This is a genomic window from Desulfatitalea tepidiphila (genome assembly GCF_001293685.1).
Taxonomy (GTDB): Bacteria; Desulfobacterota; Desulfobacteria; order Desulfobacterales; family Desulfosarcinaceae; genus Desulfatitalea; species Desulfatitalea tepidiphila.
The window spans coordinates 1-115,343 of the sequence record NZ_BCAG01000004.1; the positions used below are offsets into that span (position 1 = coordinate 1).

The following is a 115,343-nucleotide window of genomic DNA, read 5'->3' on the forward strand; positions in this document are numbered from 1 at the left end:
AACTCCGCGTCGTGTTGCCCGCCCGGTGCCAAGGATTGCCTTGCTGACGATTTTCTCTGCGTTTCCGCTCGGCCGCCGTCTTCCTGGCATGACAGGAGCGACACAGGGACCTGGCATTGCTTTCATCCAGCCGGGCGCCGCCGTCCTTGATCTCCACCACATGATCGACAATATCCACGGGCGCCAGGTGCCCGGCAGCGAGACAGTCTTCACAGAGCGGATGCTTCGACTTGTACCAGGTCCTAAACCGCTTCCATGCAGTGCTGTTATAGAATGGGTCGGTGACCTTCTCCGCTGCCGGGGGTCGGTGCTCCCGGCAGTGCGATGAACCGGGTTCGGCCAGGTTGGGGCAGGGGAAGGCTGCACAGTATTTGCGTGGTTTATTTGCCATCGATCACCATGTCATAAGCATCTTCGAGACTATCGAGGCGACGTTCAATTTCGTCCAACCTCTTTTTGATTTGATCCTTGAACAGCTTCTCAACGGTTTTCTTCACAATGTCCTTGATCTCTTCCTCACGCCATTCTTTTCGTGATCCCATGATAACTCCTTTCTTTACCCTTAGGCAGCTATGCCCTCGGTTGCGTTAGGTGCTGAAACCTTGCAGTATCGGGATTGCTTTAACCGTTCGGCTATATTCCGGCGTTGCTCATCCGTCATTTGACGCGGCCTACTGGCATCATACAGTTGTTGATAGGTGACAGGTCGGTCCAACCAGCAGGCCGTCCGCCGTCGTTGTATGGATCGTTGCTTACGAATCCATCGGTGCTGACCATAAACCCGAGATTTGCAGACAGGTTCATCTGAATACCAAATGCGCTCATGTAGATCCGGGTCCAGGGGGCATAGCGGTGCATCGCATGTTTCGAATGAACGGCATCTATCCATGATGTCCACCTCCTCAATTTGCGATTTCATGACGCAGGCACTCCTGAGCGAAACCGATCACCTGGTCACGGTCGATCCCGTCCCATCGCTCCCGAGTCTCCGCGGCTGCGATATACCGCGCCAGCAGTTCGGCCCTCGGCAGGCGGGTCGGTCGATCGGGCTTGCCATGGCTGCCCAGGCCCTTCAGGAAATTAATTTCGATTCCAGTGGTCCAAGACGGTTGTTCGGTTTTCATGATGCGATCCTTTCAATTTGTTGGTTTCTCAGAATTTTGTGGAGTCCATCCTCGATGTTCCTGGTCGTGGCCTCGATGCGCTCCAGGCGGTTCCGGGCATCAAGGTGAAGGTCTATTTCCGGGATCGACTCGCCATGAAGGACATGCCAGCCATGAGCAGATAGGTAGGTAATCAGCTTGCCGGCCATGGTGGCCGGGTCGGTGTCGGCCGTCTTGATGATGCCGGCGGTCATTGCCTCTAAAAGATCCAGATTCGTCATTTTGGATGCTCCTTTCCGGGTCGTTTTGGGGTCCGGTCGGTTTCGGCCCTCTTTTTTCATGGTTTTCATGAGGTCGATGCGGGTGCCCCCCATGGTATACATGTTAATACGCTCAAAACTGCACCCTTCCGGGTTTTCGAAAAGCCCGCCATTGCTGGCTTTTTGATTTTAAAGGGTTCACTTTCGGTACCCAAAAGGGTTCACTTTTGAGCGTGTATAAGGGTTCACTTTTGAGCGCGAAAATTATCGGTGCCAGCATTTCGGGTGCCTTGGTATCCCCTTCGGATGTCTCGTTGACGTTGACGGAATATTTTGTGCTCGGTCCATCCGAGATAGTCTTCCACCAGTGCATAGATGGTCATGTCATGCTCGCCAGTGCCGCCAGCGTGTTTAATCTCGATGAATCCTTTGGCCAGCAGTTCATCAATGGCGCGGGGGATACTTGTCCGCGCCAAACCGAAGACCCCCTCCAATTTCGTGTACGGCATTTTGATACGATCCAGATCGACGTAACGGTCTGCCCGGAAACCTTGTTTCAGTGATTTTTTGAAGGCGGGGTTGATCTGCCTGGCGTCCAAGAGGGCCAAAAGCACCATGCGGCCATTTTTGGAGAGGGCTTGATAAGCGGCCGAATAAAATACTTTCCGTTCGATGTAGATGCCGCCCTCGGGGGTGTCGTTCTTCATGTGCTGTCCCGCCCCGGCAAACCGTCAAACCATCGCCAAACCCGTTCCAGGTCGAACAGGTATTTCTTGCCCAATTTTTTATGAGGCAATGGATAGTCACGCCGCTTTATCAACTTGTAGATCTCGTGCTCGGACCAAGGAAATTCAGGTCTTGCCGCAAGACCTTTTATGTCCACGACCACCCGCGCCATTTAGAATATTTCCTCGCGGTCGCACTGGAGCATTTCGGCCCATAGTACTTGCTTGTCTTCCGGCAGGGTCCGCCGGCCTCTGACCACCCTGGAGACGGCTGCGTCATCGGTGCCGATCTTCTGCGCAAAGTCGGCTTGCGTTCCGAAATGCTCGATGATCTTAAGTTTCAATTTGATGTTCATGATGCGCCCCTTTTTTGTCATTTGTCACTGCTTACTGACTTCTAATGCTTAAAAAAATTTACCGGCCGCTGCTAAAAGTTATATTGTGCTTGGCCATGGCCTTGTTGCGGATGTCGCCAAGCCTCAAGATCGTGAAACCAGATACATTGTTATCCAAGATCCAATCATTGAGTTTTGAATGAAACCCTTCAACATTACCAGTCCCGACCTCAAAATCTTCACTTTCGTCCCATTCTCCACTCTTTATACGGCCCGCCGCATAAAATTCGATGAAGGACCATTCCGCCCCATTTTCAATATTCTCAACACTTTTGATCTCATAACAATGCAGATAATCATAGAAGTGCCCAAACTGCGGATTAAGAAGGGTGTCCTTATGTTTTTCACTTAGCCGACCTATTATCCCAAGAATAACTAAAAGTGGCAAACCCATGTCGGCACTCATAAAATCGATCATCGCAAACTGTATTAGGTTTTTGTGCGAATAAAGTCGGATATGGCCCTTACCTCGGGCAGGGGCCACTTCCGGTTCGACCAGCTTTATGTCTGTCCAATGCTTAACGGTCCGAACCGGCCGCCCTATGTGCTCGGCGATCTCTTGCTTCGTGAATTGTCCTGGTGTTTTTGGCTTCATAAGTTGTCACCTATCACTGACAACAAAGTGTGTCAACAAATTTTTTAGACCCTCTGCGGTACCTAAGGACCTGGCCATCTGGATCAAAAAATCTGGCAGATTTCTGCCATACGACCAGAAAAAAACGGCTAAAAACGGCTAATATTGACAATTTTGTAAAAAAAGAGGGGTTAACCGTATTGGCTAACCCCTTGATTTTTATGGTGCCGGAGGTCGGAATCGAACCGACAAGGGCTTGCGCCCGGCGGATTTTGAGTCCGCTGCGTTTACCTATTTCACCACTCCGGCATGAAAGCGGCTATATATTGAAAAGTGGCCGGGTTGTCAATGCTCTTGACGGCGCTTTGGCGTCAAGCCTCCAATTCCGTTTGAAAAAGTCGCTTGAACAGATCGGATCTGAAAGGGTTGAGACAAGGCGCCGGTCAACCGCCAACGATCTGCGTGAAGGCCGCCAGGACATGCTCACCGGCCACCGCCCCTTCCCTTAGAATGACCGGCACCGTGGCGGTCACATCCACGACGGTCGAGCCGGGGCCGCCGGCCAGTGGTCCGGCATTCAGCACCAGGTCCGCAGCCTCCAATACGGACGGGTCGATCTCTTCCACGGCAGCACATCCCGGCGCGCCGGAGCGATTGGCGCTGGTGCCGGTCAGCGGGCAACCTGCGGCGCCCACCAGGGCCGCGGCCACGGGGTGGCGTACCCGGCGCACGCCGATGGTGCCGCTGCCGCTGGTGAGGATCGGGGACAAGCCGGGGTGGGCCGGCACCACGAAGGTGACGCCGCCCGGCCAGAAGCGGGATATCAGCTGGAGGACCGGGGAAGCGATTTCGCCGGCCACTTGATCGAGCATCTCCATGCGGTCGATGAGCACCAGAATGGGTTTGCCGGGATCACGGCCCTTGATGCGGAAGATGCGCGCCAGGGCTTCCGGCTTGCCGGCATCGGCGGCCAGGCCGTACAAGCCGGTGGTGGGGATGATCACGACGCCGCCCTGTCGGATGAGCCCGGCGGCCCGCTCGATGGTGTCGCGGGCCGGCTGCCGGGCATCCACGGCAATGATGTTACCGGTAGGCTTCAAGGCGTTTGGCCTTGCGCTCGACCTCGTCGGCCATCTCCTGCTTAAACCGGCCCAGCAGGGCGGCCAGTTGGGGATCGGCCAGGGCCAGAATCTGGACGGCCAGGATGCCGGCGTTGCGGGCGCCAGGCTTGCCCACGGCCACGGTGGCCACCGGGATGCCGGGGGGCATCTGCACGGTGGAGAGCAGGGCGTCGAGGCCTTGCAGGCTCGATGAGTCGATGGGCACGCCGATGACCGGGAGCGAGGTCTGGGCCGCCATAGCCCCGGCCAGATGGGCCGCATGGCCCGCGCCGGCGATGATCACCTTGATGCCGCGCTCGGCCGCCGTGGCGGCGAAGCGGGCGGCCCGCTCGGGCGTGCGGTGGGCCGAGGCCACGGTCATTTCAAAGGGCACGCCGAACTTTTTCAACATGGCCACGGCCCCTTCCATGACGGAGAGGTCCGAGTCGCTGCCCATGACGATGCCCACCTGTGGCTTGACCTGGAACCGCTTCAGGGCCTTGAGGCCGATATCCTTGCGATAGTGGACATCTTTCCAACTGATCTTGGCCACGGCCTGGTAAGCTTTCTGGATGGCCTTTTCGACATTGTCGCCCAGGGCGGTGACGCCCAGGACCCGTCCGCCGTTGGCCACGATAGCGCCGTCCCTGGCGGCGGTGCCGGCATGGAACACGGTGACGTCTTTCATGCGCTTGACCTGGTCCAGGCCGCTGATGGAGTGGCCTTTTTTATAGCTGCCCGGATAGCCGCCGGCGGCCATGACCACGCACACCGTGGCGCGCGGGTCGATGTCGAGGCGGCACTGATCCAGGCGGCCGTCGATGATGGCCTCCATGATGGGCACCAGGTCGCTCTTGAGGCGCATGAGCAACGGCTGGGCCTCGGGATCGCCGAAGCGGCCGTTGAATTCGAGCACCTTGATGCGGTCGCGGTCGATCATCAAGCCGGCGTAGAGCACGCCCTTGTAAGGCCGGCCCTCGGCCGCCATGCCGCGCACCGTGGGCAGCATGATCTCTTTGATCACCTTGTCGTGCAGGAACTGATCGACCACGGGGGCCGGCGAATAGGCGCCCATGCCGCCGGTGTTGGGCCCCTTGTCGTCGTCGAAGACCGGCTTGTGATCCTGGGAGGTGGGCAGGGGCAGGACGGTCTTGCCGTCGGTGAAGGCCAGGAAGGAGGCCTCTTCGCCCACCAGGCACTCTTCCACCACCACCTGGCGGCCGGCGTCGCCAAAGGCCTTGTCCACCATGATCTGCTTGAGTCCGGAGATGGCCTTGGCCACGGTGTCGCAGACGATGACGCCCTTGCCGGCGGCCAGGCCGTCGGCCTTCACGACGATGGGCGCACCCACCTTTTTGACATAGGCCTCGGCCTGTTTATAGCTGCTGAAGGTAGCACCCTGGGCCGTGGGTACGCCGTACTTGTTCATGATGTACTTGGCAAAGGATTTGCTCGCCTCGATGGCCGCCGCCTTCTGGCTGGCGCCGAAGATGCGCAGGCCCGCCTCTTCGAACCGATCCACGATGCCCATGGACAATGGGCCTTCAGGGCCCACGACGGTCAGATCGATCGTGTTCTGACGCGCGAAAGCCAGCAACTGGTCCACGTCCTCTGCGCCGATGGGCACACACTCGGCCAGTTCGGCGATGCCCGCGTTGCCCGGCGCGCAGTAGATCTTTTTGACCAACGGGCTCTGACTGATTTTCCAAACCATGGCGTGTTCGCGACCGCCGCCGCCGACCACCAGTACGTTCATCGTTACCTCCCCTTATGCTGTTCGGATATGGATTAATGCTCTTTGTCGTTCAATTCAGATGTTCGAGATGCCATCCGGGCGGCCGTACAGCCCACCCCCTACACTGCCTGTTTGGATGACCTGCTTGAATTGTCAACCAACTGCGCAGAAACGGGATTTACACCCGCCCCTTCATGATCCGGATTCCGCCAGGGCCATCAGCCGGGCCTGTTTCAATTCGGTGAGTTCGGCCCCGGAGATGGCGGCACCCCGCAAGCCGCCGCTCAGGCTCACTTCGGACAGGTAGGTGGCGCCGTCGCTGGTGATCACCAGGTCGATATGGGCAAAGGGCATTTCGGCCCGATCCATGATCTGCCGGCAAAGCGCTTTCTGCGAGAGGTCGAGCGTATAGGGCCGGCTCTCGCCCCCGGCGGCCAGGTTCTTGCGGAAGCCGATGGGATTGCAGCGCGCATAGGCTTCCCAGTAATCCCCCACCGCGATGATGCGGAGGTCGGTTTCGACCTGCAGAAACGGCTGCAACACGAACGGATAGTGGTGACCGTCGAGACTCAGGCAGTTGTAAAGGGTTTCCAGCTGGTCCCACTTGCGCACCCCGTGCCCGCAGTGCTGGCGTTCAGCCTTGGTGACGGCCGCACCAATCCCTTTGCGTTCATAATCGGTGACGGCATCGAGCAGGGTCTTGCGACGATCGATCACGCGGGTCTCGGGTGCCATCCACGGTTTCAGAATCAGGGCCTGGGCCGTTTTCGAGGCGCTGACCATCTGGGCGCCGGCCGACGGCAGCAAACGCACCCCGCGGGCCATGAGATCGATGAGCATCGCCGGTTTCAGATAGGTCGGCGGCACCTGGCCGATAAACAGGTCGCCGGGGCCGAGGTCATGGAACGCCTGGGTCAACTGGCTGAATCGGTGAATGATCATCTTCGGTTATCGATTGCGATGGGCTTGAATGCCCAGTTCGATCAACCGGTCGAGCAACTGGCCGAAGGAAATGCCCGCCGTCTGGGCCGCCTGGGGGAACAGGCTGGTGCGGGTCATACCAGGGATCGTATTGGTTTCCAAGACAAAAAAGTCATCGCCGCGCAGCATCATGTCGGTGCGGCTGTATCCTTTGCAGAACAGGGCCAGATGGGCCCGGCAGGCGTAATCCTGGGCCTTGGCCGTCAGCTCGGCGCTGATGCGGGCCGGACAGATCTCCTGGCTCGCGCCGGCAGTGTACTTGGCCTCGTAATTGAAAAAGGGGTGGCTCGGGTCGGGAATGATTTCGATCAGGGGCAGGGCCTCGGGTTCATCGTTGCCCAGAACGCTCGCGGTGATCTCGATGCCGTCGATATAGGCCTCGATCAGGGCGGTGGCATCCTCGTCGAGCGCCTTGGCGATGGCCGGCGCCAGCTCCCCGGCATGGCGAACGATGCTCATGCCGATGCTCGATCCGCCTACCACCGGTTTGACCACCAGGGGCAGCCCGAGTCGCGTCACCAGGCGGTCGCTCTCCACGGGATCGCTGCGCCGCACCACCGCGTAGGGGGCCACGGGTATGCCGTTGCGTTCGTAGATCTCCTTGGCCGCCAGCTTGTTCATGCTCAAGGCGCTGCCCAGAACGCCGGAACCCTGGTAGGGGATGTCGAGCAGTTCCAGCATGCCCTGGACCGTGCCGTCCTCACCATAGGGACCGTGCAGGATGATCAGGGCGGCGTCGATCCGACCCGCATCGGCGACGAGTCGGGCCAGATCGGTTTTGGGATCGTAGCGCTCGACATCGTACTTGGCCTTATCCAGTGCCTGAAAGACCTGTTCGCCGCTCTTCAGCGACACCTCCCGCTCCGACGAAATGCCGCCGCTGAGCAATGCGATGGTTTTTTTCATGTGGCTGTCTCCTCTTGGGCGAATTACACGTCAATCGGTTCGTTGGGTCCAAACACCCGCCGTTTGGCCAGGGCAAACTCCTCGGGCGTGATCAGGTTCTTTTCCAGCAGCTGGGCCAACGCCTCGATCTCGCGAATGCGCTGCCGTTCAGGGTCCTCCAGCTCCAGATGCGCGTCCTGGCCGCCGGCCTCGATGGCGGCCGGCCCCACGGGGGCGCCGAGCTTCAGGGAGGCCATGCCGCCTAAAAAACTCACTTCCAGGGAACGGCCTCGAAACAGGGGGGATTGCATGGCCTCTTTCAGGGAGCGGCCCTCGGAACGCAATTTACGGTAAAACAGGTAGGCCGACAAGGCCACCAACCCCATACCGGCCAGCACGATCCAAAGCAGGTACTGCACCAGGCCGCCGAAAAAGAGCACGAGCAACCCCAGCGCGGCCAGCAGCACCACGTGGAGCACCAGGATGGTATAGGCCATGGCGATGCTTTTAAACAAGCCTTCGCGTTTGTTGTCAATTTTGTTAGACATTTTTTTATCAACCGGCCGCCAGCGGACCCAGCGCGGCGTCAGCTTCGTTCTCGCTCATTTTTGGACGCCAGGCGTTCGGTAAGGTCCGGCATGTACTTTTGGTCCATCTCGAAGCGGATATTGCCCTGGCGCGCCATGTTGAGTTTCATGATCAGGAAATTGAGCTTTTTCAAGGTGGTGTAGCGTGCGGCGGTATCCGGCATTTGCGCCAGCAGTGCTTCGGTGAGGTGGATTTCCTTTTTGATTTCGATTTCCGGTGGCAGGCAATCCGCGTTTTTCAAAATCTTATAGGAGAGGCGCAAATCCTCGGGGATATGGCTGTCCCGAGCGAGATCGAGCGGCCGGCCGGCCCCCTGCAGGTTATCGAACATCCCCTTTTCCTGAGCCTTTCGAATCCGCTCTTCCACTATTTTTTCAAATCCGGTAATCATGATTTCCTCGGCGGAAAAAAATGGCCTTAGGAAAGGCCCGATCCGTTAGATCTGCGAATATAATACATTGGATTTCAGCTTTTCAAGGTCTATGTCCGAAATTTGCCGTGATCGAACCGGTGTCCGGCCGGACACCGGTTCGGCCGCTGGATTTGACAGACCGATGATGGATCAATATTTTTCATTTTAATAATAACGAGAGCAGACGGATCAATCGGATCGATGACAAAAAAATCCCCGCCAGACCATCAAGCCCGTGAATTCGACCGTCGCACCTCATTCATTATCGTGGAATACGAGGTCAACGAGGGCCGCTTCCGCGATATTCTGAAAAACATCGGACCCAAGGGACTCTTCATCGGCACCCGGCGCGTCATCGAAAAAGACCAGGACATCACCTTGAGATTTCCCCTCTTTTCATTCGATCAACCCATCGAGGTCAAGGGGCGCGTCACACGCACGACGCCGCACGGATTTGCGGTGGCCTTGGACGAAACCTTGGATGGCCTGCTCCAGAAGGACGGCCGACTCTCCGATATCGTTCATGAAATCGACAGATAGTGTCCGTCCACAAATAGGCAAATTGGGTCGAGATCAAGGCGCACGAGAAATTTAACCGCAGGCATATAGTTGATATTCCGAGGATTAAATTTTTCGCGCAACGCCGATATCGGGCCAAATGGCCATTTGTGGATGGGCAATAGACAAGCATCCGACGCCAATCCACGCCGCGTCTATCCATCCAAAAACGATCGAATGACACCCAGGGCCTCGGCCGGTCTTTCCATGGGAATCAAATGGCCGGCGTCCTGAACCTCGTGGTACCTTCCCAGGGGCATTGATGCCGCCACCCGCTTCAAGTCAATAAAGGGCTTGTTTTCGCTTTGCCCGCCCTCCATGACCAGCGCCGGGGGTTTGACCCGGGCCAGTTCTGGCCATGGGTCATGCTGAATGCTGCCCATGAAAAGCGCCGCTTCCCGTTCGGGCGAGCAGGCGAGACGGAGCCCGTTGCCATTGTCGCCGATGATGCCATGGGCCAGGTAGAGGGCGAGTACCTCCCGGTCCCATGACTGGAAGAAGGACTTACTCTGAAAATAGGCCCACGCCTCATCCCGATCCGACCACCCGTTGCGTCGGCGGATGGCTTTGGCGGCCATGGGATGCTGTTCCCTGGAAATTTTCGCCCCGTAGAACTCGCCGGGTAAAAAGATGGGTTCGATGAGCACCAGTTTGGCCGTATCCAGGCCATGTACCGTATGGGACAGGGTGAGCACGGCGGCGCCCATGGAGTGGCCGACCATCATGGGACGGTTCAGCTGCAGGCGATCGCAGAGCAATGTCACGTCGCCGGCCAGGTCCCGCCACCCCAGCCAGCCGTTTTCCGGATCGATGGTGCGGTGATCGAACAGGCTCGGTACGATCACCCGATAAGGGCCGGCCAGGTCCCGCGCAATGGGATGCCACAGCCAGGGCAAAAAACCGGTGGCATGCAGTATCAATACGGTCGGTCCGTCGCCTGGATATTCGAGATAGGCCATCGTCATGTCGCCGATGGTTTGATAACAGATGTTCGGTTGCACGATCTTTTAACCTCATCACAATAGTGACGCCACCGTAAAAAGCCCAATATCTGCGTTGTGCTCATCCCGTCGTCCTTGCGGCGTACGACAAGTACGCCTCAGGACACGGAATTTCGCACGCCTTGATCTTGAACTTTTTACGGCGCCGTCCGACATCGGTATTTTACACAGCCATCCTGGCTCATCGGCCGGGATGGCCATACTCGGCCGCCTCCCGAGATTCGAGGATCTGCCAGAGCGCCTTGGCTTCCTCGAATCCCGGGTCCTGCGCATTGATCTGGCGCAGGTGTTGCCGGGCATCGTCCCACCGGCTCTGATCCAGGTAGAGCCGGATCAGCGCCAGCCGGGCATCCTCATGCGTTCGGTCCAGATTCAGGGCGTTCAAGAAGGATGCTTCGGCTTCGTCGGACCGGCCGGCCAGCTGATGCATGAGCCCCAGTCCAAAATGGTTGTCCGCATGATGGGGGCGCAGTTGGACGGCCCGCTCGAGAGCGCGCGACGCATCCGCCACGTTGCCCAGATCCGCATAGGCCATGCCCATGTTGAAATAGAGGCGGTCATCGTCCGTGTAGCCGCAATCGACGGCTGCCTCGTAAAATTGGACCTCTTGGGCGCGATCGCCGATCTGCCCCCAGATGTATCCCAAATGATACAGGGCCAGGCAGTTATCGGGGTCTTCGGCCAGGAGCCGCTCGTGTGCCAGCCGGGCCGTTTCCCAATCGCCGGTTTGGACGGCGGCATCGATGCCGGGATGGCATTCCCGGTCGGTCTGCAGGGTCGGCGTTGGCGTGGCGCATGCGATCAACAGCAGGCCGTACACCAGCCCGATCAGAACCCGGGCAGACTTGTTCAATAGAAAACGCGATGCGGTATCAACAGCCGACATGATTGGTCCATCCTCATTTGTTTAAAAATCTATCCATAAGGGTCCTACAGGCCATGGAGATTCCACAAGCTTATATTAGCCCTTGCAGCGAACCGCAAGCTATGGTTTTTTGATATATCAAATTGATCATCCTCGGAAAAAGATCAAGACTGGCAGAAACCCGAGGGCGACAACCCGCAGGAGGATCGAGATGCTAGGCCAACGAACGTCGTACCCGAAGGCGACTGTCTGGGTCGCGATCCTCCTGCTGTCGGCCGCCGGGTTGCCCCTGCCCCTGCAGGCTTCGGGGATGCCTTTCGCTCCCGGGGAGCGGCTGGAATATGAGTTGCGATGGGAAAACATTCCGGCCGGTTCGGCCATCCTAGAGGTCCATTCACCCAAGACCATCAATGGCGAGACCGCCCACCACTTCGTGCTGACGGCCCAATCCAACGCCTTCATCGATCTGTTCTACAAGGTGCGCGATCGGATCGATGCCTACGCCGATTTGGATATGACCTGCTCTGTGCACTATGAAAAGCGGCAGAACGAAGGCCGTCACAAGAGAAACGAGGTAGTGGTTTTCGATTGGGATGCCCGGGAGGCGCGCTATACCAATTATGGCCGATCCAGGCCCGCTATCGAACTGATGGCGGGCAGTTTCGATCCCCTGTCGGCATTTTACTTCAGCCGAACGGTCGGCCTGGACATCGGGCAGCGGCTCGAACGGCCCATCACCGATGGCCGCCGGAATGTCATCGGCCGTTTGCGCGTGGTGGCGCGGGAAAAGATCATCCTGCAGAACGGCGCGTGCTACGATACGTTTCGGGTCGAGCCCGAGCTGAATCAGGTGGGCGGGGTCTTCAAAGAGAGCAAGGATGCCAGGATCCACCTCTGGATCACGGCCGACGAACGGCGTATCCCGGTGAGAATCAAGAGCAAGGTGGTGGTCGGGCACTTTGTCGGCGAGCTCGTATCGGTGCGTTGACCGCCGACCGCTACAACGCCGTTCTGTCTTTCAGGACCTCGAAACCGGATATGATGTCCAGCAGTTCATTCGTGATGTTCATCTGGCGCTGTTCGCGAAACAGTTTTTTCAAATCCCCCTGGAGTTCATCGATATTTTTTTCCGCCGATTGCATGGCGGCCAGGCGTGCCGAGTTTTCCCCGGCAAGGGACTGCACGAGGGCCCTGTAAATAGAGACGTAAAGGTATTGCCGGAACAGCTGCCGAAACAGCTCTTGACCGGAAAGCCCCAGCAGGGGGATGCATTTGCTCGGCCAGGGTGTCTCTTGATGGCGGCGCATCCAGCTGTGGTCGAGCGGCAAGACAGGATAGAACGTCTGTTCATACCCCATTTTTCCGGAAAGCGCATTGTGGCAGAGGTAAAACGACTCGGTGCCCCGGGTACGCTGCCAGCGTTCCAACTTGCCGATCATGTCGCCGACCATGTGGTGCACGGCGGTCAGGCTCCCCGGCGCCTGGTATTCAAGGGACGGCGGGTCGCCGCCATCGTCGATGGCGGCGGCGACTCTCTCCCCCACGCACCAGAACGTCACGGCCACGTCCTTTTCGCGGCGTTTTCGGGATTCGGCCAAGGCCGTGGCGGCGATGATGTCATTGAACTGACCGCACATGCCCTGGTCCGATCCGATGACGATCACAACCGCCTGCTTGTTCGAGACAGGGCCGGGTTCCACCCCGGCGTACCGGAACAGGGCCTGCCACCCTTGATCCACGACCCGGCGATAGGCTTCCAGCGACACCACGGCGCGCTCGTACTGCCGGATGTTGACAGCCGCCAGGCTCTTCATTGTCTTGACCACCGAGAGCAACTCCTCGGCGGTCCTTATTTTCTTATCCAGAACTTCCAGGGTCTGCATCGGGTGCCTCGACTTCCCTTATGGCATCGCGGATCACCTGATCCATCTTTTCCCACAGCGGATCGTCGGATCCAATGGTGTCGATACGATCCTCCAGATCAGGAAGGGCGGCCTCGATCTTCTCGAAAACCGCCTCCTGGGCCCTGGCCATCCGGTTTTCGGGGACAGGGTCCAGATATCCCCGGGTGACGGCCAGCAGCACGGCGATCTGCCGGGCGGCCGTCAAGGGGGAAAACTGGTCCTGTTTCAAGGCCTCCCGCACCCGCAGGCCGTGGTTCAGACTCTTGCGGGTGCTGTCGTCCAGGCGGGCGCCGAAGCGGGCAAAGGATTCGAGTTCGTGAAACTGGGTATAGGAGAGCCTCAAATCGCCGGCCACTTTCCGGTAGGCCGGTATCTGGGCCTTGCCGCCCACCCGGGAAACCGACTTGCCCACCTCCACCGCCGGCAGGACGCCCTTCTGAAACAGGTCCGGGGAGAGGTAAAGCTGGCCGTCGGTGATGGAGATCAGATTGGTGGGGATGTAGGCCGATATATTCTGAGCCTCGGTTTCTGCGATGGGCAGTGCCGTGAGGCTGCCGCCTCCCAGCTCGGTCTTCAGATGGGTCGCCCGTTCGAGCAGGCGGGAGTGGATATAAAAAATATCGCCGGGAAACGCCTCCCTGCCCGGGGGCCGGCGCAACAGCAGCGACAGCTGCCGGTAGGCCAGCGCGTGCCGGGTCAGATCGTCATAAACGACCATGACGTCCTCGCCTCGGTGCATGAAATATTCGGCCATGGTGGTGGCCGCGTAGGGTGCGATATACTGAAGCCCGGGCGGGTCGTCCCCTTCCACCACCACGACGGTGGTATAGTCCATGGCGCCCCGCTCCTTGAGGTCGGAGATGGTCTTGGCCACACCGGCGCTCCGCTGGCCGATGGCGCAGTAGATGCATTTGACCCCTTTGCCCCGCTGGTTGATGATGGTGTCCAGCGCGATGGCGGTCTTTCCCGTCTGCCGATCGCCAAGGATCAATTCCCGCTGCCCCCGGCCGATGGGAATCAAGGCATCCACCACCTTGAGGCCGGTTTGCAGGGGCTTGACCACCGGAGAGCGGTCCAGAATGGGCGGCGCCTCCTTGAGGACCTCGCGCCGCTCCGTTTCCCCCATGGACCCGAGCCCGTCCAGCGGACGGCCCAGGGGATCCACTACACGCCCCAGGAACTCCGGGCCGACGGGCATGTCCAGGATGCGATGGGTTCTGGCCACGCGCTGACCCGAAGCCAGGGTGTCGTTGGACCCGAAGAGCACGATTCCCACCCGGTCGGGAAGAATATCGAGCACCATGCCCATGCTTTCGTCGTCGAAGAGCACCAGTTCCTCGAATTGGACCCGGGTCAATCCGCCGACCCAGACAATGCCTTCTTCCACGGATCGGATGGTGCCGATCTCTTCGGTTTCCGGCAGGGGGCTGTAATTCTCCATGGCCTGGCCCATGGCCCGGGAAACTTCATCGAGGATGGAATGGATATCGAACTCTTTCATGCGGCATTCCGGCGCTTTGGTGGAATGGCCCGAAGAATTTCCTTCTCCAGGTCCTTGATATACTTGTCCAGGTTCCAGGCCACTTTCCGGTCGCCAGCCAGGGCTTCGATGCCCATGCCCAGGTCCCGGGAGATCTCGAACCCAATGCTTCCGGCAGATGGAAACCACCGGGCGAACATGTCCCGAACCCTTGCCTTGTCCGCTTCGCCGAGTTCGAATCCGGAGATCAACCGCACGGGACCGGCATAGGTGGCACTCTGAAATTCGTTCTTCCCTTCCGCCATTTTTTCCATGAAGACAGAGATGATCCGTGACTCGAGCTTGTCGTCGGCCAGATCCCGGATCACCTGGCCGCCCATGCGCATCACCTGGCGGACGGCATCGGTTTTGAGGTTCATCAGGAAGGCCTGTCGATCGTTGTCCACCTTTTCCATCCAGGATTGACGCAGGGCCTCGATCTCCGTCCGAAGCCGTTCGATCTTTTCTGTCCGCCACTGTTCGACTTCGGTCTTGGCGTCGGCCATCAATTTGGCGCGATCTTCCGTCAAAGCCCGCTGCTGGGCGGCCAGTTCTTCGGCGCGCCGCCGGGCGTCCTCTTTCGCCGCTTCGGATTGCGCCACGGATGCTGCGATGCGCGCCTCGCGGTCCGCCATGGCCCGCATCACCGGGCCATACAGGAACCGCTTCAGCAGCAGCACCAGCACCAGGAAATTGACCATCTGGGCGAAAACCGTGAATCCGTCGATGAGCACGTGTTACCCCCCGGCCTGGGATAAAAAATAGTTCCAGAAAGGATTGGCGAAAATCAAAATCATGGTCACCACAAAGGCGTAAATGGCGGTGGATTCCACCATGGCCATGCCGACGAAGAGGGTCCGGGTGATGGCGTTGGTCTCGTCGGGCTGTTGGGCGATGGAGGCCAGGGCCTGGGCCAGGGCCCGCCCCTCACCGATGGCCGGACCGATGCCACCGATGCAGATGCACAAGCCCGAGGCCACTATGGAGGCCACGGCCACCCATGCTAAATCACTCATAGCGCTTCTCCTTTGGTCGTTTTCCGGATCTGGTTTGAGCTTCCATGGCGGCGCCGATGTACACCGCCGCCAGTATGGTGAAAATATAGGCCTGAACAACACCGGTGAGCAGCCCGAGCAGTTGCATCGGCACAGGGAAAAAAAGCGGTGCGATGAGCAGTAAAATGGCACCGATCATGTTGCTGCTCATGACATTGCCGAAAAGACGAACGGCCAGGGCCAGGGTTCTGCTGATCTCTCCCATGATGTTGAAGGGAAGCATGAAGAAGGAGGGCCTGAGATAATTGGAGAGATAGTCCACAACCCCCATTTTAGAGACGCCGTAAACGGGCACGGCCACGAACACGACCAGGGCGAAGGCGCTGGTGGTGGAGAGGGAGCCGGTGGGCGGATGAAATCCGGGAACGACGGACAGAACGTTGGAAACGGCGATAAACAGAAACAGGGTACCCAGCAAGGGCAGCAGGCCTTTGGGTTGATGCGGCGTGACCGCTTTGAGTTGCCCGCTGATGGCGGACACAACCGCTTCGAGGATGATTTGCCGGCGCGACACCCTTCCGGTCGATGAGAGTCGCCGGGTCAGAAGCCACGATCCGACGGCCAGCAGAGCCATGACCGCCCAGGTGAAGAGAATGGTCCGGTTCAGAACCAGGAGGCCCGATTGCCAGAAGATGACGTTGTCCGGACTAATGTGCACGGTGATGCCCTCCCTTGTGTGCCAGGCCGATCCAACGCGTCATCAGAAACCGCATGACGCCGAAACCGACCAGGGCCGACCCGAAAGCCGCAACGCTGTGTTGCAGGGCCAGCCACAAGCCGGCCAGGGCCGCCACGGCACGCACGAAAAAGCTGATCCCCAGAAATCGCCGGGGGGATCTGCGGCGGGAGATATCCTTGAGGCTCCACCACAGGCCGCCGAAAAACAAGAGACCGAGGAAGGCGCCCCACGCGGCGCCGATGCCGATGTCCAGGGGATCAATTGCCATTGTCCTCTCTTTCTTGGCGGATGGCCTCCCGTTGACGGGAGATCCAGACCCACGCGTTGATGCATCCCATGGCAAGGCCGAACACCATGAGCATCAGGGTCCACGAATACCGGCCCGAATATTTGATATCGATCCAGAGCCCGATGAAAATACCGGCCAGGGTGGGAACGGCCACGGACCAGCCCACCAACCCGAACATGCCCAGGCCGAACCAGAAGGTCTCCTCTTTTTTCTTATCAGCCCGCAGTTTGCGTTTTTCGCGGACCGCCACGGCCCCTCTGAACGACCGTTCCTTTTTGTCGAAGGCTTCAGGCACTTTTCCCGAACTCCATAAATCGACGGATGAAACCGGCCTCCAGGCGGGCGACAGCCGTTCGGGCCTGCTTTTCCCGATCATCCATCTCGTTGACCATCCGGTCCACTGTCGCTTTGAGCAAGCCCAGTTCACCGGAGACGGCCAACTGAGTGGCGATGGTGACCCGCTCCTGCTGTTTGACCAGGATGCCGCCTTTCACGGCGAGGAATTGCTCCGGCCCGGACGGCGGCAGGTATCTCAGGATACCCGGCACCAGGGCGGTCACAAAATCGATGTGCCGGGGCAGGATACCGAAGGATCCGGCCGGCCCTTCGCCTACGATTTTCGTCGCGGCCGTGTCCAGAAAAATATCCGTGGGCAAGTAGATGGTCAGGTTCACGAGGCTCCCTCCTGCGCCCCTTCGGCCGCCGATTCGGCCGCCGATTCGGAGCGAACCTCATCCAAGGTGCCGATCATGTAGAGGGCGCTTTCGGGAACCTTCGAGAATTCGTCGTTCAAAATCCGCTCGCACCCCGAAATCGTCTCCTCGATGTCCACGAAGCGCCCTTCGATGCCGGTAAACTGGACGGTGGTGAAAAAGGGCTGGGTCAAAAACCGTTCCAGGCGCCGGGCGCGATATACGGTGTTGCGATCGTCGCGCGACAGCTCTTCGATGCCCAGCATGGCGATGATGTCTTTCAGGTCTTCATAGTTGGATAAAGTTTTTCGGACCTCCCGGGCCACATCGTAATGGCGCTGGCCCACGATGCGGGGCTGGAGCATGTTGGAGCGGGACTGCAGGTGATCCACGGCCGGATAGAACCCCTCACCCGCCCGCTTGCGCGACAAGACGATGGAGGCGGAAAGATGGGAAAAGGTGTGCACGGCCGATGGATCGGTCAAATCGTCGGCCGGCACGTAAACTGCTTGAATGGAGGTGATGGCCGCCTTGCGGGTGCTGCAGATGCGCTCCTCAAGCTCCGCCAGCTCGGTGCCCATGGTGGGCTGGTATCCCATGCGGGAGGGGAGCCTGCCCAACAGGCCGGACAGTTCGGAACCGGCCTGGATGAATCGAAAAATATTGTCGATGAGCAGCAGGACGTCCTGTCCCAGGTCGTCGCGGAAGTATTCGGCCATGGTCAGGGCCGAATGTCCTACGCGAAACCGGGCGCCGGGCGGTTCGTTCATCTGGCCGAAGACCATGACGGTGTTGTCGCGCACGCCGGCCTCACCCATCTCACGGTAAAGCTCCTCGCCTTCTCGGCAGCGCTCCCCGATGCCGCAAAAGATGCTCATGCCTTGATGCTTGCCCACCATGTTGTGAATCAGCTCGGTGATGATCACCGTCTTTCCCACGCCCGCCCCGCCGAAAAGCCCGGCTTTGCCGCCCCGTTCCAGAGGCACCAGCAGATCGATCGCCTTGATGCCGGTATAAAAAATTTCCTGATGGGCGATGCGTGCGGACAGCGTCAGGGGTGTGCCATGGATGGAACGCAGGGCCACATCTTCCAGCTCTCCCTGGCCGTCGATGGGGGTTCCGAAGACATTCAACATCCGGCCCAAAAGCGATCGCCCCACCGGAGCGGTGAGGGGGGTGCCGTCGGTTCGGGCCGGGTCGCCCCGACCGAGGCCGGAGGTGGCGCACAGGGCGATGCCCCGAATGCGGTTGGCGTCCAGGTGGGAGACCCCTTCGATGGGGATGTCGCCGTTTGCACCGGCATGGATCAACGCGTTCAGCGGCGGCAGACGATCCCTGAAAAAGAGGTCCACGATGCTGCCGCGAACCGACACCACGATGCCTTCATTGACATTTTGCGGGCTGGTTCGATCGTCCATGTTCGTTCCTGGCATGAGGAATCACACGCAAATCCAACGCGCATGGAGGATGGATAAGGGCCGAGGATCGGCATTAAACGTAGAAACTATCCTATAGGAACACGGCAGGGGGTGCAACCGAATTGGTCATTGGCCGAGGATTCTAACTGAAAAACGGTCATTAAACCCGGCGAGGATAGAACAGGTGGCCGATGCCACAAGCCATGCGGTCAAGTGCCGGTAAAATGCACGGCGGGCGGCCCAGAAACTCGCTGCGCTCAAACAGTCTGGGCCGCTTGTCCACCGTTTGCATTAAACCGGCACTAGGACCGCAGGCGTATGTGGCCCTGGCCACCAGCCCTATCCTCGCCTGCCATGCCCATTGCCATGCGTCTTATTATCAAACAACTTCTAAAAAGCTAGTCCTCCAATGTGAATCAAATTCAGTTAGAACCGCAGATCGTTGGTTTGACCGGCCAGCAGTAAAATGCCGGGAGGCACCGCCCCCCGGCACGCGATGGTTATCCAATTTCATCAAACGATCAGCCGATCAAGCCTTGGCCGCCGCGAAGGTTTCGTTGACCCGGTCCCAGTTGATCACGTTGAAGAATGCGGCGATATAATCGGGTCGTCGGTTCTGGTATTTCAGGTAGTAGGCGTGCTCCCACACATCCAGGCCGATGATCGGTATCTTGCCCTGGCTCAATGGGCTGTCCTGGTTGGGTGTGGTCACGATTTCCAGCTCCCCTCTGTCCACGACGAGCCAGGCCCATCCACTGCCAAAGAGCAGGGCGGCCGCATTTGAAAAGTCCTCTTTGAACTTCTCTTGGCTGCCGAAACGCTTGACAATGGCATCCATCGCCGGACCGCCTGGAGCGACGCCCTGCTTTAAAAGGGGCCAGAAAAAGCTGTGGTTCGCATGCCCGCCGCCATGATTGCGGACGGCCGTGCGGATGGCCTCGGGCACCTCGTTGAGGTTGCGCACCAACTGCTCGACGCTGAGTCGTTGCAAGGCGTCGTGTCCCTCAAGGGCTGCGTTGAGTTTATCGACATAGGTTTGATGATGTTTGGTATGATGGATTTCCATGGTACGCGCATCGATGAAAGGTTCCAATGCATCATAGCCATAGGAAAGTTCGGGTAACGTGTGTTTCATAACTCACCCCCTATAGACTGGCAACCGCCGCGTGACCCTGCCGGCTCTGCGCTTCCGGCTGTCAGGATCACGGGCGGGAACAGTATTCAATCGTTGACACATCCCCTGCGCCGAAGGTCACGGCATTTCGCAGATGAGTGAGTGATGCGAGCGCCGTGTCGGATCACGACGGCGTGGGTGGCATGAACAATAACCTTTTAATGCATGGCCATGTTGTCAAGGGGGGCGATCCAGGGTCTACTCCATCCTGCCTGGGAAAGGCGCATACACATGCTTCCCCTTTCCCTCTTTGAGTTCGGCGGCCATCTGCCGGACATGCACGAATCGATGTTTCAGCTCGTAAAATCCATGCCACCAGGCATAATCGGGCGCCATCATGGCGGTTCCCATACGCGCGCGGCGCCCCTCATGATGCCACAACTCATAATATTGCCACTCGATGGGTTCATCGAAGTGGCGCTCCCTGGAAACGAGTCCTTGGTCATAGAGCTGGTTCATGATCTTTTCAATGGGATCGAAGTAATTGTCGTTATAGTGATGAATCACCGCATCCAGGTTGCGAAAATGATCCTGGGTCCATGTGGTGGAATGGCATTGGAGGCACACCGCCTCCATTTTCCGCCGCTCGTCCTGCCACCGGGTGGCCGCCGGAAAGGGTTCGAAATCTTCCGGCCGCACGGTCCGCGGGGCCTGGGTCTCCCATGAGAGCCGCTCGGTCACATCGTGGGAGACGTCGAATTTTCCGGTCACCGCCGACATGTGACAGGTGGCGCAGGTCGGTGCGCGGAAATGTGTGCCGGCTTCCCACCGACGACTGGTCGGGTCCCAGGTCCAACGATGGCCTTCGGCGTGATAGATGGTGCCGTGTTTGGATTCGTTATAGATTTCGATCTGCGGATGATCGGGGCCCAGGTGACACTGATCGCACGCCTCGGGCTTGCGCGCCTCTTCGATGGAAAAGCGGTGGCGGGTGTGGCAGCTGGTGCAACTGCCTTTGCTGCCATCCGGATTGATCCGTCCGACCCCGACGTTGGGCCAGGTGCCCGGCAACGGCTTGCCGTTTTCAACCTCGACCACGGTGCCGTGGCAAGCCAGACAGCCGGTGGTTCTTTCGGTCGTGTTGTTCATCCCGTCTTTGAGCCAATGGTCGATCTTCCACATGATTTCATGGGTGTTGGCGTGTTTGCTGCGGGCATACTGTTCGGCCTGGCGGGGATGGCACCCCTGGCAATGTTTCGGGGAAACGACCACCGAGATGGGCCGGGAAGAGTGCTCGAGATGGGCGGTCAGCACGGCCTGCTCATCGATGGCGCGATGACACTTATCACAGTGCACATCGACCCGGGCGTGAACCCCATTGTTCCAGTCCATGAAAATGCCCGGCGTCTTTTCACGGTGGCAATCGATGCAGCTCTGGCCCACAATGGCGGTGTCCCGTTTTTCAGGTATCAAGCGCAAGGGAAAATCCCAGCGCCACACACCGATGCAGGCCAGGATCAGGAAAATCAGCATCAGGTTGGTGTAGGCCAGGACCACGAACACCCTGCGTCCGGCCGGGGGCTTGCCCGTACCGGCCGAGCCGGCCTTGAGCGGGCCGATCCGGCGCACCTTTTCAAATACCTCGGTGCCATGCGGGGCGCCTTTCAGGGCTTCGGTCAGGTCCGCGCCGGCAGTGTGCTTGCCGAAATGGCGTCCACCCTTCCAACGGGCGCTGTCGCTGACGTCATACACGTCGTTCTCAAAAACAAAATAGGCCGGCCGGCCTTCGGCCCCGTCAAAGCCCGCCAGGTTGGCCCGGGAGATCTCATCCTTTCCTGTTACGGGCGGCGGTGTCTGCTTCATCTTTCGATGCACCACCGTGACGGCGGCCAGACCGATGGCGACCATCAGGGCGAAGAGAAGAATCTTGATCGAGAGCATGAGGCCGAAGGTGTTGTCGAAGAACTGTTCCCAGCGGTCCATGCGGGCCCAGGTCAGATAGATACCTGTCGCGGTCAGGGTCGCCATGCACGAGAGCCCCAACAGACGCTCCGGCTTGGGGATGCCGCCGGTGAGCCGCGCCGGACGGACAAAAATATGGATATAGAAGATCGCGCCGAAAAAAATCACCGCCGCCAGCAGGTGAAGATAACCGATGACGAACCTCAGCGTCTTGTGCAGCGGCTGCTGGAGCCGTTCGGATTTTTCCAATACCGAGGATGCGATCGGATACCGGTATCCGTTGCGGATATAGGCAAAGCCAACGGTCTTGAGCTGACCGCCGGTGCTCTCCTGGTGGCAGAAGATGCACGCCTGACCCGTGTCGCGGGCGTACTGTTCCGTTGCCCGAACCGAAGGTGGGAAAATGACGCCGATCAGCAGCGCGAGTCCGAACATCGCATAGCAAAGGGGACGCTTTGGCATGGTCATCTCTCCTCATTTTGAGACCGCTTGTAGCACAAAGGCCGCCCCCATGCCAATGTTCGTCTGTGTCGCAGCAGATTATGCCTCGCTTCCTTCGGCCTGGACGACAAACGGTCCCAGGGCCTTGGCATTTTCAACCCCGGTTTCCAGGAAAATCGTTCGCGTGGGATAGGCGAACGAGATGCCTTCTTCCTGAAAACGCCTGAAGATTTCCAGGTTGATGGCCTGTTGGATATCCATGTAGAGGCTATAGTCCGGGTCCAGCACATAGTAAACCGTCTCGAAATTCAGCGCGGAGTCGCCGAATCCCTGGAAATGAGAGCGGTCGAAGCGCGTGCGATCCCGGGCCTCGACGGCCTCCCGAATGATTTTCGGGATCAATTGCAATTGGTCATGGGAGGTTTGATAGAGTACGCCGATGGTAAACACCACCCGCCGTTCAGCCATGCGTTTGTAGTTTCGAATTCGGCTCTTGAGAAGATCGCTGTTGGCGAAAATCAACTGCTCCCCGGAGATGCTGCGAATCCGGGTGGTTTTCAATCCAATGTATTCCACCGTTCCCATGTGGGTGTCGACGATGATGAAATCTCCGATCACGAAGGGTTTGTCGAGCACAATCGAAAGCGAAGCAAAAAGATCCGCCAGGATACTCTGCACGGCCATGGCCACCGCGATACCACCGATACCCAGACTGGCGATGAGGGTAGTAATTTTGACGCCGGGGATGTTATCGAGCGCCAGCAGGGTGGCGACGGACAGCAGCACGAATCGCCCCACGAAACCGAGTGCGCGCATGGTCGTCATACGCTCGCCGGAAGCATTTTGCACCTTGGCCTGATACCGTTTGAGCGCAAAAGATATCAGGACATTACCCCATATCGTCACCTGAACGATCACGGCGATGACCGACAATGCCGACATCCACGTCTGAAACCCATCGCCCTTATGTAAACCGGAAGCCCCCATGTCGATGGCCAGAATGGCGATGACCGTCATGGATATCCGTTCGACCAGCAATGCGACCAGTGAATAGACAGTGTCATGCCTCACCTGATCGCGGGCCATGAAACGGCGCGCCAATATCCCTTTGATCAGGCGAACGATCACCAGAAACCCGATGCCGAGAGACAATGCGATCAGCCAATCTTTCAATGGACTGCCAAGAAACGTGTGGTCCAGCAATTCCATGCCTGCTTTCTCCTTTCTTAGAGAATCTTTTAAAAAATAGTGGTGGTCGGGGGTATTGTGATCGGCATTTCAAACAATTATTATAAACACCCATCCCGCTGTTTCAACGGACGGTCCGGTAGACAGACCTGGGAAGTGTGCACTCGATAATAAAGGTGTGCGCGTATGCATACACCGCAGTGGCGGTTCCAAAACGATTTTGAACAGGATTCGATAAGGAGCGCGGCCGCCACGCGCGTGCGCAGCGCCAAAGGTTCAACGCCCGGTGGCGCATCCCTCTGGCACAAACCTTGCTGAACGTCTTGGCCGAAGCCCGTACCGATGCCCGTATCGATGGGTGTCACGATGATCCAGCGATATGGCCCAAGGCATCATGTATGCAGGATCGGGAGGCAACCATGCCCAGCGTTCATGCCGTCGGCAACGACAGCGTTCGGAGTCAGAACATCTTCGGTCAACCCTTGACTATCTTCGGCATTCCCGTGGACCGTGAAACCATCTTCTCCGACCACAAGGGAATTTACAGAATCCGAACGGAAAAGCGTCAGCGCAAACTGATCGTGAAAAGCACGTTCATCAAATTTTTTCTTCATCACGAGGAGACCATCCGATGTTTGACCACCGGATACTCCCCGGTTTCCATCAAAGAGCAACTCATCACCGGCCCCGCATTTCTCTATTTTAAGAAAGCGATCTTCATTTTCACAAACAAGCGTATTCTGCATGTGCCCACGCGGTTCAATCGTTCCCAGTACGGGGCGGTTTCCCAGATTCTTTATGAAGATTGCGCACGTATCATCATAAAAGGGCGCACGCTGCATGTTGATTATAAGAACGGAAGACAAGAAGCATTTCCCTATTTAGGGCGTCAGGAAAAGAAAAAGCTGCGCACCCTTATTGCCGGAGTGACGCTCTCACCCAAGGAGGCCGGGCAATTGAAGAGTCGGGTTCACCTGTGCCCCAGCTGCACGCATATCCTGCAGCCAGGTGACAAGATATGCGAGACCTGCAAGATGAAATTCAAGACGCCGTTCAAAGCCAAGCTTTTCTCCCTGCTGATCCCCGGCGGCGGCTATTTCTACAGCCGCTTCAAAATCATCGCCACGGCTGCGGGGCTGTTTGAAACAGCCTTGATGACGGTACTCGTACTACAGGGCCTTGCCCTGCATCGGGGAACACCCGTTGCCCTTCATTGGGTGGCACTGCCGGCGTTTGCCCTGGTTTTGGAAAAATTCGTGATGGCCTACCATACCCAAACCCTGATCCAGAACGTCATTCCTGAAAAAGGCGATTATGCCGTGCGTAAAATCTGACGGCTATGTAAAAAGTCTGGAATTCGTTTTTCCCGTCATCCCAGTGGGAGCCGGGATCCGGTCTTTTCAATATGTTCTGGATGTCGGCGTTCGCCGGCATGACGCTTCTGCGACTTTTTAAGGTTTTATCAAAACTGATGGATACGCAAAAAATTGTGGCCGGACAGTACCGTAAAAATTTGACCGGTAAGAATACGGCCGCCCTGCCTCCTGTCGTCGACAAAGCCGCTCCATGTTTCAGGTAAAGGTCATTCCGAATGCCGTTGCCAAAAGCCGCAATGGTGTTTAGTATTTTTTATTGAATATCAATCGCGTTACCATCAGCTCCCCGACTGCCTCACCATCATCGATCACGCCAAACTGGAGGATAGACATGCAAAAAAAGATCGCCATCGCCGTCGACGGATCGGTGCATTGCGGCTGCGCAGTGCGCTATGCGGCCAATATGGCCAAGGTCCTGCCCGGGTTGAATTTTGAACTCGTGCACGTGCAACCCTCCCTGTCCCAGTACCTGATCGAGGAGGCCGAGCGAAAAGCAAAGGCGAACAGGGCGCTGCAGGCTTTGATAAAGGCCAACCGTGAAGCATCACTCGACATCCTGGAAAAGGTGAGGCGCCAGATGGTGCAGCAGGGTGTGGATGCCGAGAGAATCGAATTGTGCTCCCGCATTCGAACTACGGGTCTGGCCGAAGACCTCCTGGATGAATGCCGCTCGAAGGCCTACGATGCCATCGCCCTGGGGCGGCGGGGGGTCACCTATCTGCAGGAACTGGTCACGGGCAGTGTCACGGCCAATCTGCTCGAGCACTCCCAGATCACTCCGGTGTGGATGGTGGACGGCGAAGTGCCCGACAACCGGATTGTCCTGGCGGTGGACGGTTCCCAGAACGCCTTGCGTGCCCTGGACCATTACGCCTTCATGGTCAGTGGCCAAAAGGATGCCAAGATTCATATCATCCACGTCAAGCCGCGGCTGCGCGACATCTGCACCATCGATTTCGACAATCAAACCATGGCGGCGGCCGAAGAGATCATGCTCGACAGTGACCGGCACTGCATCGATCAATTCTATTCCCAAGCCTTGGGCGTTTTTAAAAAGAACGGTCTGGAGACCGACCAGATCGACATCCAAACCATCGAAAGCCGCATTTCGGTGGCCGGTGCGATTCTCGATGCGGCCCGCAAAGGGGGGTTCGGCACCATCGTCGTGGGTCGCCGCGGCTTCAAGAACAGCAAATTCAGCGGCAGCGTATCGCGCAGCATCATTCAGAAAGCCACCCGTATGGCCGTGTGGCTGGTCCCTTGAGTCTGGCCAATCTAAAAAAAAGCTCAAGTTTGATCCAAAAGAGCCGACACCAGAAATGAAGCTATATCTCCAGACTGAGAGCGGTGCATGAGCGATTTATTCAGCGTGGGTGCCGATTACCTGTTCAGTATCATGGCCAATCAAAGCAGCCAGATGACGACCCTGTCCAATCAGGCCCTGAACAGCGGTATCGATAAGTATGTGAACAAGGATTACGAGGGCGCGGTCGTGGATTTCAAACGCGCGTTCGGTCTGGATCCCTATTCGGAGTATGCCATCGATACGGTCAAATACCTGGCCATGACCCATCAACGCCTGGGGCAGACCGAAGAGGCCATCGACGCCTACAAGCAGGGGCTGCGGGTCCATTCGGACAGCGATATCCTCTATGTGGCCATAGGCAACCTCTACATCGGCGAGGGTCGCACCGGCGAGGCCATCGAGGCCTATGAGTCGGCGGTGCGCTTTTATGACGACCCCAACAACCGTTTCTCGCTCGGCCAGGCCTATCTGAAGGCAGGACGCTACGATGACGCCGTCAACCAGTTCGAAAAAGTCGCCAAAAACGAATCATACAGCCGAAACGGCTATTACGGCCTGGGACAGGTCTACAGCGCACAGAAACAATACGACAAAGCCATCGAAAATTTCCAACAGGCGATTCGCAAAGACAACGACTTCTACGATGCCTATGCCGGCATGGGCTATGCTTACGCCGATGCCGGTGATATGGACAACGCAAATAAAATCAAGGAGTTTTTGGAATCCGAAGGCAGCGATCTGTCCGTACTGCTCAGGGCTTATATCGGCAAGGCCACCCAGCCCAAAATCATGCTCGCCTACGCCGACAGCAAATTTCCCTATTTCCTCCCGCCCAAAACCAAGGTGTCGGCACTCAACAGCTACATGGCCAATGCCAATGCCAGCCAGACGTTCAGCGTCCGCTTTCAGTTCAACAAGGAGATGGATCGGGCATCCGTGGAAAATGTGACCAATTGGAACATATCCCGATCCCAGGAGAGCGGTCCCGGCATGCGCTACAACATGGGCCTGTCGATTCCGGATACCGAGGCGCGCCTCAGTCCCATTCCCACCGGCATCTATTACGATGAGAGAACCATGACGGCCACCGTTCGTTTCGATATCCGCCAGAACAGCGACGGAACGGCCACCATCGATCCCTCCCACATCCTCTTTTCCTTCAATGGAAAGGATGCCGACGGCAACACCATGCATCCCGATTACGATCAGTTCATGGGATTTTCCAAATCCATATAGGGTAGTGCCTTACGGCCCGTGGTTGGCCACATAGAAGTCGTCGATCAGTCCCCTGGCTTTGAGGGATTCGCCGTACAACCGCGCCTCATCCAGGGTGGTGAAATGAGAGGCCTTCACTTGATACCAGGTTCGTTGGGTGCTCTTGGCCTGGGTCCAGAAGGCGTCCACCCCGGCCTCCTTGAGACGATCCACGTAACGCTGGGCATCATCACGTTTCAAATAGGCCGCCACCTGGATGGTGAACGGGTCGGTCGCCGCCGGAGGCTGCTCGGCCATGGGCGCGATGGGTGGCGGCAACTCGGGCGCATCGGGTTCGGACGGCCAATTGTCGACGATCATCCACGCACCGACCGATGCGATCAGCGTCACAACCGCCGCCCAGCGCAGCCGAACCGGAAGGGAACGTGCCCATGCCCATGCCCGGTCTGCAAGGGGGCGCAACCATCCCCGGCATAGCCGTGCCATGACCATGGCGCGATCGCTGGATTGACGCAGGATTGCCGTCAGGTGGGGCCTCGCGCGTGGCGGCGTCGGCGGAGCCGCAGCGGGTTCCCGGGGTCTGAATCGGCCTGCCAAGGCTTCGATCTGTTCGTCGCTCAGATGGGACAGGGCCTGCCCGGCGGCGGAGAGGTCCGATCGGTTGCCCGCGTTGGGTTTAAGGTGGCAGCGGGCCGCGGCCAACCCCTCGATGCAGCGCTCGTGTCCCGACGCGTGCCCCCGGAGATAGACCTTGAGGGTCCAATCGTTGATATGGCCGATACGCAAGAGAAGATCACACAACCCATGCACCCACTCCCGGTGATGCTCCTGGAACATCTGCCACACCCGGCGATAGGTCTGCATGGCCTCGAAATCGGTGCGCTGCTGGGAGAGATAAAAATTGGTCAGCAGTTTCTGAATCTTTTCATGGCGGTCCCAGGCGCCGCCGATGAGTGCGGCGACCTCATGGTCTTCGGAAGTGGTATGTTGCCGGCGGCAGGCCTCCTCAAGCCATCCCTGGGCGACCGCCTCGTCGGTCGGCCGCATCCGCAGATAGGACGCGACCACCGCCCGCCCGACATCCCCCAATGCAGGCTGGGCCAGATAGAAACGGGCCAGCCGCATGGCCAGAAACTCTCCGCTGCGCTGACGCTGCAGGGGTGAAAACCAGAAGCTGTCATAGACCGACATGGTCCGCTCGAATACCGCCTCGGCCTCCCGCAACATCCCGGCGCGCTCCCAGACGGCCGCTTCGGCCACCTGGCGCCGGATCAGGAAATGCCCCACCCGGTTCAGCACCCAGCCGATCCCCACGAACAGAACGGCCAGCACCAACATCACGGGCAAGGCGATCCAAGTCATGGCGGCCAGCCGCTGCCAGTAGGGCAACAGCACGGTGCAGATCGCCACGCCGAACAGGGCGGTCATCCACAAGCGTACACCGATATGTCTGAAGACGGCACTCATGTTATCGCGTCACGATTTCCGATCATGGCGTCGGCCAGCAGAGCCGCCGCCTTGGCCAAATCCTAACCGCGCTGGTGTTAAAAGCCTTCCCGCAAGGCCACCCAGACATCCGATTCGCCGCCGCCACGGGTGGGCAGCCCGGTCGTCGCGTCGACCACCTGGAGTCGAATGCCGGCCGGCTGCAGAAAGGGACGCGGCGGCTCGCCCTCGGTAGCTTTGATCATAAAACGGGCCCATATGGGCGCCGCGCCCCGGTTGCCGGTGATGCCGATACCATTATGGTCCCGAAGGCCCTCGTCACGATCGTAACCGACCCATACCGAGGCACATAGGGCCGGTGTGAAACCGGTAAACCAGGCGTCATGATATCCATTTGTGGTCCCTGTTTTTCCGGCCGCCGGCTTGTTGAACCCCATGCGCCGGACAACCTGGCCGGTGCCTTGATCCACGACCCCTTTCATCATATCCACCACTTGGTAGACCAGACGGCTGTCGAGCACCTGCGTGCCGCTGACAATATGCTCTTCCAGCAGCTGGCCGTAGGCATCTTCCACCCGCCAGATGCAAAAAGGTTCGTAATAGATGCCCTCGGCCGCAAATGTCGTGAAACTCGAGGCCATCTCCAGCGGGCTCACCCCCGATGTGCCGAGGGCCACCGAATAAACCGGAGACAGCGGACTCTGTATCCCGCATCGCCGCGCCGTGTCGATCACCGCTTCGGGGCCGACGCGGGCCACCAGCTGGGCGGCGATACTGTTGATGGACTCGGTAAACGACTTCTTGAGAATCACCGGCCCCTGGTAGGCGCGTTTGAAATTCTGCGGCCGCCAATCGGGCGCACCGGCCACAGGAATGCGAATCGGTCGATCCTCGATAACAGTGGCCGGCGTTACGCCCAGCTTTTCAAAAGCCGTATAGTAGAGAAACGGCTTGAAAACCGAACCGGGCTGACGGTTGTTCTGCACAGCCCGGTTGTACTCGCTTTCACCGTAATTGCGTCCGCCGACCATGGCCTTGATGGCCCCCGAGTTGACCTGAATGGCCACCAGGGCCCCCTGGGGAAGTTCATCGGAATTGCCCGCGGGCGGCGCAAGTTCCCGGCTCAGGTCGGCCAGGCCCTGGGTCAGGGTATCCTGAGCCGCCTGTTGCAATTGCGGATCCATGGTCGTGGTGATCTTCAAACCGCCATGATAGACGATTTGGGGACCGTAACGCTCCTCGAGCTGTTTCAACACCCAATCCACGAAATAGCCGCCGACCGGACCGGATGGCCCCTGACCGGCAAATGCCAATTCCTGCGCAGCGGCGTCGGCAGATTGCTCCGCCGTGATGAATCCGGCGGCCACCATTCGTCCGAGGACCACCTGTTGCCGGGCCTTGGCGCGCTCCGGGTGGCGCAAGGGGTTGTAACGGGTGGGCGATTTGGGCAATCCGGCCAACAGGGCCGCCTCCGCTATAGTGAGTTGGCCGGCCGTTTTGCCGAAAAAGAGCCGGGCCGCGGCCGACACGCCCTGGGCGCGGGGTCCGAAATAGATCTGGTTGACATAGGCTTCGAGGATCTCGCGTTTGCTGAATTGGGACTCGATTTGCAGGGCTACCAGAAGCTCCCTGAATTTGCGGCGATAGGTCTGCTCGAAGCTGAAAAACAGATTCTTGGCGAGCTGTTGGGTGATCGTGGAGGCCCCCTGGACCTGATCGCTCACAAAGGTACGCCAAAGGGCCTTGATGGTCCTGAATTTGTTGATGCCGTGGTGTTCCCAGAACCGATGGTCCTCGGTAGCCAGGATGGCTTGCAGGAAAACCGTCGAAACCTGATCGAGAGGCACGTAATCATGGCCGCCGATCTGAAGCACACGTTCGCCGTTGGCGGCGTAGATCTCGGTAGGGGGTGTGTCGATGATGCGCCGCAACGGTTCCGGCACGCTGGGCAAGTCGCTGATGGCCCAGAACAACAGCAACACCCCGGCCATCGCCGCCACGCCGCTTCCGGCGAGCAGCAAGGAGAATCCTCCGGTGAGCCAACGGATCAAACGCACCACGGGGGTCATGGCCGGTTCCCCCCACTCCACGGCCAGCCGGGCGTGCCGCCTTCCTCTAAGGTGCGCTGCATCCGGCGGACGTCATCGCTTACCCCCTGCATCAAAATCACCCGAGGGCCATCGAAACCGATCACCTCGAATCCCAGATCCACGGCGTCGCCCAGCATCCGATTGGAGATACCCACGCGTTCGATGCGGCCTTGGGCCCGCAACAGGTCCTGGGGATGGGCCACGATGCGCCGGCGGGTCGTTTCCGGCAGATCGTCCAGCGCCGAAAAAAAGCGATCGGCTGAATAGATATGATCCGTGAAATCGGACAATTGATCCAACCCGGTGCGGATTGCCACCTCGCCGCGTTCGATGTGGGCGAGCAGGTCCGGGCTGAGGCGCAACCGATAGGTGACCTGGTTGCCGGCATCGAGCAGGTAAACCTGCAGCTGCTGATCCTGCCGCTCGAAAAAGGTTCGCTGCCAACGGCCACTGCTCAACTGGCTCAACAAGGTATAGGGCGATGCAATTTCGTTGGCCAGCACCGGCGGCAACTTCAGATAGAGCTCGACAAAATGCTCGGCCGAAATCATGGCGCCTTTGTCATCGACGATGCCGGCGACGACCTGTCCCAGCGACACCGCCCGGCGCATCTCGCGCTGCATATGCGCACGCTGATCGGCGTGCTGGGCCAGCGCCTGGCGCGCCGAATCGGCTTCGCGCCCCTTTTCCCAGATGGCGCCGGAACGGGGGCGATAGGCGTTGGTGGTCAAAAGATAGTCACCCACCAGCCGCTCGATCCAATCGAATCTAAATTCCGTGATGACGACCAGCGCCAATGCGAACAACAGCACGATGGTTCGCGGCGCGATCAAGCGCGTGCGCCAGGTGTGCATGTCGGGGGGGGCATACCAGGGGACCATATGGAACGACACTAACCCGTTTGAAAACTGACGTTGTTTTGCATGTCAACACAAGCGGTCGTCGACCGCCGGCCTCATGCGGTTGGGCCGGACGCCGGATTCGAATGCAGGCCCGGTTCGATGCGTACCGGTATAGTCCAAATCGAAAGGGAGGTCAAAATGAAGTTGGCCGATGCGGCAATTCTGACTGAATGTGATTCACCTTGAAGGGTGCGCCTTCCAAAAGTTTTTTGATAAAAATAATCGCATGGCAATGGAGACGGCAGGCGTGGGTGGGGCAGGTGGCCAGGGCCACGTGAGCCAGCGGTCAATAGTGGCGGTTGAATGCAAAGGGCGGACAAGCGGCCCAGACTGTTTGAGCGCAGCGAGTTTCTGGGCCGCCCGCCGTTCATTTTCCCGGCACTTGACCGCTTGGCGTGTGGTCTCGGCCACCTGTCCCACACACGCCCGGATGGAACAGGTGGCCGACGCTACACGTTCGACGATGCCTCTTGTTCTCCACCGATGGCACGCCCCAATTCACCGGACTCATAAAGTCCCCGGAAGACATCGATGATATCCGGGTCAAACTGGGTCCCCGCTCCGCCGTACATGATCTCGAGAATTTTTGACTCGGGCATGCGGCCGCGATAGGCGCGGTCCGATGCGATGGCATCGTAGACGTCGGCCACGCTGAGGATACGCCCCAGCAGCGGTATTTGATCGCCGGCCAGCCGATCCGGATAGCCTTTTCCGTCAAACCGCTCGTGGTGGCAGCGGACGATCTGCTTTTCCCGGGTCCACAGTCCGAGGTGTCCCATAATTTCGTATCCGATCACCGGATGCTGCTGGATGATGCGATACTCCTCCTCGTCCAGTCGGCCCGGTTTGAGCAGGATGTCGTCTCGGATGCCGATTTTGCCGATGTCATGCAGCAACCCAGCCACATTGAGGATCTCCTGCTCCTCATCCGAGCATCCTATGGCCTTGGCCAGGGAAATGGCCACCAGGGTGACCCGATTGGAGTGCTGCTTGGTATACGGGTCACGCGCCTCGATGGCCTTTACGAAGGCATAGAGGGTCGACAGCAGGTTGTTGTAAATGTTTTCGTAAAGCGCCAGGTTTTCGATGCCGGTGGAGGCCTTCTTGGACATGAAATCGAGGTAATAGAGATCTTTTTCATTGAACCGGTGGTCGCCCTGGTAAATGCTGGCCATGAGCACGCCCAGTGGTTTGGAACGGATCTTTAACGGCACCAGCATGAAAGAGAGCACCTGCCGGGGCAAACGCCGATTGCCGCCATTGGTGGCGATGATAAAGGGCTGGTCGTCGTGAAGCACCTCCTGAATCAAGTGGTATATCTTGGGGTCGCTCGGTGAGAGCAGATGGCCAAAACCGCTCATCTGTGATGCCGCCATTCCGGCGGTGGCTTTCTTCGCCCAGGGAGAGGCCGCGGCTGCTATGGGCATCGGTTTGCTCGTTGGTTCGTTGAGCAGATAAAAGCAGGCGGCATCGGCCTGAACGATGTCGACCGCCATCTCCACCAACTGCTTGAACACATCGGTGCTTTCACGCAGGTTGGAAAAGTCGGTCAAGATGCGGTTCAAGATATTGAGTTCGTCGACTTTATAGACCAGTTCGGCGTTGAGTTTTTCGATTTTGGCCTTTCCGGCCACTTCCTTCTGCAGCATCACGTTTTCGATGAACAGCTGGCGTTCCCGCAGGACGCGTTGCACGCACAACTCCATCTGATGCAGATTCACCGGCTTGACCAGAAAATCCACCACGCCGTTTTTCAACGTTTGAATGGTGTTGTCCAACGAAGGATAACCGGTCATGACGATGACCGGGATGGTGTTGTCGTGTTTATGGATGTGCTCCGCGAGGGCCAGGCCATCCATTTCCGGCATGTTGATGTCGGTGAAACAGCAGTCCACGTGTTTCTCAGCGAGCAGGCCGACCGCCTCCCGACCATTGTTGGCCGTGAGCACCTCATACCCTTTGGCGGAAAAATAGGTGTTGGCGATGTCGATGATGCTCTCTTCGTCGTCGACAAACAGGATGGTTTCTTTCTGATCGCTATGCATGCCGTGTCCCAGTGCCAGAATAAAGATTCTGATATCGTTGAACATTGTACCCAATCGCAAGCCAATCGGCATCGATGGCATGCATCTGCGGTACGTTCGTTGTCCAAACCTGTGTATCGACCCGTTTCAGGGGAACTTGATTTTTAAATGGGAAATGAATGAACGAAAGATAAAAATCAGGAAGGGTCATCCGAGCCCAATCGATACACCTTGCCCGGCAGATCGTGACCGAAAAGCCGACTCAGCCGACGGCTCCACCGTGCGATGGGCTCGATCCGGGCACCGGCTGAGATACCCAGAGCATCCATGAGATAAAGCGTGTCCTCGGTGGCGATGTTGCCGGCGGCACCTTTCATGAACGGACACCCCCCCAAACCGCCCAGTGCGGTATCGAAATGCGCGATCCCCATTTCCATGGCCGCAATGACATTGACCAGTCCCAGGCCACGGGTGTCATGGAGGTGCAGGGCCACCGGAACCGCACCGGCCACCGGCAGCACGGCCGTCAGCATTCGCCGGACAGACGGCGGCGTCGCCAGACCGGCGGTATCGGCCAGGACCAGGCGATCCACGCCCTGGTCGACGACCACCTGCGCGGCATGCACCACCTGTTCGAGCGGGGTATCCATTGGATCGCTGCACCCAAAAACACATTGAAGGCTGCCGCGAATCTTGCGGCCGGCCAGCTGGCCGACCGCGATCATGCGAATGGTCTCTTGGCAGGCCTGTTCGACCGTCATGCCGCTGTTTTCCATACAATGGGTGTCGCTCACCGAGAAGGAGGCTTCGATCCATGCGATGGATGTGCGGCAGGCTCGTTCAACCCCTTTCAGATTGAGCGTCAAGGCACTGAACTGCACCTCGTCCGTCGACGGCAGGCGTTGGATGAGTGCTTCGGCATCGGCCATTTGGGGCACTCGCCCGGGATGGACAAAGGAGGCCACCTGTATGGCCGGAAGCCCCGCCTCGACCAGACCGGCAATCAAATCGAGGCGCTGCTCGATGGAAAGTATCCGGGTCTCCATTTGAAGGCCGTCGCGCGGCCCGACCTCGGTGATCGTTACCCGATTCGGCAAGTTCATCCTGATGGTCCCTCCCCTTCGAATCCATCGGCGGTATCACAGCGACTCCAACTGGATGCTATCCATTATACCCGGCGTGGGTGGAGCAGGTGGCCGATGCCACACGCCAAGCGGTCAAGTGCCGCTAAGAATGCACGGCGGGCGGCCCAGAAACTCGCTGCGCTCAAACAGTCTGGGCCGCTTGTCCGCCGTTTGCATTCGAGCGGCACTAGGACCGCAGGCGCACGTGGCCCTGGCCACCTGCTCCACCCACGCCTGCCATCTCCGGTTCCATGCGAATTTTACTATTAAACTCCTTCTGCAATGCATGCCCTTCAAGGTGAATCACATTCAGCTAAAAATGGTGACGGTATGATTCGTTTCCCTACATCCACAACATTTATCGATGCCTTGTCAAGTCACAGCATCGCCGCCCGCAAAACAAAATGCTTGACGCTGATCCAGGCAGCGGCTATTTGAGTCCGTTTAATATGGGTATCATGACTGAAAAAAGATCCGATCCATCTTTTGCAGGTGATGCGTTTGTCTGACCTGACTTTGCAACGAACCGCTACTCCCGATGAAGACCGCCCACTGCGTATCTGCCTGTTAAGTTACCGTGGCAATCCCCATTGCGGGGGGCAGGGCGTCTATGTGCGCCATTTGAGCCACGCTCTGTGCCAGCTGGGGCACCGGGTGGATGTGATGTCCGGCCAGCCCTACCCCCAACTGGACAACGGCGCCCGGCTGCACCGCCTGCCCAGCCTGGACCTGTACAATCCCGAGGCGCTGTTCCGAACGCCTACGATCCGCGAACTGTGCAATCCAATCAACATGCTCGAATGGGTCGGCATCTCGACCATGGGTTTTACCGAACCCCTCTCCTTTGGCCTGCGCGCTTATCGCCGGCTCAAAACCCATAATGGATACGATATCCTGCACGACAACCAGAGCCTTTCCTACGGTGTGTGGGCCCTTGCGCGTCACATTCCCACTGTCGCCACGATTCACCACCCCATCACCGTGGACCGCGATCTGGCCATTCGGGCCGAAACCGCACTGTGGAAAAAAGCCAAACATGTCCGCTGGTACAGTTTCATCGGCATGCAAAAACGGGTGGCGCCGACCTTAAAGCGCATCATAACCGTTTCATCGCATGCCCGGGATGACATTTGCCGTGAATTCCGCATTCCCAGCGAACGCTTCAGCGTTGTGCCCAACGGTATCGATACGGATCGATTCTATCCGCTGCCCGGCATCGAACGCGAACGGTGCCGGTTGATCGTGACCAACAGCTCAGATATCGCCTTGAAAGGGCTGCATGTGCTGCTGCGGGCAATGGCCGAGCTGGTGTCGACCCTGCCGCGGCTCAAACTGGTCGTCGTGGGCATGCCCAAGAAAAAGAGCCCCATTTACAAGCTCATTGCCGACCTGAATTTGAGGCAACGCGTCCATTTCACCGGCCGCATCGATCAGGATGAGTTCGTCCGCCAATACGCCCGGGCCTGGGCCGCTGTGGTCCCCTCCCTTTACGAAGGGTTCGGCCTGCCGGCCGGCGAAGCCATGGCCTGCGGTGTGCCGGTGATCAGCACCACCGGGGGTGCCCTGCCCGAAGTGGTGGGCGATGCCGGTCTGCTGGTGCCACCGGGAGATCACCATGCACTGGCCAGGGCCATCGCACAGGTCTGCGAGCACCCCGATCTTGCGACAACTTTGGGCCGCGCCGGTTACGAGCGGGTGATGGCCCATTTCACATGGCGGGCGGCCGCCGAGAAAACCGTCGCCGCCTACCGTCGGACCATCCATGATTACCGTCGATTTTCAATGCCTCAACATACCGGCCAGTAGCCGGATCCTCGACATCGGCTGCGGATCAGGCCGCCACGTAGCAGCCGCCTATGCGCTCGACCGCGCCATAGTGGTGGGGGCCGACGCCAATGCCAAAGATCTGCAGGCGGCCCGGGAAAGGCTAAAATTTCACGACTACCTGGGCCAGCATGGAAACGGCCATTGGCTGTTGAGTGCCGCCGATATCACCCATCTGCCCTTTGGGAATGAAACATTCGATCTGGTCATCTGCTCGGAGGTCCTTGAACATATACCGGACGATCACCGCGCAATGAGTGAAATCATGCGAGTCCTGAAACCCGGACATCCACTGGTGGTCAGCGTACCGAGACGCTGGCCCGAAAGCATCTGCTGGTGGTTGTCCCGCCCCTACCGCCACATGCCCGGCGGGCATGTACGTATCTATCGCGCCCCTCAACTCGTCGAGAAAATAGAATCGCTCGGCGCCAGCCACTGGCGCACCCATTTCGCCCACGGTCTCCATAGTCCCTACTGGTGGCTCAAATGCCTTCTGGGTCTGGAAAATACCCAAAGCCTGCCCGTGCAGCTCTACCACCGTCTGCTCACATGGGACATCATGCAACACCCCCGACTGACCAGAACACTGGAACGTTGGCTGAATCCATTGGTTGGTAAAAGCGTGGTGCTCTATTTCCGCAAAAGGGCCCTCCACCCATAAAGATTTTCCTCGATCGGTCGATAAAAATTTAACCGCTGCCGGCCTGTTCTCGCGGCGCCGGTCTTGTGCAGGAATCATTGGCTGGAGGTTTATTTTCTTTGCAGCACGCCCAGCGTACCTGTCATGGGAAGCTCAACGAACCGTCCCGATGCGATGGCCGCTTGGTAGACGATGTAAGGTGCCTGGCCGCCCTGGGCGGGATCGGGGAATATGTCGTGAAAGAGCAGATAGCCTCCGGGCATGACATGCCTGGCCCACCCGTCATAATCGCCTTGAACCGTCTCGAGGGCGTGACCGCCGTCTATAAACACCAGTGCCAGGGGTGTTGCCCAGGATCGGGCAACGAGGGTCGATGTTGCGACGATAGGAATGACACTGCCTTCCAGGTCGGCCAGTTCGAGCGTTCGCAGGAAATGGGGAAAGGTGTCGATCCGGTAATAGCGTGCATCGAACAAGGCGATGTCGAAATATTCCTCGCCGGGTTGCTGCTCTTCGGAGCCCCGGTGGTGGTCGATGGAAAAAAGCACCTGGCCATTCTCCTTGCAAGCCCGTCCGAGATAGAGCGCCGATTTACCGCAATAGCTGCCGATTTCCAGGCAAGGCCCCAGGCGGCAAGCCTCCGACGCCATACGATACAACCGTTCACCCTCGTCCGGGGCGAGAAAACCTCTGACCTGCCCGGCCTGCTCAACCACCTGCTCAAGGCATCGATTCATGGTAGGGCTCACTTTCATCTGAAAACAGGATTTGTTCGAAACCGGTTCGGTTTTTGCATATTTTCTCGTGGTTTGCAAGACGAGGGGGATCAAAGTGGGAAGAGGGCGAGATACCGCCCAAAAGTAGAAAGAGATGGACAGACCACCCGGTAAACAAAAAGAAGGCGCCCGAAACGTTGACGAAGCGCGTCTCACCGAAATCGCCTACCACCAGAAGATGAACCGCTGGGTCGGATCTCTGGGCGCGATCATCTTTGTCTCTTTTGCGATCTTTTACGGCTGCCGCCAGAACCTCTTCCAGGCCACTGTTTTTTCGCTCTTGTTCATCAATGTCACCGCATCCTTGATCATCGGGCGCAAAATTCAAGATCTGGACAAATTGGTCATCCTGAAACGCAGCACCGGCGGTGCCGGTTTCGCGCTCTTGGCCATCGGCCTCTGGGCCGGCATCCTCAGCGAGGACATCTACATTTTCATGCCTTGGATGTTCAGCTATCCGGTGGCTGTCACCCTGTTTTTCGGCAAACGTATCGGCATCTATTCGGCCATGGCCTTCACCGTGGTGGGGGTCATCGCCTTTATGGGTATGGATTTGCCGCCCTGGGACCCGTCGGCGGTCCAAATGTTCCGTCTCAATGCGCTGTTCTCCCTGGTGACGATCACCGCCGTCTCCCTGATCGGCGAAAAATTTCGTATTCGCGTTCAAAACGACCTGTTGACTGCCCAGGCGAATTACAAGCGGTCCGAGGAGCGGCAACGCCAAGCCAGGCAAATGCAGGCGATCGCCACCCTGGCGGGCGGCATCGCCCACCAGTTCAACAATGCGCTTTCGGCCATCTATGGCAATGTGAATCTGATTGAAATGGAGCCCCATGCCGATAGAACCGTCAAGTTTACCGAATCCATGCGCCGATCGGCCGATCGGATGCGCACGCTGACCGAACAGCTGCTGGCTTATGCCCGGGGCGGGAAATACCTGCCAAGAACCTTCTCCATCAACGAGCTGGTTCGCGAGGTGCTCGACTCCGATCGCATCCAAGTCGAACCGTCCTTAAAGGTGCATCTAAACCTGGCGCAGGATATAGTTATGACCAGGGGCGACGTCACCCAGATCGGCATCGTCATCGAAGCGGTGTTGTCCAATGCCTTGGAGTCCATGAACGCAAACGGGGAATTGACGATTCACACCTGCAATCACTGCATTCCGCTCACCGACCCAGCGACATCGCCTGCATTGCCATCTGGCCGCTACGCGCATCTTGACATCCAGGACAATGGCACGGGAATGAATGAACAAACCCGCCAACGCATTTTTGAACCCTTTTTCACGACCAAGTTCTTCGGGCGGGGACTGGGGATGGCCGCCGCTTACGGCATTGTTCAAAATCACGACGGATCGATCACCGTCGATTCTGCGCCGGGCCAGGGCACCCGGGTGCATATCTATCTGCCGGAGGATCTGCTCGCTGACCATCAAGAACGGCAATCGAAGGGAATCTGATTCAGTCGGCCATCCCGATGGCCGTCAAGGCAGGTCATCGAGATTTCGAACCAGCACCTCTCGCTGCTTGACCCCGTCGGACGGCCCCACCACACCCTCGCGTTCCATGGTTTCCACGATACGGGCGGCACGGTTGTAGCCGATACGCAGATGGCGCTGGATCATGGAAATGCTGGCCTGGCCGGTGCGGGTCACCAGGGCCAACGCTTCGTCATAGCGTTCGTCATACTCCTGATCCTCGCCGTCTGCTTTTTCTTCCCTCGGGGTCTCCACGATGGCGTGGTCGTAATCGGGCGCCTGCTGCTTTTTGACATGCTCGATGATGCGGCCCAGCTCGGCCTCGGAGATGTAGGCGCCGTGAATTCGCTGGAGGCGTCCCGTGCCGGGCGGCAAAAACAGCATGTCGCCCATGCCGAGCAGGTTTTCCGCGCCATTCGCATCGATGATGGTGCGCGAATCGGTCTTGGACGAGACCTGAAAGGTCAACCGGGTGGGGAAGTTGGCCTTGATGATACCGGTGAGCACATCCACCGACGGCCGTTGTGTGGCCAGTATCAGGTGAATACCGGCGGCCCGGGCCATCTGGGCCAGGCGGGTCAGGGCCACCTCCACATCCCGGGAGGCCACCATCATCAGGTCGGCCAACTCGTCGATGATGATCACGATGTAAGGCAGCGGCTGTGTCTGCGCCTCTGCTCCCGCTTCGACCTTGTCGCCCTTTTTGCCGGCCCCCGGCTTCTCGATTTTCTGATTGTACTGGCTGATATGGCGTGCCTTTTTCTCGGAAAGCAGCTCGTAACGCCGCTCCATCTCCTTGACCGCCCAGAACAGCGCGTTGGTGGCCTTCTTGGCATCCGTGACCACCGGTACGATGAGATGCGGGATGCCGTCGTAGGCCGAAAGCTCGATGCGCTTGGGGTCGACCATGATCAGTTTGACCTCGTCGGGCCTGGCCTTATAGAGGAAGCTGCAGATCATGGTGTTGAGGGCGACGCTCTTGCCGGCCCCGGTGGCGCCTGCAATCAACAGATGGGGCATCTTGTCCATTGCGGCGGCCACGGGATGGCCGACGATGTCCTTGCCCAGACAGAGCGTCAGCTTGGATTTGGACTTCTCGAAGGCTTCGGAAGCCACGATCTCCTTGAAACGCACGGTCTCACGGTCGGTGTTGGGCACCTCGATGCCGATGGCCGCCTTACCTGGGATGGGTGCCACGATCCGCACGCTGATCGCCCGCAAGGCCAACGCAAGGTCATCGGAAAGGTTCACGATCTTGTTGATCTTGACCCCTGGCGCCGGGGCATACTCGAACGTGGTGATCACCGGCCCGGGCGTTACGGCCACCACCTGGCCGTGGACCCCGAAATCTTCCAGTTTCTTCTCCAGCAGCTTGGACTGCATGCGCAGGTTATCGCTGTTGACGGAGTGCGGCCGATCTTCGGGATCATCCAGCAAAGAGATGGGCGGCAGTTGAAACTCCCCCTCTTCCTGCATGAAATCGAACATCTTCTGCTTGGGTGGCTCGACTCTCTTGACCGGCTTGGGTATTACGGGCGCCTTGATTTCGATGTCCGACACTGTTGTATCGGCCTTGGCCTTGAGCACCCGGTCCCGCTTCTTGGCCTTGGTTCGCCGTTCCTGCCGTTTGACGCGCAGATCCTTGATGCGGCCGGACAGCCGAGCCATCGCGGAACAGATGCGATGGTAAAACGCCACCACCGAAAATCCAGTTGTTAAAATGAAACCGATCAGCCAGGCGATGCCGATGATGATCAGGCCGCCGGTCAGATTGGCGTAGTGAACGAGAAAATCCTTCAACGGCAGGCCGATGATGCCACCGGCCGAAAAGTGGCGGTCGAAAAGTTCATACGCGTTCTGTTTGAACGCCAGCAGGCATCCGGTGGTCAGCAGGAGCAACACCCCGCCGACCACAATATGCACGACCGTTTTGCGAGATTGGGCGCTGAAGAAATGGATGCTGGCCAGCAGCAGCAACACCGGTACCCAGAAGGCCCCCAATCCGAACAGACCGACCAGCAGGCCGGCAACATGGGCCCCCAACGTACCGAACAGGTTATGCACCACCGCATTGCCGCCCGTGTTATGAATGGACGGGTCTTCGTGGTGGTAGGAAAGCAGGCTGATCAGACTGAAGACCACCAGAAAGAACAGCAGGATGCCGATGATTTCCTTTCTCATACGCAATCCATAAGACTTGAGAAGAAGTTTAAAGTGTAAAGTTTAAAGTTTGAAGTGAAGGTATTCTGTCTATCGGTTTTTGGACGGCCTGGTTTTTGGGCGGCCTGATACCTCGGAAAACGAGACCGAACCTTTATCATCGACAGCATACCAACACTTGGTAAAACCGTAAAAAGTCCTAGAGGCGTCATGCCGGCGAACGCCGGCATCCAGAACATATTGAAAATACTGGATCCCAGCTTCCGCCGGGATGACGGCAAAAAGCGATTCCCGGACCTTTTACCAGACTGTAAAAACTTAACACTTTACACTTAAAATTTTACACTTGAACAATAAACGGCATAATCACCGGCCTTCTTCCGATGGTAAAAAAGAAATATTGGCGAAGGGCGGCCTGAAGCCTGTTCCGGATGATCTCGACCCGGTTGGGCACTTCCGGCGGCACATCCTCGACGATCTCCAGGATGACGCATTGCGCATCGTCGAGCAGGTGACCGGTCTCGGTTTCGAAAACGAATCCTTTGGAGACCACATCCGGGCCATAAATAATGACACCGGTCTCCTCGTCAAAGGCCATATTGACCACCACCATGCCCTCTTCGGAGAGCATGCGCCGCTCCTTGAGCACACTGCGCCCCACATCGCCGATGCCTTTTCCGTCGATCAGCAATCGCCCGGTAACCACCTGGTCCGCCAGCCTCCCTCCACTGGCATCGAATATGATGGCCTGCCCGTTTTGGGCCAACAGGATATTCTCCCTGGCCACGCCCTGCTCCTCGGCGAGGCGGGCATGCTGCACCAGATGACGAAACTCCCCGTGGATGGGAATAAAATATCGGGGGCGGGTCAGGCGCAACATCATTTTCAGCTCCTCCTGGAACGCGTGGCCGGACACATGCACGTGGGCGATCTTCTCATAGATGACGTTGGCCCCGCAGCGGAAGAGTTCGTTGATGATATTGGTGATGGCCTTTTCGTTGCCGGGAATGAACTTGGAGGAGAGGATTACCGTGTCGTCGGGTTTGATCCTGATTTGGCGATGGCTTCCCGCGGCCATGCGGGCCAGGGCGGACATGGGCTCCCCCTGACTTCCGGTCGTGACGACCACCGTCTCGTCGTCGGGGAATTGGTTGAGTTGATCGATGTCGATCTCCATCCCCTTGGGAATGTTCAGATATCCGAGTTCGCGGGCGATATGGACCGACACCTCGATGCTGCGGCCGTTAAACAGGATCTTCCGGTTGTTCTGTCTGGCGATCTCCACGATCTGTTGAATACGTCCGATATTTGAAGCAAAGAGGGCGATGATGATCCGGCCGGTGCATCTTTGACAGATTCCGGCCAGGGAGTCACCGATTTCACAATCCGACACCGTGTAGCCGCTCTTTTCCACATTGGTCGAATCGGAAAGCAGCGCCAGAACCCCTTCTTCGCCGCAACGGGCGAACTTGCTCACATCGGTTTCCATATTGTCGACGCAGGTGTGGCTAAATTTAAAGTCCCCGGTGTGAACGATCGTGCCATAGGGCGTTCGAATGGCGATCCCGACGCCATCCACGACGCTGTGGTTGACACGGATAAACTCCAAGGCAAACGGACCGATCTTAAGGGTTTCGCGGGGATGGATGACATGCAGTTCGGCATGGGACAACAGGTCATGCTCTTCCAGCTTATGGCGTGCCAGCCCCAGCGTAAACGGCGTGCCGAACACCCTTGTGCTCATATCCTTGAGCAGATAGGGCAAGGCACCGATGTGGTCTTCGTGGGCGTGGGTCAGCACCACTCCCGCCATCTTTTTTACGTTCTGTTTGACATAGCTCATGTCGGGAATCACGTAATCGACCCCCAACATGTAATCTTCGGGGAACATCAACCCCACGTCGATGACGAACATCGTGCCCTGGCACTCTACGGCCATCATGTTGAGACCGATCTCACCCAGGCCTCCTAGAGGAACAAGTTTAATCATGCACCCTCTCGCCGTGATCGGCATCCATGGCCGCTGTGATGGAAGCGTACACCTGATCCATGAGCGCCTTCTTGTTTTTGCGGGTGTGGCCGGCGGTTTCCACCGGCGGCATCAACCTGATGCGGACTTTACCGAAATGGATGAGTTTGTCACCCTTTGCCATGACCTGCCGGGTCCCCTGAATCGCCAGAGGAATGATCGGCACCCCGGCGTCGATAGCCAGGGTGAAGCCGCCCGTTTTGAAAGGCAACAGGTTGCCCTCCCTGCTGCGGGTGCCTTCGGGAAAAATCAAAACAGAAGTGCCGTTGCGGATCTTGGCCGCCGCATTCTTCAGGCTACGCAAGGCGGATCTTGGATCGGAGCGGTCGATACTGATATAGCCGGCACCGCTCATGGCCCGTCCGAAAATGGGAATCTTGAACAACTCGGCCTTGGCCAGCCAGCGGAACTGAACCGGCAGTGCACTGTAAAACACCGGAATATCGAAGTTACTTTGATGATTGGACATGTAGATGACCGCCCCTTTTGAGGGAAGATGGGCGCTTCCGAAGACCTGAACCTTGATGCGGCTGACCCATACGATCGATCGGCCCCATGCCCGGGCAAGCTTATGAATGAAATTCTCGCTGTTGGGTATGAAGGAGACGAGAATGACGGTCAAGCCGACGATCAGCGTGGCAATGATGACCCACACATAAATAGCCAGGGTGTGGAAAAAAGCGATCACGCGACCGCCTATGCTGGGTTTGCTCTTATCTGTCATTGCATTTGTCTTCGATCTTTTCGTTCAAAACAGGGGCGGCTGGAGTTGATACGGCGATGCACGGCGGGATCGAACCGTGGACCACGGTCAGTATCCCATTCATAGCCCAGCTAAACCATGATGGCCAACTTTTCCAAAACCGCGTCGATGAATTGAATGAGCCAATTGCGTTGCGCCTCGGTGGCATACTGGATGCAGTCGCATCGGATTCGCTCCCGCGTGCGAACCAACAGCTCGCAGGACAACCGATCGGGCAACAGTTCGAGCGCGAAATAGTGGGGATGGCACGCTGTGTGGGCTTTTTGCCGTTCATCCAGCAGTTCGTCGCTCAGCATGACCCAGTAGAGGCCATCAACACCCGATACCGCATAATGGTCGTCGAGATAGCGTTTGAGCCGATCGTAGTCCTCAGGACGAAGTTCGTCTATCACGTATTGTTTCATAGCATGTTCTCACTAGCATAAATCAGGACAATAGGCAACCGATATGAAGTCAAAAGACAAACAACAACAATAGGTTGGCGCTGAATGAGGGTGGGGTTGAAAAATTGGTGAGGCAGGGGCTGAAATACGATTGCCCCGGGCCCCTGTTTGAAGGCGCCGGGGCAAAGTATGAATGTACCGATTAGATCTCTTCGACGGTGATCGCGCCTGCTTCGCAAACTTCGACGCAACTTTCACAGCCAAGACACTCCTCGGCGTTTACCGGTTTGGATTTACCATCGACCATCTCGAAAACTTCCACCGGGCAAACATCCACGCACTCTTCGCAACCTACGCATTTTTCTTCGTCCACAACGGGATTGAAAGCCATTTTGATACCTCTCCTTTCATATAGAATTGGCTCTGAGTTGAACAAATCAACCTTTCAAGCAACACCGACAAAACCGCTTATACCAATTAATGGGACCAGTCAAGCATTGTTCACGCGTTTTTTGGATGCTATCCGCTATAATAATATTTTATTTTAAATTCATACCCTTAAACATTTCCCAACGACAACCTGGGGACATCCAGATGGGCTACCAAAGTATTTCTGATCTGGCGATCGGTCGGCTCCTCAGGCGATACGCCGGCCCGGTGGGTATAACGCGCCAACATGTCATGGGGCGGTACCCCCGCCAGGACACACAGATCGAACCTCGCACCGTCCTCCTGATCCTTCTGCGCCGCAGCGAGGTGATCTAAAGATACCCCATATGGATCGTCGGCCCGGGCAAGGGCGCTGAAAGCGCTGCGCCATGCCTCGGAAGAAGTCGGCCCGCCTGCATCGGAACTTGCTGTCAAATCCAGTGTCGCTTCAAATAGATGAGTCGATTCCGGAAAATCGTCACGAAACAGCTCCCACACGGCCCGACTGGTGGTGACCAGAAGCGTGGTCGGCACACCGCAGGCGAGGGCCAGTTCCGCCCAGGCCTGCATCCGCTGAGCCGTCATGAAGGCGCCGGGGTCCATGTCATGGTCTGCCGCGGCGAAGTTCAAGTGCGGGCCCAGAGCGGTGTCGCTGTCGCTCGCCCCACCCAGGATCTCCCCGAAGCGCCTCTCGAGGGTGTGCACCGACCCCAGATCCCGAACAAGGGCTTCCTGCTGCTCATCGTAATCGTGGGCCAGCGCCAGAAAAACGCCGGCACTGAAAAAGGTATCGAATGGAGAAGAAGATGGGGAAGTGTCGGCACCGCGGCGCACTTGGGTACGTATTTCGGCCGTCGGCGGCCCTTGGTGCCACGAACCCAATCCTTGTGCGGATTGGAAAAAACGCTTAAGGTCCCCGGGCTTGCCGCCCTGCAGCGCCGCCCATGCCGTAAACTGCTTCAAGGCCTGCTCGATGCGGGCCGCATCGACACCGTCCGGCGTGCGCAATTGCACTTTTCCTGCCGCCACCTGCTCGCTCACGGCTGGCGACATCTGTTTGGGAAGCGGTGCCAGAAGGTTGACCGAGCCCAGGATTGCGGTCAACGGTTTGATCAAATTCTCGGGCAAAAAGGTAAACGGAAAATAAAACATCATGTCAAATCTCATCAATTTAATGAAGCTATTGTCCGTCCACAAATAGGCAAATTGGGTCGAGATCAAGGCGCACGAAAAATTTAACCGCAGGCATATGACGGATATTCCGAGGATTAAATTTTTCGTGCAACGCCGATATCGGGCCAATTGGCCATTTGTGGATGGGCACTATGATAACTTTTCGTCTCTTATGGTCACCCCCAACGCCTCCAGCTCCTGCCGAAGCCGATCGGCCAGCGGCCAGTCCCGCGCTTTCCGCGCGGTCGCCCGTTGGTCGAGCAACCCTTGGATACGGGGGTCTTCGCAAGCCTGCTCAAAGCAGAAAACGCCTAACACGGCATCGATGCTCCGAAAGGCGGAAACCACCGCCGGCACCTGTTCCGGGTCGATGGAGCGCGCGGCCGCAAGGCGATTGAGCTGTTTGACCACCTTGAAAATCGCGGCCAGGGCCGCCGAAATGTTCAGGTCGTCGTCCATGGCGGTGTTGAATCCGCTTTTCAGATCATACAGCAACTGATCTAGCTCCTTGAAGGTCTCGCCGCGTTCGATCTGCTGCAGGGCGGTCAGGCAGCCGTCCAGGCGTTGCAACGCCCGGTGGGTATAGTGTAACCGCTCCTGGGAAAAAACGACCGGTTTGTGGTAATGGGTCGACAGGAGCCAGAAGCGGATTTCCCGGCCCGTCCAACCCTGTGACAACAGATCACGGACCGTCACCCCCCCCCCTTTTTCATCGACCTTTTTGCCGTCGACCAACACCCGGTCGCAATGCAGCCAGAAGCGGGCCAGAGGCTTTTTGTTGAGGGCGCCGGCGATGGCGATCTCGTTTTCGTGCAAGGGGAAAAGCAGCTCGCGTCCGGCGATATGGATATCGCAGGTTTCCCCCAGGTATTTCATGGCCAGGGTCGCACATTGCAGCGGCCACGAAGGCTGCACATTGCCCCACGGCGTCTTGGTGTAAAGTCCCTTTTTCAACTCCGACAGGCGAACCCGCTTGAGCAGGGTGAAATCCCGGGGGTTGTCTTTTTCGTAATCTTCCAGATCGACGGTGGCCCCCAGCCGGATCTTGTTCAGGTCGATGCCGGAAAGCTGGCCATAGTCCTCGAAGCGGGAAATATCGAAATAGAGCGACCGCAGCTTCTCGTAAGCGAACCCCTTGTTCACCAGTTGCTGCACCACCTGGACCATGTCGTCGGTATGATCGCTGGATCGCGGGTAGTGTTCGACCTTGCGGATGCCCAGAGCATCCCTGTCCTGCTCGAAAGCGGCGATATTCCCATCGGCGAAATCGGCGAGCGACATACCGGCATCGGCCGCCCCATGAAACGTCTTCTCGTCCAGATCCGTGATATTGGTGACATGCAAGACCGAATAACCGCGATAGGCCAGATAGCGATCGACCAGATCGGCAAAGACGAACCGGCGGGCATCGGCCACCTGGGTCGGCGCGTGGGCCGTGGGACCGGTGGTGTAGATCGTCACCCGGTCCAGGCGCTGGGGGGCGAAGATTTCCTTGGTGCGCGTGCGGGTATTGAACAGATTCAGACCGACCTTCTCACGTTCGGTAAAAAGAGAAGTGGAGAGATAGCGCTCCCCGCTGTCGGGCAGGATCACGACGATCATGCCCGACGTCATCTCGGCGGCCTGGCGCACTGCCACGGCCATGGCCGCACCACTGCTCATGCCCACGAACAATCCCTCCTCGCGGGCCAGGCGGCGGGCCATTTCAAAGGCCTCCTCATCCTCGATGTTGACCTTGACGTCCAGGCGCTCCTTTTCAAAAATTTCAGGCTGGTACGACTCTTTTAAATTCTTGAGACCCTGAATTTTATGGCCGAGATAGGGCTCCACGCCGACGATGCGAATGTCCGGGTTCAACTCTTTCAATCGCCGCGACAGTCCCATCAAGGTGCCCGAGGTGCCCAGGGTGGCCACGATGGCGGTGACCCGGCCGCCGGTCTGTTCCCAGATTTCATTGGCCGTGCCGTGGTAATGGGCCTGCCAGTTGGCCTCGTTGTTGTATTGATCGGTGATGTAGTATTGATCCGGGAATTCGCGGGCCAGCCGGTAGGCCTCCTCGATGGCGCCGTCCGTGCCGAGATGGCCAGGCGTCAGGCGAATCTCCGCGCCCCGTGCGCGAAGGATCTTCTGGCGCTCCACGCTGGCATTTTCCGACATGGTGAGCAGCAGGCGGTATCCTTTGATGGCGCACACCAGGGCCAGACCGATACCGGTGTTACCGCTGGTCGCCTCCACGACGGTCTTTTTGGGGGTCAGCTCGCCGGAACGTTCGGCCGCTTCGATCATGAACATCGCGGCCCGATCCTTGATGGAACCGCCCGGATTCAGATATTCCAGCTTGGCCAAGATCGGGACCTGGGGATTGGGGTTGATCCGTCGGATCTCGACCAGAGGGGTGTTGCCGATCAAATCGAGGATAGTTGAAGATTTCATGGTGTCCAAGGTACTCTTGCGCTTCCCGCGGCGTATCGAACGGTCTGATGGATCCAGGGCATCAGGGTCTTTCCGGAAAAACAGGTGCCAATTGCGCTTCGACGCAGCGCGCAACCGCTTGCGGATCTTGATCGGCCGGGATGATCCGAAACCGATGGGGCTCAAGCCGGGCCATATCGAGGTACCCGTCGCGGACGGCCTGGTGAAAGGCCAGCTTTTCCTGCTCGAAACGACTTTCCCCCTGGGTGCGCCCGCCGCTGTCGATCTCGCGCCAGGCGCGGCCGAGCCCGATATGGGGATCGAGATCGAACAAGAGGGTCAGATCGGGCTGCAGATCATCACACACCAGTCGGTGCAGGGCTCGAATCATCGCCTTGTCTACACCTCTCGCATACCCCTGGTAGACCATCGTGGCATCGAAAAACCGGTCGCAGACCACTACCCGGCCGGCCGCCAGATGGGGCTGGATCACGCTGCGAATGTGTTGCACCCGATCGGCGTTGTAAAGCAGCAACTCCGCCGTGGCGTCCAGGCCGGCATTGGACGGATCGAGCAACACCTTGCGGATCTGAGCGCCGACAGGGGTGCCTCCCGGCTCCCGGGAGGTGACGCACTCATAGCCCCTGGTCCTTAAAAATGCAACGATGTTTTCGAGTTGCGTGCTCTTGCCCGAACCTTCGATCCCTTCGAGGGTAATGAACATAAATCCCTTGACCCCACCCTAAGATTTCGAATTTTCCCCAATGTAAAAATGCCGTTCCAATAACCGGTGATAGGCGGTCCAGTTCTCTCCCGGTGCTTCGGCGGCCATGAATTCGCGTATCGCATTGACCCGCGAATCGATTTCGTCGACGTAGTTGAGCAACACGGCCTCGATGGTCTTGGGGGGTTCGGGCGAGCCGAATTCTCGCGCCCCGTGATGGCTGACGATCAGATGCTGGACCATGGTGGCCAGCCCGTCAGGGAAGTTGGGAATGGATGCTATTTTTTCGGCCACCATCTGCACACCGATGACAATGTGGCTGAGCAGACGCCCCTCGTCGGTGTAATCGATACGATGGCTGAACGAAAGTTCCCGGACCTTGCCGATATCGTGCAGGATGGCGCCGACCAGCAGCAAATCCCGATCCACGCCGCTGTAATGGCCGGCCACCTTGTCGGCCAACAGGGACATGGAGAGGGTGTGTTCGAGCAACCCACCGATATAGGCATGATGCATCAGCTTGGCCGCCGGCGCGCGTTTGAACAGCTCGACAAACTCGGCATCGTTCCAGAAAGCGTCCATCAAGGCCTTGAGTTCAGGAGAACGAATCGTATCGGTCAGGGCCTTGAGCCGGGCCGCCATCTGGGCCACGTCCCGTTTGGTCGCCGGCAGAAAATCGGCCGGAGACACTGTTTCGGGGGGCACGGGGGCCATGGATTTCACCACCAGCTGCAGGGTGCCGCGGTACTCGCTGGCCGACGCCTTGACGAGAACATAGTCCCCGGCCGTTGCCGCTGAAGCGGCCGTGGCCACATCGTCCCATACCACGCCCCGGATCTGGCCGCTGCGATCGGCGAGGGTGATGTTCAAAAAGGGATTGCCGTCCCGTTTATGCGCCATACTCTTTTCGGCCAGCACAAAAATCTCCTCGAAGGTCTCGCCGGCAACGATATCGGTCACATAAATCTGTTTAGCTGTCATGGCCATCCCCTGAAAGGTTATCCTCCATCCACCTGCCATCCCCGCAACTTTTCCAGGAGATCGTAATCGGTCATGTCGCAGCGCACCGGGGTGATGGTGATGTATCCCTTTTCCAGCATGGCGCCGTCCGCATCCTGATGGGTGTAGGCGGGCTGTCCTTCGTATCCCTGCCAATAATAGAGACGGTTGCGGGGATCGTGCCGCTTTTCGAAATATTCGTCATACAGGTCACATCCCTGACGGCTGAAACAGACGCCGGCCGCCTGGTCCAGCGTCACGTTGGGCATGTTCACATTCAGAAAAACACCGCCCGGCAGCCCTTTGTCCTGCAGCTGAGGAATCAATCGGGCGACGAAACGGGCGGCCTCCTCGTACAGCGGATGTTGCTTGCCCTGGGTCGATATGGCAATGGCCGTCACCCCGTAAAGTGCCGCTTCCCTGGCGGCTGCCACGGTACCCGAATAGTTGAGATTGACGCCCACGTTGGCCCCTGGATTGATCCCCGAGATCACCAGGTCGGGGGGGGTTTCGAGCAGTTCGACCATGGACAGCTTGATGCAATCCACGGGGGTACCGTTGATGGCCCACCCTTCGTAACCGCCGTTGACCGCAATCTTGCTGGCCCGCAAGGGTTTGTGCAGGGTAATGCCATGACTGACGGCACTCCTTTCGCGCTCCGGCGCCACCACCACCACGCGATGCTCGGGCGACAGGAGGCGATAAAGCGCCCACAACCCCGGCGCCTGAATGCCGTCGTCATTGGTGAGTAAGATCATCATAGGGTTCAATTTCCGCCACCATCGTTACGTAAATATTGATTTTTCAATATTTCTCGCTCTATATTGAAAAATTTAATCGCAGGCAAGGAGATTTCAACCGTTCCCGATGGATAGAATCGGCGCTTTCTTCATACTCACCGCATGGATCCTTCTGATGGCGTTGCCCGCCGGCCTGCATGCCGCCGAGGACGAACCGCATGACCCTGGAGACCCGTCAACCTGGCACGTCAGCGCCGACACCATTCACTATGATCGGGCCAGCGATGAATACCTGGCAACGGGCAATGTCAGCGTGACCCGGGAGGGGCGTACGTTGACCGCGGACATGGTTCGTCTGAACCAGACCGCCAGAGAGGCCTGGGCAGAGGGCAATGTGCGCCTGCTATCCGGAAACGACGTGCTCACCGGCCGCAGGATGCGGCTGGATATGGACGAAGAGACCGGTTCGATCGAGGATGGGGCGCTCTTTTTCTCCGAAAACCACCTCTACCTGAAGGGTCGTGAGATTCAAAAGACCGGTCCGGATACCTACCACATCCTGGACGCCCGTGCGACCACCTGTGACGGCGACCACCCCGATTGGCAGATCACCGCGAAAGACCTCGAAGTGACCATCGAAGGCTACGGGTTTGCCAAACACACCGCGTTCTGGGCGCGCAAAATGCCGTTGCTCTACAGCCCCTATCTCTTTTTCCCGATCAAACTCAAGCGCCAAACGGGCCTGCTGGCCCCTGAATTCGGCCTGTCGGACCGCAAAGGCGAAGCCTATCTGCAGCCCTTTTTCTGGGCCATCAACGACAGCATGGACGCCACATTTTTTGCCGACTACATGTCCAAGCGCGGCACGCGTCTGGGCGCCGAATTCCGTTATGCCGCCGGCGAACGGGCCAAAGGGACCTTCATGGCGGATGGTTTTGAAGACAGGAAAATCGACGACGGTCAGGAGGAAAACAGCGACGATTGGGGCTACACCGATGATCTCTACCCCAGGCCCAACTCCGACCGCTACTGGTTACGGGCCAAGGTGGATCAAAATCTGCCCCTGGGCATGACGGCCAAGCTCGACCTGGACGTGGTCAGCGACCAGGACTATTTGAAAGAGTTCAAAAGCAACTTTGGCGGTTTTGAAAAGACGCGCGACTACTTCCTCGACCATTTCAACCGCGACATCGACGACTATAACGAAACGGTTCGCACCAACCAGCTCAATGTCAACCGCACCTGGACCGGCTACAGCCTCAACATGGATGCGCGCTGGTACGACGATGTGATCAAAAGGCGCCTGGACGACGATGATGACACGCTGCAGACCCTTCCCCAGATCTCCCTGGACGGCACCAAGAAAAAAATCTACGATCTGCCGGTCTACTTCGATCTGCTTTCCCACTACACCTACTTTTACCGCCAGGAGGGCCTGCGCGGCCATCGCGCCGATGTGTATCCGCGCGTCTATTATCCCATGCGGCTCCTGGACGCGATCAATGTCGAACCATCCGCCGGCCTGCGTCAGACCGCCTGGCAGGTGGACCGGGCACTGGATACCAGGAGCGATGACGATCAGGATTTCTACAGGGCGATCTACGATCTGAAGCTCGATACGAGCACCGATATCTATCGCGTCTACGAGCTGACTTCGGGCGGGTGGAACGGTATCAGACACGGCATCAAACCCCAGGTGGTCTACGAGTACATACCGGAAAAGGAACAGGAGCGTTACCCCGAATTCGACAGCCTCGATCGGATCGAGGCCCGGAACCGGATCACCTACGGCCTGACCCAAGCCCTCGTGGCGCGCAGACTTAAAGCAGGACCGGCTGATCCTCCGGCGGCGGAAAACGACTATATTCATTTTCTTCGGTTCAAACTGGAGCAAAGCTTCGACATCGATCGGCAGCGGGAGGGGTTGCGCAGACCCTTTTCAGACATTCTGGCCGAGCTCGACCTGACACCGGGGAACAACGTCTCCCTCGATGCCGATGCCTTGTGGCGTCCCTATGACAGCCGCTTTTACGGCTTCAATGCGGGCTTGAACCTGTGGGACGGCCGCGGCGATCGCATCGGTTTGACATACCGTTTCACACGCGAAGAGGCCGCGGATACGGAGCTGGGGACCGAAGCCGTGGTCGGGGTCAAAAGCATGGATTTGACCGGAACGCTGGTGGTCACCCCCAGTTGGCAATTGAGGGGCAAATACGAATACAACTTCGAAAAAGAGAGAATGATCGAGGCCGGTGGGGGGATCACCTTCATGTCCCAGTGCTGGGGGGTGTCGGTGGATTACAGCGTCGAGGAAGAAGAGGACGGGACCAACAACGGCAGCATCTCTTTCATGGTTCATCTGCTGGGCCTCGGCACCTTTGGCGATCAATAGCGGTGCCGATATCCGATCCATTGAAATGGATTGACTTTAATGGTTTTTCAGTTCTATGGGGGGCACTCGATCCCACGGCGACACCCGGGCATGGCAACGGCCTGTGGGGCCATCCGATTTTCGCCGGGGCGAGCTTTATGCCCGTCCGTATCATCCGTTTGAGCGAGCGACTTTAGATAGAAAATGGTAAATATCAATGCCTTCCGATAAATTGATCCGGGCCTGGTATGTGTTGCATACCAAAAGCCGATTTGAAAACGTCGTCAACGAAGGATTGCAGAAAAAGACCATCGAGGTGTTTCTGCCGAAAATCACGGTGCCCAGCCGCCGCAAGGACCGCAAAAAGATGATCCGGGTGCCGCTCTTCCCCGGATATGTTTTCGTCCACAGCGATCTTCATCCCCACCATCACCTGGATATCCTCAAGACCGTCGGCGCGGTGAAACTCATCGGCGATAAAACCGGACCGATCTCGGTGCCCGAAGAAACCATCGCCTCCCTGCGTATCATGGTGGCCACCGAGCGCGCCATCACCACGGGCAACAGCTTTACCCGGGGCGACCGGGTCGTGGTGATCAACGGGCCGTTCACCGGTGTGGTAGGCATTTTCGACCACTACAAAGGAGTGGACCGGGTGGTCGTGTTTATCGAAGCCCTGGGGCAATTCGCCTCGGTGGAGGTGGATGCCGAGAATGTGGAGCCGGTCCCCGAAGTCCTGAAATAGTATCCCGCTGCCAAACCGTACCCGGTGCCAGTATAACTCCTTGACTTTTTATAAAGTTCCATTTTATAGAATGCCATGGAAAGTTCGCATCGCCAAATGCGGAAGGAGGCCCCATGAATAAATTAGAGCTTATCTCTGCGCTGAAAAACGAGGTCGGAATTTCCAAGACCGAAGCTGCCAGGGTGGTTCAGATTTTCTTCGACAGCATGACCGACGCCATGGCGCAGGGCAAAAGGGTCGAAATACGCGGCCTGTGCAGCTTTTATGTCAAAAATTACAAAAGTTATACCGGCAGAAACCCCAAGACCGGCGAGAAAGTGACGATCCAGCCCAAAAAGCTGCCCTTTTTCAAGTCCGGAAAAGAATTGAAAGACCGCGTCGATGCGTCATAGAGACGGCATCCACGCTTTTTCATTCGATATTCAAAGCCCCTTGCAGCGCACGCCGCTGAAAGGGGCGGGATAACGTTTCAGATGTTACCCAAAACGGTCGTTTCCGGGTTCGAGCCCATTGTCGGGCAGGCATTTCCCATCGGGATTCTACAGCGTTTCTTACGTCGGGCGGCAGTGCCTCATGCCATGCTGTTCACCGGCATCGAGGGCATCGGCAAGCGCACCACGGCACGGGTCATGGCCATGGCGTTGAATTGCCGCGAGGGGACCAAAAGTGTGGATGAAGGCCCTCCCGGCGCCTTTGACCAGCCCTGCCGCCGGTGCCCCCTGTGCCGGCAGATCGAGGCGGTCAAGCATCCGGATATCATTGAAATCTCGCCCCGCAAGGGCATATTGCGGATCGACCAGGTCAGGGAACTGCTGGCCAGCCTGGCGATGAAACCGTTCAGCGCCACCCATCGGGTCGTCATTATCGATGATGCCCACCAGTTGAATCCGGAAGCCGGCAACGCGCTGTTAAAGGTCCTGGAAGAGCCGCCGCAAGGCACGATCCTGGTGCTCACCGCCCCCCAACGATCCGGCCTGCTGGCGACCATTGTATCACGATGCCGCCACATTCCCTTCAATCCCCTGTCGGCCGAGGATATGGCCGGCTTGCTCGCTGAAACGCAGGGCTTGGATCCCATTCTTTCAAAAACCCTTGCCAAAGCGGCCGGCGGCAGCTACACCAAGGCGTTGCAGTTGGCGGCAGGAAAATGGCACCACCGCCGGGATTGGCTGATCCGCGCCTCCGGCCTGGATCGAATCGATCCCCACAGACCGTTGGCATCGACCCTGGCCCTGGCCTTCGCGGCTGAATTGGCAAAAAGCAAGGTCCAAATCGACGATGATCTGGAGATCCTGAAGAGCTGGGTGCGCGACCTCAGCGTGTTGCCTTTCAAAGCAACACATATCGTCAATGCCGACCGAAAAGAGATGCTGGCACATGTCCGTACGCAGCTGAGCGATCGGCACCTGACGGTGATTTGGGAAGCGCTTGAAAAAGCACAAAAAGATATTGCGGGTAACGCAAACTTAAGATTAACGTTAGACAACATGGCCCTTCGCATGGCGTGCCTGCGGGCCGCTTAACAGGCGTTGGGTGGTTTGAATATGGGAAAAACAATCGGCATACGATTCAAATCCGGCGGAAAAATCTACGATTTTGATGCCGGCGCGTTCGTGCTGCAAATGGGCGATCCGGTCATCGTGGAAACCGAGAAAGGACTGGGTTTTGGAACAGTCGCCAAGATTCCGGTTCCGGTGGACGATGAGAAAACAGCGGACGGCCAGGAAAAACAGCTCAAAAAAATCCATCGCAAGGCCACCGAAGCGGATTTCGAGCAGCGCGAAAAAAACGCTGAACTGGAAAAGCAGGCCCACACCTTCTGCATTAAAAGCATCAAGGAACTCGGGCTGAAAATGAGCCTTTTTGCGGTCGAAGCCACGTTCGATGCCAGCCGCCTCACCTTTTTCTTCACCGCCGACGGCCGGGTGGATTTCCGCCAGCTGGTCAAATTACTGGTCAAGGAATTTCATGTGCGTATCGAGATGCGCCAGGTCGGCATCCGCAATCAGGCCAAAATGTGTGGCGGCCTCGGACGATGCGGCCGTGAATTCTGTTGTTCCTTGTTCATGGAAAAATTCGATCCGGTCTCGATCCGAATGGCCAAGGAGCAGGGACTCTCTTTGAATCCCACGAAAATCTCCGGCCAGTGCGGTCGGTTGATGTGCTGCCTGACGTTTGAAAACGAGGTCTACAAGGAACTCAAAAGCAAGTTTCCGGGTCTGGGCAAGACCGTCAAGACCAAGGATTACACGGGCAAGGTCGTCCGCCTCAACTATTTTAAAGAGCGCATCGCCTTGCGCGTGGACGACGGAGAGGTCGAAATCGGATTGGATGAGATCATCAAATAGAAGCTGAAAAAACGCCATGGGCGAGATTTTACACGCCTTGGACGTTGCGCGTTAGGAGCAAGGCATGGCCAAACCGTTTTATATCACCACCCCCATCTATTACGTCAATGCACGGCCCCACCTGGGTCACGCTTATACGACGATATGCGCCGATGTGATCAATCGCTATCACACCATGATCACCGACGAGACCTTCTTTCTCACCGGCACCGATGAACACGGCGACAAGATCATGCGCGCCGCCAGAAAGGAGAATACGACCCCCAGGCTCTATGTGGACAAAATCAGCGGGCTGTTTCGTGAATTGTGGCCCCAGCTCAACGTCGCCAACGATTATTTCATCCGCACCACCGACAAGTCCCACATGGCGGTCGTCGAGCGGGTGCTGCAGAAAATTTATGACCAGGGCGATATCTATTTCAGCGAATACGAGGGCAAGTACTGTTTCGGCTGCGAACGTTTCTATACCGATCGCGAACTGGTGAACGGCAAATGTCCGGACCATGAAACCGAGCCGGAGACGATCAAGGAGTCCAACTATTTTTTCAAGATGAGCCGCTATCAGCAATGGCTCATCGACTTCATTCACGAGCATCCCGACATGATCCGGCCGGAGCGGTACAAAAACGAAGTGCTGGCCTTCCTGCGCGAACCGTTGGATGATTTATGTATTTCAAGGCCCAAGTCCCGGATCAAATGGGGCATCACCCTGCCCTTCGACAACGATTATGTCACCTATGTGTGGTTCGACGCACTGCTCAACTATATTTCTGCCATCGGCTATCCCGATGACCCACGATTCAAGAAGTTCTGGCCCGTGGCCCAGCACATCGTGGCAAAGGACATCCTCAAACCCCACGGCATCTATTGGCCCATCATGCTCAAAGCCGCCGGATTGCCGGTGTACCAACATCTCAATGTACATGGCTACTGGAACGTGGACCAGAGCAAGATGTCCAAAAGCCTGGGCAATGTCGTCGAACCGCTGCAGCTGAAAAATATTTACGGGTTGGACGCCTTCCGTTTCTTTTTGATGCGGGAGATGAACTTCGGCCTCGACGCCAACTTCAACGAAGAGGCCCTGGTCACCCGCATCAATTCCGACCTGGCCAACGATCTGGGCAATCTTTATTCGCGCGTTGTCACCATGGCGCACAAATACTTCAAAGGCGTGGTTCCCGCTTCCGATCCAGCCGTCGAACAAGAACTGGCACTCGATATGGAAGATCGCGTGGCCCGCACGATCGCCATCTACCAGGCGGAAATGGAGACTTTCGCATTTCACAAGGCGCTGACCGCGGTCTGGGAATTCATCAATCGAATGAACAAAATCATCGACGTGACCGCGCCATGGGAGCTGGCCAAGAACAAAAGCTGTGCACCGCAGTTGCAGGCAGTGATCTACAACCTCCTGGAAGGCCTGCGCGTCATTTCCGGACTGATATACCCGATCATGCCCGAAACGGCGGCCACCATGCAAAAACATCTAGGCCTCGATGCCAGCGACAGCTTTTATAAAATGGCACGCGTGGCGACCTGGAAACTGCTCTCGCCCGGAACGCAACTTCCCAAATCCACGACGCTTTTTCCACGTATCGACGTCAAAAAAGAGCAACCCCCAAGCGATCTGCCATCGGAGATGAAAGTCTTGCAGCCCGAATTGAAACCGGAAATTACCCTCGAAGAGTTTGCACGCATCGACCTTCGCGTGGCCAAGGTGGTTCGCGCCGAAGCGATACCACGTGCCAAAAAACTTTTGAAACTCGAGGTGGATGTGGGAGAACCGGAACCGCGAACAGTGGTGGCCGGTATTGCCGGCACCTATCAACCGGATGAACTGATCGGCAAACAAGTGATCCTCGTGGCCAACCTGAAACCGGCCAAACTGATGGGTGTGCTCTCCCAGGGCATGCTTCTTGCTGCCAGTACCGACAAGGCGTTGGCGGCCCTCGGTGCAGACCAGGAGATGCCGCCGGGGACGCCGATTCGATAGAGATTCGGCCGGCAATGGGTGTCATGGTATTGGCGGATCCCACAGGAGACCCCCTGACCGATACCCATAACGATGATACGAGAAAAGGCATGAACGATCTGAAACGACAGCCCCAACGCCCCAGTTGGCGTGAGTACCAGCGCGGTCTAAAGCGCCCTGTCAAACGCGCACCCCGCCGAAGGCTGGTTCTCGCCCTCGCGGCCCTATCGGTCGTGTTGCTTTGCGTCTACATGGGATGGCCCGCCACCGGTGCGACCAACGTGGCGCCGACAACGGCGATCATCGAGCGCCCGTCAGATGCGACGCCCTCGATCGGGAAAAAAGACGTTCAACTGCTGCTGAGCCGTGTCACCCCCAACGACCTGTTGGCCGAGCAGGTCGAACTGCCGTTCAGGGAGCAGCGTTTCACCGTCGAAACCAGCCTGGACGAGACCTTGCAGGAACGCCTGATCCAAGCCTTGGATCGGAAAAATTCGCGCTATATCGGCGTGGTGGTCATGGAGCCGGACAGCGGCCGCATCCTGGCCATGGCCGGCTTCGACAAGGCCGATCCCCAGGCCAATCCCTGTCTGCGCAGCACCTTTCCGGCCGCCAGTCTCTTTAAAATCGTCACGGCGGCTGCGGCCGTGGACCAGTGCGGATATTCGTCCAACACTACGGTCCGCTTCAACGGGTATAAGCACACGCTGTACAAAAGCCAACTCAAGGAGACCCGCAACCGGTATACCCATGCCGTATCGTTCGGCGCCTCGTTTGCCGAGTCGATCAATCCGGTCTTCGGCAAACTCGGCCAACTCCATCTGGGCAAACGGGCCCTCGAAGAGTACGCCCTGGGCTTCGGCTTCAATCAAGACCTGGATTTCGAGCTGCCCGTGCCCCCCAGCCACCTGGCGGTCCGGGATACGCCATATCACTGGGCGGAGATCGCATCGGGATTCAACAATGAAACGACCATTTCACCGATTCACGGTGCCGTGATGACGGCCTGCATTCTCAACGAGGGACGAATGGTGTCGCCGATTTTCGTGGAGCGCATCATGGACCCCGAAGGACGCGAGATCTATGCGGCCCACGCCTCGTGGGAACAGCGCGCCATGACCACACGGGCATCCACCGTGTTGAAGGCCATGATGGAGAAGACGGTCCAATCCGGAACCGCGCAAAAAACATTCAGGGGAAGTCAACGCGACCCGATCCTATCGCGCCTGCGCATGGGCGGGAAAACCGGGTCGATATCCAATCGTGCCCATGACCAACGCTTCGACTGGTTTGTCGGGTTCGCACAGGACAAGAACGGCCCCGGTAAACTCGTCGTGGCGTCACTTGTGGCCCACGAAGCATACATCGGTGTGCGGGCCGGCACCTACGCCCGCATGGCCTTTTCCCACTATTTCAAAGGCCATTGGGCGCAACAAAACGATGCAACCGCCCGCTCGAAGGCAAACGGATAGCGGGCAAACACCCCACACCCTCATGGCATTTAAATTCCCTTTGAGGTCAGGAGAAACTATCCATGCCTGGTTTTGAAATCTTTGGTGATGAAGAACGCAAGGAACTGCAGGATGTCCTCGATTCGGGCGTCCTTTTTCGTTATGGATTCGATGCGGCGCGCAAGGGCCACTGGAAGGCGAAAAGTTTTGAGCAGGAATTCTGCCGGCGTCTCGGTGTGGCCCATTGCCACCTGTGCAGCAGCGGCACCGCGGCCCTGAATATCGCATTGGCCACCTGCGGCATCGGCGCCGGTGATGAGGTGGTCGTCCCTTCTTTCACCTTCGTGGCCACCTTCGAAGCGGTCCTGGCGGCCGGCGGGGTCCCCATCTTCGCCGATATCGATGAAACCCTCTGCCTGGACCCGAAAGCGGTAGAAGCGGCACTCACGCCGCGTACCCGGGCAGTGGTGGCGGTCCATATGTGCGGCGCCATGGCCCGCATCGATGACATCCAGGAATTGTGCCGGCGTAAAGGGCTGGTGCTCATCGAAGACACTTGCCAGTCGGTCGGGGCCACCTTCGGCGGTCGCTCACTCGGGACTTTCGGACAAATGGGATGCTTCTCCTTCGACCCGGTGAAAACCATCACCTGCGGGGAGGGTGGCGCCGTGATCACCGATGACCCCGAGCGGTACGAAGTGGCCCACGCCTTCGGTGATCATGGGCACGATCACATGGGCAACGATCGCGGCGCGGAAGGTCATCCGATTGTGGGATACAACTATCGTATCAGCGAACTCAATGCCGCCGTCGGCCTGGCCCAACTGAGAAAACTGGACACCATCCTGGCCACCCAGCGCGCTCACAAGGCCGCCCTGAAAGAGGCAATGGCCGATTTTTCTCATATCAGCTTCCGCCACTTACCCGACCCGGCCGGCGATTCGGCCACCTTTCTGAGCTTCATGCTGCCCAGCGAAGAACACACCCGCAAAGCCGCCCAGGCCTTGAACGGCGCCGGCGTCGATGGTTGTTTCTACTGGTATGACAACAACTGGCACTATTATCGAAAGTGGCAACATCTCCAGCAGATGCAGACCGCTGCAACGATGCCGCTGCAGCTCTATGACCACTGTCCGGATTATGCACGGGTCGACCTGTCCCGTTCGGATGCCATCATGTCCCGCACCATCTCCATGCAGATCAAGCTGGGATGGCGGCCCGAGCAGCTGGAACAGCGCATCGCCACCGTTCAAAACGTGTTAAAAGACTTATGATTCATTTTCGTGACAATCATCCATCGAGACCATTGTTTCGTAAAGAAGGGATAACATTTGATGTTTCGCAACTTTAAAACCGTCAACCGCATGATTTTCGGCCGCGGCTGTTTCAATCAGCTCGACGACATCCTCTCCGAACAGCGCAGCAAGCAACGCCCAAGCATCGTCTTCGTGGTGGACGATGTCTTCAAAAACAAACCCCTGCGCGAACGAATTCCATTGAAGGAGACCGATCTGCTCCTGTGGGTCAATGTGGATCACGAACCCAAGACCAGCTATGTGGATCAACTCACCGACCAGGTGCGCCAGGCCATGGCCGAACGGCGCCAGGATCTGCCGGCCGGCGTCATCGGCATCGGCGGCGGCAGCACCATGGACCTGGCCAAGGCCGTCTCCCTGATGCTGACCAACGAAGGCTCGTCGGTGAAGTACCAGGGCTGGGACCTGATCAAGCATCCGGCCGTCTATCACGCCGCTGTGCCCACCCTCTCGGGCACCGGTGCCGAGGTGTCCCGAACCACGGTCCTGACCGGTCCTGAAAAGAAGCTGGGTATCAACTCCGACCACACGGTCTTTGATCAGGTGGTGCTCGATCCGGAGTTGATTGCCGGCGCGCCGCGTGAACAACGCTTCTACACCGGCATGGACTGCTACATCCACTGCATCGAGTCCCTGGAGGGCACCTACCTCAATGCCTTTTCCCAGGCCTATGGTGAAAAGGCGCTTGCTCTTTGCCAGGAGGTGTTCCTGGAAGAAGTGCCGGAGAGCGACGACAAGTTGATGATGGCCTCGTTTTTCGGCGGCATGAGCATCGCCTACTCCCAGGTGGGGGTGGCCCATGCCATGTCCTATGGCCTGGCCTTCGAGCTGGGCGTCCACCACGGCATCGGCAACAGCATCGTGTTCGACTACCTGGAAGAGTTCTATCCCCGGGGTGTCGCCGAGTTCAAACAGATGCTGGTCAAACAGGGCATCGAGCTGCCGCGCGGCATTACGGCCAACGCCACGGACGAGCAGATCGAACGTATGGTCAATGTCTCCCTGATGCTCGAGCCGCTATGGGAAAATGCTCTGGGCAAGGATTGGCGCAACACCATGACCCGCGAACGGATCCGGGCCTTATACCGCAGAATGTAACCGACGCCACTTTCGGCGCGATTCGATCGCATTGGGATCGATCGGGCCCCAAGGAGTAAAACCATTCATGCTATTTTCAAGTGACGCCATGGAACGCTGGCTGATGTCAACCAGATCGAGAGCCGAGACAGCGTGGGCCGCTCTGCGGGCCTGCGGTCGGATGCCCGTTTTCTGGGGCCGTTGCCCGGCCCACTATATGGGAGGGGCCTGGATCGTCTTTCCCCTCGACACCTGCCGGTTGCACTGTGGATTGGCTGGATTGATCCGTATCCAACCGCCCAGGATCCAGGGTGAGGTGAAGGATGTGGCGAGCCTGGCCGAAACGATCGACGCAATCGTTCCCCTCTCCTTGTCCCACTGCATCGACAACGGGGTGACCCTTTCGGATGGCTATCTCGGTGGCGACCAACCGCTTGAGCAGCTATACAAGGAAGCCTGCGGGCTGAAGCATGAAACACTTTTTTTGCGTCTGTTGACCGACCAGATGCAGCAGGCCCAAATTCAAACGCTGTGCGAAAAACTGGATGCCTTGATCGATCAGGAAGTTGCCACGCTTCAGGGCCGTATCGGGTACCTGCCCACCATCGATGCCGAAATCGCCGACCGGCGCATCGAGAAGATCAAAGACATCGCATGGTGCCTGCGGGTCGAACTGCTCGACAACATCGCGAAAACCAAGGCATTGATGGGGGATGGCGATGCGAATCCGCCGGCCCAGGCAATCGCCATCTTCCGCAACCTCAACACGGTTCTCAACAGCATCGACCGGCTGGAGGTGCGAGGACGCGATTCGGCCGGCATTTCGCTCCTCTTTCTCTTCAAAGATGATGCCCTCGACCTGGCCGAACAGGCTTGGAACGCAGCGAATCTCGGCGATCAGGTCAAATCGCGGACGGCCCGTTCGATTCTGGGCAACCGCTCGATCGCCATTCGTCGAAACGGCGAAACAGGTTTGAGCGGCGTGACCCTCACCTATAAAGTGGCCGCGGAAATCGGCCGCCTGGGCGACAACGTGCGCGAACTGCGTCGGGAAATCAGCACCGATCCGCTCCTGCACCTCATCTCCCGAACCCCCCATGAATACCATACGGTGTCCGCCCATACCCGCTGGGCATCGGTGGGGGCCATCACCATCGCCAACTGCCATCCGGTGGATAATGCCACCAATGGGGAGGCGAACCTGCGCAAAGGCATGATTCACGCTTGCCTGAACGGGGATATCGACAACTATCTGACCCTGAAACTACGTTGGGAGCAAAACGGCGAACCCATTCCCGAGGAGATCACCACCGACACCAAAATCATTCCCCTGCAGATCGAATACTATCTGCGCCAGGGTCATTCGGTGGAAGAGGCGTTCCGGCTGGCCGTGAGCGACTTCGAGGGATCGCATGCCATCGCCATGCATACCGACCTGGCACCGGGCAAATTTTTCCTGGCCCAAAGAGGCAGCGGCCAAGCCGTCTTCGTTGGATTGGCCGAGGATCATTATCTGCCCACATCGGAAGTATATGGATTCGTCGAGCAAACCCAGTCCTACATCCGGCTCAACGGCGAAAAAATCGTCCCGGGCATTAATGGGTCGACCCAGGGTCAAATCTTCGTCCTCGATCAGAACAGCCCCGGCGGCCTGAGCGGCATCGCGGCCACTTACTACGACGGCACCCCCATCGATCTCAAACCGGAAACCGTCCAGCATACGGAAATCACCTCCCGCGACATCGACCGGCAGCAGTTTCCCCACTATTTCCTGAAAGAGATATCCGAATCACCCGTTTCGGTGGCCAGAACGCTTCAAAACCGATGGAAAATCGCCAAGGACGATCCCGGCCGTTACACCATCGCATTGCCGGAGAACGCTTTCCCCGAGCGGATCGTCGAGGCGCTGCGCACCGACCGTATCCGTAGGGTCTACTTCATCGGCCAGGGAACGGCCGGCATCGCCGCCCAGGCCATCGGCAATATACTGGAATACTATCTCAACGAACCTTCGTTGAAAATCAGCGCCCTGAAAGCATCGGAATTGAGCGGTTTTCAACTTGGCCCCGCCGAAGACCCTGAGGCCATGTCCGACGCCTTGGTGATCGCCATCAGCCAGTCGGGCACCACCACGGACACCAACCGGGCGGTGGACATGGTGCGGGCGCGCGGCGCATTGACCATGTGCATCGTCAACCGCCGCGATTCGGACCTGACCTTCAAGGTCGACGGCGTAGTATACACGAGCAGCGGCCGCGACATCGAGATGTCGGTGGCCTCCACCAAGGCCTTCTATTCCCAAATCGTGGCCGGTGCCCTGATCAGCCTCAAGATCGCCGAAGCCAAAAAGCGCCGGTCGCCGGAATTCATCGCCGAGGAGATCCGGTCCCTGCTCGCCCTCCCGGACCAGATGCGCCGGGTATTGGCCCTCGGCGATCAGATCCGCGCTTCGGCCGAACGGCTGGCCCCCATGCGCACCTACTGGGCGGCCGTGGGTAGCGGCCCCAACAAGTCCGCCGCCGACGAGATCCGAATCAAGCTGAGCGAACTGTGCTACAAGACGATCTCTTCGGACTATGTGGAAGACAAGAAGCACATCGATCTCTCCTCCGAGCCGCTGATCCTCATCTGCGCGGCGGGCGCCGGACGTACGGTCATCGGCGATATCGCCAAGGACACGGCAATCTTCCGGGCCCACAAAGCCGCCCCGGTGGTGATTGCCGATGAAGGCGAAACCCGCTTTGACGCCTATGCCGAGGACATCTTCCAGGTGCCGGGCATATCGCCCCACCTGGCGCCGATCCTCAACACCCTGGTCGGCCACCTGTGGGGCTATTACGCCGCTCTGGCCATCAACAGCGGCTCGGGCTTCCTGCACCGATTCCGGGAAGAGATCAAACAGACCGTGGAGCGCTGCGCCCAGGACGGACTGGACGTCTACGAGGTGGTCCTCGAAAAGAGCTTCCGGGAGCAGGTCGCCCAGTTCTATTCGGAGTTCAGAAGACGACTCACCGAAGGCAAACTCCCCAGCACCATCGGACACGCGGCCGACCTTCTGCTGCTTCTCAAATACCTGACCGGACGCCTGCCGGTGGCCGATTTCGAACTCGATTTCGGCAAGCGCGGTACGGCCCTGAACATGCTCGACAGCCTCTTCGAATTCCTGGGTAAATCGATCAACGGCATGTCGCGCCCAGTGGACGCCATCAAACACCAGGCCAAGACCGTGACCGTGGGAACCAGCCGCATCAGCGAACGGGTCCAAGGCATTCTCTTCGATGCCCTGGCCGACCACGACATCAGCGCCAGCCGCCTGATCAACCGCAATATCCTGGTGCTCAAAAACCTTCAGCACGTCGTGGCGGACATCAAGGGATCGATCCTCTACCGCATCGACAACCTCAACGTGCTGGGAGAACCAACGGACGACTCGACCATTGAAATCATCAAAAAGACGGGGGTGTTGGCGCCGCTGAAATCCCGAGTGGAATCCGACCGGCGCCTGAAGGGCACCAAACGGATTGTCGTCGCCCAAGGCAACGTCTATATCGGCAAGGGCCGCAAGGACGACCGCAGTATCCTGATCATTCCCGCTTTTTCCACGGCGCCCGGGGCCACCAACCGCATCGAGCAGCTGCTGTTGCTCAACATCGGCTTTCAGGAGCACGTCCCCCTGCCGCAAAAAATCAAGGCCCTGGGCGGTAAATACGAACACATCAAGAACATTGTCCATGAAAACAGCATCGCTTGGGAAGACGCACACCTGGAGCGGGTGCCCATGGAAGAACTTTTCGGAAGATCGGCGGAAAAAGTCGGCGAGATGATCGTCGCCATGCAACCCCAGAAGTAGCGCCAAGGCCATGAAGAAACCCCATGCGAACGAAACCCCTGGCCTGGATCGAAAAAAAGACGAACTGCTCCATTATGGCCGTGAAATGATCGCACTGGGGCTGACCACAGGCTCGGGCGGCAACCTCAGCATTCTGCTTCGCGAAGAAGATCGGATCCTCATTTCACCCAGTGGCGTGGCCTACGCGGCCATGACCCGTGACGATGTCGTGACCTGCGACCGCCAGGGCCGGGTGATCCGTGGCACGCGGCGCCCATCCAGTGAACTCGGCTTTCACCTGGCGCTTTACGACCACCGCCCGGACATCGGCGCGGTGGTTCACACCCATTCCGTCTTTGCCACCACCCTGGCCTGCATGCACCGGGAGATACCGGCCGTTCACTACCTGGTGGGGTTCGCCGGCCATAAAGTCCCGCTGGCCCCCTATGCCACGTTTGGCACGCCTGCCCTGGCCAACGCCATCATCGACACCATCGGCCAGAGCAACGCCGTGCTCATGGCCAATCACGGCCTGGTGGCCGTGGGTCCGGATCTGGCCGCTGCCTTCAACGTGGCCGAAGAGATCGAACTGGTGGCCCGCATCTACTATCAGACCCTCGTGGCCGGCGAACCTCAAATTCTCTCCACGCAGCAGATGGATGAAGTGCTGGAGAAATTCAAGGGCTATGGCCGGCCGATGGAAAAATAGGCGGCCGACGATTATTTCAATCTGACGAAAACATTCGAGGAGTTGCATTACCCTCCATGGCCAATGGAATGAACTATTTATTATTCTACCTGTTTACCGCGCTGGGGGTTTCCTTCTTGTGTTCCCTCCTGGAATCGGTGCTGTTATCGATCACGCCGGGTTTCATCGGTGTATACGAGAAAAAGTCACCGGGAACCGGAGGTCTGATCCGCCACCTGAAAATGGACATCGATCGCCCATTGGCCGCCATCCTCAGCCTCAACACCATCGCGCACACGGTCGGCGCAGCGGGCGTCGGAGCCCAATCGTTGATCGTCTTCGGCAGTGAATACGTAGCCATCAGCTCGGCTGTACTCACTGTTTTGATCCTGGTTCTCACGGAAATTATCCCCAAGACTTTCGGCGCCATCTATTGGCGGGAACTGGCACCAATGACGGCACGAACCCTCCAGTTCATGATCGTGGTGCTCTCTCCCATCATTTTTCTGTCGATGAAACTGACCCAACTGATATCACGCGGCAAGAGGCGCAAAATGTTCAGCCGCGAGGAGTTCCAGGCCATTGCGGATATCGGGATTCGGGAAGGGCAGTTCCGGGAGCAGGAATCGCGCATCATCAAAAATCTCTTCCTGCTGAGGAAATTAAGGGCCGACGACATCATGACCCCGCGCACGGTCATGTTCATCCTGCCGGCGAACATGACCATCGGGGAAGCGGTGAAACTCGATGATGCCCGTTTTTCGAGGATTCCGATTTACGAAGACAATCCGGACCATATCGTCGGATTCGTTTTGAGAAGCGACATCTATCTCGAAGCCTCGCGCGGTAACCAGACCCAACCCCTGGCCACCCTCCGCCGGGACCTGCCGGTGGTTCCGGAAACGGTGCCATTGATTCAGCTTTTCGAACGCTTTTTGAAGCAGCGCCAGCAGGCCACGCTTACAGTGGATGAACACGGCGGTGTAGCCGGCATTCTCACCATGGAAGATATTATCGAAACCTTACTGGGCATCGAAATCATGGACGAGACGGACACGGTTGCCGACATGCGGGCCCTGGCCAGGCAGCAATGGATCAAACGCGCCAAGGCCTTGGGCATCGTGACCGGCGATGAAGGCCCTGACGTCCAGTAATCGACAAACAGCCGCGGCACCAAAGCCTCACTGTGCCACCTGCTGAATGCCCTCCAGCTGCCAGAACGAATCCGGGTTTCCAAGTTCACGGCTGAAATGCCATACCTCGCGGACCTGCTTGGATAAATCGTCTTCATCTTCCCTCAGCATGACATCGAAGAGCACCGAGGCGATGGTCTGGTCCTGCGTGTCGCGCACTTCGAGCAAACGCGGGGTGATCAACAGCAGCTCGGTTTTACCCGGTGAGGGGTCTTCCTCGGCTTGCCGCTGAATTTCAGAAAAGACTTCTGGCGAGGTGAACTGGCGGATATCCTCCAGATCGCGCTTGTCCCAGGCGTTTTGCAGACGAACGTAGAGGGCCTGGGCGCCTTTAAGAAATTCGTCGGCATCGAATCCCGGTGGCAAACCGGCCTGCTGGGGTGAAGCGGACTCTGTCTCATCGTCCAGGGCACCGCCGGCCCAGCCCCATGCCGGGTCTGTGTCACGCGCAAAGGCCATGCCGCCGGATCCGGCGGCCGATGCCGCAGCCATGCGCCGGGCCTGCAGGAACCGAAACAACAGGAAAAGCCCCCCTCCGATCAGCAAGATATCCAGCAGGCCGATACCACCGGCCCCCAAACCGCCGCCGAAGAGCAGGGAACCAATCAGGCCGCCCATGAGCAGGCCGCCCAGCATACCACCGGTACGTCCCATGGGCGAGGCTGTTGGGCCGGTGTTGGGCTGGGCCTGAGCCGTCTGACCGTTTTTCGTTGGAGAACCGGCCGGGCTCTGCGCGGGAGGCTGTGCACTGCGCTGGTAGGTCGGTTTGCTGCCGAAGGATCTACTGCGCCCGAATCGGGCGGCCTCGGCCGACGTCTGCCATAAATAAAAGAGGCTGAATGCAAAAGCGAAAATCATACATATGGACAACCGGTGCATTCTGTTCATCGATGTCATTCCTATTCTCAATTTTTCGTGTTGAGGTTCCTTTCGGGCGAACGCGATTTCCCGACCGGTCATAAAAAAAAGGCCTTTACCCCCAGGTTCAATTCTTTCAGGGGTAAAGGTCTGCATTTCCCGATGGCACCGGTTCATGCCGCCGGGTACCTTTTATGCAAGATTATGGGAAATGACGATCGCTTGTCAAGTCAAACCGGATCGGTCGTCTCTTGATCTTTTGCCGTTCCGGTTATACTACGGATGCACATCAGATTGAACTGGTGCCCACGCGCACCTGGCCATTTTGCGATAACCTTCAAAAAAAACTTCTCTTGATCGTTGAACGGAGCGAACCATGCAGCGCCAAACCATCAACAATCTCGTGTTGCTGTCCCTGCTCTTTCTGATTTCGGCCATTTTTCTTTCCATGATTCGCAATTTTCTCATGGCCCTTTTGCTGGCCGGGATCTTTTCCGCCATGGCGCAACCCATTTTTCGAAAAACCACCAGACTGCTGGGCAATCGACCCCGGGCGGCCGCTCTCTCCACCCTGCTGCTGTTCTGTCTGGTGGTGCTGGTGCCGCTGTCCGGCCTGGTGAGCATCGTCACCGCGCAGGCCGTCAAAGTGGGGCAGTCGATTACCCCCTGGGTGAGACACCAAATCGCTCAACCAACCGCCTTTTCCGAATATCTGCAACGAATTCCCTACTACGATCAACTGCTCCCCTACCATGACCAGATCGTTAGCAAAGCCGGTGAGTTGGCCAGCAGGATCAGTGTCTTTCTGGTTAACAGCCTATCTGCCGGTGCCATGGGCACGGTGAATTTCATCTTCATGTTTTTCGTCTTTTTGTACGTCTGCTATTTTTTCCTGATGGACGGCAAAGCCCTGATGGTGCGCATCCTCTATTATTTGCCCCTGCAGGAAAAAGAGGAAAACCGATTGCTGGACCGGTTCACATCCGTGACACGGGCCACGCTGAAAGGGACTGCACTGATCGGTGTGTTGCAGGGCGCCCTGGCCGGAGTGGCCTTTGCCGTGGTGGGCATCGACGCTTCGATTTTCTGGGGAACGGTGATGGCGGCGCTCTCGATCATCCCGGCCCTCGGCTCGGCCATCGTATGGGTTCCGGCCGCCATCATCCTGGCGGCCGGGGGGAGTTATCTAAAGGCGATCGGGCTGACGCTGTTTTGCAGCCTGGTCGTCGGCAGTCTCGACAACCTGCTCCGCCCGCGATTGGTCGGCAAAGACACGCAGATGCATGATCTGATGATTTTTCTCGGCACCCTGGGCGGTATCGCCATGTTCGGCGTGATCGGGTTCATCATCGGACCGATCATCGCCGCCCTGTTCGTGACGATCTGGGACATCTACGGAGAAGTGTTCAAGGATTTCCTGCCGGGACTGGGCATGGAACATGGGCCGGAGGGGGATAAAAAAGGCCGGCCATCAGGGGAAGGCCGGCCCGAGAGCACACCGCAGGAATAACTTTGATTCAGGCCAGGTGGCCGCCGTCACAGACGATATACGTGCCGGTGGTGAAGGAGGAGGCGTCGGAAACCAGATAGAGCACAGCGCCGGCCATTTCGTCGGGCGTGGCGTGGCGCCCCAGAGGAATGCTTTGAATCGCGTAATTATAGATATCTTTGTTCGAAATCAACGCATCGGCGAATCTGGTTTGCGTCAAGCCTGGTAAAAGGGCATTCACCCGGATCTTGCGACCAGCCAGCTCCTTGGCATAGGCCTGGGTCATGGAGATCAGGGCCGCCTTGGTCATGGAGTAGATGCCCTGCATGGGCGCCGGGCGAATGCCGTTGATCGATGCAACATTGACGATGGCGCCGCCGCCGGTTTCCGTCATCAGGGCGGCGGCCTTTTGAATCATGAAATAGGGACCTTTGACATTCACATCGAAAGTCTTGTCGAAGGCGCCTTCATCTGCGCCCAGCATTTCACCGAAATAGGGATTGGTGGCCGCGTTGTTGACCAGGATGTGCAACTTGCCGTGCTGGGCCCGGACCTCTTCGAACAACTGATCGATCTGATTCAACTGTCCCATATGACAGGCGATCGATTGCGCACAGCCGCCCTTTTGCGTTATCTTCTCTTCGACTTGCCGCAGACTGTCGATCTTGCGGCTGACCAAAATGCAATGGGCGCCATAATCGGCCAATGTTTCGGCGATAGCGGCGCCGATGCCTCGGCTGGCACCGGTGATAAGCGCGATTCTGCCATCCAGTCTGAAATCCACCATCTCTTTCCTCCTGAATCTGTCGGTTATGAGAACGGGCAGGCCCTATACAGCCTGGCAGGGATGCCCGCAGAAACGTCGCGGCCCGACTGTCCCTATCCGACATCCCGGCGATTGTCAATATAGAACGAGCGTTCGTTTTTTATCAAGGGAAGGCGGCTGGCACTTGACCGCTTGGCGTGCGGCATCGGCCACCTGTTCCACTCACACCGGGTTTAATGAATCGCGTTCAGTTAGAATCTCTGGTCACGGGCAAAAAAAAGTTAGGGCCCAAGCGGCGGTATGGGAATCCGGTACCGTTCGGTGATCATCCGGTGGATCGAGGACAGCTGAACCGGATCGAGAAAGATCTGCTTGGGGTGCTGCATCAGTTCGATCTTGTGGAACCCCTCTATCGGACTGGCCAGCGCCTTGCGCACATCTTCCAGGTTGCCGATGGGTTGATCGTTGACGCGGACGATCACCAGGTTGGACAGGTTCTCATAACCGATGGTAAAGGGTGTCGCGATGACATCGGAGATGATCACGATTTTTTCGCGCCGGTCGCCGTTCAGGTAATCCTGGTTCTGGTGGTAGTAGAGCAGGTGGATGGGGGCGTCGGTCGCCCAGTTGTTGCCGTACTCCCGCAAGTAGGGCAACGAGAGCTCCTGGATGACCAATCCGCCGACAATGAGATGTTCGGGTACGGTGTCGACCCGGTAGGGGGGCACCAGGTATTCTTCCGGTCCGCGATGGTCGAGCTTGATCTCCAGATGGACGACCTGCCCATTGCGCTGGATCCGGGTCGGGACAATATCACCGGCATGATAGAGCGTGCGAATCAGGTGCACCACCGAAATTTTGCCGTGGGGCGCCAGTTCAAACAGGCCTGTATTGGTAATTTTAAAATCCCCCATTTGGGAGATGACATCGCCGGCCTGCAGTCCGGCAAGATCGGCCGGCCCCCCCTTGATCACCTTCTGCACGTAAATGCCGGTGACATCTTCGGGCAACCCGATGTAACGGCGCAACTGGGGGTCGAGCGTCGAACCGTAATGAAAGCCGGCACTGGGGAACCCCTGGTAGTCGCCATGGACGGCATCGTCCAGAAAATGGCGGATCACCGGAGCGGCAATCACTTCAACGGCTTGACCGGACGGCTGCTGCCGCAAGACCAGGCCGGCCAGCCGATCTCCGCGAACCACCGGCAAGGTGACATTGTTGAATCGGTACGGCAGTGAATTGTCCAATCGGTAAATCAAAAAAAAGTTGTTCTGCGTGTAAATCCCCAGGTCCACGGAAGTCACCTGCCCGCGGCTGGGAACCACATCGCCGCCCGGTTTGACCTGCCAGACGGTGAGTCCATCGCCCACGGTCACCCTATCGGCCATCTCCAACGGACGATGACCGTTCAAGAAAGAGGGGTCCAGCGGCGCCAGCAAGGCCAGGTTGGCTTCGTAATCCACCACCACCACGCGCGCCGGCTGCTTGAGTTGGGTATCGAGGGTTTCCAGCTCGATGTAGCGATGATCGGCAACGAGCAACCCGTTGACCAGTACCATGCCGCCGGGCACGACGACGCCGATGGCGGTCTGCGTGATTGGCCGCCGCTGCTGCCAGGGGCGATGGAAAATATAGCTCTGGCTGGTCACGGTGACGCGCAGCAGCGATTGTTGGGCCATCGGTGGCGCGAAGTCATTGCGGGCGCCGGTGGGCATCGATGCGCAACCCCCAAGAACCAGGAAAAGAAATACGGCTAAAAAGCGATGATGGCTTCGAAGAATCGTCATGATGGTATTCTCTCGGTGTAATAGTCGAATCGGTTAGAGCCCCGGATATTTATTCCCACCCCGGCGGGACGATCCCGTCTTCCAGATAGGCCGCCGCGGTGATGCCGTATTGACGTTGGATGCGTTCGCGGGCCGCGATGACCGCCTTGGCCTCGAGAACCAGGGGTTGGGGATCGCCCTTCAGGCGAATCACGTAAAATTCCGATGGTTGGGAGAAGATAGCGGCCAGTTCCTTCAGGGTTCTGATCTTGACATCGTTGACCTGATCGACGATGGCATAGACAAATCCGTCGAAATAGCTGGTCGTCGGATCGGGCAGAACCTTGCTAATGACGATCACTTCGGGATGTTCGAGGTAGAGCTCCTCTTCCAGAAACTGTGTGTAGTAGTAACGGAGCGGGATCGGCTTGGTTTCCAGGGCCGAATAGAACGAGCTGGAAAGCGGCTGAAAAACGAGGCCGCCGAAAATGACAAATCGCGGTCGCACGTCGTATTGATTGGCCTGAATCAAATAGGGCCAAGGGGTGGTGAGCGAGATGGTCTCGACCGTCTCCTTGCCATTGCGCAGTACTTTCAGATCGACGGTGTCGCCCTTGAATTTGCGTTCCACCACCTCGTTGAACATCACACGGCTGTTGTCCATCTCCACCCGGCCGTCGCTGGTGATGGGCCGATCGTCGATAGCCAGAAGTACATCACCAGGGAACAATTGTCCGTAGGCCGCACCGGCGCGCATCACCTCCCCCACCATGACACCGTAATCCCCGGGCCCCAGCCCCAGGGCGCGTCGGTGGGTGGCATTGATCAGGGGAAAATATTGGAATCCCACATCCACATAAAGATCGTAGCGGCCGTCGGCCACATCCTTCAAAAAACGATCGATCACCGGTGTGGGGATCATGTAGCCCACGTTCTGGGCCACCATGCCGCTGAACCCCTGAAAGGCCACGCCGACCGCGAGGTTGTCCTGAACCACCGGCCCACCGCTGTTACCCGGATTGATGGCCGCATCGATCTGCACCACCAGGTGGGCATCCACCCCGGAGTGGGCATATCCACGATAGTCGATGCGCGATACGACGCCCCGGGTCACCGAGAGGCGATCGCCGCCGATGGGGTAGCCCAACACCGTGACCGTGGAATCCAGGGCCGGCACCGCGCCGAGCTTCAACGCGGTGGTCCCGTCGAAGAAACGGCCATCGGCCACCTCCAGCATGGCCAGATCGCAATCGTGGGCGATGAACTTGACGTGGGCCTCGTAGCGCCGGGCATCGCCCTCCTTCTCCAGGCTGATGAAACGGGCATTGCTGACCACATGGGCATTGGTGATGATGCGCCGCTGAGAAATGATAAAGCCGGTCCCCCACCCCTCTCCCGACCCGCCTGGGGCCCAGGGAATCAGGTAGTCGGGGGTCTGGGACACGGTGTAAATGCGCACCACGCTACGGCGAAGGGTTTCGATCCGGTTGCCTGCCGGCGCCGCAACAACGGTGCCATACCAGAGCACCAGGACGATCCCCCAGAAGATGGTCATGAATAGCTTCGATCGGTCAATCGACATCGTACCCTCATTTTGCAGTTGATAATTTCAGGCCACTGTAAGCCAATTCCCCCCAAGGCGCAATACGGGATCAGTCCGCTTGCATCTGCGGGCAGACGCACGAATAGGATTTGTCACCCCACCGCGTTCGTGTTATAAAATTATTTCCTAACCCAAAATGGTGGATCTATTTATGATCATTGCCTTTCTGATGGACAAACTCGAAACGATCGATCCGAGTTTCGAAACCACAAGCCACCTCATGTATGAATGCAACCAGCGCGGACACAAGGTTTTTTTTCTGGAACCGCACGATGTCTATATCCGCGGCAACGAGGTCGTCGCACGCATGCGCGACATCACCGTGCCGCCGGACATGCCGCTAAAGGCATATTGGCAGGCGTTGATTGCCTGTCTCCAGAAGGAAGAACTGATTTTCGAATCCATTACCGATCTGGACGTCCTTTTCCTGCGTAAAGACCCGCCGCTCAACTACCAGACGCTGGAATTCCTTCAGCCGGTCAACCGCAAGGTCTTCATGATCAACAACACCATCGGCCAGATCATGGGCAACAGCAAGCTCTACACCTTGAACTTTCCGGATATCATTCCCGATACCCATGTGTCGCGCGATCCCAAGCGGCTGATCAAGCTCATCGAGAATTTCGGGGGCGCCATGGTGGTCAAGCCGTTGCAGCGTTTCGGCGGCGAGGGCGTCATCAAGGTCAGCACCCGGGACCGCGAAAACCTGATCTCGCTGATCAACTACTACACCCAAGCCAGCCGGCAATACGCCGAGCGGGAACCGATCATGGTGCAGGAGTACCTGGAGGCGGGCCAGCGTGACGGGGATGTGCGTATCCTGCTGCTCAATGGCGACATATTAGGAGCCATGCGGCGGGTTCCCCAGGCGGGCGAATTCCGCTCCAATGTCAAGGCCGGCGGCAAGGTAATGCGCCACGATATCACCCCCCAGGACGTTCAAATCTGCGAACGCATCAAACCGCGCCTGATCGCCGATGGTCTGTACTTTGTCGGTATCGATGTCATCGGGGACAAGCTGATCGAGGTCAATTGCGTGTCACCGGGCGGCATCCCACGCATCAATGCCTTGAACGGTGTGCAGATAGAGGCCCAGGTCATCGATTTCGTCGAACAGAAGGCCTTGGAACACAAGCGCCAGAACGATGCGAGAGCTGTCCATGCCTGATCGCCGCCAACCCGGTGCCGCGCCAGCACGCTGGGCCGTCATCTGCTTTCTGTTGATCCTCGTCATCTCGAACGCATCCTGCCGGGATACCCCCCACATGGAAGGATGTCTGCGCATCGGCCTGCCCGAAGAACCCCTGACCATGAATATCTTTCTGGCCACCGATGGCAACACGCGCAATGTCCTGCGTCAGATCTACCAGCCGCTTTACGAGCACCACCCGGAGACCTTGGAGATCGTTCCCTGGCTGGCCGCGGCCCTGCCGACCTATGATCGCGAAAAAAAGAGCTACACCCTAACATTGAGGGCGGCCCGCTGGTCCGACGGCCGCGAGCTGACCTCGAACGATGTCGCATTCACGGCCCGACTCATCCAGGACTTCAAGCTGCCCGTTCTTTCCTCACGGTGGCAAGAGGTTGAACGCATCGACACCCCGGACCCCGCCACGGTGATCTTTTATCTGAAAAAGCCCATCGCCACCTTCCTCACCCACACCCTTCAGGTGCCGATCGTCCCGGCACACCAATGGGGCCCCATCGTTGAATCGGCCCTTCGTACCGAAAAACCGCTGGCCGCTTTGCTCAATCATGAAATCGAGGCACCCATCGGGTCAGGCCCCTTCATCCTGAGAAAATGGACGCGCGGGGATTTCCTCCATTTCGAAAGAAACAACCATTTTTTTGCCTCGGGCCAGACGATCGGCGGCCGCAGGCTGGGTCCCCATGTCAACGGGTTGCTGTTCAAGATATATGGCACCACCGATGTGGCCATGCTCGCCCTGCGGCGGGGCGAGATCGATATGTTCTGGCAGGGCATTCAACCGGGCTATATCGATATCCTCAGACGCGAACCCCATATCCGGGTCTATACGAGTCCCAAAAGTGCGCTCTATTATATGGGGATGAACCTCCGCCGACCGCCGTTCGACGATGTCCATCTGCGACGGGCCGTCGCGATCCTGATCGACAAGGATTTCATCGTCGAACGTCTGCTCCAGGGGCGCGGCGCCAAGATGTTCTCCATCGTGCCCCCGGGCAACGAAAAATGGTGCAACACCAGCTTGCCGCTCTATGCCGATGGCCAGAGTCGGGAAGAGCGTATCCGGACCGCCCATGCGATGCTTTCCCGGGCCGGATACAGCTGGGACCGCCCGCCGGTGGATGCCGGAGGCGATGTCGTCCCCGGTGAGGGGTTCCGGTCGCCCGATGGCAATCTCGTGGCCCCTTTCACCATCCTCACACCGCCGGCCGACTATGATCCGGCCCGGGCCATCAGCGGCACCATCATCCAGGAGTGGCTGCGGGAAGTGGGCATGCCCGCTTCCGCGCGCCCCATGGAGTTCAGCGCCCTGATCGACCAGATCAAAAATCGCCACGACTTCGAGGCCTTTATCCTGGGATACGGCCGGCTCTCGCTGGACCCTTCTTACCTGGGCGCCTTTTTCGACACCAAAAACGACAAGCCCCGGGGATGGAACATGAGCGGCTACCACAGCGAGACGTTCGACCAGTTGGCTGCGCGGGCGGACAAAGAGTTGGATCCCGTCGCACGGCGTGAGATTATCCTGGAAATGCAACGCATCATTATCGAAGATGTGCCCTATCTGCCGCTCTATGTGCCCGACCTGATCGAGGCGGTACGCACGGATCGGTTCGATGGCTGGGTCTCCATGCTGGACGGGATCGGCAACCGTTGGTCGTTCAATGAAATCAGGCCAGTAGAATAAAAAATAGTTTTAAGTGTGAAGTTTTAAGTGAAGGAATGAGGCCGATTTAAATCAGAGTGCCTCGCGGTGTCCCAGATGACCTTGAATCGCTACATTTTCAGACGGCTGATCGAGATCGGCATCAGCTTCTTCATCATCTTGACCGGTCTGTTCCTGCTCTTCCATCTGGCCCCCGGCGACCCGGTGGCGCGCATGGTGGACCCGGGCATGACGGCCGAGGATGAAATGCGGCTCATCGCCCAGCTCGGCCTCGATCAACCCCTTGGGCACCGCTATTTGAAATTCGTAGTCAATCTGTTCCGAGGCAATCTAGGCATCTCGTTCCACTACGGCCAACCGGTGTCCCGAATCATCGCCGACCGGCTGCCCAACACCATCCTGTTGTTCACGACCGCGGTTATCCTGTCGGCCATCGCGGGTGTGTGGCTGGGCAAAATCATCGCCTGGCGCAAGGGACGATCGGTGGATACGGCCGTGACCATCGGCGCACTGGTGTGCCACACGCTATTTTTGCCCTGGATCGCCCTGCTGCTGATCTGGCTGCTGGGGTACCAGCTGGGATGGTTTCCCATCACCGGCATGATATCGGCTGAAGTGTGGATCGATCCCCAAGCGACTCTCTTGACCAAACTTATGGATGTGCTGCATCATATGGTGCTGCCCCTGCTGACCCTTTTTCTGATCCATTTCGGCAGCTACCTGTTGATCATGCGCAGCAGCATGCTCGACACCCTGGCCGAGGATTACATTTACACGGCCCGGGCCAAGGGACTGCCCGAACGGATGATCCGCGACCACCACGCGGCCCCCAATGCCGCTTTGCCCGTGGTCACCAGCGTCGGTCTCAGCCTGGCGTTCTCCATCAACGGCGGCGCCCTGACCGAAAAGGTCTTTTCATGGCCGGGCATCGGCCGCGAACTGGTCTTCGCCGTGAGCAACAACGACTACCCCTTGGCCCTGGGATGTTTTCTGCTCATCGCCGTCGTGGTGCTGCTGGCCAATCTGGTCGTTGACGTGCTGTATGCCTTCCTGGATCCGAGGATACGCTACTGATGGCGAAAAACGCGACGATCTCGAACAACAATGCCAACCCCATGGACGGCGCCGGATTGCCGGAAGCCTACTGGCAAAGCGCGTTCATGAACAACTGGTCGATGCTCAGCCACCACCTTATCGGCCGGATCGGGATCGCACTGCTGGCCCTTTTCGCGCTGATGGCGGTCGGCAGCTTCGTTCCACCGTTGATCGACCCCATCTACAATCCCATGAGCGGCGTGGATCCCGACATCGCCTATGCCAGTCCGCCCAGCTGGCGGCATTGGCTGGGGACCGATTTCATCGGCCGCGACATCTTCAGCCAACTTCTGGCCGGGGCTCGCATCGCTTTCATGGTGGGTATCTCCTCGGCTTTCATGAGCATCTTCCTCGGCACGGCCATCGGCATCGTGGCCGGCTATGCCGGTCGCTGGACCGACACGGCCCTGATGCGCACGGCCGACATCGTGATGGTCATGCCCACCCTGCTGGTGTTGCTGATCATGTCGGCGCTCTTCGGCCAGCTCAACATCTGGACCATTGTGCTGCTGATCGCTCTGTTCCGATGGCCGGGCGTGTCGCGCGTCATTCGCTCCCAAACCCTCACCTTGAAACACCGGCCGTTCATCGAGGCGGCCAAAATCGCCGGTGCTTCCCACGCACGCATCATCGTGCGTCACCTGTTGCCAAATGTCCTTCCGCTGGCCCTGCTCTACATGACGTTCCGGGTCACATCGGCCATCGTCATCGAAGCCGCGCTGGCCTTTCTCGGATTCGGGGACCCCGGAACGGTCAGTTGGGGCATGATGCTGCAATGGGTTTGGAAAACCGGCCATATGTTTCAGGCCCTCTGGTGGCTGCTGCCGCCGGGGATCTGCATCTCGCTGCTGACCCTGGCCTTTTACATGCTGGGCCGGGCCATGGAAGAGATACTGGACCCGAGGTTGCGCAGGGAAGACCCCGAAGAGTAGATTGCATAAACATGGCGCCTTTACTGGAAATACAGCATTTAAACATCGACTACCGTGGCGGCAGGGGAAGACGCACCACTGCCGTGGACGATGTCTCCTTCAGTCTGGCCAAGGGGGAATCCCTGGGGTTGGTGGGTGAATCGGGCAGCGGGAAATCGACCATCGGCGCCGCCATCATGGGGCTGCTGCCCGGCAATGCGGAGATCACCGGCGGACAGATACTTTTCAACGGAGAGGACCTGCTGCGGATCGACGCCGAGCGGCTTCGCCAGATGCGCTGGAAACATATTTCCATGATTTTTCAAGCAGCCATGAACGCGCTCAATCCAATTCATCGGGTAGGCGACCAGATCGTCGAAGCCATTCGCGTCCACGAACCCGACACCACGCCGGAAGATGCACGCGCGCGGGTCAGCACCCTTTTCGAACAGATGGGAATTGCCTTGGAGCGTCTCGGCCATTTCCCGCACCAGTACAGCGGAGGCATGCGCCAACGCGCCATTATCGCCATGGCCCTGGCCTGCAACCCCCAGTTGGTCATTGCCGACGAACCGACCACTGCCCTGGATGTCATCGTCCAGGACCAGATTCTGAAAACGATCAAGGCGCTGCAACAAAAGTTATCCATAGGCATCGTGTTCATCTCCCACGATATTGCCGTCGTCGCCGATGTGTGCCACCATGTGGCCGTCATGTATGCCGGACAGATCGTGGAGATCGGGCCGAGCGCGGAAGTATTCGCCACACCGGGCCACCCCTACACCCGCATGCTGCTCGGTGCCCACATCACCCTTGCCGATGAGGGGGACCGGACGACGGAGGTCGTTTGCAGAATCGCCGATACGGCCGTCAGCGCCTCGGCCTGCCGATTTGCGCCACGCTGTCCCCACGCCACATCGCAATGCGCCGAAACGCCGCCCCAGTGGGTGCGTCGGGGAGACAACCATTGGACCCGCTGCGCCATGGCGACCGAAGGAACACCATGTCCACTGCAACCATGACCCATTCGCAAACCCAAGCACCGCCGGTGATTCGCCTGGAGCGGGTCACGCGGGCGTATTCTACCGGCGGTGGCGGATTCGCTGGGGGCCATACCATGGTGACATCGCTCCATGAGGTGGACCTGGAGATCCACGCCGGTGAAATCTTCGGCCTGGTGGGCGAAAGCGGCAGCGGTAAGACGACCGCCGCCCGGTTGATGGTCCGCCTGGAACATCCCAACCACGGCCGGGTGTTGTACCATGACGAGAATATCGCCAAGTTGCGCGGAAAAAAACTGAAACGATTTCGACGCCGGGTGCAGATGATCTTCCAGGACCCTTACCAATCACTCAACCCTTATCAGTCGGTGCAGCATATCGTCGAGGAGCCGCTGGCCATTCATCAATTGGGACTGCCGGCCCAACGTCAGGACAAAGTGATCGAGACGCTGACCCAGGTGGGACTGACACCTTGCCGGACGTACCTTCATCGCTATCCCCACCAGCTCAGCGGGGGGCAACGTCAGCGCGTGGCCATTGCTCGGGCCTTGGTACTGTCCCCCGATGTGTTGATCGCCGACGAACCCACATCCATGCTCGATGCCTCGATTGCCATTCAAATCTTCGGGATTTTGTCCGAGGTGCAGCGGCGGCGGCAGGTCACCATGCTCTTTATTACCCACAGCCTGGCGGCGGCTCACTTCTTGTGCGATCGGATCGCGGTGATCTACCGCGGTCACATCGTCGAAATCGGCCCGGCCAAATCGGTGATTGCCGAACCGCGACATCCTTACACCCAAGCCCTGCTCGACGCACTGCCACGGTTCGGGCATCCATGGGGAGAACGCCGGTTCAACACCCTGAGGGAGATACACCGTAGCGAACCAGCGACCGGCGGTTGCCCCTTCTTCTCCCGCTGCGCCCCGGCCAACCTGGATCTTTGCCGTCACCAGCGGCCGGCGCTGAAATCGATAGATGGCATACACAGCAGTGCCTGCTTTTTGGTGGACTGATATCAATTGGAGATTGATCCGATGCAACTGCCGTTTGTCCTGTCCATTCCCCATTGCGGCTCTGAAATGCCGCCCGAGATCCGATCCGACGTGGTCTTGACCGATCGTGAAATCGTCGAATCGGTGGATTTCGGCACACGAGAAATTTTCGGCAGCCTCAAGGCGCTCCATGCCATCCAGGCCCGTTGGAGTCGTCTAGTCGTCGATTTGAACCGCAACCCTTCAGACTTCGGCGCCAAGGGCGTTGTGGCGCTGAAAGATTATCATGGAAGAGAGGTGTTTCTGCCTGGCAAGGCACCCACCCGGGCCCAAATCGAAAGGCGGATGATTCGCTACGCCCGGCCCTACCATGAGGCCATCGTCAACGCATTGCGCAACGACGAAGCCATCGGACTGATCGACTGTCACTCTTTGAACGGCATTGGTCCCGCCGATGCGCCGGACCGCGGCCTGGTGCGTAAAGACATCACTTTGAGCAATAATGGTGACCCGCACGGACGACCGCTCTCCGACGACGCGGCAACCACCTGCCCGGCCGAAACCCTCAAGATGGCCGCAGAGGCCTTCCGGGCCCAGGGATTTTCGGTCTCGATCAACCGCCCCTACCGGGGCGGCTATATCGTCAATCATTTCGGTGGGCTGCTTCGGTCGCGGGGCCGTTTTGCGATCCAGATAGAGATGAACCAGGATCTTTACATGGCGAGGGATGCCATTCTTCCCGACCCTGCATGCATCGAAAGCATTACGGAACGGGTCAAACAGGCCTTTGCCGAATGGACGCTGGGACTGCAGAACCACACCTGATGGCCCCCGGCCATTGGAGATGAGGATGAGATGCCTATAACCCTAAAAACCAATCCTGAATCTCAATGGCCCCGACACCCGTGAAACGTGATGGAAAACAGAAGGATGGGCGCCAAAGCGTACGCCGGGTGCTGATCAGCGGCGTCTTCTGGCGGATTCTGGTCATCGAAATGATCTTGCTGGTCTTTTCGCTGGCCTATCGCGCCTACACCCAGGAGGTGCAGGCCGTCGACCTTTTCTGGTACGCGGTCCGCATTCTCGTTCTGGTCGCCATCATCATCGCCTTCGTCACCTTGTCGCTGCGCCGTTTCCTCAACCGGCGCATCATTGAGCCGTTGGAAGAAATTTCGCGCGCCAATCAGCACCTGAACACCGACGCGCCAGAGGTCAACAGCGTGCGACTGCCCGAGGGCACCCCCGACGAAATCGTACAAATCGTCGATACCCGCCAGCGCATGCTCCAATCGATCCTCGACGTCTCGGCCGACCGGCTCCGGCTGGTCAACTTTATCCGCGACACCTTCGGCCGCTATCTCTCCCGCAAAGTGGTGGACGAGATTCTGGCATCGCCGGATGGCAGCAATTTGGGGGGGCGGCGCGAAACGGTGACCATCCTGATGGCCGATCTGCGCGGGTTTACCCGCATTGCCGATACCTACGATGCCGAGCAGACCATGGCCCTGCTCAACCGCTTTTTCGGCGACATGGCGCGCATCATCTTCTCTTACGATGGTATGATCGATGAATTTCTAGGTGATGGCATCCTGACCATCTTCGGTGTGCCCGAACGGCACCTCGACGATCCGGCCCGGTCCGTGGCCTGCGCCATCGACATGCAAAATCATCTGGTCGCGCTCAACGCCGAGATTTCCAGGGAAGGATACCCCCCATTGTCCATGGGCATCGGCATTCACACCGGCCAGGTGATCGTGGGCAACATCGGCTCGGAGATCCGGGCCAAATATGGCATCGTGGGCAACACGGTCAATATCGCGGGGCGCATCGAATCTCTTACCACCGGCGGAGAGATTTATATCAGCGAGGATACCCACCGCTTGATTCCTTGCCCGTTGGATGTCGAGGGACCCGAGACCGTGATGATGAAAGGCTTGGTCCGGCCGCTGGTCTGCTATGCGGTCAAGGCCATCGGTGCACCGTATGACCTCAGGCTGCAGGCCCTCCAGACAAAGGAAGACGAAACGGAAATCAACCTGTCGCTCACCTGCTGGCGTGTGGACGACAAAAAAGTCGTTGAACCCGGCATACCAGGACAGACTCACTGTGTCACGGAAAATGGTATCAGCATCACCCTGGCGGAGCCGCTGCCCAACCAGAGCGACGTCAAGCTGCAACTTGATTTTTGCACCCAGGCGCACTGTTTCAATGCCGTTTACGCCAAAATCATTGCAACGGAAACCCGGGGCCCGCACACCCTGCATCGTTTACGCATCACCTCCATCGATCCCAAAGACCGCGACATCCTGCGCCACTGGCGAAAGGCAGCCGCTTAAGCCATCGATCTCGAGTTGACAACTCGGCCCGGCTGTGGTCTTTTGAATCATCTCTGCAAGGGCATGGAAGCCACTTTTTAAAGGTGTGATACCCGCGTTCAGCGCAAGTTAAGACAAATCGTTCCCCGGTTCTACAGCTCCAAGAAATCTATACCGGCAAAGGCATCGGCGATAGGTTCCGTTTTCTAGTCATCAACCTAAATAGGAGGATTGAACCATGCTGCGATTCGTAAAAGCGTCACTCTGCCCGGCGTTTGTTGTGCTCCTGGTATGCCTTGGCATCGCTGGCTGCGCCGGCCAAAAACTCAAACCCGGCGACGTCTGCCCTTGTGTCCCCGAAGCCAGACTGGAAAAAAGCATTGCCGCGGAAGCGTCCCTCGAGGATTTTTCGTGCACCCTGAAAAAGTGGGAAGGCAGCGACACCTTGCACTTTCTCGTCACCCTGAAAAATGTCAGCACCCAACCCCAGCGCTACCGTGTCCACATTTTTCTCGACAACGGCAAGGCGGTGGGCGGCCTGATACCTTCATCGACCAAGCAGGGGCTGGTGGAACCCGGGAAGACGGCTTCGTTCGCATATCCGGTGCCAGGCGTGATGGTGCATCTGCCCAAATCGCTTGTCCTGACGGTCAAAACCGTAACGCCATAAGAGCTGAATCAGAAAGGGAGGTGTGTGATATGAAACGTGCGACTCTGTTTGTTCTTTCCCTCGTGGCGATAGCCCTGGTCGTGACCCCGGCAATGGCCAAAACGACCTTTGTCAGCATCGGCACCGGCGGTACCGGCGGCATTTACTACCCCTATGGCGGCGGGGTGGCCGAGATCTGGTCCAAACACGTCAAGGGCGTGAAGGCGGTGGCCGAAGTCACCGGCGCCAGCGTGGAGAACGTCAAACTGGCCCACAAGGGAGAAACCGTGGTCGGCGAGGTCATGGGCGATGTGGCCGTGGCCGGCTATACGGGTGACAGCAAATTCCAGGGCAAGAAACACGACATTCTCTCCATGGCGATCATGTATCCCAACCTGCTGCAGATCGTTGTCCTGAAAAAGAGCGGGATTACCGATATCATGCAGGTCAAGGGGCGCAGCATCAGCTCCGGCAGTCCGGGCAGCGGCACAAACTTCATGGCCGAGGCCGTGCTCAAGTCGTTGGGGATTACGCCGGACGACTATAAAGACAGCCGCCTTTCTTTCACCGAAACGGCCAACGCCCTTCGCGACGGCACCATCGAGGTGGGCATCTGGTCGGTGGGCCCGGGCACCAGCTCGATCCTGGACCTGGCCACGACCCACGAGATTCACATGATCGCCTTTACGCCCGAACAGACCGAAAAAATCCTTGCGGCCAATCCCACCTATTCGGCCATCGACCTGACCGGCGGCGTCTATCGCGGTATCGACCAGCCCGTGCCCACCATCGGCGTGTGGAATGTGATGATCGTCCAGTCCTCTCTGGACACCGACCTCGTCTACCGACTGGCCAAGGCGCTGTTCGAGAAAAACGACTACCTGAAGAAAATTCATCCCTCGGCCGCCTATACGACACCGGAGAATGCGGTGAAATACTCGCCGATTCCACTGCATCCGGGGACGATCAAATATCTCGCAGAAAAAGGCATCACCGTTCCCGACAATTTGAAGCCCTGATGCGAGATGAAGGCAAGGTCCGTCAAACGCCTGGCATTGCTGGCAGCTGCGCCTTTAGTGCTGCTGATCGCCGGCGGATGTTATCTTCCCGGCGGTTTTGAGCTATCCGTGACACCGGTACTGGGGGGCGCGCCGCTCCTGGTGCTGCCCCTCGAACCGGACGAACGCTTCACGATCCGCTACATCCATTCGGTCGAAAAATCGCCCATATGGGAAGTCCACAGCGTGGACCATGCGGGTCGCATTCACATCGAAGAAGAAATCTACCTGAAATTCGGTGCAGGCATGGGAAAAATGCCGGGGATCGGCCGCATGGTGACGAGGGGGCCCTACGAAGTCATCGAGGGGATGCACATGCCGACCGGGGACTTCGTCCTGCGCGTCGGCAGTGCAGGTGTGGATCATACCGTCATCTGGCGCGGCAGCCGGACCAACTTGTCGGCCCTGGCGCCGCACAAGGCCGTGCAGTTCCGGGCTCACCCCGTGTCCTGGCTCCGTCGCGCGTGGCATCGCATCTTTCCCCATGCCGCCACACCGTCGCCCAATTCCGTGTAAGGAGAATCCAGTCGCCTGAATAGATACGATAGTGTATGGCCCGATCGCTTACCCAAATGGAAATGGATGTCAATGACACCGAAACCGAACACCGCCCTGGATAACGGTAATCAACTCCTGATCGTCGCAACAGCAAAAATCGTCATGGTCGTCGCCATCAGTCTGAGCCTCTATCAGCTCTACACGGCCGGCATCACGGCCCTGACCGCCCTGGTGCAGCGCTCGATCCACCTGGGGGCCATCCTGACCCTCACGTTTCTATTGAAACCCGCGTATTCCAAAGCCGACAAGGATCGCATCAATGCCTGGGTCGTCCTCGACTGGGTGCTTGTGGCGGCCTCGATCTACTGTACGGCCTACATCTGCCTGAACCTCACCGAAATCTTCGACCGCCAGGGCGACTGGCTGCCGGCCGATCGTCTGGTGAGCGTCATCGGCACGATCCTCGTGCTAGAGGCCTGCCGGCGCGTCATCGGCCTCTTCATGACCGGCATCTGCATCGTCATGATGCTCTATGCCTACTTCGGGCCCTACATGCCCGAACTGATCATCCACAAGGGCTATTCCATCGAACGAATCGCCACCACCCTGTGGCTCACCACCGAGGGCATCTTCGGCCTGCCCCTCGGCGTGGCCGCCACGTTTGTATTTGTATTCGTGCTCTTCGGCGCCTTCCTGGAAAGCACGGGCGGCGGCAACTTCTTTATCGAGATGGCCTATGCGCTCACCGGCCGATTTTCGGGAGGTCCGGCCAAGACCTCGGTGGTCGCCTCCGGTTTCATGGGATCGGTTTCCGGATCGGCCGTGGGCAACGTGGTGGCTACCGGATCGTTCACCATCCCCATGATGAAACGGGTAGGCTATCGGCCTCATGTGGCCGGCGCCATCGAGGCCGCGGCCTCCACAGGCGGGCAGCTCATGCCGCCCATCATGGGCGCCGGCGCCTTCCTCATGGCCGAATTTACCAACACCAGTTATTTGACCATCATCAAGGTGGCCCTGGTGCCGGCCATCATGTACTATCTCACCGTCCTTATCTTCGTGCACTTCGAGGCCCAGAAAATGGGCCTCAAGGGCCAACCCAAAGAGAAGTTGCCGCGAATCGGCCAAACGCTCCGCAACGGGCTGCACTTCATCATCCCGGTGGCGATCCTGATCTATGTGCTGCTCAACAACTATTCGCCCATGATGGCCGGCTTCGTCACCGTCATCAGCACGGTGCTTGCCAGCATGGCCGCCAACGCCGTGCGATGGGTCAGAATGCCGGCCGGTGGGGAAAATAAACGGTCCGTTTTGGGATTTGCCACCGATGAACTGGTCAGCATCAAAGAGGCCCTCGAAAAAGGGGCCAGGAATGCCGTCATGGTCTCGGTGGCGTGCGCCGCGGCGGGCATCATCGTGGGCATGGTGACACTCACCGGCATGGGTCTTAAATTCTCCAGCCTGGTGCTCGAATTGAGTTTCGGCATCAAGGCCCTGGCCATCCTGCTCATCGGCGCCGCGTCTTTAGTGCTGGGCATGGGGCTGCCGGTCACCGCCAGCTATATCGTTCTGGCCACCCTGGCGGGCCCGGCCCTGTTGGACATGGGCGTGCCCCTGCTGGTCGGTCACATGATCGTGTTCTGGTATTCCCAGGATGCCAATGTCACCCCGCCGGTCAGCCTGGCGAGTTTCGCCGGGGCCGGCGTGGCCGGCGCCAATCCCATGCGCACGGCCTTCACCTCGTGGAAGCTGGCCAAAGGGCTCTACATCATCCCTCTGGTCATGGCCTATCGGCCCCTGTTGGGTGTCGGTCCGACCTATCAGCTGTTCGACCTGGAGGTGGGGCTGACCATGCTCACCACCACCCTGGGTCTGGTGGCCTTCGCGGCAGGTATCGAACGCTATTTCTTCCGAAAAGCAACCTGGCTGGAAACCATCCTCTTCTGGGCGGCCGCGGCCTGTCTGCTCTGGCCCATATTTTGGGTCGACATGCTGGGGTTGGCGTTGTTCGTCATCGTCATTGTCATGCAAAAAATGATTGGGGATGGAGGGGAGCGGGTCGCGTCGCCCAACATTCAGCAACTTAAATGAACCACCCTCACTACGGTGGCAAGCCGCCTAAAGCGCTTCGAGCGCCTTGGCCAGCTTGGGCACCGTTTCTTTGGGGCTGATCCTGTACCAGGCATCCAGTATCAAACCGGCTTCGTCGAGGAGGAAAGCCGATCGAACGATGCCCTCGATCGTCTTGCCGAACATCTTCTTCTCCCCCCAGACCCCGTAGGCGGACGCCACGCGGTGGTCCGGATCGGACAGGAGCGGAAATCCCAGGCCATATTTCTCGTCGAATTTTTTCTGCTGAGCCGGCAGGTCCGGACTGATGCCCAGCATCGCCACGCCCATCTTTTTCATTTGGGGCAGTGCGTCCCGCACCGCCTGGGCTTGAGTGGTTCAGCCAGGCGTATCGGCCTTGGGATAAAAATAGAGAAAAAGCTTTTTCCCTTGAAATTCCGATAATGAAACACGCTTCCCATTCTGGTCGGGCAGCGAAAACGCAGGGGCCTGATCGCCTCTCTCAAGTTGGTTCATGAAGCTTCTCCTTTGCTGCAAATTTCATGTGCCTGCAGTTGTATTTTGATTTGGAAAGTGAATTTATCATATGTTTGAATGAACGCAAGACGCAACCGGACGGAGGTTTTCATGGGAAGACAACTCATCGACCTGGCCATCGCCATTGAATCGGGGCTGCCCAGCGATCCCGAGATGATGATTCCGCAAATCGACTACATCGATCACACCCAGGGGGCTGAACAAATGACCCAGTTCTTTCCGGGCCTCAAGAAAGAACAACTGCCCGATGGTCTGGGATGGGCCGTGGAGTCGATCCACCTGACCACCCACTCGGGCACCCACCTGGATGCACCGTTTCATTACCATCCCAGAATGGATGGGGGCGCCCCGGCCATGACCATCGATCAGGTGCCCCTGGAGTGGTGTTTCCAGGATGGCGTGTTGCTCGATTTCAGCCACAAAACGGATGGGGACCGCATCACCGCCGACGATGTAGCTACCCGATTGAAAGAGATCGACTACCGGCTCAAACCCCTGGACATCGTGCTGGTGCGAACCGGCGCCGACCGCTTCTGGGGCCGCCCCGAATATCTCGTCAAAGGTGCCGGTATGACCCGAGAGTCGACCCTCTATCTCTTGGAACGCGGCATCAAGGTGGTGGGAATCGATGCCTGGTCGTGGGACCGCCCCCTGCCTTTCCTGGCGCAGGAATTTCAATCCAAGGGTGATCCTTCGGTCATTTGGGAGGCCCATTTTGCCGGTATCGAGCGGGGTTACTGCCACATGGAAAAAATGGCCAACCTCGACCGGATCCCTGTCGCCCACGGTTTCAAGGTGGCCTGCTTCCCCGTCAAGATCAAAAACGCCTCGGCCGGCTGGACACGGCCGGTGGCCATCATCGAAACCTGACGGCACCGTTAAAGGCCCAATATCTGCGTTGCGCTCATCCCGTCGTCCTTGCGGCGTACGACAAGTACGCCTCAGGACACGGAATTTCGCGCGCCTTGATCTTGAACCTACTACGACGCCGTTTGGCAATGACTTGCTACGAAATCGTCAAACATCTGATGGATTTTGAAAAAGTCGTTGCCGGACAGTGTCTCAGGCCGCGGCAAAAAAGCGGTCGATCTGTTCGGCCGCGGTATCGATCTCGTCGGGGGCCAGCCAGTGCATCCCGTCCACTGCCTTGAACCAGGTCAGCTGACGTTTGGCATAGCGGCGATGGTCGCGTTTCAGGGTTCGCAACGCTTCATCCCAGGTCAACTCGCCCTGAATATAGGCGATCATGTGGCGGTATCCCAGCGATTGCATGGACTTGAGCTCCGGCCCGTATCCCGATGCGAGCAAACCGCGCACCTCTTCGAGCAACCCGGCTGCGATCATGGCGTCCACGCGTCCATCGATCCGGGCGTACAACTGCTCTCGCGGCAATGTCAGGCCGATGTAAGATCCCCTGTAGCGCGCTTTCCCAAAATGATGGGCTTCATGGAATTCGCTGATGGCGCGCCCCGTCGTCTCGACAACTTCCAGGGCTCGCAATATACGGTAGGTGTCGTTGGGATGGATGCGTGCCGCCGCCGAAGGATCTCGATCCTTTAGAGCGTCATACAGGGCCGGCGCGCCCTCGTCGGCCAACCGGGCCTGTAAGGTTTGCCGAACCCTGTCATCGACGGTGCGGCCTTTGAAAAGGCCATAGATCAATGCCTTGATGTACAACCCCGTGCCACCGACGACAAACGCAATCTTATTGTCCGCCAGAAGTTGCGTGACGATCGCATCGGCCCGTCGACCGTATGCTGCCGCGTCAAACGGTTCATCCGGAGCGATGATATCCACCATGTGGTGGGGTACGACCGCTTTTTCTTCGGCTGTTGGCTTGGCCGTGCCGATGTCCATCCGACGGTAGATCTGCATGGAGTCGGCCCCCACGATCTCTCCACCGAATCGTTTGGCCAGCTCGATGGCAAAAGCGGTTTTACCCACGCCGGTGGGGCCGCAAACGATCACGATTTTCGGTGGATCGGAAGTATTCACGGATTGGCAGGCACGTTCGCCGATGTCATCGCAGGTTCAATCGCCCATTTCAGACATAAAATCGTCATACATCGTTTCCAGCGACAACTTGTGTTTGGCCTCTTCCTGGCACAGCATCTTGAACACCTTTTTCTGTGCATCGGTTTGGGCGTTGGCCAACAGCTCGTTGTACAATTTCAGGGCATTCTCCTCCCGTTTCATGGCGAGCATCAACAATTCATTATAGCCCATGCCGGGATGGTAGGTGATCTCATCGACGTAGTCGCTACGCTTGATGTCGGTAATCCACTTGAACTTGTAGTCATCGAGTTTCTGGCCCACATTGCCGGCCTTGAGATCTTCGAGCAACGCCTGGTGCTTGCGCTCTTCGGCGGAGAACTCCAGCAGCATCTCCTTCTTACCGCTGAACTTCTCCTGCTCGCTGACCTCCATATAAAAATCAGCGGCCTCTTTTTCCTTTTCAATGGCAAAGTCGATGATATCGTCGAGATTTTTGAACGGCATACGGTTTCCTTTCTGGATTGTCTGCGGCACACCTCGTGAACCGGCCTGCCGGGTGACCAACAGGGTTGGTGTTCGGGCATTCAAACGGTTTCCCAGATAATAGCGTCAATTAGACAGACGTCAATATTATTTTGGCAGCTCTGATCAGGTGGTTGATCGATTTGAATTTAAGCGAAATTGAATGTATAGTTCGCTCATCTCACCGTATGCCATTGAGGAGAGGAAACCCGCCATGAAAATTGCCATCGTCGGCTGTGGCGATCGCAGCGTTCGCCTGATGAAAATATTCGATCAGTATGCCTTTCAAGAGATCCACCCGCTGGTCGTCGCGGTGGTCGACATCGCCCCGGATGCACCAGGGGTTCAAATCGCCCTGCAAAAGGGCATCCCGGTTTTTGCCGACTATCAAGAGCTCCTGCCGCGCACCGATATCGATTTGATCATCGAACTGACCGGCAAGGACGACATCTTCAATGACCTGCTGCGTCGCAAAAGCAAAAGTGTCCGCATCATCTCTTCCCAGACGGTCAAGCTGTTCTGGGAACTCTCCTATGCTTCCCGATTGCAGGAACAGACCAGCCGGGAGCTCAACGAGACCCGGGCCAAATGCAAGATGATCATGGATGAGCTCATCCAGGAAGAGGTGATGATCATCGACCAGGATTACACCATCGCCGACATCAACAAGCATCTGTTGAACAAGCTCGGCCTGAAGAAGGAGGAGGTTATCGGCCGCCGCTGCTTCGAAATCACCCACCACCGCGACACCCCCTGCTCGGGCGAAAATCATCCCTGTCCCCTGATCGAGACCCTGCAAAGCGCCATGCCTTCCCAGACCACCCACATCCATTTGGATCGATACAACCGCGAAATTTATTACTCGATCAGCACCTACCCGATCATCGAAAGAGGCGACGTGACCGGTGCCATCGAAATCGCAAGGGACATCACCCGGGAGATCAATGTCCAGAAAACCCTGATGCAGCAGGAAAAGATGGCCTCCATTGGAAGACTTTCGGCCGGTGTGGCCCACGAAATCAACAACCCGCTGACCACCATCCTCACCTCGGCCATGCTCGTCCAGGAGGAGCTGGGGCAGGATGATCCCAACTACGAAGAGCTTCAAATCATTGCCAACGAAACCCTGCGCTGCCGTAAAATCGTGAGCAGTCTGCTCGATTTTGCCCGCCAGAACAAACCCCAAAAAAAGATGGTCAACTTGAACGAGATCATCACCGAAAGCGTGCTGCTGACCCACAAGCAGGCGGCTTTCAAGGATATCACGGTCCAATCCCGCCTGGCGCCGCAAGTTCCCGATCAGATGCTCGACAAGGGGCAGATCGAACAGGCCTTGATCAACCTGATCCTCAATGCCGTTGAAGCGACACCGGAAGGGGGCACCGTCAGCATCAGCACCGACCTGATGCCGGGCGGTAATGCCATCCATGTTGCCGTTGCGGACACAGGTTCCGGGATCGAAAAGGATTATCTGGACAAAATTTTCGAACCTTTTTTCACCACTAAGGAGTCGGGTACCGGCCTGGGGTTATCCATCACTCACGGCATCCTCGAACAGCACGGCGGGACCATCTCGGTGGAAAGCACCGTCGGGCAGGGGACCTGTTTCAATATCCATTTGCCGATAGCCAAAGGACAGGCGGATGACACAAAGCACACGCGTTCTGGTGGTGGACGATGAGCCCCAAATATGCCATAACTGCCTTAAAATACTAACCAAAGACAAATATCACGTCCAATGTGCCTATAATGGGCAGGATGCCTTGGCCCTGTTTTCCGAAGCCCCATACGACGTGGTGGTCACCGATTTAAAAATGAACCGTCTGGGCGGTATGGAGCTGCTGCGCCGCGTCAAAAGCATGGCACCGGACACCATGGTGATCGTCATCACCGGCTACTCCACCGTCTCCTCGGCCGTGGAGGTGATGAAACTCGGGGCCTTCGATTATCTGCCCAAACCCTTCACACCCGATGAACTGCGCTCCATGGTGGCCCAGGCCGTCAAAGCGCGCCGGGTGAGGATGGAAAACCGCGACCTGGTGGCGCAGCCGCAACGCCCACAGAAAACCATCCATCAACTGGTCGGCAACAGCCCGAAGATCAGAAAAGTGGTGGAGATGGTCGCCAAGGTGGCTCCCACCGATGCCACTGTTCTAATCTATGGTGCCAGTGGCACGGGAAAGGAGCTCGTGGCACGCGCGGTGCACGCCAACAGCCGACGCGCCGACCGGGTATTTTTTGCCGTGGACTGCGGCACCTTATCAGGCAACCTGCTGGAAAGCGAGCTTTTCGGCCACGCCAAAGGAGCCTTCACGGGTGCCCACAAAGAGAAGGAGGGCATTTTCAAACGGGCGGACGGCGGCACGGTTTTCCTGGATGAAATCGGCAACATCGATCTGGAGGTGCAGGGGAAGTTGCTGCGTTTTCTGGAGAGCCGCGAGTTTATTCCCGTGGGCCACACCACGCCGCAGCGCGTCGATATCCGGTTGATCCTGGCCACCAACCAGAACCTGGAGGAGATGGTGCAAAGCGGGCGGTTCCGCCACGATTTTTACTACCGTATATTCGTATATCCCATCTATCTGCCGCTGCTCAAAGAACGCACCGAAGACATATTGCCCATCGCCTACCACTTCATCGGCCAATTCGCCGCCAAGGTGGGCAAAACGGTCCGTGGACTTGCCGACGACGCCCTCAAGCATCTGATCGGCCACGAGTGGCCGGGGAATGTGCGCCAGCTTCGCAATGTGATCGAACGGGCCGTGATCCATTGCGAATCCGAGCTTATTCAACTCAAGGATCTCACCTTCGGAGATCCTCAGGATGAGTTGAGCCTGCTGCTGGAAAATGTTCCGGAAGATAATGAGGCCTTGAAAAGGATGAAAAAGGAGATTCGCGAAAAAGCCATCCGCAAAGTCGAAAAGAATTTCATCCTGCAGGCCTTGAACCGATCCGATTGGAACGTCACCCAAGCCGCACGCCAGGTCGGGCTGAAACGCACCAATTTCCAGACCTTGATGCGCAAGTACGGCATCCGCAAAAGAGGTCTTGCCTGAACCTTCCATCTCTTAAAAGCCATATTCCATACACTGCCTATTTTTTTTATACATCATTGACCCTTAACCTCCGAAAATTCCTGATAATGTATTTTTAAATATTATATCAATATATTAAAACAAACGTCGCCTCTCGCAGACGCGACAACGACCCGCCTGAAATTTTTATACGATCTCCTCGAAAGGCCGAGCCACATTCTAAATTTAAACCTTTAAATCAATAGGTTGTATCGAAATCCGCCCCCCTGGCACGACCGATGCAGAACACATAGCAAATCCATTCGCAAATTCCTGCATCATGCGAACACCATAACGAGGAGGACATCATGGAAAAACAGGTCAATATCATGGTCGTGGACGACGAAGCCGGTATCTGCCGGAATGTGGAAAAAATCCTGTCCAAAGGCAGCTATCGGGTAACCTCGGCCACCAGCGGCGACGAAGCCCTGCAAAAAATGGCTGAAGGATCATTCGACCTGGTCATCTCCGACATTTTGATGCCGGAAATGAACGGCCTCGAATTTTTAAAATCCCTCAAGGCCAGGTGGCCTGAAACAAAGGCCATCATGATGACCGCCTATGCTTCCACCGATACGGCCGTAAAGGCTATCCGCCTTGGGGCACTGGACTACATCCCCAAGCCTTTTACGCCGGACGAACTGCGCGCCATGGTCGAGGAGGCTATCCAGGGCAAACTGGTCGAGGCCCAGGTGAGCCCCAAGGAGAAGGCGTCGATCAACGTGATCGACGTGGACATTCCCTTCGATGCGGACGAGGTGGCCAAATATACCGGAGAACAGTATGCCCGCAGCGTAGGGCGTTCAGACATTCCCACCGTGGAAGTCAAACTGCCCAGCGCCGCCGAAGGTTTTTGCGAAGTGGGGGCCATGGTCTGCGACATCTTCAAGAAATTGGGTGCCACCTGCAAGGCCGGCACCAAAACCAAGGAGTGCCCACAACTTATGGCCGGCAAGAAAAAGAGCGCCTCGAAGAAGGATGCCGCACCGAGCGTCAAAACCCTGGTGGGTATCGATCACCCCTTCAACTACGAGGAAGTTCGCGCGGTGACGGGCCCCGAATACTTGAATTATCTGCGCCACGACGGCGTGGTGCAACCCACCTACGAGGAACTGAAGGCCAATGTGGCCCGCATGGACCAGAAGCGACGCATCGATGTGGATGTGCCCTTCGACTACGAGGAGGTGGCCCGCAGCACCGGTGAAGTATATGCCCGCCATGTCGGCCGGTCCGACGTCCCGGTGGTGGAAGTGGTCGTCGACAAAGAGCTGGAAGGATTCTGCGAGGTCGGCGACATGGTCTGCGACATTTTCAAAAAGCTTGGCGCCACGTGTAAGGCCGGCACCAAAAAGGGTGCCTGCCCCCAGAAAAGTGCCAAACAGCCCAAGAAAGCCGCACAATCCAAAACAGCCGATACACGCCGCCTGATTGCCCCGGACATGCCCTTCGACTATCAAGAGGTGGCGGCGATGACCGGTCCGGAATACATAGACCACTTGGTTTATGACGGTATCGTGCAGATGCCCTACGCGCAACTCAAAGCCAACTACCAAAGGATCCTCGAGTCCGAAGGGTCGGCCGCTCAAACGGCGACGGCTCCCATGGAGAGGGTGCTGGTGGTGGATGACGAGGTGGCGGTCAACAACAACATCCGCAAGATCCTGAGCAGACGCAATTACACCGTCGAGCAGGCCACCACCAAAGAGGAAGCACTGGCTAAGTTTGCGCAAGGTTCATATTCACTGGTCCTGCTCGACCTGAGGATTCCCGGCGTACAGGGTCTGGAACTGCTCGCGGCTGTGCGCAAAGCCCAGCCCCAGGCCAGGGTGGTGATCATCACCGGCTATGCAAGCATTGAAACGGCCAAGGAAGCCGCGCGCATGGGAGCCGTGGACTACGTACCCAAACCGTTCACCCCCAAAGAGATCCGCACAGCAGCCGAAGAAGCGCTGAAAATCGCCGCCTGATTCGACGCTACGGCGGTAGTCTGAGCACATGATCGGAAGGGGCTGCTCCAAACAGCCCCTTTTTCTTTGGGAGGCGGCCCTTATTTTGAACAATGTTTCATAATAAGAGCCGCCTCCATCACTCGGTTCACAACGCGGGATTTCCATGGCGGCCCAGGTCCAAGACGGCGAGCCCATGCTCTTGCGCTGACCCCCAGCATGATGCTTTAAAAAGGGCCGATGGGGAAGAAGATTGATATTTATAAGCTCAAGATCATATGCACGATAGGCGGTGCCGAACGGCAACTCGGTCGGCGAGGCTACAGGCGCCCATCAGCGCTGGAATACATATCGATCCGCCATTCTCGGCCCCGCTCATCGCATTGTATCCGACTCAATGCGCATCCGTCCGTAAGAGTCTGATCTCGCATCCAAATCGATTCAGGGACATGCATTGTCAGGGTCGAATCCAACGGTCGAATTTTATTGACAAGCCCATATTCAACATATAGATGAAAACGAGCGTACGCTCAGCACATAGCAATGCGCATCATCCGGCCGCTCGAAGGCTATCGCTTCATGATGATTTGGAATTTGAATCTCGTAACGTATCGTGATAGGAAATTCAATGGACAACGGGTTTGATGCTCGATCACTTAGCGCAACGCATTGTGTCAATTCCGCAAACCGCTGGATTCGATCCAAGGCAGCCAACGGGATCGAATCCAGCGGTTCTTGTGTGCAACATATCAAGGAAGGAAAAACCAATGGCAAATAGTGTTAACGGCTCCGTTCTGGTTGTCGGTGGCGGTATTTCCGGGATGCAGGCCGCTTTGGACCTGGCCAATTCAGGCTATTACGTCTACCTGCTCGAAAAATCCCCTGCAATTGGTGGGGTCATGTCCCAATTGGACAAGACCTTCCCCACCAATGACTGCGCGATGTGAATTATCTCGCCCGTACTGGTCGAGGTCGGCCGGCATCTAAATATCGAACTAATTACCTATGCGGATTTGGAAGAAGTTCAAGGCAAACCAGGCAACTTCAAGGTCAAAGTGCGTAAACGCGCCCGCAGCATCGACCTGGATTTATGCACCGGCTGCGGTGCTTGTGTCGAAAACTGCCCGGTGGTCCAAACCACCGGCGCCTGACACCAGGTTGCAGCATGGCGGTTTCCGAAACGATCACCGCCGTTAACCTTTAATTTATTGCCAAATTTTTGCGATTTCGGGAGAAAAGCAGATGAGCGAAGCCGCTGCGACCCTTAGTGGTCCTGTCGAAGAGATCGACATTCGCGAACTCGATGACATCATTGAAAACCAGTTCGGCAACGACAAAGAAAACCTGATCATGATTCTGCAGGCCATTCAGCGGCGATACAATTATCTGCCGCGGCCGGCACTCACCTACCTGGCGCCTAAAATCGGCGTGCCCTTCAGCAAAATTTACGGCGTGGCCACCTTTTATGCCACCTTCAGCCTCGAGCCGCGCGGACGCAACATCATTTCGATCTGCCTGGGTACGGCCTGCCACGTCCGTGGCGGCGAACGCATTCGCGAACGCATCACCGATTCGCTCAAAATCAAGGACGGTGAGACGACACCGGACGGCCGTTTTACGCTGGAATCCGTCCGTTGCATCGGCTGCTGCAGCCTTGGGCCGGTGATCAAGATCAACGAAGACATGCATGGACGCATCGGCACGGATGAAGTCGAAAAGGTTCTGAATGAATACGAATAACGGCATTAGCGAGGCATCAACCATGAAAATCGCGTCTGCGAAAGATCTGGAAAAAATTAGAAAAGCATACGCCCCGAGCCTTTACCACCCTGAAGGAATCAAGATCAATGTGGGCATGGCTTCGTGCGGCATCGCCGCCGGGGCCGTGGATGCTTTTGAAAAGGCATCCGAGGCCTTTAAAGATGATGACCATATCACCGTCTGCCAAACCGGTTGCATCGGTTTCTGTGAAGTCGAGCCTCTCGTGGAAATTTTGGCGGACGGCCGACCACGCGTGATATACAAAAACATCACGGCGGATAAAATTATCGAAGCCGTCGAGGACTACCAGAACGGCGCATCCAAAAAGAAATGGATTCTCGGTCAGATGCGCGATCCACGCTGCGTCCTGGAAGACGATCTCGACAATCCCATCGACAAAATCGAACCCATCGAAGGCATCCCCTTTCTGGAGGATGTGCCTTTTTACAAAAACCAGGTCAAGGTGGCCTTGCGCAACTGCGGCTACATCGATCCGGACGAGATCGACGCCTACATCGCCAAGAAAGGCTACCTGGCTTTTATCGACGCCTTGAACCATCAGGAGCCCAAGAAAATCATCGAGACCATCAAGGACTCCGGGTTGCGCGGACGCGGCGGCGGCGGTTTCCCCACCGGCATCAAGTGGGCCACGGCCGCCAAGCACCATGGCGAACGCTATATCATCTGCAATGCCGACGAGGGCGATCCCGGCGCATACATGGACCGTAGCATCCTTGAAGGCGATCCGCATAGCGTCTTGGAAGGCATGCTCATCGCGGGCTACGCTATTGGCTCGCGGCAAGGTTACATCTACGTACGAAACGAGTATCCACTGGCCGTCAAGCGTCTGCTGGCCGCCATCAAGCAGGCCGAAGCGTACGGGCTCTTAGGAGACAACATCGCCGGCAGCGATTTTTCTTTCCACATCAAAATCTCCACCGGCGCCGGTGCCTTCGTATGTGGCGAATCCACTGCCTTGATGGCCTCGCTGGAAGGCAAGGTGGGGCGCCCACGCGCTAAATATGTGCACACGGTCGAAAAAGGATTCCGTGAAAGCCCTACCAACTTGAACAACGTGGAGACTTACGCCAACGTACCGGCCATCGTTCTTAAAGGAGCGGACTGGTATGCCGGCATGGGAACAGAACACAGCAAAGGCACCAAGGTGTTCTCGCTGGTGGGCAAAATACAGAACACCGGCCTGGTGGAAGTTCCCATGGGCGTTTCGCTCAAGCAGATCGTGTTCGACATCGGCGGCGGCGTTCCCAAGAAAAAGAAATTCAAAGCCGTGCAAACCGGCGGACCGTCGGGTGGATGCATCCCCGAACGTTTCCTAGACCTGCCGGTAGACTACCAGAAGCTGGCCGAGGTGGGTTCCATCATGGGGTCCGGTGGTATGATCGTCATGGATCAGGACACCTGCATGGTGGACGTGGCCCGCTACTTCCTCGACTTTCTCAAGGAGGAGTCTTGCGGCCAGTGCAACCCTTGCCGTGAAGGCATCAAACAGATGCTCGACATCCTGACCGACATCTGCCAGGGCAACGGTAAAGATGGCGATATCGAACTGCTCGAAGAGTTGGGCGCCATGGTCCAAAAGTTTTCACTGTGTGGTCTGGGCACTTCGGCACCCAACCCGGTCCTGACCACCATCTTGTACTTCCGTGACGAATACGAACAGCATATTCGCGATAAGAAGTGCCGCGCCGGTGTATGCAAGGAGTTGTTTCACTATGAAATCGATGCCGAGGCCTGTACCGGTTGCCAGGTATGCTTCCGTAAATGCCCTCAACATGCGGTCTCGGGGGAAAAGAAAAAACCCCACAGTATCGATCAGACCAAATGCATCAAGTGCGGTATTTGTTACGAAGGATGCAAATTCGACGCGATTAAAATCTGCTAAAAACATACAGAGGAAAGTCCATTATGATTACCTTCAAGATCAACGGCCAGACGGTTCAGGGAGAAGAGGGCCAATACGTACTGCAAGTGGCCCAGAAGTACGGCATTGAAATCCCCACCCTGTGCCATCATAAGGCTCTGGAACCGGCTGGCATGTGCCGGCTTTGCACCGTGGAGATGTTCGACGGCCGGCGCTCCAGATTCGTGACGGCCTGCAACTACCCCATATGGGAAGGCATGGAGATCAACACCGACACGGATTCGGTGCACCAGGGGCGCAAATTGATCGTGGAGTTGCTCATGGCCCGATGCCCGGAGGTCCCCATCCTTCAAAAGCTGGGCAAAAAATATGGGATCGAGAAATCCCGTTTCAAGGCGGAAGACGACACATGCATCTTGTGCGGCTTGTGCGTTCGCATGTGCGAACGGATGGGCAACAGCGCTATCGAACTCACCGGACGCGGCGTCGAGATGAAAGTCGATACCCCCTTTCACACCCAGACCGATGTGTGTCTGGCCTGCGGGGCCTGTGCATCGGTCTGCCCGACCGGACACATTACGCTGGACAAAATCCGTGACGAAATCACGAAAAAGAAAAATGTCCATAAAATTCCCTCAGAATATGACATGGGGCTGAAAGGCCGCAAGCCGGTCTACGTACCCTATGCCCAGGCCGTGCCCAATACGCCAGCCATCGATCGCGACGTGTGCGTGCACTTTAAAACCGGCGGTTGCCAGGTGTGCACCGAGTTTTGCGGGGTTAACGCCATCAACCACAAAATGGAAGATGAAATCGTCGAATTGGAAGTGGGCTCGATTATCCTGGCGCCCGGCTTTCAGCCTTTCGATCCCTCCAAGTTTGACTCCTACGGCTATGCCAACCACCCCAACGTCATCACCTCCATGGAGATGGAGCGGCTGCTCTCCGCATCGGGGCCCACGGGCGGCCATCTCGTGCGACTCTCCGATCACAAGGAGCCCAAAAAGATCGCATGGTTCCAGTGCGTCGGCTCCCGTGACCTGAACCGCTGCGACAACAGTTACTGTTCGTCGGTCTGCTGCATGTATGCCATCAAGGAGGCCGTCATCGCCAAAGAGCACGCCGGTGCCGAACTCGACTGCGCCATCTTCTATATGGATATGCGCACCCACGGTAAGGATTTCGAACGATTTTACAACAATGCCAAAGACAAGGGCGTGCGCTTCCTGCGCAGCCGGGTGCACACCATCGATCCGGTGCGGGGCAGCGACGAGCTGTCGGTGCGCTACGTCAACGACGATGGCAGCCTGCAGGAGGAGCAGTTCGACATGATCGTGCTCTCCATCGGTCTGGAGACCTCCCCGGAAGTGGTGCGATTGGCCCAGAAACTGGGCATCGAACTGACCGAAGGCAATTTCTGCAAGACCGACACCTTCGAACCGGTGGCCACCAGCAAGCCGGGCATCTATGTATGTGGCGCCTTCCAAGGCCCAAAAGACATTCCCCAGTCAGTGGTCGATTCCAGCGCCGCCGCTGCTGCGGTGGGCGAAATTCTGGCGACGGGGCGCAACACGGCCACAAAGAAGCCCGAAGTGATCCCCGAGGTCAATGTTCAGGGCGAACGGCCGCGCATCGGTGTCTTTGTCTGCCGCTGCGGCATCAACATCGCCGGCGTGGTGGACGTTCCCTCGGTGGCCGAATATGCCGCCACCCTCCCCTATGTCGAATATGCCACCGACAATCTTTACTCCTGCGCCCAGGACACCCAGGACAGGATGACCCAGATCATCAAGCAGAAAAATCTCAACCGCGTCGTGGTGGCTGCCTGCACGCCCAAAACTCATGAGCCGCTGTTCCAGGAGACCTTGATCAATGCGGGGCTGAACAAATATCTTTTCGAGATGGCCAATATCCGCAACCACGACTCCTGGGTGCACAAGAACAATCCCGACTTGGCCACCCGGAAGGCCAAGGACCTGGTGCGTATGGCCGTCAACAAGGTAGGCCTCATGCAGCCCCTCCAGGAGGCAGAACTGGAGGTCAACCAGGCTGCTCTGGTCATCGGCGGCGGCATTTCAGGCATGACCGCGGCCCGCAGCCTCGCGCGCCAGGGATATGAAACCCACATCATCGAACGCGGAGAACGTTTGGGCGGCCAGGCCCACAATTTGTACAAAACCATCAGCGGCGATCTGGTGGCTGATAAATTGGCTGAACTCGTCGCCGAGGTTGAGCAGAACAAAAATATCAATGTCCATCTGAACAGCGAACTGACCGCTTTGGACGGTTTTGTGGGCAACTTCAAATCGACCGTGAGCTCCAACGGCAGCCAGAAGGAGATTGTGCACGGCGTGGCCGTGATCGCCACCGGCGGCGCACCGCTGCAGACCGAAGAGTACTGCTATGGTCAAGATCCCCGCATCATGACCAGCCTGGAACTGGACCAACGTATGAAAGCCGATGACCCGGCTTTGGCCGCGGCCAATGCGGCGGTTTTTATTCAATGCGTCGGTTCGCGCGAACCCCAGCGGCCTTACTGTTCTCGGGTATGCTGCACCCATTCTATCGACAACGCTTTGGAGTTAAAAAAGCGCAACCCGGATATGAACATCTATATCCTCTATCGGGACATCCGCACCTATGGAGAGCGTGAATACCTGTACAAAGAGGCACGCGAAAAAGGCATTATCTTCATCCGCTACGAGCTGGAAAACAAGCCCCAGGTCGCAGTGGCCGAAGGTCGCATCCGGGTGACGGTCATCGACCATGTACTCGGTCTGCCGGTCACCATCGAGCCCGACCTGCTCTCTCTGGCAACAGCCGTCGTGCCCAACCGGGACGACAAACTCGCCCAGTTCTTCAAGGTGCCGCTCAACGACGACGGATTTTTCGTCGAAAAGCATGCCAAACTGGGCCCCTCGGAGTTTGCCACAGACGGTGTCTTCCTCTGCGGTTTGGCCCACTACCCCAAACCCATCGACGAAGCCGTCGTGCAAGGGCGCGCCGCCGCCAGCCGGGCGGTCACCCTGTTGGCCCGCGAAAAGATCAAGACCAGCGGCCAGGTGGCCCAGGTCGATCCCATGATGTGCAGCAGTTGCGGCGTCTGTGTCTCGATCTGCCCCTATTCGGCGCCCTCTTTCATCCCCGCCGATGCCCGGATGCACGCCGGCAAGGCCCAGATCAATGCTGTGCTGTGCAAGGGGTGCGGCCTGTGCGTGGCCTCGTGCCGATCGGGTGCCATCCATTTGAAAGGATTCGACAATGACCAGATCTTTGCCCAAATTTCTGCGGTGAGCTGGGAATAACTGCGAAAAAGGCATAGCATGCCATGACCCATATTCAACCTACCAAAACGGAGCCGACATAATGAGTGAATGGGAACCTAAAATCGTCAGCTTTCTATGCAACTGGTGCAGCTATGGCGCCGCCGACCTGGCCGGTGTCAGCCGTATGGAGTATCCGCCCAACATCCGGGTGGTACGCATTCCGTGTACAGGGCGAATGAGCCCAAAATTTGCCCTGGCCGCCCTTCGCGAAGGCGCCGATGCGGTGTGGGTGTCCGGGTGACATCCGGGCGAATGCCATTACCTGGAAGGTAATTACTACGCACGACGTAAATTTATGTTGATGAAAAAACTGCTCGAATACATGGGTATCGAATCGGACCGTCTTCACTTCTCCTGGATTTCTTCCGCCGAATCCACCAAATTCGTGAAGGTCGTCGGTGAGGTCACGGCCAAGGTCAAAGCCCTTGGCCCAAACAAACGATTCGTGAAAAAGGAAGCCAAGGTAGCCTAAGATGTCAACTTACACTGAAAAGATCAGGGAAATCGCCCAACGGCTGCTCAAAGAGTGCCGGGTTGAGATGGTTATCGGGTTCCGAAAGGGTTCCGTTCCTATGATGAACGAACCGTGTTTCGTACGCAAACCCGAGGAGGTCGATGCGCTGATGTGGGACAGCAACTGCGGCATCAACCTGGCCAACTACCTCACCAATCGGAAGGAAAAGATCGGCATCGTCGCCAAGGGGTGTGATTCACGCAATATCGTGACCCATATCCTTGAAAATAAAATCAAACGCGAACAGCTCGTCATCATCGGTGTGCCGTGTCAGGGCATGATCGACAAACGCAAGATCGCCGCCATGGCCCAGGGCGAAGTTCTCGAAGTCACCGAAAGCGACGGTCAGGTGCATGTCAAAACCGCCGCCGGCAGCCAGACATTCGATAAGAAAGACGTGCTTCAGCAGAATTGCAGCGTCTGTGTCCACCGCAACCCGGTCATTTCCGATGAGATGGTGGCCGATCCGGTGGAAGAGCAAAAAGATGTGGACCCATACGCCGACGTGGCTTCCCTGGAAGCCATGACCACCGATGAGCGCTGGGCCTTCTTTGACGATTTGCTGGCACCCTGCATCCGTTGTTATGCGTGCCGCAACGCATGCCCGCTGTGCTACTGCCCGACCTGCTTCGTGGATGAAGCCAAACCGCAGTGGGTGGGCAAGAGCCAGGACCCCATCGATGTCCGCACCTTTCATCTTCTGCGTGCCTACCACTGTGCGGGACGCTGCACCGATTGCGGTGCCTGTGAAAGAGCCTGTCCGATGGGCATCAACATGCGCCTGTTGACCAAGAAGCTCAACAAGGACTGCCTGGATCTCTATGGTTGGGAAGCCGGGCTCTCCCTGGATTCACGGCCGGCGCTCGATGTCTACAAGCCCAACGACACCAACGATTCTATTCTCTAATCAGACTAAAAGGCAAATTATGAAGGTCATTAAAATCGAAAAAAGCCAATGGTCACCGGGCCTGGAAAAATTGAAGGGGGCGTTCAGACTGATCGGGCCGGTCAAGGAAAAGACGTGGCATAACTTCCAGGAATTGGCCGCCGGACAGATGCCCGACCTGGCCTTTCAGAACACGCGGCTCTCGCCAAAAAGCCTGGTTTTTCCCCAATCCGAGATCATGCTCGACTACTCCCTCGACAAAAAGGACCCGGATTGCAACATCACCAAGATGGCCGAGAAAGATTATTCTCCCAGGGCGGTCATCGGCATTCGCCCATGCGACGCCAAAGCTCTGGTCCTGGTGAAGATGAACTTCGATACGGATGAGTACCAGGATCCTTACTGGCTGAATCTCTATGACGCCACCACCTTCGTGGGACTGGCATGCGATACGCCCTGCAGCACCTGTTTTTGCACCAGCACCGGCTGCGGCCCCTACCATGAGGAAGGGCTGGACGTACTGCTGGCCGAGCGGGAGGATCATTTCGTCGCCAAGGTGTTGACCGATAAAGGTGCACGGCTGATGGAAAGCGCCGGCTGGTCGACCGTTCTGCCCGATGCGGCTGCCATGGACCAGGCAAAGAGCGCCGCCGAAGAAAAGATCGTCTCCAAAATCGAAACCGGCAATCTGGCGGCTGCCGACACCATGGCCCTGCACGGTGCCGATTTCTGGGAAGATATCTCCTTCGCCTGTATCAATTGCGGTACCTGTACCTTCTCTTGCCCCACCTGCTGGTGTTTCGACATCCAGGATGAAACCTATGGCAAGAAAGGGGTGCGCATGCGCAACTGGGACAGCTGCATGTTTCCCATCTTCTCCGTACACACCACCGGGCATAACCCCCGAGACACCAAATTGGCCCGATTGCGGCAGCGTTTCATGCACAAGCTCAAATATTTCGTGGATAAATATGACAAAGGCATCATGTGTGTGGGTTGCGGACGTTGCGTCCGGCAGTGTCCGGTCAATATCGATATCCGCACCATCAGCAAATTGATGAACAATCTGGCATCCGAAGCCAAGTGCGCAGTTCAAGGGAGCTGACGTGCCGGTGGTCATCCAGCAGCGCCCCGAACGCACCCGATCGAGGGAGGAATTCGTGCAAAATCCATATCTGCCATATCCGGTCCGTATCGACGACATTACCGTCGAGAGCGAAGATCGCAATTTAAAAACCTTTAAATTCGTGTTCCTCAACCCGGACGATGAAGCCAAATTCGCATACAGAGCCGGTCAGTTTGCCGAATTGTCCATCGCCGGAGTGGGCGAAATCCCCATCGGCATCGCCTCTTCCCCGGTGGAAAAAGGGTTCATCAAGTTTACCGTGAACAAGGCCGGGGTCGTGACCTCTCGTCTCCACAATATGCAGGTGGGCGACATCATGGGTGTGCGCGGCCCGCTGGGCAACTGGTACCCCTGGGACCTGCTCGAAGGCAAGAACGTGCTGATCGTCGGCGGCGGATTCGCCTTCACCACCTTGCGATCTTCGATCATTTACATGCTCGACCCGGCCAATCGGAAGAAGTTTAACGACATCAGCGTGGTTTACGGCGCCCGCTCTCCAGGTATGCTCCTTTATAAAAACGAGCTGATCGAGTGGGAAAAGCGCGATGATATCAACATGCACATCACCGTGGACGGCACGAAAGATCCGGACTGGAAATACAATGTCGGCTTTGTGCCGCCGATCACAGAACAGAAGGCCCCCCCGGGTGATGAAAACTCTTACGCCATCGTTTGCGGCCCCCCCATCATGATCAAATTTACACAGCCGGTCCTTGAAAAACTGGGCTACGACCATGACCACATCATCCTTTCTCTGGAAAACCGGATGAAGTGCGGTATCGGTATGTGCGGCCGCTGCGGTATCGGTCGCGAATTGGTCTGCAAGGACGGCCCGGTATTCACCCTGGCTCAGGTGAACCGGACACCGAGAGAATATTGATCCGTTTGGAACAGATAAGCGCCAATCGCGTGTTTTCGTATTGACAACAAACAGGTGATTCGTTATTAGGGTTAACTTCACAGTTTCGGATTAGCAAAGGCTGACTAGCCAAGGACCATAAAATATTGGCAAAGGAGGAGTTTAAATGCCGACAGTTGAATTTAGTGGAAAAACTTTTAACGTAGACGAAGATGGTTTCATCGATGATTACAAAAACTGGAGTGAAGAGTGGGTCCAGTATGTAAAGCAGCAGGAAGGCATCGATGAGCTGAACGATGAACACAAAAAGGTGATCGAGGTGCTCCGCGAGTACTATGAAAAGAATGGTATCGCCCCGATGGTTCGCGTTCTTTCCAAAGTCACCGGGTTCAAACTGAAACACATTTATGAACTCTTTCCTTCCGGACCGGGCAAGGGAGCCTGTAAAATGGCAGGTCTGCCCAAACCGACCGGTTGCGTCTAATCCGATTCGGCATCAGTTCACTCGAAGGCCCTGCAGTGCAGGGCCTTTTTTATTTGAGAAGTGATCCGGAAAAATGATAGCAAGAATTGAGATGTCGCCTGCCGACAAGGGTTCTAAATGAATGCTGTTCATTAAACCCGGGAGCGCAGCCATGCAACTGAGCATAAAAACGCATAGCCAGACGGAAATGATCGACATCACCGGTGAAGTCCAGCGCCTGATCGACGCATCCGGCGTTCGGGAAGGGATTTGCATGGTTTACGTGCCGCACACGACGGCGGCGGTCACCATCAACGAAAACGCGGATCCCAGTGTGCCGACGGATATGTTAATGGTACTCAACCAGATGGTGCCTTGGAAGGCGCCTTACCGACACCGGGAGGGCAATTCGCCGGCCCACGTCAAGAGCGCCCTGATCGGGTCCTCTGAACTCGTCCAGGTAGAAGGCGGCCGCTTGGTACTCGGCACGTGGCAAGGTATCTTCTTCTGTGAATTCGATGGGCCGCGCAGCCGAAAAGTCAATATCACATGGATGGCATCGACATTCACGTCGCCGTCCCAAAGCTGAGGTCAGCCCAATGAGCCTGGACGACACCGACAAGGCGATTCTCAACCGCATTCAGTCGGATTTTCCCATCGAAACTTGCCCGTTCGGCGTGATTGCCCGCGAATTGAACTTGAAGGAAAGCGAAGTCCTCCAACGGGTCCTGCAGCTCAAGCAAGCGGGCATCATTCGCCGCATCGGCGCCAATTTTGTACCCGGTAAGGTGGGGTTTGTCAGCACCCTGTGCGCGGCCCGGGTGCCTGATGACAAAATCGAGACCTTTTCCCGGGTGGTCAATCGTTATCCGGGTGTGACCCACAACTACCAACGGGACGATGAATTCAACGTGTGGTTTACGTTCATCGCCCGTTCCAGAGAAGAGATTGCCCAGAACCTCGAACGAATCGCCAAGGAGACCGGCGTGGAGACGATCCTGAACATGCCGGCGACCAAAGTGTTTAAAATTCGGGCCCAATTCGACTTGTGACATGAAAAATCTCCGCGTCGCCGCAGTGGTGTGCCGATCGCCGGTGGGAGAGATCGAATTCAATCTATCCCGAACCGCCTTCTGGGTTCGACAAGCCCAAAAAAACGGCGTGGCGCTCATCTGTTTTCCCGAATTGAACATCACGGGCTATGTGAACCATAGCGACATGTCAGCTTACGCCCAACCCCTCCCGGGAGATGTGAGCGAACGTCTGTCCGCGCTTGCCGCTCGGCACCGGATGATCATCCTGGCCGGAGTGGCCGAACGAAGTGCCACAGGCAAGGCATACGCCAGTCATGGCATCTTTTGGCCCGATGGCCGGACCGGCTACTACCGGAAACTCTATCTGGCGCCCAACGAGACGCCTTACTTCGTTCCAGGCAATGACATCCCCGTTTTCGATACCACCCACGCCATCCTCGGTATCCAACTGTGCTACGATGCGCATTTTCCCGAACTTTCAACCGCCATGACTGCCAAAGGCGCCGACATTCTCTTCATGCCCCATGCGTCACCCAGAGGAGACGCCGCCACCAAACATCGATCGTGGCTGCGCCACCTGACGGCCCGGGCCTATGACAACGGGGTCTTTGTGGTGGCCTGCAACCAACTTGGGGAAAACGACAGGGGACTCGTTTTTCCTGGCAACGCGGTGGCTATCAATCCGTCGGGTGAGGTCATCGCCAAACGCCTGGAAAGCACGGAAGGCATGCTGATAGTGGATCTCATGGCGGCTGAGATCGAAACGGTTCGGTCGCATCCCATGCGCTACTTTTTCCCCAACCGCCGGCCTGACCTCTACGGCCGATAAGACGCAAGAGTTCATTGCTTTCCATCAAAGGCGGCCAGCGTCCACCGGCATTCCGCGCCGCAGCCCGCTAAAGAACGGATTCTGATATCAAAAGGCAGGTACGATAGTGATGCGGGGCCCATTCCGGATGATTTTGACCTGGAACCTGCGCAACGTTTCTGCCAGCGGTCGACCGAACAGGAAATCGAGCAAAGAGGGGTCCAGGCGGGAGCGTTCAACGGTCACCTGCCGCAGGCTCTGGTCATAACGAACCATGCCTAGCAGCTCTTTGGCCGCCGTACCGCCCATTTTCCGGTTTTTGATGGCCGTCGCCAATTCGGCGACACGCGGATAAGCGCAACGGTGCTGATGCTCGCCGACCAGGTCGAACAAACCCGGCAGACGCGACAAGAGCCGGCTACGGGTCAGGCGATCCTGATCATACATCATCATGATCGCCTGGGTGTCCCAGCACGTGAGCACACGACACTCCGCGGGTCGGTGATCATAAATGGTGCACCCAACGGTTTCCTGGTTCAAGAACCGGCAGGTCGCGTCCGTGTCGGACACCCCCTTGATCTTGATGATGTCGCTCGGGGCCGGGCTCACCACGCCGCGGATGTTGTCGAAAGCCGGTTCACCTTCGCGAATGGTGCACAAATCCTTCAACAGGATTTTGCCCGAGGTGACAAGCGTCTCGTCCTGGACATGCAGGGCAGGCCCGCCCTTACAGCAACAGGTTCCGCAACGCCGGCACTGGTATTCGGATGGATGCATGACGGTCGACATGAGGCCCCCTATTACAACAAATCGGCCAAATTAAAAAGGCCGCTTCATACCAAGATGAAGCGGCCCCTGGAAAGTGCAATCCAATCGATGAGGGTCTATTTACCGGCGCGTCCGTCGTCACAAGGCTCGTCGGCGGCTCCGGCCCGTCCGTGTTCGGCGGTACTGGACAGGATGCAAACATCCGTCTCGCCGCTTACATCGGGGCTTAGCGGTTTCACCTCGGGCTGGGGCGGCGTCTCCTCGGCCATTTTCTTGAGTTTCTGATATCTAAGCATCAACTCCTTTGCCAACTGGGTGTGCAATCGGTCGGCCTCGGCCGGGAATAGCTTGTGCAGTGCCGCGTAGCGTACCTCACCCGAGAGGAACTCTTTCAAGCTGCCGTCCGGTGCCTTGGAATCCAGGCTAAAGGGATTCTTGCCCTCGGCCACCAGTTGCGGGTTGTAACGGTAGAGGGGCCAATAACCGCTAGCGACGGCCAGCTTGGTCTCTTCCTGGGTCTTGCCCATGCCCTTTTTGATCCCGTGGTTGATACAGGGTGCGTAGGCCAGAATCAGCGATGGACCGTCATAGGCCTCGGCCTCGGCGATCGCTTTGAGCGCATGCTGCTTATTGGCGCCCATGCCGATGCTGGCCACATAAACATAGCCGTAGCTCATGGCCATGCCCCCCATATCCTTTTTGGCCGTCTTTTTACCGGAAGCCGCAAACTTGGCGATCGATCCGGTGGGTGTGGCCTTGGAGCTCTGACCGCCGGTATTGGAATAGACCTCGGTGTCATATACCATGACGTTGATGTCCTCGCCCGAGGCCAACACGTGATCGATCCCGCCATAAGCGATATCGTAGGCCGCCCCGTCGCCGCAGAACACCCAGTAGGACTTCTTGGTGAAAAGATTGGACATGCCGTTGATCCGTGAGAGCAGGTCATTGTCCTTGAACTTGGGCAGCAGCGCTTTGAGCTGGTCGCCGTACTTTTTCGATCCTTCGGCTTCTTTCATGTTGGCCAGCCATCCGGAGAGAGCGGTCTTGACTTCGGCGTCGATATCGCCGGCCACTGCCTGTTCGGCCAACTGGGCCAACAGGCGGCGCTGCTGCAACTGTCCCAGCAGCATGCCGTAGGTAAATTCTGCCGGGTCCTCGAACAGGCTGTTGCCCCAGGTCGGTCCGTGCCCATCCTTGTTTTTGCAATAGGGAATCGCCGGCGCCGAGCCGCCCCAGATCGACGTACAACCGGTGGCATTGCCGATGACCATGCGCTCTCCAACCAGCTGCGTGATCAGTTTGGCATACGGCGTCTCGCCGCATCCTGCGCAAGCGCCTGAGAACTCTATCAAAGGTTGATAGAACTGGCTGCCCTTGACCGTGTCGCGTTTGGCCAGATGATCCCTCAAGGGAAGGGTCTGGGCATAGCGCTGATTGGGCACCTGATCCGTCAACTGGGTGGCCAGGGGCCGCATCACCAGGGCCTTGGTCTTGGCCGGGCAGATGTCGGCGCAGTTCCCGCAGCCCATGCAATCCTCTGCATAGACCTGGATGCGGAATTTGTAATCCTTGAACTCTTTGCCCACAGCTTTTTTGGCCTCGAAACCGGCCGGCGCCTTTTCCAACTCCTCGTCGGTGACCAGGAAGGGCCGGATGGCCGCATGGGGACACACCATGCTGCACTGGTTGCACTGAATACAGTTATCCATGATCCATTCGGGGACGTTGATGGCCACACCCCGCTTTTCATATTGGGTGGTACCCACCGGAAAGAGTCCGTCGGGTTTAAAGGCGCTGACCGGCAGTCGATCGCCCTGTTGGGCCAGTATGGGCCGCATCACCTCATTGACCCAAGGCGGCGCATCGAGACCGGCCGGCGGCGTTCCCTGGGCCTGCCCCCAGGCTTGGGGATAGTCGACCTCTATTAAATGATCCAGCGTGCGGTCCACAGCGTCGACATTCATCTGAACGACCTTGTCGCCCTTTTTGCCGAACATCTTCTTGATCTCTTTTTTGAGCAGCTCAAGCGCCTTTTCCACGGGAAGGACGCCGGAAGCCTGAAAAAAGGCGGTCTGCATGATCATGTTGATGCGGCCGCCCAGCCCCACTTCACCGGCAATCTTGACGGCATCGATATTGTAAAATTTTAGCTTCTTACGGGCGATGGTCTGGCGCATGGCGGCCGGCAGGTGGACCTCCATCTCCTCCAACGACCAGGGGCTGTTGAGCATGAAGGTCCCGCCCTCCTTGATGCCCTCCAGTACGTTGTAGGTGTTCACATAGGAGGGATTGTGACAGGCGATGTAATCGGCGGCATCGATCAGATAGGTGGATTGAATCGGTTGCTTTCCGAATCGCAGGTGGCTGATGGTGATACCACCCGACTTTTTGGAGTCGTAGGCAAAATAGGCTTGAGCGAACATGTCGGTATTGTCGCCGATGATCTTGATGGCGCTTTTGTTCGCGCCCACCGTGCCATCCGCCCCAAGGCCCCAGAATTTACACTGCACGGTTCCCTCGAGCGAGACATCGAAGCCCTCCTGCACCTCCAGGGAGGTGTGGGTGAGATCATCCACGATCCCGACCGTGAAATGATTTTTGGCGGCGCCGGTCATGTTGTCGTAAACGGCTTTTACCATGGAGGGATTGAACTCCTTGGAACCCAGTCCATATCGTCCGTTGAGCACCTTGATGCTGCGCCCGTTCTCCATGAGGCTGGTACACACATCCAGATAGAGCGGGTCACCCAGTGCCCCCGGCTCCTTGGTGCGGTCGAGCACCGTGATCATTCGGGTGCTGGCCGGAATCGCCTTGAGCAGATGCTCGGCGGAAAACGGACGGTACAGACGCACCTTGATCAATCCGATTTTCCGGCCCTCCTTGGCGTTCAAGTAATTGACCACCTCCTCGATGGTCTCGCACGACGAGCCCATGGAGACGACGATATGCTCGGCATCGGGCGCCCCCACATAATCGAACAGGCTATACGGGCGACCGGTCAGATCGCCCACCTTCTTCATGTAGTCCGCCACGATGCCCGGCACCTTGAGAAAATAGGCATTGGCCGCCTCACAGCCCTGGAAATAGACGTCCGGGTTCTGGGCCGTGCCGCGCAACTCGGGTCGCTCGGGGCTAGCCCCCCGGGCACGGAACCTGGCCACGGCATCCCAATTGACCAGCTTGGCCATATCCGCATAATCGATCATCTCGATCTTCTGGATTTCGTGGCTCGTACGGAAGCCATCGAAAAAGTGAACAAACGGCACACTGGACTCGATGGCCGCCAGGTGGGTCACCAGTCCCAAATCCATTGCTTCCTGAACCGAGGCCGACGAGAGCAGCGCAAAACCGGTCTGGCGCACGGCCATGACGTCCTGATGGTCGCCGAAGATGCTCAGGGCATGCGCCGCGACGGCGCGGGCCGTGACGTGCAGGACAGCAGGCAGTACCTCGCCCCGCATCTTGTACATATTGGGAATCATCAACAGCAACCCCTGGGAGGCGGTAAAGCTGCTGGTCAGCGCACCGGCCGCCAGCGAGCCATGCACCGCCGCGGCGGCGCCGGCCTCACTCTGCAGCTGCCGAATCAACACTTCCTGTCCGAAAATATTTTTACGGCCATTGGCCGCCCACTCATCGCAAATTTCGCCGATCGGAGACGAGGGTGTGATGGGGTAAATGGCTGCCGCATCGCTCATCGCGTATGCCACATGTGCTGCGGCGGTGTTCCCGTCTACCGTTTGCATCGTCTTTGCCATAAATCTTGCTCCTTTTTGTAATTTCGGTCTGTAACGCTAGGCGTAAAGTCCAACCTACCCCTTGGCCGCCGCACATTGGATGGACAACCTCATGAGGGTAAGAAAGAGTTTACAAAACCATATTCATAGATTGTTGGCAAGGCCAAAATGAATCTCCATCACTGCGGAAATGCTGTAAATACGGTAACAAAGTTACCAATTGTACTTTCTGGGGGCTTCAGGTCGCCCCTTTTGAATCCGATCCATGCGCTTCCCTGAAGCAGCGGGGGGACATGGTTGAGAAAATAGCTGAATGGCTCCCTGAACATTAAGAGCGGATTGATCTTGACGGTGGCAAAACACTCACCATATAGTAGTTTCAATCTCAAAAACAGGGCCCTCGAAGGCATACACCCCCGCGATCTAGCCATACACGATGGCCATAAACCGGATCGCTGCACCAGATCGCTGCATAGATGTTGTCCATCAACAGGGAACCTTGCGATGCGCCAAAACCACGATGAAGAGCCTAACGCGTCTATTTCCGCCTTTATCCCCAAAGCCCTGTTCGAGCGGGTGGAGGCCTTGTGCAAAGCCAAGGGTTTGGATCCCAAAGAATTCATTTTTGATGCCATCAGTGAAAAATTGGCAAACATGCACAAAGAAAAACGAAGGAAGCCCAGGCTTTAGACCGTCCCAACGTGTCACACCGGATTTGACAGGCCTGGCCGTTTCGTTTAGGATAAAAACATTCGTCGCAGTGCAGCAGCGTTTCTGATCAGCAGACCGTTTCACAAGCCATTCCCCCGAATTGGATGTGCCCTTCGGATGTCGCGCCTCCGAGCGTCGAGCGAACCACCCCCTAACTGAACTGAATAACGACCTCCCACAGTCGCTGTTTTGCTTTTCAAACCATGAGCGATGCGTGCCTGCGGCCAACCCTTCAACTTCCCGGCGCTGGGGTGCCGGGCCGAAAGGAGGTCATCATGAAATTCAGTGACTTGTTTATTCCGCGTTGGCGGAACTCAAATCCCGACGTCCGGATCAAGGCAATTGATAAAATAGACGATATCAACCTGCTCAAGCAGATATCCGAACGAGATGAGCACGCCATGGTGCGCGACGTCGCCGCGGACAGAATCGCGAAACTGGCGGCAACGACAAAAATAACGGAATAACATCAAGCTTCAATCCAACGGGCAGCGCGAGTCAGGGCGCCATTGACAATCGACCCACGATAACGTATCTGCGAACCACTTTTATAGAGAGTCGCAGACGGTGCCAATGCCCCCTGAATTAATCTACAGTACGCCCTTCTTTCTCGCATCGATAGCCATTCTGGTGGTGGCGGTGTTCATCCTTATTCGTCGAACCACACCCGGTGCCTGGTATTTGATCATGCTCTGCATGGCGGGGGCGTTCTGGGCGACCTGCGAAGGCATGCTCTATCTGGGCCTGGAAACGGCAGACAACATCCGCATCACCTTGATCCAGTATCTCGGCATCGCCACCGTTATCCCACTGGCGTTGATGTTTACGCTGTCAACATTCGATTTCCAGCGCTGGGTCAACACCATCAGCATCACGACGCTGACGGCCGCCGCAGCCACGATCATCGCCCTGGTCTGGAGCAACGCCTCACACCAACTGGTGTTCAGCCGTTTCTTCCCCATCGACGAAGGGCCGGTGCCCATGCTCGGCATCGAGCAT

105 protein-coding genes and 1 tRNA gene (1 of these 106 running past the window's edge) are annotated in these 115,343 nt (G+C 57.6%); 52 read left to right on the top strand and 54 right to left on the bottom strand.

The features are described 5' to 3' along the window. The 15 genes from DFT_RS25975 to DFT_RS17205 form a co-directional block, all read right to left on the bottom strand. A partial coding sequence (locus DFT_RS25975) for an HNH endonuclease signature motif containing protein (RefSeq protein ID WP_152972061.1) occupies positions 1 to 391 on the bottom strand: 391 nt, incomplete at its 3' end. Further along, the gene (locus tag DFT_RS26305) at positions 381 to 542 is read right to left on the bottom strand and encodes a hypothetical protein (RefSeq protein WP_161807191.1); all 162 of its coding nucleotides are present in this window, start codon (positions 540 to 542) and stop codon (positions 381 to 383) included. The genes DFT_RS26305 and DFT_RS25975, both read right to left, overlap by 11 nt. Before the next feature lie 360 nt (positions 543 to 902). After that, the gene (locus tag DFT_RS17145) at positions 903 to 1,124 is read right to left on the bottom strand and encodes a hypothetical protein (protein ID WP_054032502.1); all 222 of its coding nucleotides are present in this window, start codon (positions 1,122 to 1,124) and stop codon (positions 903 to 905) included. Next, a complete protein-coding gene (locus DFT_RS17150; RefSeq protein WP_152972062.1) occupies positions 1,121 to 1,384 on the bottom strand; it encodes a hypothetical protein in 264 nt (87 codons plus the stop codon). The genes DFT_RS17145 and DFT_RS17150 overlap by 4 nt, the downstream gene beginning before the upstream one ends. Before the next feature lie 224 nt (positions 1,385 to 1,608). Then, positions 1,609 to 2,070 carry a hypothetical protein gene (locus tag DFT_RS17155; protein ID WP_054032504.1) on the bottom strand — a complete coding sequence of 154 codons (462 nt, stop codon included), beginning with the start codon at positions 2,068 to 2,070 and terminating at the stop codon, positions 1,609 to 1,611. Further along, complete coding sequence (locus DFT_RS17160) at positions 2,067 to 2,261, bottom strand: hypothetical protein (RefSeq protein WP_054032505.1); 195 nt, start codon at positions 2,259 to 2,261, stop codon at positions 2,067 to 2,069. The genes DFT_RS17155 and DFT_RS17160 overlap by 4 nt, the downstream gene beginning before the upstream one ends. Continuing rightward, positions 2,262 to 2,444, bottom strand: a complete 183-nt coding sequence (locus tag DFT_RS17165; RefSeq protein ID WP_076750772.1) for a helix-turn-helix domain-containing protein — start codon at positions 2,442 to 2,444, stop codon at positions 2,262 to 2,264. A 58-nt stretch (positions 2,445 to 2,502) separates the two neighbouring features. After that, entirely contained in the window at positions 2,503 to 3,078 is a 576-nt protein-coding gene (locus tag DFT_RS17170; RefSeq protein ID WP_054032507.1) for a MerR family transcriptional regulator, read from the bottom strand. Between the two features lie 201 nt (positions 3,079 to 3,279). Further along, positions 3,280 to 3,366: transfer RNA gene (locus tag DFT_RS17175), tRNA-Leu, on the bottom strand. A gap of 134 nt (positions 3,367 to 3,500) precedes the next feature. Next, a complete protein-coding gene (locus DFT_RS17180; protein WP_054032508.1) occupies positions 3,501 to 4,157 on the bottom strand; it encodes an L-threonylcarbamoyladenylate synthase in 657 nt (218 codons plus the stop codon). After that, positions 4,141 to 5,913, bottom strand: coding sequence for a phosphoribosylamine--glycine ligase (gene purD / locus DFT_RS17185; protein WP_054032509.1), 1,773 nt, complete (start codon positions 5,911 to 5,913; stop codon positions 4,141 to 4,143). Before purD ends, DFT_RS17180 begins: the two co-directional genes overlap by 17 nt. A 171-nt stretch (positions 5,914 to 6,084) precedes the next feature. Beyond that, on the bottom strand, positions 6,085 to 6,834 hold the full coding sequence (locus DFT_RS17190; protein ID WP_054032510.1) for an ATP-grasp domain-containing protein: 750 nt from the start codon (positions 6,832 to 6,834) through the stop codon (positions 6,085 to 6,087). A gap of 6 nt (positions 6,835 to 6,840) precedes the next feature. After that, the gene (locus DFT_RS17195; RefSeq protein WP_054032511.1) at positions 6,841 to 7,779 is read right to left on the bottom strand and encodes a D-alanine--D-alanine ligase family protein; all 939 of its coding nucleotides are present in this window, start codon (positions 7,777 to 7,779) and stop codon (positions 6,841 to 6,843) included. 23 nt (positions 7,780 to 7,802) lie between these two features. Beyond that, positions 7,803 to 8,306: a hypothetical protein gene (locus DFT_RS17200; protein ID WP_054032512.1), complete on the bottom strand. Its 504-nt coding sequence runs from the start codon at positions 8,304 to 8,306 to the stop codon at positions 7,803 to 7,805. 38 nt (positions 8,307 to 8,344) lie between these two features. Further along, positions 8,345 to 8,737, bottom strand: coding sequence for a DnaJ family domain-containing protein (locus tag DFT_RS17205; protein ID WP_054032513.1), 393 nt, complete (start codon positions 8,735 to 8,737; stop codon positions 8,345 to 8,347). A gap of 222 nt (positions 8,738 to 8,959) precedes the next feature. On the opposite strand from DFT_RS17205, the gene DFT_RS17210 reads away from it, so the two are divergent. Beyond that, a complete protein-coding gene (locus DFT_RS17210; protein WP_054032514.1) occupies positions 8,960 to 9,298 on the top strand; it encodes a PilZ domain-containing protein in 339 nt (112 codons plus the stop codon). Between the two features lie 173 nt (positions 9,299 to 9,471). Here the strand turns inward: DFT_RS17210 and DFT_RS17215 are convergent, their stop codons facing one another. Both DFT_RS17215 and DFT_RS17220 read right to left on the bottom strand, forming a co-directional pair. Beyond that, positions 9,472 to 10,317, bottom strand: a complete 846-nt coding sequence (locus tag DFT_RS17215; protein WP_235506266.1) for an alpha/beta fold hydrolase — start codon at positions 10,315 to 10,317, stop codon at positions 9,472 to 9,474. Between the two features lie 181 nt (positions 10,318 to 10,498). Continuing rightward, positions 10,499 to 11,203 (bottom strand): tetratricopeptide repeat protein, encoded by a 705-nt coding sequence (locus DFT_RS17220; protein WP_054032515.1) that lies wholly within the window; start codon positions 11,201 to 11,203, stop codon positions 10,499 to 10,501. Between the two features lie 190 nt (positions 11,204 to 11,393). Between DFT_RS17220 and DFT_RS17225 the strand changes: the two genes are divergently transcribed. Continuing rightward, complete coding sequence (locus DFT_RS17225; protein WP_054032516.1) at positions 11,394 to 12,170, top strand: DUF3108 domain-containing protein; 777 nt, start codon at positions 11,394 to 11,396, stop codon at positions 12,168 to 12,170. Positions 12,171 to 12,180: 10 nt separating this feature from the next. On the opposite strand, the gene DFT_RS17230 is transcribed toward DFT_RS17225, so the two are convergent. From DFT_RS17230 to DFT_RS17285, 12 genes are all read right to left on the bottom strand, one after another. After that, a complete protein-coding gene (locus tag DFT_RS17230) occupies positions 12,181 to 13,065 on the bottom strand; it encodes a F0F1 ATP synthase subunit gamma (RefSeq protein ID WP_054032517.1) in 885 nt (294 codons plus the stop codon). Then, positions 13,040 to 14,587: an alternate F1F0 ATPase, F1 subunit alpha gene (locus DFT_RS17235; RefSeq protein WP_054032518.1), complete on the bottom strand. Its 1,548-nt coding sequence runs from the start codon at positions 14,585 to 14,587 to the stop codon at positions 13,040 to 13,042. The genes DFT_RS17230 and DFT_RS17235 overlap by 26 nt, the downstream gene beginning before the upstream one ends. After that, on the bottom strand, positions 14,584 to 15,339 hold the full coding sequence (locus DFT_RS17240) for a F0F1 ATP synthase subunit B family protein (protein ID WP_054032519.1): 756 nt from the start codon (positions 15,337 to 15,339) through the stop codon (positions 14,584 to 14,586). Before DFT_RS17240 ends, DFT_RS17235 begins: the two co-directional genes overlap by 4 nt. Positions 15,340 to 15,342: 3 nt before the next feature. Continuing rightward, positions 15,343 to 15,621 (bottom strand): F0F1 ATP synthase subunit C, encoded by a 279-nt coding sequence (locus DFT_RS17245; protein WP_054032520.1) that lies wholly within the window; start codon positions 15,619 to 15,621, stop codon positions 15,343 to 15,345. Continuing rightward, complete coding sequence (locus tag DFT_RS17250) at positions 15,614 to 16,318, bottom strand: F0F1 ATP synthase subunit A (RefSeq protein WP_054032521.1); 705 nt, start codon at positions 16,316 to 16,318, stop codon at positions 15,614 to 15,616. The genes DFT_RS17245 and DFT_RS17250 overlap by 8 nt, the downstream gene beginning before the upstream one ends. Further along, positions 16,308 to 16,607 (bottom strand): N-ATPase subunit AtpR, encoded by a 300-nt coding sequence (locus DFT_RS17255; RefSeq protein WP_054032522.1) that lies wholly within the window; start codon positions 16,605 to 16,607, stop codon positions 16,308 to 16,310. The genes DFT_RS17250 and DFT_RS17255 overlap by 11 nt, the downstream gene beginning before the upstream one ends. Then, positions 16,597 to 16,923 (bottom strand): AtpZ/AtpI family protein, encoded by a 327-nt coding sequence (locus DFT_RS17260; protein WP_054032523.1) that lies wholly within the window; start codon positions 16,921 to 16,923, stop codon positions 16,597 to 16,599. Before DFT_RS17260 ends, DFT_RS17255 begins: the two co-directional genes overlap by 11 nt. Beyond that, positions 16,916 to 17,302 (bottom strand): ATP synthase F0F1 subunit epsilon, encoded by a 387-nt coding sequence (locus tag DFT_RS17265; protein ID WP_054032524.1) that lies wholly within the window; start codon positions 17,300 to 17,302, stop codon positions 16,916 to 16,918. Before DFT_RS17265 ends, DFT_RS17260 begins: the two co-directional genes overlap by 8 nt. Beyond that, positions 17,299 to 18,738, bottom strand: coding sequence for a F0F1 ATP synthase subunit beta (atpD, locus tag DFT_RS17270; protein ID WP_054032525.1), 1,440 nt, complete (start codon positions 18,736 to 18,738; stop codon positions 17,299 to 17,301). The genes DFT_RS17265 and atpD overlap by 4 nt, the downstream gene beginning before the upstream one ends. A 529-nt stretch (positions 18,739 to 19,267) precedes the next feature. Continuing rightward, positions 19,268 to 19,873 (bottom strand): superoxide dismutase, encoded by a 606-nt coding sequence (locus tag DFT_RS17275; RefSeq protein WP_054032526.1) that lies wholly within the window; start codon positions 19,871 to 19,873, stop codon positions 19,268 to 19,270. 237 nt (positions 19,874 to 20,110) lie between these two features. Then, positions 20,111 to 22,276 (bottom strand): multiheme c-type cytochrome, encoded by a 2,166-nt coding sequence (locus DFT_RS17280; RefSeq protein ID WP_161807192.1) that lies wholly within the window; start codon positions 22,274 to 22,276, stop codon positions 20,111 to 20,113. Positions 22,277 to 22,354: 78 nt separating this feature from the next. Continuing rightward, positions 22,355 to 23,464: a mechanosensitive ion channel family protein gene (locus DFT_RS17285; RefSeq protein ID WP_054032528.1), complete on the bottom strand. Its 1,110-nt coding sequence runs from the start codon at positions 23,462 to 23,464 to the stop codon at positions 22,355 to 22,357. A gap of 398 nt (positions 23,465 to 23,862) precedes the next feature. On the opposite strand from DFT_RS17285, the gene DFT_RS17290 reads away from it, so the two are divergent. From DFT_RS17290 to DFT_RS17300, 3 genes are all read left to right on the top strand, one after another. After that, positions 23,863 to 24,777, top strand: coding sequence for a hypothetical protein (locus DFT_RS17290; RefSeq protein ID WP_152972063.1), 915 nt, complete (start codon positions 23,863 to 23,865; stop codon positions 24,775 to 24,777). A 373-nt stretch (positions 24,778 to 25,150) separates the two neighbouring features. Further along, positions 25,151 to 26,083 carry a universal stress protein gene (locus DFT_RS17295; RefSeq protein ID WP_054032530.1) on the top strand — a complete coding sequence of 311 codons (933 nt, stop codon included), beginning with the start codon at positions 25,151 to 25,153 and terminating at the stop codon, positions 26,081 to 26,083. 87 nt (positions 26,084 to 26,170) lie between these two features. Continuing rightward, positions 26,171 to 27,361: a tetratricopeptide repeat protein gene (locus DFT_RS17300; RefSeq protein WP_054032531.1), complete on the top strand. Its 1,191-nt coding sequence runs from the start codon at positions 26,171 to 26,173 to the stop codon at positions 27,359 to 27,361. Between the two features lie 9 nt (positions 27,362 to 27,370). On the opposite strand, the gene DFT_RS17305 is transcribed toward DFT_RS17300, so the two are convergent. From DFT_RS17305 to DFT_RS17325, 5 genes are all read right to left on the bottom strand, one after another. Further along, positions 27,371 to 28,807: an SPOR domain-containing protein gene (locus DFT_RS17305; RefSeq protein ID WP_083453604.1), complete on the bottom strand. Its 1,437-nt coding sequence runs from the start codon at positions 28,805 to 28,807 to the stop codon at positions 27,371 to 27,373. Positions 28,808 to 28,884: 77 nt separating this feature from the next. Continuing rightward, positions 28,885 to 30,855, bottom strand: a complete 1,971-nt coding sequence (locus DFT_RS17310) for a transglycosylase domain-containing protein (protein WP_152972064.1) — start codon at positions 30,853 to 30,855, stop codon at positions 28,885 to 28,887. Then, positions 30,852 to 31,757, bottom strand: a complete 906-nt coding sequence (locus DFT_RS17315; RefSeq protein ID WP_054032533.1) for a hypothetical protein — start codon at positions 31,755 to 31,757, stop codon at positions 30,852 to 30,854. The genes DFT_RS17310 and DFT_RS17315 overlap by 4 nt, the downstream gene beginning before the upstream one ends. A gap of 470 nt (positions 31,758 to 32,227) precedes the next feature. Next, entirely contained in the window at positions 32,228 to 33,823 is a 1,596-nt protein-coding gene (locus DFT_RS17320) for an HD domain-containing phosphohydrolase (protein ID WP_054032624.1), read from the bottom strand. Positions 33,824 to 33,999: 176 nt separating this feature from the next. Next, positions 34,000 to 34,905: a hydroxymethylglutaryl-CoA lyase gene (locus DFT_RS17325; protein ID WP_054032534.1), complete on the bottom strand. Its 906-nt coding sequence runs from the start codon at positions 34,903 to 34,905 to the stop codon at positions 34,000 to 34,002. Between the two features lie 522 nt (positions 34,906 to 35,427). Here DFT_RS17325 and DFT_RS17330 point away from each other — a divergent pair. Both DFT_RS17330 and DFT_RS17335 read left to right on the top strand, forming a co-directional pair. Beyond that, positions 35,428 to 36,732, top strand: coding sequence for a glycosyltransferase family 4 protein (locus DFT_RS17330; protein ID WP_235506267.1), 1,305 nt, complete (start codon positions 35,428 to 35,430; stop codon positions 36,730 to 36,732). Beyond that, the gene (locus tag DFT_RS17335) at positions 36,689 to 37,411 is read left to right on the top strand and encodes a class I SAM-dependent methyltransferase (RefSeq protein ID WP_054032535.1); all 723 of its coding nucleotides are present in this window, start codon (positions 36,689 to 36,691) and stop codon (positions 37,409 to 37,411) included. The genes DFT_RS17330 and DFT_RS17335 overlap by 44 nt, the downstream gene beginning before the upstream one ends. 89 nt (positions 37,412 to 37,500) lie before the next feature. Here DFT_RS17335 and DFT_RS17340 read toward each other — a convergent pair whose 3' ends face one another. Next, complete coding sequence (locus DFT_RS17340) at positions 37,501 to 38,127, bottom strand: class I SAM-dependent methyltransferase (protein WP_054032536.1); 627 nt, start codon at positions 38,125 to 38,127, stop codon at positions 37,501 to 37,503. 133 nt (positions 38,128 to 38,260) lie between these two features. Between DFT_RS17340 and DFT_RS17345 the strand changes: the two genes are divergently transcribed. After that, entirely contained in the window at positions 38,261 to 39,628 is a 1,368-nt protein-coding gene (locus DFT_RS17345; RefSeq protein ID WP_054032537.1) for a two-component system sensor histidine kinase NtrB, read from the top strand. 24 nt (positions 39,629 to 39,652) lie between these two features. Here DFT_RS17345 and DFT_RS17350 read toward each other — a convergent pair whose 3' ends face one another. The 10 genes from DFT_RS17350 to surE form a co-directional block, all read right to left on the bottom strand. Continuing rightward, a complete protein-coding gene (locus tag DFT_RS17350; RefSeq protein WP_054032538.1) occupies positions 39,653 to 41,827 on the bottom strand; it encodes a DNA translocase FtsK in 2,175 nt (724 codons plus the stop codon). Between the two features lie 319 nt (positions 41,828 to 42,146). Further along, positions 42,147 to 43,796, bottom strand: coding sequence for a ribonuclease J (locus DFT_RS17355; protein ID WP_054032539.1), 1,650 nt, complete (start codon positions 43,794 to 43,796; stop codon positions 42,147 to 42,149). Next, on the bottom strand, positions 43,789 to 44,523 hold the full coding sequence (locus tag DFT_RS17360) for a lysophospholipid acyltransferase family protein (RefSeq protein WP_161807193.1): 735 nt from the start codon (positions 44,521 to 44,523) through the stop codon (positions 43,789 to 43,791). Before DFT_RS17360 ends, DFT_RS17355 begins: the two co-directional genes overlap by 8 nt. A 146-nt stretch (positions 44,524 to 44,669) precedes the next feature. Next, positions 44,670 to 45,002, bottom strand: coding sequence for a hypothetical protein (locus DFT_RS17365; protein ID WP_054032541.1), 333 nt, complete (start codon positions 45,000 to 45,002; stop codon positions 44,670 to 44,672). A gap of 181 nt (positions 45,003 to 45,183) precedes the next feature. Continuing rightward, positions 45,184 to 45,372, bottom strand: coding sequence for a ferredoxin (locus tag DFT_RS17370; RefSeq protein WP_054032542.1), 189 nt, complete (start codon positions 45,370 to 45,372; stop codon positions 45,184 to 45,186). Positions 45,373 to 45,539: 167 nt separating this feature from the next. Further along, entirely contained in the window at positions 45,540 to 46,565 is a 1,026-nt protein-coding gene (locus tag DFT_RS17375; RefSeq protein ID WP_054032543.1) for a hypothetical protein, read from the bottom strand. A 168-nt stretch (positions 46,566 to 46,733) separates the two neighbouring features. Beyond that, complete coding sequence (locus tag DFT_RS17380) at positions 46,734 to 49,016, bottom strand: cysteine synthase (protein WP_054032544.1); 2,283 nt, start codon at positions 49,014 to 49,016, stop codon at positions 46,734 to 46,736. 61 nt (positions 49,017 to 49,077) lie between these two features. Beyond that, on the bottom strand, positions 49,078 to 49,719 hold the full coding sequence (gene tmk, locus DFT_RS17385) for a dTMP kinase (protein WP_054032545.1): 642 nt from the start codon (positions 49,717 to 49,719) through the stop codon (positions 49,078 to 49,080). 18 nt (positions 49,720 to 49,737) lie between these two features. Further along, a complete protein-coding gene (locus DFT_RS17390; protein WP_161807194.1) occupies positions 49,738 to 50,700 on the bottom strand; it encodes a 3'-5' exoribonuclease YhaM family protein in 963 nt (320 codons plus the stop codon). Between the two features lie 17 nt (positions 50,701 to 50,717). After that, positions 50,718 to 51,479, bottom strand: a complete 762-nt coding sequence (surE, locus tag DFT_RS17395) for a 5'/3'-nucleotidase SurE (RefSeq protein WP_054032547.1) — start codon at positions 51,477 to 51,479, stop codon at positions 50,718 to 50,720. A 154-nt stretch (positions 51,480 to 51,633) separates the two neighbouring features. Here surE and DFT_RS17400 point away from each other — a divergent pair, with 154 nt between their 5' ends. From DFT_RS17400 to DFT_RS17455, 12 genes are all read left to right on the top strand, one after another. Next, positions 51,634 to 53,850: an LPS-assembly protein LptD gene (locus DFT_RS17400; protein WP_161807195.1), complete on the top strand. Its 2,217-nt coding sequence runs from the start codon at positions 51,634 to 51,636 to the stop codon at positions 53,848 to 53,850. A 196-nt stretch (positions 53,851 to 54,046) separates the two neighbouring features. Further along, on the top strand, positions 54,047 to 54,574 hold the full coding sequence (locus DFT_RS17405; RefSeq protein ID WP_054032549.1) for a UpxY family transcription antiterminator: 528 nt from the start codon (positions 54,047 to 54,049) through the stop codon (positions 54,572 to 54,574). A gap of 113 nt (positions 54,575 to 54,687) precedes the next feature. Continuing rightward, positions 54,688 to 54,966 carry an HU family DNA-binding protein gene (locus DFT_RS17410; RefSeq protein WP_054032550.1) on the top strand — a complete coding sequence of 93 codons (279 nt, stop codon included), beginning with the start codon at positions 54,688 to 54,690 and terminating at the stop codon, positions 54,964 to 54,966. Between the two features lie 81 nt (positions 54,967 to 55,047). Next, a complete protein-coding gene (gene holB / locus DFT_RS17415; RefSeq protein ID WP_054032551.1) occupies positions 55,048 to 56,097 on the top strand; it encodes a DNA polymerase III subunit delta' in 1,050 nt (349 codons plus the stop codon). A gap of 21 nt (positions 56,098 to 56,118) precedes the next feature. Beyond that, a complete protein-coding gene (locus DFT_RS17420) occupies positions 56,119 to 56,922 on the top strand; it encodes a PSP1 domain-containing protein (RefSeq protein WP_054032552.1) in 804 nt (267 codons plus the stop codon). Positions 56,923 to 56,986: 64 nt separating this feature from the next. Then, the gene (gene metG / locus DFT_RS17425; protein WP_054032553.1) at positions 56,987 to 58,915 is read left to right on the top strand and encodes a methionine--tRNA ligase; all 1,929 of its coding nucleotides are present in this window, start codon (positions 56,987 to 56,989) and stop codon (positions 58,913 to 58,915) included. Between the two features lie 89 nt (positions 58,916 to 59,004). After that, on the top strand, positions 59,005 to 60,366 hold the full coding sequence (locus tag DFT_RS17430; RefSeq protein ID WP_161807196.1) for a penicillin-binding transpeptidase domain-containing protein: 1,362 nt from the start codon (positions 59,005 to 59,007) through the stop codon (positions 60,364 to 60,366). 62 nt (positions 60,367 to 60,428) lie between these two features. Further along, positions 60,429 to 61,619 carry a DegT/DnrJ/EryC1/StrS family aminotransferase gene (locus DFT_RS17435; RefSeq protein ID WP_054032555.1) on the top strand — a complete coding sequence of 397 codons (1,191 nt, stop codon included), beginning with the start codon at positions 60,429 to 60,431 and terminating at the stop codon, positions 61,617 to 61,619. A 60-nt stretch (positions 61,620 to 61,679) separates the two neighbouring features. After that, positions 61,680 to 62,759: an iron-containing alcohol dehydrogenase family protein gene (locus tag DFT_RS17440; RefSeq protein WP_054032556.1), complete on the top strand. Its 1,080-nt coding sequence runs from the start codon at positions 61,680 to 61,682 to the stop codon at positions 62,757 to 62,759. A gap of 67 nt (positions 62,760 to 62,826) precedes the next feature. After that, complete coding sequence (locus DFT_RS17445) at positions 62,827 to 66,588, top strand: SIS domain-containing protein (RefSeq protein ID WP_235506268.1); 3,762 nt, start codon at positions 62,827 to 62,829, stop codon at positions 66,586 to 66,588. Positions 66,589 to 66,598: 10 nt separating this feature from the next. Next, positions 66,599 to 67,276, top strand: a complete 678-nt coding sequence (locus tag DFT_RS17450; protein ID WP_054032557.1) for a class II aldolase/adducin family protein — start codon at positions 66,599 to 66,601, stop codon at positions 67,274 to 67,276. Between the two features lie 68 nt (positions 67,277 to 67,344). Beyond that, the gene (locus DFT_RS17455) at positions 67,345 to 68,409 is read left to right on the top strand and encodes a CNNM domain-containing protein (RefSeq protein WP_054032627.1); all 1,065 of its coding nucleotides are present in this window, start codon (positions 67,345 to 67,347) and stop codon (positions 68,407 to 68,409) included. 27 nt (positions 68,410 to 68,436) lie between these two features. Here the strand turns inward: DFT_RS17455 and DFT_RS17460 are convergent, their stop codons facing one another. Beyond that, positions 68,437 to 69,336, bottom strand: a complete 900-nt coding sequence (locus DFT_RS17460) for a Tim44 domain-containing protein (RefSeq protein WP_076750778.1) — start codon at positions 69,334 to 69,336, stop codon at positions 68,437 to 68,439. Between the two features lie 346 nt (positions 69,337 to 69,682). On the opposite strand from DFT_RS17460, the gene DFT_RS17465 reads away from it, so the two are divergent. Beyond that, positions 69,683 to 70,816 carry an AI-2E family transporter gene (locus DFT_RS17465; protein WP_054032559.1) on the top strand — a complete coding sequence of 378 codons (1,134 nt, stop codon included), beginning with the start codon at positions 69,683 to 69,685 and terminating at the stop codon, positions 70,814 to 70,816. 7 nt (positions 70,817 to 70,823) lie between these two features. On the opposite strand, the gene DFT_RS17470 is transcribed toward DFT_RS17465, so the two are convergent. The 3 genes from DFT_RS17470 to DFT_RS17480 all read right to left on the bottom strand — a co-directional run bounded on the left by DFT_RS17470 (position 70,824) and on the right by DFT_RS17480 (position 74,909). After that, a complete protein-coding gene (locus tag DFT_RS17470; RefSeq protein WP_054032560.1) occupies positions 70,824 to 71,582 on the bottom strand; it encodes an SDR family oxidoreductase in 759 nt (252 codons plus the stop codon). Positions 71,583 to 71,842: 260 nt separating this feature from the next. Further along, the gene (locus tag DFT_RS17475; RefSeq protein WP_152972065.1) at positions 71,843 to 73,348 is read right to left on the bottom strand and encodes a PDZ domain-containing protein; all 1,506 of its coding nucleotides are present in this window, start codon (positions 73,346 to 73,348) and stop codon (positions 71,843 to 71,845) included. Positions 73,349 to 73,397: 49 nt separating this feature from the next. Beyond that, positions 73,398 to 74,909 (bottom strand): S1C family serine protease, encoded by a 1,512-nt coding sequence (locus tag DFT_RS17480; protein WP_152972066.1) that lies wholly within the window; start codon positions 74,907 to 74,909, stop codon positions 73,398 to 73,400. 172 nt (positions 74,910 to 75,081) lie between these two features. Here DFT_RS17480 and gshB point away from each other — a divergent pair, with 172 nt between their 5' ends. The 12 genes from gshB (at position 75,082) to DFT_RS17540 (ending at position 88,413) form a co-directional block, all read left to right on the top strand. After that, positions 75,082 to 76,098: a glutathione synthase gene (gene gshB, locus DFT_RS17485; protein ID WP_054032562.1), complete on the top strand. Its 1,017-nt coding sequence runs from the start codon at positions 75,082 to 75,084 to the stop codon at positions 76,096 to 76,098. Next, the gene (locus DFT_RS17490; protein ID WP_054032563.1) at positions 76,091 to 77,824 is read left to right on the top strand and encodes an ABC transporter substrate-binding protein; all 1,734 of its coding nucleotides are present in this window, start codon (positions 76,091 to 76,093) and stop codon (positions 77,822 to 77,824) included. The genes gshB and DFT_RS17490 overlap by 8 nt, the downstream gene beginning before the upstream one ends. Before the next feature lie 75 nt (positions 77,825 to 77,899). Next, a complete protein-coding gene (locus DFT_RS17495) occupies positions 77,900 to 78,877 on the top strand; it encodes an ABC transporter permease (protein ID WP_054032629.1) in 978 nt (325 codons plus the stop codon). Then, on the top strand, positions 78,877 to 79,830 hold the full coding sequence (locus DFT_RS17500; RefSeq protein ID WP_235506269.1) for an ABC transporter permease: 954 nt from the start codon (positions 78,877 to 78,879) through the stop codon (positions 79,828 to 79,830). Before DFT_RS17495 ends, DFT_RS17500 begins: the two co-directional genes overlap by 1 nt. Positions 79,831 to 79,841: 11 nt before the next feature. Continuing rightward, positions 79,842 to 80,831, top strand: a complete 990-nt coding sequence (locus DFT_RS17505; RefSeq protein WP_076750765.1) for an ABC transporter ATP-binding protein — start codon at positions 79,842 to 79,844, stop codon at positions 80,829 to 80,831. Further along, positions 80,813 to 81,823, top strand: coding sequence for an ABC transporter ATP-binding protein (locus DFT_RS17510; RefSeq protein WP_235506270.1), 1,011 nt, complete (start codon positions 80,813 to 80,815; stop codon positions 81,821 to 81,823). Before DFT_RS17505 ends, DFT_RS17510 begins: the two co-directional genes overlap by 19 nt. Before the next feature lie 21 nt (positions 81,824 to 81,844). Then, entirely contained in the window at positions 81,845 to 82,627 is a 783-nt protein-coding gene (locus tag DFT_RS17515) for an N-formylglutamate amidohydrolase (protein WP_054032565.1), read from the top strand. Positions 82,628 to 82,707: 80 nt separating this feature from the next. Then, positions 82,708 to 84,138 carry an adenylate/guanylate cyclase domain-containing protein gene (locus tag DFT_RS17520; protein ID WP_161807197.1) on the top strand — a complete coding sequence of 477 codons (1,431 nt, stop codon included), beginning with the start codon at positions 82,708 to 82,710 and terminating at the stop codon, positions 84,136 to 84,138. Between the two features lie 217 nt (positions 84,139 to 84,355). Further along, positions 84,356 to 84,787 (top strand): hypothetical protein, encoded by a 432-nt coding sequence (locus tag DFT_RS26310; protein WP_054032567.1) that lies wholly within the window; start codon positions 84,356 to 84,358, stop codon positions 84,785 to 84,787. Positions 84,788 to 84,816: 29 nt separating this feature from the next. After that, positions 84,817 to 85,785 (top strand): TAXI family TRAP transporter solute-binding subunit, encoded by a 969-nt coding sequence (locus DFT_RS17530; RefSeq protein ID WP_054032568.1) that lies wholly within the window; start codon positions 84,817 to 84,819, stop codon positions 85,783 to 85,785. Between the two features lie 6 nt (positions 85,786 to 85,791). Continuing rightward, positions 85,792 to 86,340 carry a DUF1850 domain-containing protein gene (locus DFT_RS17535; protein ID WP_054032569.1) on the top strand — a complete coding sequence of 183 codons (549 nt, stop codon included), beginning with the start codon at positions 85,792 to 85,794 and terminating at the stop codon, positions 86,338 to 86,340. Positions 86,341 to 86,412: 72 nt separating this feature from the next. Continuing rightward, positions 86,413 to 88,413 carry a TRAP transporter permease gene (locus DFT_RS17540; protein WP_235506271.1) on the top strand — a complete coding sequence of 667 codons (2,001 nt, stop codon included), beginning with the start codon at positions 86,413 to 86,415 and terminating at the stop codon, positions 88,411 to 88,413. A 27-nt stretch (positions 88,414 to 88,440) separates the two neighbouring features. Here the strand turns inward: DFT_RS17540 and bcp are convergent, their stop codons facing one another. Continuing rightward, positions 88,441 to 88,908, bottom strand: a complete 468-nt coding sequence (gene bcp, locus DFT_RS17545) for a thioredoxin-dependent thiol peroxidase (protein WP_083453608.1) — start codon at positions 88,906 to 88,908, stop codon at positions 88,441 to 88,443. A 111-nt stretch (positions 88,909 to 89,019) separates the two neighbouring features. Between bcp and DFT_RS17550 the strand changes: the two genes are divergently transcribed. Then, a complete protein-coding gene (locus DFT_RS17550; protein ID WP_054032572.1) occupies positions 89,020 to 89,799 on the top strand; it encodes a cyclase family protein in 780 nt (259 codons plus the stop codon). Positions 89,800 to 89,991: 192 nt separating this feature from the next. Here the strand turns inward: DFT_RS17550 and miaA are convergent, their stop codons facing one another. Next, positions 89,992 to 90,924, bottom strand: a complete 933-nt coding sequence (gene miaA, locus DFT_RS17555; RefSeq protein ID WP_054032573.1) for a tRNA (adenosine(37)-N6)-dimethylallyltransferase MiaA — start codon at positions 90,922 to 90,924, stop codon at positions 89,992 to 89,994. 36 nt (positions 90,925 to 90,960) lie between these two features. Next, on the bottom strand, positions 90,961 to 91,428 hold the full coding sequence (locus DFT_RS17560) for a ferritin-like domain-containing protein (protein WP_054032574.1): 468 nt from the start codon (positions 91,426 to 91,428) through the stop codon (positions 90,961 to 90,963). 232 nt (positions 91,429 to 91,660) lie between these two features. Between DFT_RS17560 and DFT_RS17565 the strand changes: the two genes are divergently transcribed. From DFT_RS17565 to DFT_RS17640, 15 genes are all read left to right on the top strand, one after another. Continuing rightward, the gene (locus tag DFT_RS17565) at positions 91,661 to 93,127 is read left to right on the top strand and encodes an ATP-binding protein (RefSeq protein WP_054032575.1); all 1,467 of its coding nucleotides are present in this window, start codon (positions 91,661 to 91,663) and stop codon (positions 93,125 to 93,127) included. Beyond that, positions 93,090 to 94,502: a sigma-54-dependent transcriptional regulator gene (locus DFT_RS17570; RefSeq protein WP_054032576.1), complete on the top strand. Its 1,413-nt coding sequence runs from the start codon at positions 93,090 to 93,092 to the stop codon at positions 94,500 to 94,502. Before DFT_RS17565 ends, DFT_RS17570 begins: the two co-directional genes overlap by 38 nt. 326 nt (positions 94,503 to 94,828) lie before the next feature. Further along, a complete protein-coding gene (locus tag DFT_RS17575) occupies positions 94,829 to 96,487 on the top strand; it encodes a response regulator (protein ID WP_054032577.1) in 1,659 nt (552 codons plus the stop codon). Positions 96,488 to 97,233: 746 nt separating this feature from the next. Beyond that, a complete protein-coding gene (locus DFT_RS25980; protein ID WP_152972068.1) occupies positions 97,234 to 97,617 on the top strand; it encodes an FAD-dependent oxidoreductase in 384 nt (127 codons plus the stop codon). Between the two features lie 91 nt (positions 97,618 to 97,708). Then, entirely contained in the window at positions 97,709 to 98,206 is a 498-nt protein-coding gene (gene nuoE, locus DFT_RS17585; protein ID WP_054032579.1) for an NADH-quinone oxidoreductase subunit NuoE, read from the top strand. Positions 98,207 to 98,228: 22 nt separating this feature from the next. Further along, positions 98,229 to 100,130, top strand: coding sequence for an NADH-ubiquinone oxidoreductase-F iron-sulfur binding region domain-containing protein (locus DFT_RS17590; RefSeq protein WP_054032580.1), 1,902 nt, complete (start codon positions 98,229 to 98,231; stop codon positions 100,128 to 100,130). A gap of 23 nt (positions 100,131 to 100,153) precedes the next feature. Next, on the top strand, positions 100,154 to 103,414 hold the full coding sequence (locus DFT_RS17595) for an FAD-dependent oxidoreductase (RefSeq protein WP_054032581.1): 3,261 nt from the start codon (positions 100,154 to 100,156) through the stop codon (positions 103,412 to 103,414). 61 nt (positions 103,415 to 103,475) lie between these two features. Next, entirely contained in the window at positions 103,476 to 103,907 is a 432-nt protein-coding gene (locus DFT_RS25985; protein WP_152972069.1) for a hydrogenase iron-sulfur subunit, read from the top strand. Position 103,908: 1 nt separating this feature from the next. Further along, positions 103,909 to 104,856 carry a 4Fe-4S dicluster domain-containing protein gene (locus DFT_RS17610; protein WP_054032583.1) on the top strand — a complete coding sequence of 316 codons (948 nt, stop codon included), beginning with the start codon at positions 103,909 to 103,911 and terminating at the stop codon, positions 104,854 to 104,856. Positions 104,857 to 104,875: 19 nt separating this feature from the next. After that, entirely contained in the window at positions 104,876 to 105,940 is a 1,065-nt protein-coding gene (locus DFT_RS17615; protein ID WP_054032584.1) for a 4Fe-4S dicluster domain-containing protein, read from the top strand. Positions 105,941 to 105,995: 55 nt separating this feature from the next. Next, a complete protein-coding gene (locus tag DFT_RS17620; protein WP_054032632.1) occupies positions 105,996 to 106,841 on the top strand; it encodes an FAD/NAD(P)-binding protein in 846 nt (281 codons plus the stop codon). Between the two features lie 145 nt (positions 106,842 to 106,986). After that, positions 106,987 to 107,304: a TusE/DsrC/DsvC family sulfur relay protein gene (locus DFT_RS17625; RefSeq protein ID WP_054032585.1), complete on the top strand. Its 318-nt coding sequence runs from the start codon at positions 106,987 to 106,989 to the stop codon at positions 107,302 to 107,304. A 151-nt stretch (positions 107,305 to 107,455) separates the two neighbouring features. Then, the gene (locus tag DFT_RS17630) at positions 107,456 to 107,872 is read left to right on the top strand and encodes a secondary thiamine-phosphate synthase enzyme YjbQ (RefSeq protein ID WP_054032633.1); all 417 of its coding nucleotides are present in this window, start codon (positions 107,456 to 107,458) and stop codon (positions 107,870 to 107,872) included. A gap of 10 nt (positions 107,873 to 107,882) precedes the next feature. Continuing rightward, positions 107,883 to 108,335: a siroheme decarboxylase subunit alpha gene (gene ahbA, locus DFT_RS17635; protein WP_054032586.1), complete on the top strand. Its 453-nt coding sequence runs from the start codon at positions 107,883 to 107,885 to the stop codon at positions 108,333 to 108,335. Position 108,336: 1 nt separating this feature from the next. After that, entirely contained in the window at positions 108,337 to 109,146 is an 810-nt protein-coding gene (locus DFT_RS17640; RefSeq protein WP_054032587.1) for a nitrilase-related carbon-nitrogen hydrolase, read from the top strand. Positions 109,147 to 109,233: 87 nt separating this feature from the next. Here the strand turns inward: DFT_RS17640 and DFT_RS17645 are convergent, their stop codons facing one another. Next, positions 109,234 to 109,914 carry a YkgJ family cysteine cluster protein gene (locus tag DFT_RS17645; RefSeq protein WP_054032588.1) on the bottom strand — a complete coding sequence of 227 codons (681 nt, stop codon included), beginning with the start codon at positions 109,912 to 109,914 and terminating at the stop codon, positions 109,234 to 109,236. Between the two features lie 95 nt (positions 109,915 to 110,009). Continuing rightward, entirely contained in the window at positions 110,010 to 113,654 is a 3,645-nt protein-coding gene (gene nifJ, locus DFT_RS17650; protein WP_054032589.1) for a pyruvate:ferredoxin (flavodoxin) oxidoreductase, read from the bottom strand. Positions 113,655 to 114,137: 483 nt separating this feature from the next. On the opposite strand from nifJ, the gene DFT_RS17655 reads away from it, so the two are divergent. The 3 genes from DFT_RS17655 to DFT_RS17665 form a co-directional block, all read left to right on the top strand. Further along, positions 114,138 to 114,323, top strand: a complete 186-nt coding sequence (locus DFT_RS17655; protein ID WP_054032590.1) for a hypothetical protein — start codon at positions 114,138 to 114,140, stop codon at positions 114,321 to 114,323. Positions 114,324 to 114,619: 296 nt separating this feature from the next. Beyond that, on the top strand, positions 114,620 to 114,811 hold the full coding sequence (locus DFT_RS17660; protein WP_054032591.1) for a hypothetical protein: 192 nt from the start codon (positions 114,620 to 114,622) through the stop codon (positions 114,809 to 114,811). A 106-nt stretch (positions 114,812 to 114,917) separates the two neighbouring features. Continuing rightward, positions 114,918 to 115,343, top strand: partial view of a histidine kinase N-terminal 7TM domain-containing protein gene (locus tag DFT_RS17665; protein WP_054032592.1) — the 5' portion only. 891 nt of this gene lie beyond the right edge of the window; 426 of the gene's 1,317 nt are visible here — the first part of the coding sequence; its start codon is at positions 114,918 to 114,920; its stop codon lies beyond the right edge, outside the window.

Bases quoted from the DNA above. Each gene is read 5' to 3' on its own strand.
- atpD (WP_054032525.1), bottom strand. From the start codon at position 18,738: ATGGACGATCGAACCAGCCCGCAAAATGTCAATGAAGGCATCGTGGTG.
- DFT_RS17345 (WP_054032537.1), top strand. From the start codon at position 38,261: ATGGACAGACCACCCGGTAAACAAAAAGAAGGCGCCCGAAACGTTGAC.
- DFT_RS17505 (WP_076750765.1), top strand. From the start codon at position 79,842: ATGGCGCCTTTACTGGAAATACAGCATTTAAACATCGACTACCGTGGC.
- DFT_RS26305 (WP_161807191.1), bottom strand. From the start codon at position 542: ATGGGATCACGAAAAGAATGGCGTGAGGAAGAGATCAAGGACATTGTG.
- DFT_RS17535 (WP_054032569.1), top strand. From the start codon at position 85,792: ATGAAGGCAAGGTCCGTCAAACGCCTGGCATTGCTGGCAGCTGCGCCT.
- DFT_RS17455 (WP_054032627.1), top strand. From the start codon at position 67,345: ATGAACTATTTATTATTCTACCTGTTTACCGCGCTGGGGGTTTCCTTC.
- DFT_RS17230 (WP_054032517.1), bottom strand. From the start codon at position 13,065: ATGCAGACCCTGGAAGTTCTGGATAAGAAAATAAGGACCGCCGAGGAG.
- DFT_RS17410 (WP_054032550.1), top strand. From the start codon at position 54,688: ATGAATAAATTAGAGCTTATCTCTGCGCTGAAAAACGAGGTCGGAATT.
- DFT_RS17235 (WP_054032518.1), bottom strand. From the start codon at position 14,587: ATGAAAGAGTTCGATATCCATTCCATCCTCGATGAAGTTTCCCGGGCC.
- DFT_RS17195 (WP_054032511.1), bottom strand. From the start codon at position 7,779: ATGAAAAAAACCATCGCATTGCTCAGCGGCGGCATTTCGTCGGAGCGG.
- gshB (WP_054032562.1), top strand. From the start codon at position 75,082: ATGATCATTGCCTTTCTGATGGACAAACTCGAAACGATCGATCCGAGT.
- DFT_RS17460 (WP_076750778.1), bottom strand. From the start codon at position 69,336: ATGAACAGAATGCACCGGTTGTCCATATGTATGATTTTCGCTTTTGCA.
- DFT_RS17200 (WP_054032512.1), bottom strand. From the start codon at position 8,306: ATGTCTAACAAAATTGACAACAAACGCGAAGGCTTGTTTAAAAGCATC.
- DFT_RS17370 (WP_054032542.1), bottom strand. From the start codon at position 45,372: ATGGCTTTCAATCCCGTTGTGGACGAAGAAAAATGCGTAGGTTGCGAA.
- DFT_RS17400 (WP_161807195.1), top strand. From the start codon at position 51,634: ATGGCGTTGCCCGCCGGCCTGCATGCCGCCGAGGACGAACCGCATGAC.
- DFT_RS17220 (WP_054032515.1), bottom strand. From the start codon at position 11,203: ATGTCGGCTGTTGATACCGCATCGCGTTTTCTATTGAACAAGTCTGCC.
- DFT_RS17550 (WP_054032572.1), top strand. From the start codon at position 89,020: ATGGGAAGACAACTCATCGACCTGGCCATCGCCATTGAATCGGGGCTG.
- DFT_RS17275 (WP_054032526.1), bottom strand. From the start codon at position 19,873: ATGAAACACACGTTACCCGAACTTTCCTATGGCTATGATGCATTGGAA.
- DFT_RS17320 (WP_054032624.1), bottom strand. From the start codon at position 33,823: ATGCATAGCGATCAGAAAGAAACCATCCTGTTTGTCGACGACGAAGAG.
- DFT_RS17655 (WP_054032590.1), top strand. From the start codon at position 114,138: ATGCGCCAAAACCACGATGAAGAGCCTAACGCGTCTATTTCCGCCTTT.
- DFT_RS17510 (WP_235506270.1), top strand. From the start codon at position 80,813: ATGTCCACTGCAACCATGACCCATTCGCAAACCCAAGCACCGCCGGTG.
- surE (WP_054032547.1), bottom strand. From the start codon at position 51,479: ATGATGATCTTACTCACCAATGACGACGGCATTCAGGCGCCGGGGTTG.
- DFT_RS17390 (WP_161807194.1), bottom strand. From the start codon at position 50,700: ATGACAGCTAAACAGATTTATGTGACCGATATCGTTGCCGGCGAGACC.
- DFT_RS17310 (WP_152972064.1), bottom strand. From the start codon at position 30,855: ATGACCCCCGTGGTGCGTTTGATCCGTTGGCTCACCGGAGGATTCTCC.
- DFT_RS17315 (WP_054032533.1), bottom strand. From the start codon at position 31,757: ATGGTCCCCTGGTATGCCCCCCCCGACATGCACACCTGGCGCACGCGC.
- DFT_RS26310 (WP_054032567.1), top strand. From the start codon at position 84,356: ATGCTGCGATTCGTAAAAGCGTCACTCTGCCCGGCGTTTGTTGTGCTC.
- DFT_RS17205 (WP_054032513.1), bottom strand. From the start codon at position 8,737: ATGATTACCGGATTTGAAAAAATAGTGGAAGAGCGGATTCGAAAGGCT.
- DFT_RS17305 (WP_083453604.1), bottom strand. From the start codon at position 28,807: ATGAGTGCCGTCTTCAGACATATCGGTGTACGCTTGTGGATGACCGCC.
- DFT_RS17380 (WP_054032544.1), bottom strand. From the start codon at position 49,016: ATGAAATCTTCAACTATCCTCGATTTGATCGGCAACACCCCTCTGGTC.
- DFT_RS17465 (WP_054032559.1), top strand. From the start codon at position 69,683: ATGCAGCGCCAAACCATCAACAATCTCGTGTTGCTGTCCCTGCTCTTT.
- DFT_RS17625 (WP_054032585.1), top strand. From the start codon at position 106,987: ATGCCGACAGTTGAATTTAGTGGAAAAACTTTTAACGTAGACGAAGAT.
- DFT_RS17595 (WP_054032581.1), top strand. From the start codon at position 100,154: ATGATTACCTTCAAGATCAACGGCCAGACGGTTCAGGGAGAAGAGGGC.
- holB (WP_054032551.1), top strand. From the start codon at position 55,048: ATGTTACCCAAAACGGTCGTTTCCGGGTTCGAGCCCATTGTCGGGCAG.
- DFT_RS17295 (WP_054032530.1), top strand. From the start codon at position 25,151: ATGCAAAAAAAGATCGCCATCGCCGTCGACGGATCGGTGCATTGCGGC.
- DFT_RS17570 (WP_054032576.1), top strand. From the start codon at position 93,090: ATGACACAAAGCACACGCGTTCTGGTGGTGGACGATGAGCCCCAAATA.
- DFT_RS17515 (WP_054032565.1), top strand. From the start codon at position 81,845: ATGCAACTGCCGTTTGTCCTGTCCATTCCCCATTGCGGCTCTGAAATG.
- DFT_RS17155 (WP_054032504.1), bottom strand. From the start codon at position 2,070: ATGAAGAACGACACCCCCGAGGGCGGCATCTACATCGAACGGAAAGTA.
- DFT_RS17405 (WP_054032549.1), top strand. From the start codon at position 54,047: ATGCCTTCCGATAAATTGATCCGGGCCTGGTATGTGTTGCATACCAAA.
- DFT_RS17475 (WP_152972065.1), bottom strand. From the start codon at position 73,348: ATGACGATTCTTCGAAGCCATCATCGCTTTTTAGCCGTATTTCTTTTC.
- DFT_RS17280 (WP_161807192.1), bottom strand. From the start codon at position 22,276: ATGCCAAAGCGTCCCCTTTGCTATGCGATGTTCGGACTCGCGCTGCTG.
- DFT_RS17355 (WP_054032539.1), bottom strand. From the start codon at position 43,796: ATGATTAAACTTGTTCCTCTAGGAGGCCTGGGTGAGATCGGTCTCAAC.
- DFT_RS17560 (WP_054032574.1), bottom strand. From the start codon at position 91,428: ATGCCGTTCAAAAATCTCGACGATATCATCGACTTTGCCATTGAAAAG.
- DFT_RS17365 (WP_054032541.1), bottom strand. From the start codon at position 45,002: ATGAAACAATACGTGATAGACGAACTTCGTCCTGAGGACTACGATCGG.
- DFT_RS17190 (WP_054032510.1), bottom strand. From the start codon at position 6,834: ATGATCATTCACCGATTCAGCCAGTTGACCCAGGCGTTCCATGACCTC.
- nuoE (WP_054032579.1), top strand. From the start codon at position 97,709: ATGAGCGAAGCCGCTGCGACCCTTAGTGGTCCTGTCGAAGAGATCGAC.
- DFT_RS17290 (WP_152972063.1), top strand. From the start codon at position 23,863: ATGCCCAGCGTTCATGCCGTCGGCAACGACAGCGTTCGGAGTCAGAAC.
- DFT_RS17430 (WP_161807196.1), top strand. From the start codon at position 59,005: ATGAACGATCTGAAACGACAGCCCCAACGCCCCAGTTGGCGTGAGTAC.
- DFT_RS17435 (WP_054032555.1), top strand. From the start codon at position 60,429: ATGCCTGGTTTTGAAATCTTTGGTGATGAAGAACGCAAGGAACTGCAG.
- DFT_RS17150 (WP_152972062.1), bottom strand. From the start codon at position 1,384: ATGACGAATCTGGATCTTTTAGAGGCAATGACCGCCGGCATCATCAAG.
- DFT_RS17170 (WP_054032507.1), bottom strand. From the start codon at position 3,078: ATGAAGCCAAAAACACCAGGACAATTCACGAAGCAAGAGATCGCCGAG.
- DFT_RS17440 (WP_054032556.1), top strand. From the start codon at position 61,680: ATGTTTCGCAACTTTAAAACCGTCAACCGCATGATTTTCGGCCGCGGC.
- DFT_RS17615 (WP_054032584.1), top strand. From the start codon at position 104,876: ATGAAGGTCATTAAAATCGAAAAAAGCCAATGGTCACCGGGCCTGGAA.
- DFT_RS17640 (WP_054032587.1), top strand. From the start codon at position 108,337: ATGAAAAATCTCCGCGTCGCCGCAGTGGTGTGCCGATCGCCGGTGGGA.
- DFT_RS17325 (WP_054032534.1), bottom strand. From the start codon at position 34,905: ATGAACTTGCCGAATCGGGTAACGATCACCGAGGTCGGGCCGCGCGAC.
- DFT_RS17565 (WP_054032575.1), top strand. From the start codon at position 91,661: ATGAAAATTGCCATCGTCGGCTGTGGCGATCGCAGCGTTCGCCTGATG.
- DFT_RS17450 (WP_054032557.1), top strand. From the start codon at position 66,599: ATGAAGAAACCCCATGCGAACGAAACCCCTGGCCTGGATCGAAAAAAA.
- DFT_RS17210 (WP_054032514.1), top strand. From the start codon at position 8,960: ATGACAAAAAAATCCCCGCCAGACCATCAAGCCCGTGAATTCGACCGT.
- DFT_RS17445 (WP_235506268.1), top strand. From the start codon at position 62,827: ATGCTATTTTCAAGTGACGCCATGGAACGCTGGCTGATGTCAACCAGA.
- DFT_RS17540 (WP_235506271.1), top strand. From the start codon at position 86,413: ATGACACCGAAACCGAACACCGCCCTGGATAACGGTAATCAACTCCTG.
- DFT_RS17645 (WP_054032588.1), bottom strand. From the start codon at position 109,914: ATGTCGACCGTCATGCATCCATCCGAATACCAGTGCCGGCGTTGCGGA.
- DFT_RS17375 (WP_054032543.1), bottom strand. From the start codon at position 46,565: ATGATGTTTTATTTTCCGTTTACCTTTTTGCCCGAGAATTTGATCAAA.
- DFT_RS17480 (WP_152972066.1), bottom strand. From the start codon at position 74,909: ATGTCGATTGACCGATCGAAGCTATTCATGACCATCTTCTGGGGGATC.
- DFT_RS17335 (WP_054032535.1), top strand. From the start codon at position 36,689: ATGATTACCGTCGATTTTCAATGCCTCAACATACCGGCCAGTAGCCGG.
- purD (WP_054032509.1), bottom strand. From the start codon at position 5,913: ATGAACGTACTGGTGGTCGGCGGCGGCGGTCGCGAACACGCCATGGTT.
- nifJ (WP_054032589.1), bottom strand. From the start codon at position 113,654: ATGGCAAAGACGATGCAAACGGTAGACGGGAACACCGCCGCAGCACAT.
- DFT_RS17495 (WP_054032629.1), top strand. From the start codon at position 77,900: ATGACCTTGAATCGCTACATTTTCAGACGGCTGATCGAGATCGGCATC.
- tmk (WP_054032545.1), bottom strand. From the start codon at position 49,719: ATGTTCATTACCCTCGAAGGGATCGAAGGTTCGGGCAAGAGCACGCAA.
- DFT_RS17530 (WP_054032568.1), top strand. From the start codon at position 84,817: ATGAAACGTGCGACTCTGTTTGTTCTTTCCCTCGTGGCGATAGCCCTG.
- DFT_RS17145 (WP_054032502.1), bottom strand. From the start codon at position 1,124: ATGAAAACCGAACAACCGTCTTGGACCACTGGAATCGAAATTAATTTC.
- DFT_RS17630 (WP_054032633.1), top strand. From the start codon at position 107,456: ATGCAACTGAGCATAAAAACGCATAGCCAGACGGAAATGATCGACATC.
- DFT_RS17470 (WP_054032560.1), bottom strand. From the start codon at position 71,582: ATGGTGGATTTCAGACTGGATGGCAGAATCGCGCTTATCACCGGTGCC.
- DFT_RS17420 (WP_054032552.1), top strand. From the start codon at position 56,119: ATGGGAAAAACAATCGGCATACGATTCAAATCCGGCGGAAAAATCTAC.
- DFT_RS17590 (WP_054032580.1), top strand. From the start codon at position 98,229: ATGAAAATCGCGTCTGCGAAAGATCTGGAAAAAATTAGAAAAGCATAC.
- DFT_RS17255 (WP_054032522.1), bottom strand. From the start codon at position 16,607: ATGGCAATTGATCCCCTGGACATCGGCATCGGCGCCGCGTGGGGCGCC.
- DFT_RS17660 (WP_054032591.1), top strand. From the start codon at position 114,620: ATGAAATTCAGTGACTTGTTTATTCCGCGTTGGCGGAACTCAAATCCC.
- DFT_RS17165 (WP_076750772.1), bottom strand. From the start codon at position 2,444: ATGAACATCAAATTGAAACTTAAGATCATCGAGCATTTCGGAACGCAA.
- DFT_RS17300 (WP_054032531.1), top strand. From the start codon at position 26,171: ATGAGCGATTTATTCAGCGTGGGTGCCGATTACCTGTTCAGTATCATG.
- DFT_RS17350 (WP_054032538.1), bottom strand. From the start codon at position 41,827: ATGAGAAAGGAAATCATCGGCATCCTGCTGTTCTTTCTGGTGGTCTTC.
- DFT_RS17340 (WP_054032536.1), bottom strand. From the start codon at position 38,127: ATGAATCGATGCCTTGAGCAGGTGGTTGAGCAGGCCGGGCAGGTCAGA.
- DFT_RS17285 (WP_054032528.1), bottom strand. From the start codon at position 23,464: ATGGAATTGCTGGACCACACGTTTCTTGGCAGTCCATTGAAAGATTGG.
- DFT_RS17610 (WP_054032583.1), top strand. From the start codon at position 103,909: ATGTCAACTTACACTGAAAAGATCAGGGAAATCGCCCAACGGCTGCTC.
- DFT_RS17490 (WP_054032563.1), top strand. From the start codon at position 76,091: ATGCCTGATCGCCGCCAACCCGGTGCCGCGCCAGCACGCTGGGCCGTC.
- ahbA (WP_054032586.1), top strand. From the start codon at position 107,883: ATGAGCCTGGACGACACCGACAAGGCGATTCTCAACCGCATTCAGTCG.
- metG (WP_054032553.1), top strand. From the start codon at position 56,987: ATGGCCAAACCGTTTTATATCACCACCCCCATCTATTACGTCAATGCA.
- DFT_RS17500 (WP_235506269.1), top strand. From the start codon at position 78,877: ATGGCGAAAAACGCGACGATCTCGAACAACAATGCCAACCCCATGGAC.
- DFT_RS17160 (WP_054032505.1), bottom strand. From the start codon at position 2,261: ATGGCGCGGGTGGTCGTGGACATAAAAGGTCTTGCGGCAAGACCTGAA.
- DFT_RS17575 (WP_054032577.1), top strand. From the start codon at position 94,829: ATGGAAAAACAGGTCAATATCATGGTCGTGGACGACGAAGCCGGTATC.
- DFT_RS17225 (WP_054032516.1), top strand. From the start codon at position 11,394: ATGCTAGGCCAACGAACGTCGTACCCGAAGGCGACTGTCTGGGTCGCG.
- DFT_RS17245 (WP_054032520.1), bottom strand. From the start codon at position 15,621: ATGAGTGATTTAGCATGGGTGGCCGTGGCCTCCATAGTGGCCTCGGGC.